Annotated in this window: 103 protein-coding genes, 2 tRNA genes and 1 pseudogene; 61 read left to right on the top strand and 45 right to left on the bottom strand. The window is 52.4% G+C overall.

What is annotated here, in order from left to right:
- Positions 1-325: 325 nt before the first annotated feature.
- Positions 326-1,198 (bottom strand): LysR family transcriptional regulator, encoded by an 873-nt coding sequence (locus J4E70_RS15890; RefSeq protein ID WP_213890629.1) that lies wholly within the window; start codon positions 1,196-1,198, stop codon positions 326-328.
- A 90-nt stretch (positions 1,199-1,288) separates the two neighbouring features.
- Between J4E70_RS15890 and J4E70_RS15885 the strand changes: the two genes are divergently transcribed.
- A complete protein-coding gene (locus J4E70_RS15885) occupies positions 1,289-1,891 on the top strand; it encodes a LysE family translocator (RefSeq protein WP_213890628.1) in 603 nt (200 codons plus the stop codon).
- Positions 1,892-2,216: 325 nt separating this feature from the next.
- Complete coding sequence (locus J4E70_RS15880) at positions 2,217-2,924, top strand: glutathione S-transferase N-terminal domain-containing protein (protein WP_213890627.1); 708 nt, start codon at positions 2,217-2,219, stop codon at positions 2,922-2,924.
- Between the two features lie 12 nt (positions 2,925-2,936).
- Here the strand turns inward: J4E70_RS15880 and J4E70_RS15875 are convergent, their stop codons facing one another.
- The 4 genes from J4E70_RS15875 to J4E70_RS15860 all read right to left on the bottom strand — a co-directional run bounded on the left by J4E70_RS15875 (position 2,937) and on the right by J4E70_RS15860 (position 7,590).
- Positions 2,937-3,554 (bottom strand): inner membrane-spanning protein YciB, encoded by a 618-nt coding sequence (locus J4E70_RS15875; RefSeq protein ID WP_213890626.1) that lies wholly within the window; start codon positions 3,552-3,554, stop codon positions 2,937-2,939.
- Positions 3,555-3,565: 11 nt separating this feature from the next.
- Entirely contained in the window at positions 3,566-4,468 is a 903-nt protein-coding gene (locus J4E70_RS15870) for an EamA family transporter (protein WP_213890625.1), read from the bottom strand.
- A 76-nt stretch (positions 4,469-4,544) separates the two neighbouring features.
- Positions 4,545-5,807 (bottom strand): signal recognition particle-docking protein FtsY, encoded by a 1,263-nt coding sequence (ftsY, locus tag J4E70_RS15865; protein WP_213890624.1) that lies wholly within the window; start codon positions 5,805-5,807, stop codon positions 4,545-4,547.
- Positions 5,808-5,904: 97 nt separating this feature from the next.
- Positions 5,905-7,590, bottom strand: a complete 1,686-nt coding sequence (locus J4E70_RS15860) for an NAD(P)H-dependent oxidoreductase subunit E (RefSeq protein ID WP_213890623.1) — start codon at positions 7,588-7,590, stop codon at positions 5,905-5,907.
- Between the two features lie 180 nt (positions 7,591-7,770).
- Here J4E70_RS15860 and J4E70_RS15855 point away from each other — a divergent pair, with 180 nt between their 5' ends.
- Together J4E70_RS15855 and J4E70_RS15850 are read left to right on the top strand one after the other, a co-directional pair.
- Positions 7,771-8,856 carry an alkane 1-monooxygenase gene (locus tag J4E70_RS15855; protein WP_213890622.1) on the top strand — a complete coding sequence of 362 codons (1,086 nt, stop codon included), beginning with the start codon at positions 7,771-7,773 and terminating at the stop codon, positions 8,854-8,856.
- 105 nt (positions 8,857-8,961) lie between these two features.
- Positions 8,962-9,294: a hypothetical protein gene (locus J4E70_RS15850; RefSeq protein ID WP_246531795.1), complete on the top strand. Its 333-nt coding sequence runs from the start codon at positions 8,962-8,964 to the stop codon at positions 9,292-9,294.
- 61 nt (positions 9,295-9,355) lie between these two features.
- On the opposite strand, the gene xseA is transcribed toward J4E70_RS15850, so the two are convergent.
- A complete protein-coding gene (xseA, locus tag J4E70_RS15845; protein WP_213890620.1) occupies positions 9,356-10,915 on the bottom strand; it encodes an exodeoxyribonuclease VII large subunit in 1,560 nt (519 codons plus the stop codon).
- Between the two features lie 70 nt (positions 10,916-10,985).
- Between xseA and purD the strand changes: the two genes are divergently transcribed.
- Positions 10,986-12,248 carry a phosphoribosylamine--glycine ligase gene (gene purD, locus J4E70_RS15840; protein WP_213890619.1) on the top strand — a complete coding sequence of 421 codons (1,263 nt, stop codon included), beginning with the start codon at positions 10,986-10,988 and terminating at the stop codon, positions 12,246-12,248.
- Positions 12,249-12,340: 92 nt separating this feature from the next.
- Here the strand turns inward: purD and J4E70_RS15835 are convergent, their stop codons facing one another.
- Positions 12,341-13,042, bottom strand: coding sequence for an FG-GAP repeat domain-containing protein (locus J4E70_RS15835; RefSeq protein ID WP_213890618.1), 702 nt, complete (start codon positions 13,040-13,042; stop codon positions 12,341-12,343).
- Between the two features lies 1 nt (position 13,043).
- Positions 13,044-13,367: a 2Fe-2S iron-sulfur cluster-binding protein gene (locus tag J4E70_RS15830; RefSeq protein ID WP_213890617.1), complete on the bottom strand. Its 324-nt coding sequence runs from the start codon at positions 13,365-13,367 to the stop codon at positions 13,044-13,046.
- Positions 13,368-13,626: 259 nt separating this feature from the next.
- Here J4E70_RS15830 and J4E70_RS15825 point away from each other — a divergent pair, with 259 nt between their 5' ends.
- Positions 13,627-14,094 carry a peptidoglycan-binding domain-containing protein gene (locus tag J4E70_RS15825; RefSeq protein ID WP_213890616.1) on the top strand — a complete coding sequence of 156 codons (468 nt, stop codon included), beginning with the start codon at positions 13,627-13,629 and terminating at the stop codon, positions 14,092-14,094.
- A gap of 6 nt (positions 14,095-14,100) precedes the next feature.
- Here the strand turns inward: J4E70_RS15825 and J4E70_RS15820 are convergent, their stop codons facing one another.
- The 7 genes from J4E70_RS15820 to rpiA all read right to left on the bottom strand — a co-directional run bounded on the left by J4E70_RS15820 (position 14,101) and on the right by rpiA (position 20,801).
- On the bottom strand, positions 14,101-14,634 hold the full coding sequence (locus J4E70_RS15820) for a GNAT family N-acetyltransferase (RefSeq protein WP_213890615.1): 534 nt from the start codon (positions 14,632-14,634) through the stop codon (positions 14,101-14,103).
- 105 nt (positions 14,635-14,739) lie between these two features.
- Positions 14,740-16,152 (bottom strand): Do family serine endopeptidase, encoded by a 1,413-nt coding sequence (locus J4E70_RS15815; RefSeq protein WP_213890639.1) that lies wholly within the window; start codon positions 16,150-16,152, stop codon positions 14,740-14,742.
- A 218-nt stretch (positions 16,153-16,370) separates the two neighbouring features.
- Positions 16,371-16,568, bottom strand: coding sequence for a DUF2065 domain-containing protein (locus J4E70_RS15810; protein ID WP_377608348.1), 198 nt, complete (start codon positions 16,566-16,568; stop codon positions 16,371-16,373).
- A gap of 10 nt (positions 16,569-16,578) precedes the next feature.
- The gene (hflC, locus tag J4E70_RS15805) at positions 16,579-17,448 is read right to left on the bottom strand and encodes a protease modulator HflC (protein WP_213890614.1); all 870 of its coding nucleotides are present in this window, start codon (positions 17,446-17,448) and stop codon (positions 16,579-16,581) included.
- Positions 17,448-18,575, bottom strand: coding sequence for an FtsH protease activity modulator HflK (gene hflK, locus J4E70_RS15800; RefSeq protein WP_213890613.1), 1,128 nt, complete (start codon positions 18,573-18,575; stop codon positions 17,448-17,450). Before hflK ends, hflC begins: the two co-directional genes overlap by 1 nt.
- A 66-nt stretch (positions 18,576-18,641) precedes the next feature.
- Positions 18,642-20,003: a glutathione-disulfide reductase gene (gene gor, locus J4E70_RS15795; protein WP_213890612.1), complete on the bottom strand. Its 1,362-nt coding sequence runs from the start codon at positions 20,001-20,003 to the stop codon at positions 18,642-18,644.
- A gap of 15 nt (positions 20,004-20,018) precedes the next feature.
- A complete protein-coding gene (gene rpiA / locus J4E70_RS15790; protein WP_213890611.1) occupies positions 20,019-20,801 on the bottom strand; it encodes a ribose-5-phosphate isomerase RpiA in 783 nt (260 codons plus the stop codon).
- Positions 20,802-21,023: 222 nt separating this feature from the next.
- On the opposite strand from rpiA, the gene J4E70_RS15785 reads away from it, so the two are divergent.
- Genes J4E70_RS15785 through J4E70_RS15770 form a run of 4 tightly spaced genes read left to right on the top strand, consistent with a single transcriptional unit; the run spans position 21,024 to position 24,983 of the window.
- Entirely contained in the window at positions 21,024-21,719 is a 696-nt protein-coding gene (locus tag J4E70_RS15785) for a glutathione S-transferase family protein (RefSeq protein ID WP_213890610.1), read from the top strand.
- Positions 21,720-21,732: 13 nt separating this feature from the next.
- Entirely contained in the window at positions 21,733-23,109 is a 1,377-nt protein-coding gene (locus J4E70_RS15780; RefSeq protein WP_213890609.1) for an L-serine ammonia-lyase, read from the top strand.
- Positions 23,109-24,032, top strand: a complete 924-nt coding sequence (locus J4E70_RS15775) for a DMT family transporter (protein WP_246531794.1) — start codon at positions 23,109-23,111, stop codon at positions 24,030-24,032. The genes J4E70_RS15780 and J4E70_RS15775 overlap by 1 nt, the downstream gene beginning before the upstream one ends.
- A gap of 42 nt (positions 24,033-24,074) precedes the next feature.
- Positions 24,075-24,983 (top strand): DMT family transporter, encoded by a 909-nt coding sequence (locus J4E70_RS15770; RefSeq protein WP_213890608.1) that lies wholly within the window; start codon positions 24,075-24,077, stop codon positions 24,981-24,983.
- On the opposite strand, the gene J4E70_RS15765 is transcribed toward J4E70_RS15770, so the two are convergent.
- Positions 24,940-25,623: a thiamine diphosphokinase gene (locus tag J4E70_RS15765; RefSeq protein WP_213890607.1), complete on the bottom strand. Its 684-nt coding sequence runs from the start codon at positions 25,621-25,623 to the stop codon at positions 24,940-24,942. The genes J4E70_RS15770 and J4E70_RS15765 overlap by 44 nt on opposite strands.
- A 139-nt stretch (positions 25,624-25,762) precedes the next feature.
- On the opposite strand from J4E70_RS15765, the gene J4E70_RS15760 reads away from it, so the two are divergent.
- Positions 25,763-27,943 (top strand): hypothetical protein, encoded by a 2,181-nt coding sequence (locus tag J4E70_RS15760; protein WP_213890606.1) that lies wholly within the window; start codon positions 25,763-25,765, stop codon positions 27,941-27,943.
- Between the two features lie 57 nt (positions 27,944-28,000).
- On the opposite strand, the gene J4E70_RS15755 is transcribed toward J4E70_RS15760, so the two are convergent.
- Both J4E70_RS15755 and J4E70_RS15750 read right to left on the bottom strand, forming a co-directional pair.
- Positions 28,001-28,240, bottom strand: coding sequence for a DUF2842 domain-containing protein (locus tag J4E70_RS15755; RefSeq protein WP_213890605.1), 240 nt, complete (start codon positions 28,238-28,240; stop codon positions 28,001-28,003).
- Positions 28,240-29,532 carry an adenylosuccinate synthase gene (locus tag J4E70_RS15750; protein ID WP_213890604.1) on the bottom strand — a complete coding sequence of 431 codons (1,293 nt, stop codon included), beginning with the start codon at positions 29,530-29,532 and terminating at the stop codon, positions 28,240-28,242. The genes J4E70_RS15755 and J4E70_RS15750 overlap by 1 nt, the downstream gene beginning before the upstream one ends.
- A 135-nt stretch (positions 29,533-29,667) precedes the next feature.
- Here J4E70_RS15750 and J4E70_RS15745 point away from each other — a divergent pair, with 135 nt between their 5' ends.
- The 12 genes from J4E70_RS15745 to J4E70_RS15690 all read left to right on the top strand — a co-directional run bounded on the left by J4E70_RS15745 (position 29,668) and on the right by J4E70_RS15690 (position 40,000).
- Positions 29,668-30,063: a DUF6524 family protein gene (locus J4E70_RS15745; RefSeq protein ID WP_213890603.1), complete on the top strand. Its 396-nt coding sequence runs from the start codon at positions 29,668-29,670 to the stop codon at positions 30,061-30,063.
- A gap of 182 nt (positions 30,064-30,245) precedes the next feature.
- The gene (gene secG / locus J4E70_RS15740; RefSeq protein WP_213890602.1) at positions 30,246-30,617 is read left to right on the top strand and encodes a preprotein translocase subunit SecG; all 372 of its coding nucleotides are present in this window, start codon (positions 30,246-30,248) and stop codon (positions 30,615-30,617) included.
- 169 nt (positions 30,618-30,786) lie between these two features.
- On the top strand, positions 30,787-32,430 hold the full coding sequence (pyrG, locus tag J4E70_RS15735; protein ID WP_213890601.1) for a CTP synthase: 1,644 nt from the start codon (positions 30,787-30,789) through the stop codon (positions 32,428-32,430).
- A 39-nt stretch (positions 32,431-32,469) separates the two neighbouring features.
- Positions 32,470-33,165, top strand: coding sequence for a hypothetical protein (locus tag J4E70_RS15730; protein WP_213890600.1), 696 nt, complete (start codon positions 32,470-32,472; stop codon positions 33,163-33,165).
- 63 nt (positions 33,166-33,228) lie between these two features.
- Complete coding sequence (locus J4E70_RS15725) at positions 33,229-33,672, top strand: tellurite resistance TerB family protein (RefSeq protein WP_213890599.1); 444 nt, start codon at positions 33,229-33,231, stop codon at positions 33,670-33,672.
- Positions 33,669-34,403, top strand: a complete 735-nt coding sequence (locus tag J4E70_RS15720; protein ID WP_213890598.1) for a phosphate/phosphite/phosphonate ABC transporter substrate-binding protein — start codon at positions 33,669-33,671, stop codon at positions 34,401-34,403. The genes J4E70_RS15725 and J4E70_RS15720 overlap by 4 nt, the downstream gene beginning before the upstream one ends.
- 124 nt (positions 34,404-34,527) lie before the next feature.
- Entirely contained in the window at positions 34,528-35,307 is a 780-nt protein-coding gene (locus J4E70_RS15715; protein ID WP_213890597.1) for an ABC transporter ATP-binding protein, read from the top strand.
- A 30-nt stretch (positions 35,308-35,337) separates the two neighbouring features.
- On the top strand, positions 35,338-36,069 hold the full coding sequence (locus J4E70_RS15710; protein ID WP_213890596.1) for a transporter substrate-binding domain-containing protein: 732 nt from the start codon (positions 35,338-35,340) through the stop codon (positions 36,067-36,069).
- A 49-nt stretch (positions 36,070-36,118) separates the two neighbouring features.
- On the top strand, positions 36,119-37,000 hold the full coding sequence (locus J4E70_RS15705; RefSeq protein ID WP_213890595.1) for an ABC transporter permease: 882 nt from the start codon (positions 36,119-36,121) through the stop codon (positions 36,998-37,000).
- Positions 36,997-37,836: an ABC transporter permease gene (locus J4E70_RS15700; protein ID WP_213890594.1), complete on the top strand. Its 840-nt coding sequence runs from the start codon at positions 36,997-36,999 to the stop codon at positions 37,834-37,836. Before J4E70_RS15705 ends, J4E70_RS15700 begins: the two co-directional genes overlap by 4 nt.
- Positions 37,837-37,898: 62 nt before the next feature.
- Positions 37,899-38,591 carry a type 1 glutamine amidotransferase gene (locus J4E70_RS15695; protein ID WP_213890593.1) on the top strand — a complete coding sequence of 231 codons (693 nt, stop codon included), beginning with the start codon at positions 37,899-37,901 and terminating at the stop codon, positions 38,589-38,591.
- 203 nt (positions 38,592-38,794) lie between these two features.
- Positions 38,795-40,000 carry a DegT/DnrJ/EryC1/StrS family aminotransferase gene (locus J4E70_RS15690; protein ID WP_213890592.1) on the top strand — a complete coding sequence of 402 codons (1,206 nt, stop codon included), beginning with the start codon at positions 38,795-38,797 and terminating at the stop codon, positions 39,998-40,000.
- 10 nt (positions 40,001-40,010) lie between these two features.
- On the opposite strand, the gene J4E70_RS15685 is transcribed toward J4E70_RS15690, so the two are convergent.
- The 4 genes from J4E70_RS15685 to phaC form a co-directional block, all read right to left on the bottom strand.
- Positions 40,011-40,976 carry a LysR family transcriptional regulator gene (locus J4E70_RS15685; RefSeq protein ID WP_213890591.1) on the bottom strand — a complete coding sequence of 322 codons (966 nt, stop codon included), beginning with the start codon at positions 40,974-40,976 and terminating at the stop codon, positions 40,011-40,013.
- A 60-nt stretch (positions 40,977-41,036) separates the two neighbouring features.
- Positions 41,037-41,585 (bottom strand): polyhydroxyalkanoate synthesis repressor PhaR, encoded by a 549-nt coding sequence (gene phaR / locus J4E70_RS15680; RefSeq protein WP_213890590.1) that lies wholly within the window; start codon positions 41,583-41,585, stop codon positions 41,037-41,039.
- A gap of 140 nt (positions 41,586-41,725) precedes the next feature.
- Positions 41,726-42,166, bottom strand: a complete 441-nt coding sequence (locus J4E70_RS15675) for a phasin, PhaP (protein ID WP_213890589.1) — start codon at positions 42,164-42,166, stop codon at positions 41,726-41,728.
- Between the two features lie 124 nt (positions 42,167-42,290).
- The gene (phaC, locus tag J4E70_RS15670; protein WP_213890588.1) at positions 42,291-44,090 is read right to left on the bottom strand and encodes a class I poly(R)-hydroxyalkanoic acid synthase; all 1,800 of its coding nucleotides are present in this window, start codon (positions 44,088-44,090) and stop codon (positions 42,291-42,293) included.
- Between the two features lie 104 nt (positions 44,091-44,194).
- Here phaC and phaZ point away from each other — a divergent pair, with 104 nt between their 5' ends.
- A complete protein-coding gene (gene phaZ / locus J4E70_RS15665; protein WP_213890587.1) occupies positions 44,195-45,457 on the top strand; it encodes a polyhydroxyalkanoate depolymerase in 1,263 nt (420 codons plus the stop codon).
- Between the two features lie 42 nt (positions 45,458-45,499).
- Here the strand turns inward: phaZ and J4E70_RS15660 are convergent, their stop codons facing one another.
- From J4E70_RS15660 to J4E70_RS15645, 4 genes are all read right to left on the bottom strand, one after another.
- The gene (locus J4E70_RS15660; RefSeq protein WP_213890586.1) at positions 45,500-46,210 is read right to left on the bottom strand and encodes an alpha/beta fold hydrolase; all 711 of its coding nucleotides are present in this window, start codon (positions 46,208-46,210) and stop codon (positions 45,500-45,502) included.
- Between the two features lie 73 nt (positions 46,211-46,283).
- A complete protein-coding gene (locus J4E70_RS15655; protein ID WP_246531793.1) occupies positions 46,284-46,946 on the bottom strand; it encodes a hypothetical protein in 663 nt (220 codons plus the stop codon).
- A 4-nt stretch (positions 46,947-46,950) separates the two neighbouring features.
- Positions 46,951-47,379, bottom strand: coding sequence for a VOC family protein (locus tag J4E70_RS15650; RefSeq protein WP_213890585.1), 429 nt, complete (start codon positions 47,377-47,379; stop codon positions 46,951-46,953).
- Between the two features lie 34 nt (positions 47,380-47,413).
- Positions 47,414-48,160, bottom strand: a complete 747-nt coding sequence (locus tag J4E70_RS15645) for an alpha/beta hydrolase (RefSeq protein ID WP_213890584.1) — start codon at positions 48,158-48,160, stop codon at positions 47,414-47,416.
- A 180-nt stretch (positions 48,161-48,340) separates the two neighbouring features.
- Here J4E70_RS15645 and thrS point away from each other — a divergent pair, with 180 nt between their 5' ends.
- The 5 genes from thrS to J4E70_RS15620 all read left to right on the top strand — a co-directional run bounded on the left by thrS (position 48,341) and on the right by J4E70_RS15620 (position 53,023).
- Positions 48,341-50,287 (top strand): threonine--tRNA ligase, encoded by a 1,947-nt coding sequence (gene thrS, locus J4E70_RS15640; RefSeq protein WP_213890583.1) that lies wholly within the window; start codon positions 48,341-48,343, stop codon positions 50,285-50,287.
- Positions 50,288-50,500: 213 nt separating this feature from the next.
- Complete coding sequence (locus tag J4E70_RS15635; protein WP_213890582.1) at positions 50,501-50,791, top strand: BufA1 family periplasmic bufferin-type metallophore; 291 nt, start codon at positions 50,501-50,503, stop codon at positions 50,789-50,791.
- A gap of 65 nt (positions 50,792-50,856) precedes the next feature.
- On the top strand, positions 50,857-51,717 hold the full coding sequence (gene bufB / locus J4E70_RS15630) for an MNIO family bufferin maturase (RefSeq protein WP_213890581.1): 861 nt from the start codon (positions 50,857-50,859) through the stop codon (positions 51,715-51,717).
- Positions 51,714-52,475 carry an HvfC/BufC N-terminal domain-containing protein gene (locus J4E70_RS15625; protein WP_213890580.1) on the top strand — a complete coding sequence of 254 codons (762 nt, stop codon included), beginning with the start codon at positions 51,714-51,716 and terminating at the stop codon, positions 52,473-52,475. Before bufB ends, J4E70_RS15625 begins: the two co-directional genes overlap by 4 nt.
- On the top strand, positions 52,472-53,023 hold the full coding sequence (locus J4E70_RS15620; RefSeq protein WP_213890579.1) for a DoxX family protein: 552 nt from the start codon (positions 52,472-52,474) through the stop codon (positions 53,021-53,023). The genes J4E70_RS15625 and J4E70_RS15620 overlap by 4 nt, the downstream gene beginning before the upstream one ends.
- Here the strand turns inward: J4E70_RS15620 and J4E70_RS15615 are convergent.
- Entirely contained in the window at positions 53,017-53,376 is a 360-nt protein-coding gene (locus J4E70_RS15615; protein ID WP_213890578.1) for a DUF4064 domain-containing protein, read from the bottom strand. The two genes, J4E70_RS15620 and J4E70_RS15615, sit on opposite strands and share 7 nt — an antisense overlap.
- A gap of 45 nt (positions 53,377-53,421) precedes the next feature.
- Positions 53,422-53,748 (bottom strand): arsenate reductase family protein, encoded by a 327-nt coding sequence (locus J4E70_RS15610; protein ID WP_213890577.1) that lies wholly within the window; start codon positions 53,746-53,748, stop codon positions 53,422-53,424.
- Positions 53,749-53,963: 215 nt separating this feature from the next.
- On the opposite strand from J4E70_RS15610, the gene J4E70_RS15605 reads away from it, so the two are divergent.
- From J4E70_RS15605 to ggt, 3 genes are all read left to right on the top strand, one after another.
- Positions 53,964-54,170, top strand: coding sequence for a cold-shock protein (locus tag J4E70_RS15605; protein WP_213890635.1), 207 nt, complete (start codon positions 53,964-53,966; stop codon positions 54,168-54,170).
- 197 nt (positions 54,171-54,367) lie between these two features.
- On the top strand, positions 54,368-54,574 hold the full coding sequence (locus J4E70_RS15600; protein WP_213890576.1) for a cold-shock protein: 207 nt from the start codon (positions 54,368-54,370) through the stop codon (positions 54,572-54,574).
- 248 nt (positions 54,575-54,822) lie between these two features.
- Complete coding sequence (gene ggt, locus J4E70_RS15595) at positions 54,823-56,613, top strand: gamma-glutamyltransferase (protein ID WP_213890575.1); 1,791 nt, start codon at positions 54,823-54,825, stop codon at positions 56,611-56,613.
- Positions 56,614-56,638: 25 nt separating this feature from the next.
- Here the strand turns inward: ggt and J4E70_RS15590 are convergent, their stop codons facing one another.
- Positions 56,639-57,544, bottom strand: a complete 906-nt coding sequence (locus J4E70_RS15590; protein WP_213890574.1) for a LysR family transcriptional regulator — start codon at positions 57,542-57,544, stop codon at positions 56,639-56,641.
- 195 nt (positions 57,545-57,739) lie between these two features.
- Here J4E70_RS15590 and J4E70_RS15585 point away from each other — a divergent pair, with 195 nt between their 5' ends.
- The 8 genes from J4E70_RS15585 (at position 57,740) to cueR (ending at position 66,602) form a co-directional block, all read left to right on the top strand.
- A complete protein-coding gene (locus J4E70_RS15585; RefSeq protein ID WP_246531792.1) occupies positions 57,740-58,741 on the top strand; it encodes an alpha/beta fold hydrolase in 1,002 nt (333 codons plus the stop codon).
- Between the two features lie 108 nt (positions 58,742-58,849).
- Positions 58,850-59,467 carry a pyridoxamine 5'-phosphate oxidase family protein gene (locus J4E70_RS15580; protein ID WP_213890573.1) on the top strand — a complete coding sequence of 206 codons (618 nt, stop codon included), beginning with the start codon at positions 58,850-58,852 and terminating at the stop codon, positions 59,465-59,467.
- Positions 59,468-60,017: 550 nt separating this feature from the next.
- Positions 60,018-61,187, top strand: a complete 1,170-nt coding sequence (locus J4E70_RS15575; protein WP_213890572.1) for a porin — start codon at positions 60,018-60,020, stop codon at positions 61,185-61,187.
- A 93-nt stretch (positions 61,188-61,280) separates the two neighbouring features.
- Positions 61,281-62,108, top strand: a complete 828-nt coding sequence (locus J4E70_RS15570) for a sulfotransferase domain-containing protein (protein WP_213890571.1) — start codon at positions 61,281-61,283, stop codon at positions 62,106-62,108.
- A 5-nt stretch (positions 62,109-62,113) separates the two neighbouring features.
- Positions 62,114-62,983: a sulfotransferase domain-containing protein gene (locus tag J4E70_RS15565; protein ID WP_246531791.1), complete on the top strand. Its 870-nt coding sequence runs from the start codon at positions 62,114-62,116 to the stop codon at positions 62,981-62,983.
- A 125-nt stretch (positions 62,984-63,108) separates the two neighbouring features.
- Entirely contained in the window at positions 63,109-63,567 is a 459-nt protein-coding gene (locus J4E70_RS15560; protein ID WP_213890569.1) for an Lrp/AsnC family transcriptional regulator, read from the top strand.
- Between the two features lie 89 nt (positions 63,568-63,656).
- Complete coding sequence (locus tag J4E70_RS15555; RefSeq protein ID WP_343229470.1) at positions 63,657-66,161, top strand: heavy metal translocating P-type ATPase; 2,505 nt, start codon at positions 63,657-63,659, stop codon at positions 66,159-66,161.
- Positions 66,162-66,188: 27 nt separating this feature from the next.
- A complete protein-coding gene (cueR, locus tag J4E70_RS15550) occupies positions 66,189-66,602 on the top strand; it encodes a Cu(I)-responsive transcriptional regulator (protein WP_213890567.1) in 414 nt (137 codons plus the stop codon).
- A 360-nt stretch (positions 66,603-66,962) separates the two neighbouring features.
- Here the strand turns inward: cueR and J4E70_RS15545 are convergent, their stop codons facing one another.
- The 4 genes from J4E70_RS15545 to J4E70_RS15530 form a co-directional block, all read right to left on the bottom strand.
- Positions 66,963-69,476, bottom strand: coding sequence for a tetratricopeptide repeat protein (locus J4E70_RS15545; protein ID WP_213890566.1), 2,514 nt, complete (start codon positions 69,474-69,476; stop codon positions 66,963-66,965).
- Positions 69,477-69,735: 259 nt separating this feature from the next.
- Positions 69,736-69,821: transfer RNA gene (locus J4E70_RS15540), tRNA-Leu, on the bottom strand.
- Positions 69,822-70,025: 204 nt separating this feature from the next.
- On the bottom strand, positions 70,026-70,565 hold the full coding sequence (locus tag J4E70_RS15535; RefSeq protein WP_213890565.1) for a tetratricopeptide repeat protein: 540 nt from the start codon (positions 70,563-70,565) through the stop codon (positions 70,026-70,028).
- 30 nt (positions 70,566-70,595) lie between these two features.
- Positions 70,596-71,066, bottom strand: coding sequence for an Lrp/AsnC family transcriptional regulator (locus J4E70_RS15530; RefSeq protein WP_213890564.1), 471 nt, complete (start codon positions 71,064-71,066; stop codon positions 70,596-70,598).
- A gap of 116 nt (positions 71,067-71,182) precedes the next feature.
- On the opposite strand from J4E70_RS15530, the gene putA reads away from it, so the two are divergent.
- From putA to J4E70_RS15515, 3 genes are read left to right on the top strand one after another with little or no spacing between them, the layout of a single operon-like run.
- Entirely contained in the window at positions 71,183-74,644 is a 3,462-nt protein-coding gene (putA, locus tag J4E70_RS15525; protein ID WP_213890563.1) for a bifunctional proline dehydrogenase/L-glutamate gamma-semialdehyde dehydrogenase PutA, read from the top strand.
- 31 nt (positions 74,645-74,675) lie between these two features.
- Complete coding sequence (locus tag J4E70_RS15520; RefSeq protein WP_213890633.1) at positions 74,676-75,422, top strand: rhomboid family intramembrane serine protease; 747 nt, start codon at positions 74,676-74,678, stop codon at positions 75,420-75,422.
- Positions 75,419-75,790 (top strand): GFA family protein, encoded by a 372-nt coding sequence (locus tag J4E70_RS15515; RefSeq protein ID WP_213890562.1) that lies wholly within the window; start codon positions 75,419-75,421, stop codon positions 75,788-75,790. Before J4E70_RS15520 ends, J4E70_RS15515 begins: the two co-directional genes overlap by 4 nt.
- A 2-nt stretch (positions 75,791-75,792) precedes the next feature.
- Here J4E70_RS15515 and J4E70_RS15510 read toward each other — a convergent pair whose 3' ends face one another.
- Positions 75,793-76,581 carry an inositol monophosphatase family protein gene (locus tag J4E70_RS15510; protein ID WP_213890561.1) on the bottom strand — a complete coding sequence of 263 codons (789 nt, stop codon included), beginning with the start codon at positions 76,579-76,581 and terminating at the stop codon, positions 75,793-75,795.
- Between the two features lie 274 nt (positions 76,582-76,855).
- Positions 76,856-77,761, bottom strand: a complete 906-nt coding sequence (locus J4E70_RS15505; protein WP_213890560.1) for a LysR family transcriptional regulator — start codon at positions 77,759-77,761, stop codon at positions 76,856-76,858.
- 99 nt (positions 77,762-77,860) lie between these two features.
- Between J4E70_RS15505 and metF the strand changes: the two genes are divergently transcribed.
- The gene (metF, locus tag J4E70_RS15500; protein WP_213890559.1) at positions 77,861-78,727 is read left to right on the top strand and encodes a methylenetetrahydrofolate reductase [NAD(P)H]; all 867 of its coding nucleotides are present in this window, start codon (positions 77,861-77,863) and stop codon (positions 78,725-78,727) included.
- Between the two features lie 81 nt (positions 78,728-78,808).
- Here the strand turns inward: metF and J4E70_RS15495 are convergent, their stop codons facing one another.
- A complete protein-coding gene (locus J4E70_RS15495; protein ID WP_213890558.1) occupies positions 78,809-79,915 on the bottom strand; it encodes a DUF2235 domain-containing protein in 1,107 nt (368 codons plus the stop codon).
- Positions 79,902-82,199, bottom strand: coding sequence for a xanthine dehydrogenase family protein molybdopterin-binding subunit (locus J4E70_RS15490; protein WP_213890557.1), 2,298 nt, complete (start codon positions 82,197-82,199; stop codon positions 79,902-79,904). Before J4E70_RS15490 ends, J4E70_RS15495 begins: the two co-directional genes overlap by 14 nt.
- Before the next feature lie 161 nt (positions 82,200-82,360).
- Here J4E70_RS15490 and J4E70_RS15485 point away from each other — a divergent pair.
- From J4E70_RS15485 to J4E70_RS15475, 3 genes and pseudogenes are all read left to right on the top strand, one after another.
- Positions 82,361-83,245, top strand: a pseudogene (locus J4E70_RS15485) (phytanoyl-CoA dioxygenase family protein).
- A 2-nt stretch (positions 83,246-83,247) separates the two neighbouring features.
- On the top strand, positions 83,248-83,865 hold the full coding sequence (locus tag J4E70_RS15480) for an HD domain-containing protein (RefSeq protein ID WP_213890556.1): 618 nt from the start codon (positions 83,248-83,250) through the stop codon (positions 83,863-83,865).
- Between the two features lie 123 nt (positions 83,866-83,988).
- Positions 83,989-86,967 carry a valine--tRNA ligase gene (locus J4E70_RS15475; protein ID WP_213890555.1) on the top strand — a complete coding sequence of 993 codons (2,979 nt, stop codon included), beginning with the start codon at positions 83,989-83,991 and terminating at the stop codon, positions 86,965-86,967.
- A gap of 62 nt (positions 86,968-87,029) precedes the next feature.
- Here J4E70_RS15475 and J4E70_RS15470 read toward each other — a convergent pair whose 3' ends face one another.
- On the bottom strand, positions 87,030-87,191 hold the full coding sequence (locus tag J4E70_RS15470) for a Tat pathway signal protein (RefSeq protein ID WP_213890554.1): 162 nt from the start codon (positions 87,189-87,191) through the stop codon (positions 87,030-87,032).
- A gap of 97 nt (positions 87,192-87,288) precedes the next feature.
- On the opposite strand from J4E70_RS15470, the gene J4E70_RS15465 reads away from it, so the two are divergent.
- Both J4E70_RS15465 and J4E70_RS15460 read left to right on the top strand, forming a co-directional pair.
- The gene (locus J4E70_RS15465; protein ID WP_213890553.1) at positions 87,289-88,395 is read left to right on the top strand and encodes a pyridoxal phosphate-dependent aminotransferase; all 1,107 of its coding nucleotides are present in this window, start codon (positions 87,289-87,291) and stop codon (positions 88,393-88,395) included.
- Positions 88,396-88,462: 67 nt separating this feature from the next.
- Positions 88,463-88,630: a hypothetical protein gene (locus J4E70_RS15460; protein WP_213890552.1), complete on the top strand. Its 168-nt coding sequence runs from the start codon at positions 88,463-88,465 to the stop codon at positions 88,628-88,630.
- Positions 88,631-88,633: 3 nt separating this feature from the next.
- On the opposite strand, the gene J4E70_RS15455 is transcribed toward J4E70_RS15460, so the two are convergent.
- Positions 88,634-89,833, bottom strand: a complete 1,200-nt coding sequence (locus tag J4E70_RS15455) for a pyridoxal-phosphate-dependent aminotransferase family protein (protein WP_213890551.1) — start codon at positions 89,831-89,833, stop codon at positions 88,634-88,636.
- A gap of 132 nt (positions 89,834-89,965) precedes the next feature.
- Here J4E70_RS15455 and J4E70_RS15450 point away from each other — a divergent pair, with 132 nt between their 5' ends.
- Complete coding sequence (locus J4E70_RS15450) at positions 89,966-91,747, top strand: ABC transporter ATP-binding protein (RefSeq protein ID WP_343229469.1); 1,782 nt, start codon at positions 89,966-89,968, stop codon at positions 91,745-91,747.
- 16 nt (positions 91,748-91,763) lie between these two features.
- Here J4E70_RS15450 and J4E70_RS15445 read toward each other — a convergent pair whose 3' ends face one another.
- Positions 91,764-92,447, bottom strand: coding sequence for a TIGR04283 family arsenosugar biosynthesis glycosyltransferase (locus J4E70_RS15445; protein WP_213890550.1), 684 nt, complete (start codon positions 92,445-92,447; stop codon positions 91,764-91,766).
- 57 nt (positions 92,448-92,504) lie between these two features.
- Here J4E70_RS15445 and ygfZ point away from each other — a divergent pair, with 57 nt between their 5' ends.
- The 4 genes from ygfZ to nadC all read left to right on the top strand — a co-directional run bounded on the left by ygfZ (position 92,505) and on the right by nadC (position 96,928).
- Positions 92,505-93,254: a CAF17-like 4Fe-4S cluster assembly/insertion protein YgfZ gene (gene ygfZ / locus J4E70_RS15440; RefSeq protein ID WP_213890549.1), complete on the top strand. Its 750-nt coding sequence runs from the start codon at positions 92,505-92,507 to the stop codon at positions 93,252-93,254.
- 182 nt (positions 93,255-93,436) lie between these two features.
- The gene (gene nadA / locus J4E70_RS15435; RefSeq protein ID WP_213890548.1) at positions 93,437-94,486 is read left to right on the top strand and encodes a quinolinate synthase NadA; all 1,050 of its coding nucleotides are present in this window, start codon (positions 93,437-93,439) and stop codon (positions 94,484-94,486) included.
- Between the two features lie 10 nt (positions 94,487-94,496).
- Positions 94,497-96,077, top strand: coding sequence for an L-aspartate oxidase (locus tag J4E70_RS15430; protein ID WP_377608355.1), 1,581 nt, complete (start codon positions 94,497-94,499; stop codon positions 96,075-96,077).
- Positions 96,074-96,928, top strand: a complete 855-nt coding sequence (nadC, locus tag J4E70_RS15425; protein ID WP_213890547.1) for a carboxylating nicotinate-nucleotide diphosphorylase — start codon at positions 96,074-96,076, stop codon at positions 96,926-96,928. Before J4E70_RS15430 ends, nadC begins: the two co-directional genes overlap by 4 nt.
- Positions 96,929-97,022: 94 nt before the next feature.
- Here the strand turns inward: nadC and efp are convergent, their stop codons facing one another.
- Positions 97,023-97,586 carry an elongation factor P gene (gene efp / locus J4E70_RS15420; protein ID WP_213890546.1) on the bottom strand — a complete coding sequence of 188 codons (564 nt, stop codon included), beginning with the start codon at positions 97,584-97,586 and terminating at the stop codon, positions 97,023-97,025.
- Between the two features lie 218 nt (positions 97,587-97,804).
- On the opposite strand from efp, the gene J4E70_RS15415 reads away from it, so the two are divergent.
- A complete protein-coding gene (locus J4E70_RS15415; RefSeq protein ID WP_213890545.1) occupies positions 97,805-98,119 on the top strand; it encodes a DUF6280 family protein in 315 nt (104 codons plus the stop codon).
- 237 nt (positions 98,120-98,356) lie between these two features.
- Entirely contained in the window at positions 98,357-99,808 is a 1,452-nt protein-coding gene (locus J4E70_RS15410) for a cobyric acid synthase (RefSeq protein WP_213890544.1), read from the top strand.
- Here J4E70_RS15410 and J4E70_RS15405 read toward each other — a convergent pair.
- From J4E70_RS15405 to J4E70_RS15395, 3 genes are all read right to left on the bottom strand, one after another.
- Positions 99,805-101,016 (bottom strand): putative sodium/potassium/calcium exchanger, encoded by a 1,212-nt coding sequence (locus J4E70_RS15405; RefSeq protein ID WP_213890543.1) that lies wholly within the window; start codon positions 101,014-101,016, stop codon positions 99,805-99,807. The genes J4E70_RS15410 and J4E70_RS15405 overlap by 4 nt on opposite strands.
- 85 nt (positions 101,017-101,101) lie before the next feature.
- On the bottom strand, positions 101,102-102,478 hold the full coding sequence (locus tag J4E70_RS15400) for a TolC family outer membrane protein (protein ID WP_213890542.1): 1,377 nt from the start codon (positions 102,476-102,478) through the stop codon (positions 101,102-101,104).
- A gap of 41 nt (positions 102,479-102,519) precedes the next feature.
- Complete coding sequence (locus tag J4E70_RS15395; RefSeq protein ID WP_213890541.1) at positions 102,520-103,173, bottom strand: protein-L-isoaspartate O-methyltransferase family protein; 654 nt, start codon at positions 103,171-103,173, stop codon at positions 102,520-102,522.
- Between the two features lie 128 nt (positions 103,174-103,301).
- On the opposite strand from J4E70_RS15395, the gene J4E70_RS15390 reads away from it, so the two are divergent.
- The 3 genes from J4E70_RS15390 to J4E70_RS15380 all read left to right on the top strand — a co-directional run bounded on the left by J4E70_RS15390 (position 103,302) and on the right by J4E70_RS15380 (position 106,428).
- Positions 103,302-103,375 (top strand) — tRNA-Cys (locus J4E70_RS15390).
- Positions 103,376-103,839: 464 nt separating this feature from the next.
- Positions 103,840-104,874, top strand: a complete 1,035-nt coding sequence (locus tag J4E70_RS15385) for an IS110 family RNA-guided transposase (protein ID WP_213890630.1) — start codon at positions 103,840-103,842, stop codon at positions 104,872-104,874.
- Between the two features lie 651 nt (positions 104,875-105,525).
- Entirely contained in the window at positions 105,526-106,428 is a 903-nt protein-coding gene (locus J4E70_RS15380) for an N-acyl homoserine lactonase family protein (RefSeq protein WP_213890540.1), read from the top strand.
- Between the two features lie 408 nt (positions 106,429-106,836).
- Here the strand turns inward: J4E70_RS15380 and gtdA are convergent, their stop codons facing one another.
- Positions 106,837-107,886, bottom strand: coding sequence for a gentisate 1,2-dioxygenase (gtdA, locus tag J4E70_RS15375; RefSeq protein WP_213890539.1), 1,050 nt, complete (start codon positions 107,884-107,886; stop codon positions 106,837-106,839).
- Positions 107,887-108,600: 714 nt separating this feature from the next.
- On the opposite strand from gtdA, the gene J4E70_RS15370 reads away from it, so the two are divergent.
- Positions 108,601-108,849 (top strand): hypothetical protein, encoded by a 249-nt coding sequence (locus tag J4E70_RS15370; RefSeq protein WP_213890538.1) that lies wholly within the window; start codon positions 108,601-108,603, stop codon positions 108,847-108,849.
- A complete protein-coding gene (locus tag J4E70_RS15365) occupies positions 108,849-109,973 on the top strand; it encodes an NAD(P)/FAD-dependent oxidoreductase (protein WP_213890537.1) in 1,125 nt (374 codons plus the stop codon). The genes J4E70_RS15370 and J4E70_RS15365 overlap by 1 nt, the downstream gene beginning before the upstream one ends.
- Positions 109,974-110,322 lie beyond the last annotated feature (349 nt).

The raw sequence follows: 110,322 nt of genomic DNA, 5'->3' as shown, positions 1-110,322 counted from the left end.
CCGATCCCACATCTCAGATTTCTGTTTGTCCGTGTAAAACGTCCGCGTCCGATATTTCATCTCTAACACTCCATCTTTCCAAAAAGACTAAAGTGTTGCGACCACCCGTTGAAACCGCCGGACAAAGTGACCTTTCACTGCGCGTGTGCCAATGGCTGCTCTCGACATTCTCAACCTGACAAACAAAAGCGGCGCGGGGATGGTCCCGCCCTGCTTGGGCAGTTTCTCATACTCCGGAACATCCCCGTCTCCAGGAATAGGTGCTATGTGGTTTGAAAGGTCCAATATTACGCGGCGCGTTGTCGACTGAAAACCTTCAACTCGGTTATTGAGTAACATGATCAAGAAAAAGTCGAGTTATTGGGTTTGGGATCTTTGTTGGAGGCCAGATCGCATACACAGGCAAGGGGTGTACCAACATATCTGGGAGCAGCTTGACAAGTTTCCCATCACGCAGATGATCTTCCACAAAATGCGTCGGGGGAGAAGAAATTCCAGCCCCCAAGATTGTCAAATCCACCATGGCTTCGATGCTGTTTACAGTTATGTTTCCGAACTGATGAACAGTGAGATTGTTACCATTTTTATCTGTGAGGCTACGATTTTCCTCCATGCCCTCAAACTTGATCCAGCATAGTTTCTCTAACGCTTTGATGTTTGATACGTGATCTAAACCTTCAAGGAGCTTGGGACTGGCGACCAAGACACGCGGCATTTCCCACAATAGTTTACACTTGAGACCAGAGTCTTTTAGCTTTCCGATCCGAAGCGCCAGATCGAACTGCTCATCAATCAGATCGTTTTCTCGATTGTCATAATGAAGGTGAAGATCGACGTTTGAGTAGCCCTTGGCAAAATCGCCGATCCGTTCGGATAAGTAAGATTGGGATATGGCAGACGTCAACGCAACCTTCAGCTTCCCGCTGAGATGGGTCTCAAACCTGTTTGCTAAGTCGAGCCCGGATTGCGCAGCATTAAGCATATCCAATGCCGACCTATACAAAGCTTCGCCAGCATCAGTGGTGTTTAGGCTTCTAGTTGAACGGTACAACAGTGGAACACCGACTGTCTCTTCCAGAATGCGGACATGATAGCTCACGGCAGATGGTGTTAGCTTCAACTGTCGAGCAGCCCCTCTGAAGCTTCCCTCCCGAACGGTTTTGGCAAATACTGCAAGCGATTTCAAACGATCAATCATTGTGCAATTAAATTATACAGTGTGGTCAATATTGGCAATCTATTTACACAGTAAAAGGTAACCTATGATGCGACCAAAAGGGATGCATCTATGACTCAAGCCTATGCTATGGCGCTCTTCGCACTAACCATGTCAATATCTCCAGGACCAGTTAATCTGATTACATTATCAACTGGGGTGAACCATGGCGTCAGAAAGGCGTTCGGTTTTGTCAGCGGTGCGACCATTGGTTTCACACTGCTTCTCCTGCTCCTCGGCTTGGGGCTACAGGTCATCGCCGAGAAAATGGGTGTTTTGCTTGATATTCTTACGATACTGGGCGCTGCCTTGATCATCTATTTTGGTTACAAACTGGTTACGTCAGATGGGCAGATCGATGCCGTAGATCATGCTGCTCCCAGCTTTTGGCAGGGCGCGGCGTTGCAATGGATGAACCCAAAAGCATGGGGGGCTTGCATTGCGGCAGTGTCTGTCTTCAACTTAGAGTCTTCGAGACCAGACCTGTTCTTCTTCGTTGTTTTGTATTGCATCATTTGCTTCTTCGGCATTGGTAGCTGGGCCGTATTTGGTAGCCAAATCGAAAGATTCTTGGACACATTACGTAGGCGCATCATTTTCAACGCTGTACTCGGCATCATTCTCATTGTTTTGGCTTGTTTGCTCGTAGTGCAAAAATTCCTCATCAGGTCGTAACCGCTAGTGCCGTCGCGCCATGCCTTTGGCTGTTTGTCCTCGCAAAGACGTTAATTGAGAGCGGAAGATTTAGAGGTTCATCCGCACCAAAGCGGGCGTTCGTTGCACCTTAGAAATCCTACCCGTTTTGGGCTCATAGCCGTCATCTGACGCCTTCGATAAGTTCATATGTCCGCACCCCAGGTTTCCAAAAGGAAAGTCACTTTTGCACCTAGCCGCTTGAAAGCCAGCCAGTCACCGTTATTTGCATTGTACACAAGCAAAGCGCCCTTGCTCTTCGCTAGAAAAACAGGATCATCACCCTGACGTATAAGGAATGATATGAATGACCGCCCCGATTGATCTCTACTACTGGCCAACCCCGAATGGTTGGAAAATCTCCATTGCGCTGGCCGAAATGGACCTGCCATACAAATTGCACCTCGTGAACATAGGGGCAGGCGAACAGTTCGACCCTGAATTTCTGAAAATTGCGCCGAACAACCGGATGCCCGCGATTGTGGATCACGATGGTCCGGACGGCAAACCGATCTCTGTTTTTGAATCAGGCGCAATTTTGCAGTACCTCGCGCGGAAAACCGGCAAGTTCGGTGGCCAGACAGAACGCGAGCACGTGGCAGTTGACCAATGGCTGATGTGGCAAATGGGCGGAGTTGGCCCAATGGCCGGACAGGCGCATCACTTCCTGAAATATGCCCCCGCGATGGAGCCCCCCAACGACCTCCCCTATGCCAAAGACCGGTATCGGAATGAAGTGGCGCGACTTTATGGTGTGCTGGACCGACAGCTGGAAGGCAATGAATTTGTAGCGGGTGATTTTTTCTCAATCGCGGATATGGCGATCTGGCCCTGGGCGTCGCTTTGGGAAGGACAGCAACAAACGCTGGATGACAAGCCAAACCTGGCACGCTGGCTTGACACCGTTAGCGCACGCCCCGGTGTGATTGAGGGGCGCGCCGTTGCAGCCGAGCTGCGCTCAAACCTTCAAACGGACAAGAAAGCGCAGGACATCCTGTTTAAACGCCCGGCTTAAATGCTGGTATTGCTAGGCTGAGGGGGAAGCTTCGTCTTCTTCCTCAACCGCGTAGGTCTGAAACACGCGGCTCTGCGTCATAAAAAACAGGAAAACGGCGGCCGTCAGACCGAAGGTCTTGAAGTTGACCCAGGCATCTGTCGACATTGTACGCCAGATTACCTCGTTCAATACAGCAAGGCCGAAAAAGAAAGTGGCCATTCGCTTGGTCAGAATCATCCAGCCTTCGTTTCGAAGCGGCATAAGCTCTTCCATCAGAAGTTTCAGATAGCTTTTCCCCCGCAACAGGCCAAAACCAAGCATCCCTGCAAACAGCAGATAGATCATTGTCGGCTTCATCTTAAAGAACCGTTCGTCATTGAACCAAATCGTGAGTCCGCCAAAAACAACAACCAGAACCAGCGTCATAAGCTGCATTCTGGAGACTTTCCCCGTCAGCCAGTACAAAAGCCATGTCGTAAATATGAAGAGCGGAACAAAGGTAGCGGTCGCCACGATGAACCCACTGTATTCGACGCCACCGATGGTAAAAACCTGCTCTTTCAACCGACCATAACCGACAAAGAATGCAATGATGGGTCCAAGCTCCAGCACGAGCTTCAGGATGGGGTTAACTTTTTTCTCGGCCATTCAGATATTCCTTAACTACCCATCTCAACTATGACTGCGCCCAGCGCAATCAAGGCCATCAGGGCCAATCTACGGGGTCCGACGGTATCTTTCAGGAAAAACCAGCCAATTAATGCCGCAAAAACCACAGAAGTTTCGCGCAAGACGGCCGCCTCGCCCACGTTATCAAGGCGCGTTGCTACCAAAATCGACCCGAAACTACCATAGGCAACGAAGGCACCGATAACACCGCGGCCAAGCAAGGGTAATACGGCGGGAGCGTTCTCCATCCGCCGCCAACGCCGAAGCGCAATTACCGGCATGACCAACCCGTCAATCATGAAAAACCACGCCAGAAAGGTGAACGGGTCCGCAGTCGCGCGGATTCCGTAGGCGTCATAGGTCGTGTAGAGGGCAACAGTAACGCCAGTGATCACAGCCATAAAAAGCGCTTTGATCAGCGTTTCACGTGCAAGAATTGTATGGGCAAGGTTATACGCCGCAAGCCCGAATATTCCGCTTACGAGAACACCAACACCAAACCACTGTGTAAAAGTAAACGTTTCACCAAAAACAAAATACGCGCCGATCACGGTGAACAGCGGCCCCATGCCACGCACGACAGGATAGACCACCGTGTAAGCCCCCAGTGAATAAGCCTGCGCTTGCGTCACCTTGTAAGCGACGTGGATAACAAAGGCCCCAAAGAAGATTGGCCACATATAGGGCTCGGGCCAGGGCACGACAAAGAACGCAATGGGGGCCGACATGATGAGATAGCTGACATCAATCGCGCCACGCGTTAACCAGGGGTCATGCCGCCCTTTTTGCAGCGCACCAAAGATGGCATGTAGCAGCGCCGCAAATATCGCGAGAAACATTGCGACTTGATGCCCGGCTTCGGTTCCTTCAAGTGAGATCAGCCAATCACTCATCCCTAAATCAGTTGCTTAACCGTCGAAACGCAAAATAGAACATCACGGCGCAACGCACTAAGGCCGCGCGAAATGATCACGCATCCAGCCCCGTCAGAGCATGTGCAAATTCTTCGGGATCAAAGGGGGCAAGATCATCGATTTGTTCGCCAACACCAATTGCATGAATAGGTAGGCCGAACTTATCCGCCAACGCAACAAGCACCCCGCCTTTCGCGGTGCCATCGAGTTTGGTCATGACAAGCCCTGAGACATCGGAAAGTTTTCTGAAAATCTCAACCTGGTTGATCGCATTCTGGCCTGTCGTTGCATCCAGTACCAGCAGCGTGTTGTGCGGCGCGCTTGGGTCTTTCTTGCGAATGACGCGAACGATTTTCGCCAGTTCTTCCATAAGGTCGGCACGGTTTTGCAAACGGCCAGCTGTGTCAATCAAAAGCAGGTCCGCACCGTCGGCTTCGGCCTTTGTCATTGCCTCGAATGCCAGTGAGGCAGGATCAGACCCTTCCGGCGCTGTCAGAACCGGCACACCGGCGCGGTCGCCCCAAATCTGTAACTGTTCAACAGCGGCAGCGCGGAACGTGTCACCCGCAGCAATGACCACATTTTTACCGGCTGCGCGAAACTGGCTGGCAAGCTTGCCAATCGTTGTGGTTTTGCCAGAACCGTTTACACCGACAACCAGAACGACCTGCGGTCTCTTCTCGTAAATCGGCATCGGTTTCGCCACGGGTTCCATGATCCGGGTCACTTCAGCCGCAAGCAGGAGTTTGATTTCTTCGGTCGACAGTTTTTTACCGAACCGCCCTTCAGCCATGTTGGCGGTGACGCGCATCGCGGTATCAACCCCCATATCAGCGGTAATCAGCAATTCTTCGAGGCTTTCCAGCATGGCATCATCAAGCTCGCGCCGGATGACGGTTTTAGCTTCTCCACGGCCAAGCAGGCGCCCGATAAAGCCGGGTTTCTTTTCTGCAACCTTTGGCGCAGGTGCCGGAGTGGGCTGCGGCACGGGCATCGGTTCCGGTTCCGGTTCCGGTTCCGGTTCCGGTAGAATCTTTTCTGCGGGCGCCTCTTCGACAATCACTTCTGGCTCTGGCTCTGGCTCTGGCTCTGGCTCTGGCTCTGGCTCTGGCTCTGGCTCTGGCTCTGGCTCTGGCTCTGGCTCTGGCTCTGGCTCTGGCTCTGGCTCTGGCTCTGGCTCTGGAAGTCCTTCCTCAACCATCAACTGTTCGTCAAGCACCTCTTCTTCACCGCCGTCTTCAACAATTGCATCCAACCCCTCTTCGATCTTGGAAGAGGACTTGAACAAGCGGGACTTGAGTTTTTTGAAAAATGACATCTTCAGCGCCTTTTAAACCTGTTCTTTCACCTATTGTACGACAGGCCCGGATGGAAGCCCCGCGAGGTGCAGATTTTACGCGTCAGCAGCGCATCCGTCAGATTTCCTCCGGAAAATGTTTGATTGTCAGCCGGATCGGGTTAGGTGCCGCCTGCCCCAGACCACAAATCGAAGCGTCCCCCATCGCGACACAAAGCTCTTCCAGCAGGTCCTGATTCCAATGCTCAGCTTGCATCAGTTTCACGGCCTTTTCACAACCAACACGGCATGGTGTGCACTGACCACAGCTTTCATCCTCAAAGAACCGTAGCATGTTGAGAGCCGCATCACGCGCGCTGTCCTGATCGGACAGAACGACAACAGCGGCTGAGCCGATGAAGGTGCCGTGCGGCTGCAGAGTATCGAAATCAAGCGGGATGTCGTTCATCGACGCAGGCAACAGACCGGAGGATGGACCACCGGGCTGATAGGCCTTGAAGGTATGACCACCAAGCATGCCACCTGACGCTTCGATAACATCCGTAATAGTCGAGCCTGCGGCGAGCAGATGCACGCCGGGGTTTTTTACGCGACCAGAGACGGAATAGCTGCGCAGCCCTTTGCGGCCATTTTTTTCAACGCCAGACAGCACTTCAGCACCCTCACGCAAGACCCGCGTCACCCAAAGCAGCGTTTCAACATTATGAACCAGGGTAGGGCGGTTAAACACGCCGACTTGCGCCACAAAAGGTGGGCGGTGGCGTGGCATACCACGCTTGCCTTCGATGCTTTCGATCATCGCGCTTTCTTCACCGCAGATATAGGCACCAGCTCCACGGCGCAGATCAATATATCCAGAGGCAACAATGCCCGCGTGTTCCAGCGCCGTGATCTCGCGGCGCAGAATTTCAAGCACTGCCGGGTATTCATCGCGCATATAGATGAAACAGGTTTCCGCCTCGACCGCCCAGGCGGCGATCAGCATACCTTCCAGAAAAAGATGCGGGGTGCGTTCCAGATAATACCGGTCTTTGAAGGTACCGGGTTCGCCTTCGTCCCCGTTCACCGCCAGATAACGGGGCCCGTTTTCCGCCCGAACAAATGACCATTTACGCCCCGAAGGAAAGCCAGCACCACCAAGACCGCGCAAGCCAGACGCAAGCAAGCTGTCCTGCACAGCCTCTGCATCACCTGATTTGCGAAGCTCCGCCAGTTTTTCATAACCACCTTCTGCGCTGTAGGTTGCAAAGTCCTGATAGTCGGGAAGATGCGCGTGAATGTCTTTCGCGGCAATCGCTGCCTCTACTTTTTCGACGGTCGCATGATCGATATGATTGTGGCCAAGTTCCAGTACCGGAGCAGTGTCGCACCGCCCCATGCACGGCGCGCGCACAACCCGCACTTTGGATGCATCAAGCCCATCTTCCAAGGCCTTTTGCAGTTGCTCAGCGCCCGCAAGTTCGCACGAAAGAGAGTCGCAAACCCGGATCGTGAGCGCGGGTGGAGGCGTTTCCCCCTCTTTCACAACATCAAAATGGGCGTAGAAGGTTGCAACCTCGTAAACCTCGGCCTGCCCGACACGCAACTCTTCAGCCAATGCGCGAAGATGTGCCGCGGAAAGGTGGCCATATTCATCTTGAAGAAGATGCAGATATTCGATCAGCAAATCGCGGCGTCGGGGACTGTCACCAAGTAGGGCACGAACCTCTTCCCAAGCATGATCGTCAAGCTGCCGACCCTTGGGGGTTTTGCGGCCTTTGCCTTTGCCAGATTTCCATACGCCTTTACGTTCGTCCAATGCCATATCAGCCGCCTGTTCATAATCTTTCCCGACTTTAGCCCGGCACACCACCAGACCGCCATGTCAAAAACGACACTGACGCCGCCATATGCGTTCAACCTGAATTTTGGAAAGGTCGGAAAAAAGCCGGATTTTTCATTTAGACTTTACATCATGCTAGTTTGGGGAAAAAGGAAGAGCAGTATGGCCCGTCCGGTTTTAGCATTTTCAATTGCGACGTTGCTGCCTGTTCCCTTTTTAGTGACGGGGGCATTTCATGGCGGCATTTGGGTGCTTTTTGCGATCATCACGCTGACGTTCGCAACCTATTTTCTGGATCATCTGTTTGATTTTGCACTGCGCCCAAACACCACGACGTCAACCGTTCATTTTGCATTGATTCTATCTAACGCCCTGGCGATATTGCATTTCTTTTTGTTAGCAACAGCCGTGTGGACCCTTTCGTCAAATGGCGGTCTTACGGGAGCGGAAAAAGCAGGGGTCTTCCTGAGCTTTGGGTTGTACTTCGGACAAATCAGCAATTCGAACGCGCATGAGCTAATTCACCGCCCCGACCACCTGGGATTTAACCTTGGGAAATGGGTGTTTATCTCGCTTCTGTTCGGGCATCACACAACCGCGCACAGGCTGATTCACCATCGGTTTGTGGGGTCCGTCCACGACCCGAATTCCGCGCAACTAGGCGAATCATTTTATCGCTTTCTGCCGCGCGCCTGGTTTGGATCTTTTCAGGCGGGGTTCGAAATTGATCGCGAAATGCTGCGACGTTCGGGAAAATCACAATTTGCGCACCCCTACATTAGCTACATCCTTGGTGCCTTCGGTTTTCTGTTTGTTGCCGCCATGATCGGTGGTTTTGGTGGCTGTATCGCCCTACTGGCGCTTGCGTTTTACGCGCAGGTCCAGTTGATGTTGTCAGACTACGTGCAGCACTATGGATTATCGCGCGCAATGCATGAAAACGGAAAGCTTGAACCGCTTGCTGCGCATCACAGTTGGAACGCACCGCATTGGTATTCAAGCCTTATGATGCTTCATGCTCCACGACACAGCGACCACCATGAAAACCCGGCAAAACCCTTTCCGTCACTTTCATTGCCTCAGCCTCAAACCGCCCCAACGCTGCCACGCAGCATGCCGATCATGGCACTCCTTGCGCTGTTTCCGCAGTATTGGAGAAGAAAGATGGATCCATTGGTAACGCATTGGCAGGACGTCGCAAAAACAGTGAACCCCTCTACCTCAATTGGCAAGTTACCTGCGAGCTGAGATATCTTGTCTGGTCAGATTGAACGATTTTTGGCACAGTAGAGCATGGAAAAAATCGCCCTGCTCTGTCTGTTTTTAGCTACGCCGCTATCTGCGGAGACATTGATGACCCCTGAACAGTTTGACGAGTACACTGTTGGGAGAACCTTTTCATATGGTTTGAAATCAACACCTTACGGCGCAGAAGAATACCTGCCAGGGCGCCGGGTGCGCTGGTCTTTTTTGGATGGGCATTGCATTGATGGCGAGTGGTTTGTTGAGTTGGATCTGATCTGTTTTGTCTATGAAGCGGACCTTTCGCCACAATGCTGGTCTTTTTATCTGGATGACGGGCGTATGGTGGCACGGTTTGAAAACGATCCAGCCGCAACGACGCTTTACGAGCTGAATCAAAGTCAGCAATCGCTGTATTGCCTTGGGCCTGACGTTGGCGCTTAGCCGGGAAGGCAGAAGCCTCCGGCGGGGATATTTTCTGGAAAAAGAAAGAGTGCGGGGTCGATCAGAATAAGCTGCCTTGATCAGGTTTTGGTGGGGATGGCTTTGCTTTGCGCGATGGTTTGGGACTGGCCGATGGCCCGGTGGCGAGGCGACCATCCTGAAACTCGATCTCAAGCTCGGTGGCTTTTTCCGCCTCAACTTTTGACGTGACGATATGATCCTGGCTACGCACAACCGCATAGCCGCGTTTCAGAGTTTCTTTGTATCCGAGTGTCTGGTGCAAACGTTCCAACGCATCTATGCGATTCCGCCAGGTATTTGTTTGATTGAGTGCAGAGATCGACAAACGTTGGGACAGCGCTGAAAAGGCGGTCTTTTTGCGGTCAACTTCCTGTTTCAATGCCAACGGTCGCAAACGTTGAGCAGTTTTGTCATACACACGGCGCTGAGTTTTCGTGTTGCTTGATAACCCAGATGCAAGGCGCCTCGCCATTGACTTTAATCTGGTATCTTCATGGCGAATACGTTGGGCAAGTGTCGCCCCTTGAAGCGGAGCCGCGCGTTTTTCAAGCGCGAGCCGTTTGACCTGAACCGCTTTTTGCAAGGCGGGCGCAAGACGGCCCCCCGTAAAGTCGAACTTTTGCGATGCCTGATCGACCAGTGCCTGCGGGTTTGGCAAAGCACGTGCAAGATCGCGCAGGCGTTGCTGGCGTTGGTTTATGCTTTGGCTGAGCGCACGGGCTAGACGCGCCTCCTGCTCTCCGACCCAGCCCAGAAGCTCGAGCCGCACCGGGACTGCAAGCTCTGCTGCTGCTGTGGGTGTGGGTGCGCGCATGTCGGATGCGAAATCAATCAGAGTGGTGTCTGTCTCATGCCCGACGGCGGATATCAGGGGAATATCAGAGGCCGCCGCTGCGCGAGCAACGATTTCTTCGTTGAAGCCCCAGAGATCCTCGATCGAGCCACCGCCACGGGCAACAATCAGCAAATCGGGCCGTGGGATCGCGCCACCAGACATCATCGCGTTGAAACCTTCGATAGCGCGCGTGACTTCGGGCGCGCATTTCGCACCTTGCACCGCCACGGGCCAGAGCAGAACCTTCCGCGGGAAACGATCCCGCAGACGATGCAGGATATCGCGGATCACAGCACCTGAAGGCGAGGTGATTACGCCGATTACCTCGGGCAGGTAAGGCAGTTCTTTCTTTCGCCCGGGATCAAAAAGACCTTCTGCCTCAAGCGTTTTTTTGCGCTTTTCAAGCATCGCCATCAGCGCGCCCATTCCGGCGGGAGCGATATCTTCAATCACCATCTGGTATTTTGACTGCCCGCCGAAAGTCGTGAGTTTTCCTGTCGCGACAACCTCCATCCCCTCTTCCGGCTGCGTCTGCAGACGTCCGGCGACGCCTTTCCAGATAACGGCAGAAAGAACCGAGCGGTCATCCTTAAGGTCCAGATAGACATGGCCCGAGCGCGGCATCGAGACCCGACCAATTTCGCCCCTGACCCTGACGCGGGAAAACGAACTTTCTATGGTACGTTTCACGGCGCCCGAAATTTCGGTCACGGTGAATTCCGGGGCGTTCAGGCCTTCGGCCGGGTCATCAATCAGGTCAGACATCTCTGCTCGCTTGTCATGTGCTCGCCTGCACCTTAGAACGCCGCCAAGCGAAGGCCAAGGAGTGTGGGCAATGAACATCCTGATTTTAGGTGGCGGCGGGCGGGAACATGCGCTTGCCTGGGCAATCAAGCAGAACCCAAAGTGTGACCGGCTGATCGTCGCCCCCGGCAATGCGGGGATCGCGGAAATCGCGGAATGTGCCAGCCTCGACATTATGGATGGGGCTGCTGTTGCCGTCTTTGCAGAAGAAAACACAGTGGATTTTGTGGTCGTTGGCCCGGAAGCGCCGCTTGCCGAGGGTGTGGCAGATGCTGTTCGCGCAGCCGGGATTTTGTGCTTTGGGCCGTCTGTTGAGGCCGCAAAGCTGGAAGCGTCAAAATCCTTCACCAAAGAGATCTGCGATGCGGCTAAAGCACCAACTGCCGCTTACGCACGGTTCACCGACGCCGAAGCAGCAAAGGCTTACATTCACAAAGAAGGCGCGCCGATTGTTGTAAAGGCCGACGGATTGGCAGCAGGTAAAGGCGTGATCGTCGCGATGGAAGAAGCTAACGCACTTGACGCGATTGACGACATGTTTGGCGGTGAGTTTGGCGAAGCAGGTGCCGAGGTTGTGATCGAAGAATTTATGGATGGAGAAGAAGCATCTTTCTTCGTTCTGTGTGACGGTAAAACTGCCCTTCCGATTGGCACAGCGCAAGATCACAAGCGCGCTTATGATGGCGACGAAGGGCCAAACACTGGCGGTATGGGGGCCTATTCCCCTGCCCCCGTGATGAATGATGCGGTTGTGGCCAAGGCCATGGACGAAATCATCCTTCCCTCAATTGCCGAAATGACGCGACGCGGCACACCCTTTCAGGGAATTCTGTTTGCGGGCCTGATGATCAAAGACGGCCAACCCCGACTGGTGGAATACAACGTGCGTTTCGGTGACCCTGAATGTCAGGTGCTGATGATGCGTTTGGGGGCACAGATGCTTGATCTGCTTCTTGCCTGCGCCGAGGGGCGATTGAACGAAGCGCGCGTTAACTGGGCAGACGATCATGCGTTGAGCGTCGTGATGGCCGCCAAGGGATACCCCGGCGCTTACGAAAAGGGCAGCGTCATAAGTGGATTGGGCTGTTTGCCTGAAACAAGTTCCGAGATGGTATTTCATGCCGGAACATCCGAGAGAGATGGCAAAACCGTTGCAACCGGTGGTCGGGTGTTAAACGTGACGGCGCGCGGTGCAAGCCTTTCGGAAGCGCGCGACCGCGCCTATGCGATGGTTGAGCAGATTGATTGGCCCGAAGGGTTTTGCCGGTCAGATATTGGCTGGCGTGGGCTTTAAAATCGCGGACAAAAACGCTAGATCATAACTTCAAATAAGACGCACCAACGTGCAACCATATATGGCTTAAGCTGAGGTAGGTTTGGGGTATTCTATTTGGAACAGACCGCGGCGTTTTCGAAAGATGTTGGGCCCGAAAAATCTGCAACAGGCACGGATACATAGGCACCATTCCTGAAGGACGTTGCCATAACCTTTGTCCAATTTGCATTGGCGGTCACCAGAACTGGCTCATCCGGACAGGAGGCCACACCACCAGAAATTTCGCGCTGGCCGATTTGATGGTTTGTTAAGCCTGATATTTCGGCAACCTGTTCCAGTTTGCCGTCCCTGAAACGCCAGATCTTTAGAAGTTTCGCAAGATGTGGACGATCAACATAAGCGATCTCCACATAGCCATCCCCATCCAGATCAGCGACACCGACCGGGGCCAGCCACCGATTAGGGCGGCCTATGTGCCGAGTTTCCGCAACCTTGCCGGTTTCGTCGTAAATCGCGAGCGAAGCACCGCGCGCCACATCGGTTTCAACGACGATCACCTCTGGTGTGCCATCATTGTCGACGTCGGCAAGACGGGGGGCTGTATCTTCAAACACATGAGTATCTGGAAGCCGAATAATGACCCGCTGGCCATCCGCCAGTCGCAATCTTAGCGCGCCATGTTCAATCGCGTCCCCAAGGATGCCATGACCATAGCGTGTCGTAGGTTCGGCATAGCGCGCAGAAATAATCTCTGCCGCGCTGACTTGTGCGGCGCATAATACGGACAGACCTAAAAGCCCCGCCCGCAGCATATCAGATTTGCTTTTCAGGCATTTGAACGATCAGCCCGTCAAGCGCATCAGTAACCTTGATCTGACAGGTCAGACGCGACCGGTCGGCATCAGGCTCATAGGCGAAATCAAGCATGTCTTCTTCCATCGCATCTTTTACTGGCAGCTTTTCTGCCCAGTCCGGGTGGATGTAAACATGGCAGGTTGAGCAGGCGCAGGCTCCGCCACAATCGGCTTCGATGCCGGGAATGTTATTGTCGCGCGCGCCTTCCATCACAGTCAGCCCGTTTGCGACTTCGACAACATGTTCAACGCCGCCAAATTCGATATAGGTGATTTTTGCCATTCGCTTCATTTCCCTAGAGCAGATTTTTCTCCAGACCCCCTTTAGCGGCGCAACGCTTTCTATGCCAGACTCTTTTGCATTCTGTGTTCAAATTAACGTCGGTTCCGGGCGGGGTGGTTGCCAATTTTCTTTTGTCCGATGACAAAACGGGCTATTGTCCGGCAACTTGCGTCATCAGAGAGCGCTTAGAGCAGTGATCAGAAAAAATACACCATTGGTCCTTGTGACCCTGATGTTGTCCGCTTGTCAGGCGGCTACGATGACAGGTTCGCTTGCACAAAGGGGCAGTAACGTCGCCTACACACCCGCAGCGGCACCCGAGGGCGCACCAAGCGGTAGTTGTTGGGGGATCGACGAAAGCCCAGCAGTCCTGGAAACGGTCACGGAACAAATCCTGGTTCAGTCGGAAATTCGGGCAGAGGACGGCAGCGTGACCAGCCCGGCAATCTATTCAACACAAACCCACCAGAAAATCGTGCAACCACGTCAGGAATTAAGGTTTCAAACGCCCTGCGCAAACCAGCTAGACCATGAATTCCTGTCTTCGCTGCAACGCGCTTTGATCGTGCGGGGGTTTTATCGTGGCCCGATCAGCGGTGTGCTTGACGCGCGTACGCGCACCGCGATCCGTGCCTATCAAGCACCACAGGGCCGTGACAGCAGTATTATCGCACTTGATACCGCACGCCAACTGGGCCTGATTGCGTATGATCTGAGGGCTGAATAGAAATTGTCAAAGTTTCTTGGTGAAGTGAAAGCGTCGGATACCGCCGCCCAATGTCTTGTTGCTGGCAGTATCCGCTATTTCTTCGCGCACCAATTGATAGCCGCATTTTTGGTAAAACCTGAGCGCATCGCCCTGTAACTCCGATGTACTCAGGTCCATGTTTGGCCGGTCACGCCGTCGGCATTCATCTTCCGCGAAACTCAGCATTTTTTGCGCTATCCCCAGGCGCCGGGCTTGCGGATCAACGTACATGCGGCGCAATTCCATTGCCTCTGATGACGACGGTTCAAGACCAAACATACCGACGATAGTTTCACCATTCACCGCCACCCAGAAACCACCCTCTATTCGGGCATAGTAGTCACTTATCCGATCAATTTCTTCGGCCAGGGAGCGGGTAATGTAACCTTCAAACGCTTCTTTTTGTTGAGGTGGTGCGAGCAGGCGGTTGACCTTGATGAACAGATCTCGGACCTGCCCGGCATCATTGTCTTCAAAAGGGCGAATTTTGATCTGCCTGTTCTTCGGGTGTGAACTCATATTCTCGAATTCCTTAGATGCTTACTCAGAATTCCTTGAGTAGAAGCCCTCTATGAAAAAGGGCCCTCGAAGGAGCCCCTTATATATTTGCTGTCGAGGTTAACGTCAGCTAAGCGGTAGAGCCACAAACCTTGGCTCTCCCTCGCGACGTACCAGAAGCAGAATCGATTTGCGTCCGGCGTCGCGCGCATCGTTGATCCGCTCTTCCAGATCTGCAATTAAGCGCACTTGCCGCTGACCGGCCTCGGTGATCACGTCACCACTGCGCAGACCTTTCCCAAAGGCAGCAGAATCTTCGGCGACATTGGTTATCACAAGGCCTTGGGTAGCCTTCTCAAGGCCAAGCTGTTCACGCAATTCGTCCGTCATCTCAGACAGGCTCAGACCAAGAAGGTCGCGGTTCGCTGGTACTTTCTCAGGAGTGGCTGACGCCGGCTCTGCACCTTCTGCGGTTTCACGGCGGCCCAAAGTCACAAGCAGGGTTTGCGTTCCACCCTCGCGGAATACGACGACCCGAACAGCTTTGCCAACTGCGGTATTGCCAACCTGACGCACCAGATCACGGGTATCTGAGACTTCATGACCATCAAAAGACATGATCACATCGCCCGATTCCATACCCGCTTCTTCGGCAGGGCCCGTTGGAACATCGGTAACCAGCGCTCCTGCGGCTGTCTCAAGTCCCAGTGCTTCTGCCACATCTTCCGTCACATCCTGAATACGAACGCCAAGCCATCCACGGCGCGTTTCACCAAATTCCTGCAACTGGTTCACGACCCGGCTTACAACAGCTGATGACATCGCAAAACCGATCCCGATGGACCCACCATTCGGTGACAAGATCGCGGTGTTCACGCCGACAACTTCGCCTTCCATGTTGAACAATGGACCACCTGAGTTACCCCGGTTAATCGCGGCGTCTGTCTGAAGATAATCGTCATAGGTACCCGAAAGCGCCCGGTTGCGGGCAGAAACGATTCCAGCAGAGACGGAGAATCCCTGACCAAGCGGGTTACCCATCGCCATAACCCAATCGCCAACACGCATGATGTCGCTATCACCGAAGGATACGAAATCCAGCGGTTCGTCGCTTTCAACTTTCAAAAGTGCGATGTCGGTATTTGCATCGGTCCCAATGACAGTCGCGGGCAGTTCTCCACCCGAAAAAAACTCGATCAGAATTTCGTCTGCACCTTCGATGACATGGTTATTGGTGACGATGAAACCATCCTCGGAAATAACGAAACCAGACCCCAATGCCTGACTGCGGCGTGGGGGTCGCTCACCTTGCTGATTGTTGCGCCGGTTGAAGTCACGAAAGAACTCTTCAAACGGAGAGCCTTCCGGAACAATTGGCCCCAAATTTGGTCCGGTCCGGGACGCGACGACTGTCGTCGTCGTAATATTCACTACAGCGGGGCTGATTTGCTCGGCCAGATCGGCAAAGCTCTCGGGTGCGCCGCGGGCAGCTGCAGAAAGCGTTTGCGCTATGACTAACGCAAATCCCATCACAAGCATCCAAAAGGCCCGTACCGGCGCGATGTTGCGTACGGAAAGGGGAATAGCCTGAGGTTTCACAGTGAACTCCTTTTGTATTGGCTCAACGATAACCGGATTTTCCGGCTCCAGTTTTATTATATCTTGGTCTTATTGGTGCAACTTCAACTCTGTCAGAGCATTAACTGCATCTTAAAACATAAAATGCGCGTGAGCATGGCAGTATATCGCCCATATTCTCAAGCAAAAGCCGACTTCGCAAGCCAGATTGCCAATGTTCCTGCTGCAACGGCGATCAGGCCAATTAGACGGCGTGTCTCGACCGGCATATCACGTAACGCTGCAAGCATATCCTCAACACGCGAAGGGGCCAGCGCAAGCACCAGCCCCTCAGCAGCTAAAACAAGTCCAATTGCCAGAAAAATCGTTTTGATCACTCTGGCCTCTTTACTCTGGCGTTGCGGATTTCAGGTAGCCAAAGAACTCGCTCTCAGGCGACAGAACAAGCATCGTGTTGCTTCCCTGTAGCGCAGCACGATATGCCCCAAGTGAGCGATAGAATTCGAAGAATTCAGGGTTCGCGCCGAAAGCCTCGGCGAAAATTGCGTTTCGGCGTGCGTCCGCCTCACCACGGATAATTTCGGACTGGCGCTTTGCATCCGAGACCAGTTCAACCACGGTACGATCAGAAAGCGCACGAATTCGCTGCGCCGCCTCGTTACCGCGTGCCCGTTCATCCGTTGCCTCACGTTCCCGTTCGGCCCGCATCCTTGCAAATGTTGCCTCAAGGTTTTCGCGCGGAAGGTCGGTGCGTTTCAAACGTACGTCGATCACATCCAGGCCCAGTGCGCGCGCATCTGTAATTGCAGCATTGCGAATGCGTAACATCAACGCAGCCCGGTCTGACGACAAGATGTCATTGGATGTTACAGAACCAAGAATTTCCCGTGTTTTTGATCGTAAAATTGAATCGAGACGCGTTTCTGCAGCCGGGATGCCGCCAACGCCAACAGCCTGCCGGAACTGATTGACATCAACGATCCGGTAGCGGGCAAACGCATCAACAACAAGCCGCCGGTCATCTTTTGGCGTCACTTCCAGCGGGTCGATATCCCGGCTCAGGATACGATCGTCATAGGTGACAACTTCCTGAATCAGAGGAATCTTAAAGGAAAGCCCTGGATCCTCTTTGACAGCAACCACGCGACCAAACTGAAGTACGAGAGCCGTTTCACGTTCGTCTACGATAAAGACCGATGATAGCAAACCCGCAACGACGACGACGATAGCAGGTAGGATTAAGGTAGATTTCCGCATCAGTTATTTCCCCCACTACGGCGTAATTCATTCAGCGGCAGGTAAGGCACAACACCCTGACCGCCCTCACCAAATGAATCTCCGTCAATTATCATTTTGTCGACATTGCCCAGCACCTCTTCCATCGTTTCGATGTAAAGACGACGGCGCGTCACTTCGGGCGCTTTTAGATACTCGCCCAAAACAGCACTAAAGCGGCTGGCTTCACCTTCGGCCTCGTTCACCACGCGGGCGCGGTAACCTTCGGCTTGCTCAAGAACCTGCGCTGCTTCACCACGGGCACCCGCAAGCACCTGGTTGGCATAGGCGTCAGCTTGCTTTTGCAGACGGTCACGTTCCTGTTCCGCAGCCTGAACATCGCGGAAAGATGCAATCACCGTTTCAGGTGGGTCAGCACGGTCAAAGTTGACCCGTACGATTGTCACACCACTGCTGTAGCTATCAAGCGTCAGCTGAATAAGTTCAAGCAGCCGGGTCGCGATCGATTCACGATCCCGGTTCAAAATCGGCGCGAGCTCTGATTGCGCAACGATTTCGCGCATGGCCGATTCAGACACAGCGCGAATTGTTAGTACTGGTTCAGCCAAATTAAACAGGAACTTAGCAGGATCATTGATGTTCCAGACCACCTGAAAATCAATATCAACGATGTTTTCGTCGCCGGTCAGCATAAGTCCGGCATCAGAACCACGGGCACCGACACCAATGTCTTCCGTCTGCTCGCGCGTTACTGGAATGACTTCTGCTGACACAACCGGCCAGGGTGCGAAGTTGAGGCCCGGATTGCCAATTTCCAAGAATTCGCCAAGAAACAGTTCAACTGACTTTTCTTCCGGCTTCACCGAGTAAAAGGATGCAAAGGCCCAGAGCCCAATCAGGGCAAGAAAACCCAGCCCAAAAGTTCCGCGGGTGAACTTGGGTCCACCGCTGTCACCTTTGTTACCCCGGCCACCGCCGCCACGCCCGCCCATGAGGACGCGTAGCTGCTCCTGGCCTTTCTTTACAAGTTCATCGATTTCCGGAATCTGAGGGCCTTCGCCACCGGGTTTGCGACCGCCGCCGCGGTTGTCGTCATCACCGCCGCCTGATCCTCCGCCGCCCCACGGGCCGCCATTATTTCCTGACATTCGGGTATGTTCCCCTTTTTTTTGGTCAATTACTTATTGTTCTACGTGGTTATCTCTACGCTATTTTCAAGTTTCGCGCACGGGTGTCTTTAAGGTTACTAATTCTTCGGACATCGTCGGGTGAACGGCTACCGTACGGTCAAAATCTTCTTTGGTTGCACCCATCTTTACGGCTATGCCTGCCAACTGGATCAATTCGCCAGCGTGATCTGCGACGATATGACAGCCCAACACCCGCCGGTCCGTTTTAGATACGATAAGTTTCATCATCACCCGGTTTTCACGCCCGGCAAAGCTGGAGTGCATCGGCTTGAACGCTGTTGAGTACACTTCTATCGGGCCCTGTTCAACTGCTTCTTCTTCTGTCAGGCCAATCGTTCCAAATTCAGGCTGGGTAAAAACGGCGGATGGGACAAGATCATGGTCCGGTGCCGTCGGGTTACCTTTGAATACTGTCTCAACGAAAGCAACACCTTCACGAATGGCGACAGGTGTCAGGTTGATCCGGTTTGTCACGTCGCCGACTGCGTAAATCGATGGTACCGCAGTTTGCGAATATTCATCGACAATAATTTCGCCTTTGCGGCCCAGCGCAACGCCGGCGTTTTCGAGGCCAAGGTTTGACGTATTCGGCACCCTGCCCGTTGCATACATCACATGATCATAGACCGCTTCGTCGCCATTTGTACCAACGACTTTCAGGCCATCTTCGACCTTTTCAACCGAAATAACATCTGTTCCAACATGGAGGTTTATTCCATTCGCGCGCATTTCATCTGAAATATGACCGCGTGCTTCGCCATCAAAGCCGCGTAAAATCTGCTCGCCGCGGTAATACTGGGTAACGTCAACACCCAAACCATTCAAAATGCAGGCGAACTCACAGGCGATAAAACCGCCGCCCACGATCAGAACAGATTTAGGAAGCTCATTGAGCAGGAATATCTCATTCGACGTAATCGTATGTTCTGCCCCCGGAATATTTGGCACAAACGGGTGGCCACCTGTCGCAACAAGGATGTGTTTTGTTGAAAATCGTTCGCCGGTAGACAGTTCAATCGTATGCGCATCCACGACAGTTGCGCGCGCGTCATAGGCTGTGACTCCGTTTGTCTTCAGAACATTGCGGTAAACACCTTCCAGCCGATCAAGTTCTGCCCGAAGTTTTGGACGGAACACTTGCCAGTCAAAGCTTCCTGCCTCGGCGTCAGCCCAGCCATAGGAACGGGCGTCTTCAATTGTTTCACCATAGGTGGACGCAAAAACCATCAGCTTTTTCGGAACACACCCACGGATCACACAAGTTCCGCCCATACGGTATTCTTCGGCCAAGCCCACTTTAGCACCAGTGTCGCCTGCTGCCAGACGTGCTGCCCGCACTCCACCAGAACCACCGCCAATTACAAATAAATCATAGTCAAAAGTCATGAAGCACCCTTCGGATTAAAGATCAGAGAAGAGGTTCGCGCTTTCAACAAAGTCTATCTTGTCCTCTTCGACAGTCCCCGCATTTATGTCATGTACTTCGACTTTTCCACTCCCATAACCGATCACAACTGCGTCACAAATATCAATGAACAACCCATTTTCTACCACACCTGGTATCTGGTTGATCACCAGTGACATCTGGCGCGGGTTTGCGATCCGGTGAAGATGAAGGTCAAGAATATAGTTCCCTTCATCCGTCACAAAGGCAGCATCACCATTCATCCGCAATGTCGTAGTGCGGCCAAGAACATCAAGACCGATCAGCGTTTCCTCAACCAATGCCTTGGTTGTCTGCCAGCCAAAAGGAATGATTTCTATTGGCAGCGGAAAGGCACCAAGTGTTTCAACTTTTTTGGAAATATCAGCTATGACAACCATCTGATCGCTGGCGGTTGCCACTATTTTTTCCTGCAACAATGCGCCGCCACCGCCTTTGATAAGGTTGAGGTTGCCATCGTATTCATCAGCCCCGTCAATTGTCACGTCGAGCCAGCGGGCCTCGTCAAGCGAAGTGACATTGATCCCTACCTGGCGTGCCAGATCGGCAGTGCGGCTTGAGGTCGGTACGCCGACAATATTCAACCCGTCATCCCGTACCAATTCACCCAGACAACGCACCATCCACGCAGCCGTTGACCCTGTTCCCAAACCAACGCGCATCCCGTCTTCGACGTAGTCGCAGGCACGCTTGGCGGCAACAAATTTTGCCTTGTCGATTGGTGACAATTCTCCGGTCATGGCAGCGACTCCTTAAAATGCTTATCGCCTTATACGAAATGTCACGCCGGGCTGCGAGGGGGGAAATGACGCTCTTGTGACTGATCTCTGACGGTGCACACACCAAATATACAAAATTCGCAATTCTATGGCGCAAATATCGTCGGTCTGGTCGTTCGGTGTCGCTTTCTGGCGCGCCGAAAACCCCAAAATCGTATCACTTGCCCAAAACGGAGTCGCCCCATGTACAAGCTGCACTATGCACCTGACAACGCATCGCTCATCGTGCGCCTCGTGCTTGAGGAGCTTGCCGTGCCTTACGACTGCGTTCTGGTTGATCGCTCCAAAAATGAGCAACGCAGTCCCGCGTATCTGGCGTTAAATCCTCAAGGCCTGATCCCTGTGCTGGAAACGCCCCAGGGGCCAATGTTTGAGACAGGAGCAATTTTGCTTTGGCTATCGGAAACGCATGGATACATGGCACCTCCCCCAAGGCACCCTGAACGCGCAATGTTTTTAAAATGGCTTTTCTTTTTATCAAACGCCGTTCACACCGACCTGCGGCAAATGTTTTATACGGAAAAATATGTCGGATCCGAACCGATTGCGATTTCCGGCTACCGTGAACTGGTTAAGGAACGGCTTAGAAAAAACCTCTCTGCTTTTGACGGCCTTGTCGGCACCGCACCGGCGTGGCTTGGGGCTTCTGAACCATCTGTTCTCGATTACTATCTTGCTGCATGTCTGCGTTGGTTGGTGCTATACCCAATAGATGACCCAAGTTGGTTTAACCTTTCAGAAACACCAAACTTGTTGACACTGGCACGAAACCTTGAAATCCGGCCTGCGGTTATTTCTGCTGCCGAGGCCGAAGGATTAGGCCTTACACCCTTTTCCAACCCCACCTACGCCTGCCCCTCTGAAGGCGGCGCCACCTGAAAGACCGATCACCATGTTTCTCTCTGTTTTCGACATGTTCAAAGTGGGTGTTGGCCCATCGTCCTCGCACACGATGGGTCCGATGGTTGCCGGTGCCCGGTTTCTGAATTTGCTGCGCGCCAGCCCGTTTAATCCTGCTGGAGTGCGTGGCTCGCTGCATGGTTCACTGGCGTTTACCGGCGTTGGGCATGCGACAGACCGTGCAACCATACTGGGGCTCGCCGGATTTTTGCCGGAGAACTATGACGCCGCCAAGGCGGAGACTACCCTTGCCGAAATTCGTTCCACAAAGACAGTGCATCCAGAAGGCCTGCCAGAGTTGGGGTTTGATCCCGACAGTGATCTGGTCTTTGACTATGGCCCCGCCCTACCCGGTCACGCGAATGGCATGATCCTGATGGCAACAGACAGTCAGGGCGACGTAATCCTTCAGGAGACTTACTATTCCATCGGCGGTGGTTTTGTTCTGACCGAAAAGGAACTGGCCGAAGGCGCCGCAAAGAAACCTTCGGGAGTGGCCTATCCCTTCCCGTTCAACACAGCAAATCAGATGCTGGCCATGGCAGAAGAAAGCGGCAAAACAATCGCTGAGATGAAACGAGCGAACGAACTTGTGCACCGCAGCCATGCAGAGCTTGACTACGACATGGAACGCATCTGGCAAGTCATGAACGACTGCATTGAACGTGGCCTGATCACTGATGGTATTTTACCCGGTGGTCTGTCTGTTCGCAGACGTGCCAAGGGAATTCACGATGCACTTGTCGCCGAACAGGGCATGAACCTGAGCGCACCACATATCATAAACGACTGGATGAGCGTCTATGCGATGGCGGTGAACGAGGAAAACGCCGCTGGAGGTCAGGTTGTCACCGCGCCGACGAATGGTGCTGCTGGCGTCGTTCCTGCGGTTATTCGTTACTGGCTGGACCATGTCCCCGGGGCGACCTCTACACGTGTCGCTGACTTCATGCTCACAGCCGCCGCTATCGGCGGTTTGGTGAAACACAACGCTTCGATCTCTGGTGCAGAATGCGGTTGCCAGGCTGAAGTTGGCTCAGCAGCCGCGATGGCCGCTGCTGGCCTTTGTGCTGTTCTGGGTGGTTCGGTGAAGCAGGTTGAAAATGCTGCCGAGATCGCACTCGAGCATCATCTTGGGATGACTTGTGACCCGGTGAAAGGTCTTGTTCAGGTGCCCTGTATCGAACGAAACGGCCTAGGGGCGATCAAGGCTGTTTCCGCAGCCTCCTTATCGTTGCGCGGTGATGGCACCCATCTGGTGCCGCTGGACAGCGCGATCGAAACGATGCGCCAGACCGGCGAGGACATGAGCGAGAAATACAAGGAAACCTCTCTCGGCGGGTTAGCCGTCAACGTCCCCAACTGCTGATGGGATCAGTCGCAGCCAAAAGTGATCGTGTCGTGCTTGGTGTGCTCTGCATGATGACCTTCTCGATTTTTGGCCCGCTGATTGATGCCTTCGCCAAACTCGTGCCCAGCGAAATTCCGGTCGGTCAGATCATCGCAGCGCGTTTTGCCGTGCAGGGAATTATGCTTTTGCCGATGGCGGCGATGTTTGGGTGGTTGCACCGACCTAATAACCATGAGCTTGGTTTGCATATTGTTCGCGCCGCGCTGATCCTGCTGGCAACCGGGTGCTTTGTTGCCGCGATCCGCGTTATGCCCTTGGCTGATGCGATTGCGATCTTCTTTGTCGAACCCTTTATTCTCACGCTTCTTGGAGGTTTTTTGCTGGGTGAGGCCATCGGACCTCGCCGGATTATGGCCTGTCTTGTGGGCTTTTGTGGCGCGCTCTTGGTGATTAAACCCAGTTTCGCCGCCTTTGGACCCGTGGCTATGTTCCCGCTAGGAACCGCATTTTGTTTTGCGTTTTATATGGTGCTGACACGGCGCATGGCGGTCGCAATGCATCCGGTTACCTTGCAAGCCTATACCGCCATTGCGGCAATCGGATTGGCCTTTCCCGTTCTGTGGTTCTTTGACGGAAGTGGTTCGGTCGCGCTCGACCCGACGTTTCCGGAGCGATATGGGTTCCTGATGCTTCTGGGTGTTGGCATGTCTGCGACCATAGCACATATTTTTGTCAGCTTTGCCTTGTCACTGGCGCCTGCGGCGACGATCGCCCCCTTTCAGTATCTTGAAATCGTTGCGGCAACCGCACTTGGGTATTGGATTTTCTCTGACCTGCCTGATGCGCTGACGTTTCTGGGAATCGCGATCATCGTCGGCTCTGGCATCTATGTGTTCACACGGGAACGAAGGTTGAGCCGCTTGCCAACACCACCCCCTTAACCACCATTGCCATTTTGCATTCCGCCGCCTAGCGTCGCGCGGATGACACCTGACCGCCCTTTCCTTGGCCTTCTTTTAATGATTGGCTTTTGCGTTCTCGCACCCCTTGGTGACGGGATGGCAAAGATGCTGGGCGACACCATCCCATTAGGCCAGCTTCTGATTGTCCGGTTTGCAGCGCAGGCAATCATCCTGGCGCCAATCGTCATCGCAACGCGACGGCACTGGAAAATGTCGCGGCGCGTCACAACGCTCGCCTTTATACGCAGCCTGCTGCATATCGTCGGTATCGGAGCGATGTTCACCTCGCTTCGGTTTTTGCCACTGGCAGACGCGGTTGCAATTGCCTTTGTGATGCCCTTCATCATGCTGCTGCTTGGTCGTTTCGTGCTGGACGAAGAGGTGGGCTATCGCAGAATTATCGCCTGTTGCGTTGGGTTTGCGGGAACGCTTCTGGTGATACAGCCTAGTTTTTCGGCTGTTGGATTACCGGCACTGCTGCCCCTTCTGGTCGCGGTCGTCTTTGCGCTCTTCATGCTTGTTACGAGACAAATTGCCAAAGAAGTCGACCCTATCAGCCTTCAGGCGGTGAACGGGATCATGGCGTGTGTGGCGCTAACCCCCATTCTTTTGTTCGGGGCGGCAAATGAAATTGCGGCGTTTGGTTTTGTATGGCCATCAACGTTGAACTGGCTGCTTCTTGTCGGTATCGGCGTTCTGGGCACTTCGGCCCATCTGCTGATGACATGGTCGCTGCGTTTCGCTCCCTCGGCAACACTGGCCCCGGTTCAATATCTCGAAATCCCCTTTGCCACGGTGATTGGCTGGATGTTCTTCAGGGATCTTCCAAACGGGCTCGCCGCGATTGGCATTCTGATAACGGTCGGCGCGGGTATTTACATATTGCTCAGAGAGCAGGCAATGGCGCGGCTCGCGACAGAAACACCTTGACGCATTCTGCAAGGGCATCTCGCGGCAGGATCAACAGCATCTTTGCCGCAGAAAAACTCAGGCGCACAGGTCCGGTAACGATGTTTGACGTGCCTACCAAACCATCGGGCGCAAATGGAATATCATCTATCGCCCAGCGCAAACCTTCGGACGACCCTCTGACAGGTCCCATTGGAAACAGGGAGACACGGCTGCCAGGCTTGAGATTCAGTTCGGTTTCAGTCGGCGCGAGAAAGGTGATGTCGTGGCCCCCAATCAGAATACACGGCTGATCAGGATAGCGCGCCATGACTGAAAGCGCGGAAAGTTCATGATCTAACCGCGCGCCGTTGAACCCAACACCAAGAATAAGAGGCACTGAGATACGTGAAATGCATTTCTCGAAGTCAGTGGTATCCTGCTCGGCAAACTGATGTAAGCGTTCTGCTGGTATGGCTGCTTTTGTCTCAGAACTTATTGAATCAAAATCACCAATCACTGCCAATGGCATATGGCCTGCTGCAAGCGCGACCTGCGCGCCGCCATCTGCCGCCACGAGATTCGGCGCAATTGCCAGAGCCGCCGCAAGTGCACCGTCAGCAGCAGCCCCCCCCCCGATCAATGTTATTGGGCCCGAATCGTGTATAATGTGTCTTTTCATTGTCGTTTGATGCGATTTTTCGCCTTTGGACACAATGTTGCCCTGAAATGATACCGGAAAAATCCCACATCTGGTCCTTTCTAGGATGCATTCGATGGTAAACAGTTTCTTGCAGGTTTAAGAGAAAGCGAGCAGAACGATGGTCGGAGCGAGCAAAATACTTACGGTCTCCTATGGCACATTTTCGTGCACATTGGAGGGGTTCGACGATTCCTTTTCAACGATGAAGGCAATCGCAGAGTATTTCCGTGATCTGGCGGCAGATGACCGCTACTTTGGTGCAGAGCCGGCGACACCGGATGCCGATATGCTAGCCCGGATCGCTGAGCACGAAATTAAGAAACGCGTTGAAGCTAAGGTTGGCGATAACAGCATTTTGTTGCGTGCGTCCGAAGAGCCCACTTCTTTGCCGCAATCCGAAGCTGAACACGTCGAACAAGAACCTGTATCCGAGCAACCTGCACCTGCCGAAGCCGCTGTTCCAGAAGCGCCCGCTACGCCATCTGTAGAACAAGAGGCAGAACAGCCACGCGAAACATTTGCTGCGCCCGAACCAGAAATTGAAATTTCCGAACCCGTTGCGGAGGCCCCAGCCTCGCCTTTTACGCCCGCCCCTGAGGGCGACAGTGAAAGCGTTGCTGCCAAACTTCAGCGTATTCGCGCCGTTGTAGCGCGCAATCAAAGCGTAGTATCAGCGACTCCTTTCTTTGAAGAAGAGGAGGACGCCGACGTATTTGAAGCAGCACCGCAAGAAGCTGCTGTTGAAGAATTAGCTGAGGTTGAACAACCAGTTTCAGAAGCTGCGCCAGCCGTAGAAGAAGAGCCTGTTGCAGAGGACGTATTTGAAGCGGAAGAAGAGTCTTACGTCGAGGACGCACCCGCGATGGAAGACGAACCAGCGGTTGAAGAAACACTTTTTGTTCCCGAAGAACCCGTTTCGGAACAGCTTGTTTCGGAAGAAACACGGCAAAGCGACGAAGAGGCCGAAAGCACTTTCAACAAAGACGCCGCGTTTGATGATGAGACATTTGATGACGAAGCCTCGGTTGAAGCAAGCGATTTAACTGCGCTTCTTGGTCGGGTTGCCGGAGGTGATGCTGCTGAAACAGCACAAGCCCAGCCCGAAGAAACAGCATCTGCTGACGAAGATCAGGATCTCAGCGCTTTTGTTGCCGCTGACCTGGAAGACCATGAAGATGATGACGCGCCTACTGCCGAAGACGAAGCGCCATTAGAAATAATGGCAGAAGAAGACACAGAAGAAGACGCTGAGCGGCTTGAAGCGGCATCGGCTGCTGCGCAACGCGCGCGTGCTCGTGTCATCAAAATGAAAAGCGAAGACTTTGAGGAAGCCGTTTCATCTGGCGCCCTGGAAGACGCAGTTGAAGCAGAGGGTGCGGATGTCAGTGAAGCCGCACCGGACGTCGCTGAAACAGAAGAAACACCTGAAGATGACACCACCGTATCTGATCTGACACCAGAGCAGGAAGCCGAGCTTATGCAAGAGCTGGCCGAGGTGGAAAAGGAAATGGAAGTAGTGCCCGCTGAACGTAGTGGCCGCGCGATTCTCGACAGTGCAAGCACCGAAGACGAAGCTTCTGTTTCGCGTTTGATGGAAGAAACAAATTCACAGTTGGATAGTCCCGAAACAAGCCGCCGCCGCTCGGCAATTTCGCACCTGCGTGCCGCAGTTGCAGCGACAGTTGCGGAACGTTTGATGGGGAGCCCCAAAGCTGACAAACCAGTGGAAGACGAAGCCGACGCTTTCCGCGCTGATCTTGCCTCTGTTGTGCGCCCAAGCAGCCGCCAGGAAGCACGAAAAGAACGCGGCAAAAACCGCCCAGCGCCACTCGTTCTGGTATCGGCTCAGCGCATTGATACCGATAAAGATAGCTCTGCGACTTCAGATGCCGGTGTTCGGCCGCGTCGCGTTCAAAAAAGCAACGCCACGTTGCGTGAAGTGGACGAAAGCTTTGGCAATGACTCAGAGGATGGTTCTTCTGAGGCGAATACAAATATATTTGCTGAAAACACCAGCTTTAGTGAATTCGCAGAAGGCACCGATGCTACGGAGTTACCTGACCTCCTGGAAGCAGCGGCTGCTTACACAGCATTTGTACAAGGATTGCCGCATTTCACGCGTCCACATGTGATGCGTCTGGTTGCGCAGTTCCAGGGCGACAATCAGTTCAGCCGCGAAGAAGGCCTGCGCGCCTTTGGTCAGCTTTTACGTCAGGGCAAAATCCTGAAAACAAAACGTGGGCAATTTGAAATTGCCGACACAACGAAATTTAAGCCAGAAGCCCGTTATGCGGGTTAGTGAGAGGCCTTAACGGTCGATCATTTTTTTTATTAAGTGAGTCGGAGTACCGAAAGGTTACTCCGCCTTATTCTCATCTGAAACTTCGTCTGGGTCTGGTTTGCCGACACCGCGAAAAACGAACTTAAATGGCAAGGCCCAAAGCACCCCAAGCCCAACATAAATCGCCAGCTCAAGTACAAACGGCGGCCGTTCGAACAGATTAACCACAGAGATTGCCGCAACGATGTATGCCGGCAATCCAACAATCAAAATCAGCAGCGCAAGACGCCGCCTGGCTTTGTAACTCAGCGCCATCAGTCAGCGAACGGATCAGTGACAAGTATTGTGTCATCTCGCTCGGGCGAGGTTGACAACAGCGCGACCGGGCAATCGATCAGCTCTTCGACGCGGCGTACGTATTTAATAGCATTTGCGGGCAGTTCAGCCCAGCTTCGCGCGCCTTCAGTGCTTTCTGACCAACCCTGCATTTCCTCGTAAATCGGTATGCAACGCGCCTGTTGATCAGCGGCGGTTGGCAGATAATCAAGCCGCGTGCCGTCAAGTTCGTACCCCACACAGATTTTCAGCGTTTCGAAGCCGTCCAGAACATCCAGTTTGGTCAACGAAATGCCATTCACTCCGCTCGTAGCACAGGTCTGGCGCACCAGACACGCATCAAACCAGCCACAACGCCGCTTGCGTCCGGTCGTCGTGCCGAATTCATGGCCCCGCTCGCCCAGCATTTGGCCGTCTTCGTCAAACAATTCTGTTGGGAACGGGCCTTCGCCGACACGCGTTGTGTAAGCTTTCACGATACCCAGCACAAAATCAATGGCACCCGGCCCGACCCCGGTACCGGTTGCGGCCTGTCCTGCGATCACATTGGAGGACGTAACAAACGGGTAAGTCCCGAAATCAATATCAAGCAGCGCACCTTGCGCGCCTTCAAAAAGAATGCGTTTACCCGCTTTGCGCTTTTCATTCAGGACTTTCCAGACGGGGGCTGCGTATTCCAGTATCTTTGGCGCAATCTCCTGAAGCTGCGCCAAAAGGTCATCTCGGTCGATGGGCTCCAGGCCTAAGCCGCTCCGTAACGCATTGTGATGGATCAGGGCGCGGTCTACGCGCAACTCCAGCGTCGCTTTGTCTGCAAGATCTGCCACGCGGATCACCCGGCGCCCCACTTTATCCTCGTAGCACGGGCCAATTCCACGCCCTGTTGTACCGATTTTAGCAACCGAATTCTGCCCCTCACGTGCGCGATCAAGTTCGCCGTGAAATGGCAGAATGAGCGGCGTGTTCTCGGCAACCATCAGCGTTTCAGGTGTAATTGTCACACCCTGTTCTCTAAGGCCTTCGATTTCCTTGACGAGATGCCAGGGATCAAGAACAACACCATTTCCTATCACGCTCAGCTTGCCTTCGCGTACAACGCCCGAAGGCAGAGCGTGCAATTTGTACACTTCGCCCTCGATGACCAGTGTATGGCCCGCATTATGCCCGCCCTGGAACCGCGCGATCACATCCGCGCGTTCACTGAGCCAGTCAACAATCTTGCCTTTGCCTTCGTCGCCCCATTGCGCGCCGACTACTACTACGTTGGCCATGTCTCTCTCCGCAAATGCGTTAAAACCCGGCCTCCTATAGCCCTGTTATGCGTGTCGTGAAACCGCAAATTCGCCGCAGGACTGGACAGAGGCCGTTTTATTCGGCAAATCCTGTACAGGGAAAGAGGTTGTATCATGGCGTTTTTCTTACGTTGGGCCTTTGCTTTTGGCTTGTTGGCAATGACATTCAACCCAACCGAGTGGAACTACACTCGGTGGGCGATGGGCAATTACACCGACGAATTGCCAATAACGGTGCTGCTTGGTCTTTTATTGGTCATTGGCTACATCATCTACCTTCGTGCGACCTTAAGATCGATCGGTGGCTTTGGTATGTTCCTGGTCTTTGCCGTTATCGCCGCATTGATCTGGGTTTTAGCTGACTGGGGTGTTTTGACTCTTGAGAATACAAGCATGAATATCTGGCTTGGTATATTCTCTCTCTCTGTCGTGTTGGGTGTTGGGCTGAACTGGAGCCATGTGCGCCGCGTTTTATCAGGACAGGCTGACATGGATGACACGGGCGACTAGAATTGTTCAGCGTAGTTCACACCTGTGGCCAGACCTGGTGCCTCCGGCGGGGATATTTTTGGAAACTGGTAACTTTAAGCGATAACCTCTGCTCGTTCGTAGGGAAATGACGGTCGCAAAGGGGTTGCGGGGCGCGGCCGGAGCGCCTAGATAACCGCAACGAATGCAGTCAAGGTTGCCTTATGGAAAATGTACTTCTCATCGTCCACCTGATCCTCGCTCTGTGCCTCATCGGCGTGGTGCTTTTACAGCGCTCTGAAGGCGGCGGCCTTGGAATTGGCAGCGGTGGTGGTGGCGGCGGCGGCGTGATGTCGGGCCGCGCGGCAGCAACAGCACTTGGGAAATTGACCTGGCTTTTTGCAATCGCTTTCATTGCGACTTCTATCGCTTTGACAGTGATTGCCGCTCAGAAATCGTCTGGGGCATCGGTGATTGACCAGCTCGGTGCGACACCGGTTGAAGAGGAAACGATTCCCGCAATACCGGCGGGCAGCGACCTTCTGCCACCTTCGACAGGTGACGTTTCGCTGACGCCACCGGCTGCAACAGAATAGACATAAACCACAATAATTTGAGCCGGAAAGATTTTGTGCCGCATCATCTTGCGGTCTGGTTGCCTTCGGCGTGCGAATCCTTTATATCTTAAATCCCGTGATGATGCGGTTCTTTTGGGCCGGATAACGCACAAAAAGACGCAAATATTTCACGGGAGATGCCAACCGAATGGCACGATTTGTTTTCATCACAGGTGGTGTGGTTTCATCGCTGGGCAAAGGTCTGGCGTCCGCAGCTTTAGGTTCTTTGCTACAGGCACGTGGCTTTTCAGTAAGGTTGAGAAAGCTCGACCCCTATCTGAACGTCGATCCGGGAACGATGTCGCCGTTTGAGCATGGCGAAGTTTTTGTAACAGACGATGGTGCGGAAACCGACCTCGATCTTGGACATTACGAACGCTTTACCGGCGTGGCCGCGCGAAACACCGATTCTGTTTCATCGGGGCGTGTTTACTCAACGGTCCTCGAGAAAGAGCGCCGCGGAGACTACCTCGGGAAAACGATACAGGTCATTCCTCATGTGACTAATGAGATTAAAGACTTTATTTCAATCGGCGAAGATGAAGTCGATTTCATGCTTTGCGAAATTGGTGGCACAGTCGGCGATATTGAGGCTCTGCCGTTTTTTGAAGCCATCCGACAGTACAGCCAAGACAAGCCACGCGGTGAATGTATATTCATGCATCTGACGCTGTTGCCCTATCTGGCAGCCAGTGGCGAGCTTAAGACAAAACCAACCCAGCACAGCGTTAAGGAACTACGGTCGATCGGGATCGCACCTGATGTTCTGGTTTGCCGGTCGGAGCATCCTATCCCGGAAAAGGAACGTGAAAAGATAGGGCTCTTCTGCAACGTACGCAAAGAGAGCGTTATTGCGGCCTACGATCTCAATTCAATCTACGAGGCACCTTTGGCCTATCATCGCGAGGGGCTGGATCAGGCGGTCCTGGATGCCTTTGGTATTTCCCCTGCCCCAAAACCGGATCTAACCGTTTGGGAAGATGTGGCTGACCGCATCCACAACACAGATGGCGAAGTTAATATCGCAATTGTAGGAAAATACGTTCAGCTTGAAGACGCCTATAAATCGATCAAAGAAGCACTGACACACGGCGGCATGGCCAACCGCGTCAAGGTGAACGTCGAATGGGTTGATGCCGAGATTTTCGATACTGAAGACGCTGCGCCCTACCTTGAAGGGTTTCACGCCATTCTGGTTCCAGGCGGCTTTGGAGAGCGCGGCACCGAAGGAAAAATCAAGGCAGCCGAATTTGCGCGCACGCGAAAGGTGCCTTATCTGGGCATCTGTCTGGGCATGCAGATGGCCGTTATTGAAGCGGCACGCAATGTTGCCAAGCTCGCAGATGCAGGGTCTGAGGAATTTGATCACGAGCTAGGAAAGAAACGTTTTACACCCGTGGTTTATCACCTGAAAGAATGGGTGCAGGGCAACCACAAGGTGGAACGGAAAGTTGGCGACGACAAAGGTGGAACCATGCGATTGGGCGCCTATGACGCGACGCTTCTGGAAGGGTCAAAAGTCGCTGGTATCTATGATTCCACCCACATCGAAGAGCGCCACCGGCACCGTTATGAGGTCGACGTAAAGTACCGTGAAAAACTTGAAGCGTGCGGTTTGAGTTTTTCAGGCATGTCGCCGGACGGGCGTCTGCCAGAGATCGTTGAATGGAAAGATCACCCTTGGTTCATTGGCGTTCAATTCCATCCGGAACTGAAATCAAAGCCTTTCGCCCCGCATCCGTTGTTTGCTGATTTTGTCCGCGCTGCGATAGAGTCTTCCCGCCTCGTCTAAACATTTTCGCTTCGGGAAAGTCTGCACTATACTGCTTGCATGACCCTATGGCGTTTTTTGGTTGCATGCCTGGCCCTGACCATTGCTGCGGAACGTGCCGCCGCCTGCAGCGAGCCTGTCTGTATTGTTGACTATCAAAGTCTTCGTCTTTCAAAGATCATAACGTTCGAAGATTTGCCCAGTTCTATGGGACCGGGGCAAAAAATTGATGACGTTCTTGTGCAAAATGGCGCAAAGTTTGGTGAGCGATTTGCAGGTCAGGTCCGGCAGGCAGACGGCGACTACGACCGCATAGTGGGTCAAGCCAAGAGCCCCCTGACAACACGCGCTGGCAGCACTGATGAATCTCTCGGAATCCAACGGTTGTACGACAGCAATGTACTACTGGGTTACGGACCCAACCGGTATCCGCACCGCGATGCAATAGGTGAAGGTGCAATTGCAGTTCTCTTTGATATTGACCAATCCGCGTTTGGTTTTCGTCTGCGCGGAGGCGAAGACGGGTACGCGAGCATTATTTTCCATCGTCGTGACGGCACGGAAATTTCTTCAATGAGGCTTGGCCCTTTGGGCGAAGATTCCTTTGGGTTTGTCCGGCAAGACAAGGTGCCCGACATCGCCGGGTTCACGCTACACAACAACGATCCGGCGGGAATAGCGATTGATGATCTGATCTTTGACGATTCATTCCAAATCGGTAAGATAGCAACCGTTCAAACCCAACAGCCGGGTTAAGAGCTCTTTCCAAGTTCAACCTACCCCATTGGCAGTAGGTAAATCCTCGACTATATCGGAAACATGTTTGGACAACTTCTTAAACGCCTCATCGAGCCGCAAACCGAACCGCTTCCAGATACTGACGCACGCCTTGCGCTTGGCGCATTGCTGGTACGGATTGCAAAATCAGATCACAGCTATGCGGTGGAAGAGATTTCGCGGATCGACCGGATTTTGGCGAGCCGCTATAACCTGAACGCTGTTGAAGCGGCGAAGCTGCGTGCACATTGCGAAAAAGTTGAACATGACGCTCCGGACACCGTTCGGTTTACGCGCGCCATAAAAGATGCCGTTCCTTATGAAGACCGCGAAGCGGTTGTCGAAGCACTGTGGGATGTTGCCCTTGCGGACGGAATGCGAAGCGACGAGGAAAACTCGATCCTCAGAATGGCGTCCAGTTTTCTTGGTGTGAATGACCGTGACAGTGCGCTGGCACGACAACGCGTTGAAGCGGGAAGAAAATGATTGCGCACTTCGGTATGTACGACCGCGCAGAAACTGCGGAGGCGAATAATCGACTTTGGTCAGCAATACGCACGCAGCTGGGGTACGGGCCGGACACTTTAACGTGTGACGGTGATTTCTTTGAAATCTGGCAAAACCCCGACTTGCTGCTTTCTCAGACATGTGGCTATCCATATCGCGCACGCCTGCACGGGCATGTCACATTGGTTGGAACACCGGACTATGGCCTGGCAGACTGCCCTGCCGGCTATTACAACAGTGTTTTTGTCGCGCGGGCAGATGACCCCAGGTCGGAGCTTAAAGATTTCAATGGCGCGTGTCTGGCGTACAACGACGCGCTATCACAATCCGGTTGGGCTGCTCCGCGTGTTTATTGCGATGCGAACGGAATTTCACTTGGGTCACTTTTCCAAAGCGGTGCTCATGCAGCTTCAGCACGTGCAGTTCATGAAGGGCAGGCGGATTTTGCGGCGCTTGATGCGATAACATGGTCTATGATTGAAAGATGGGACCCCTTCGCCAAAGACTTGCGTGTGCTGGCGCACACGCCCTGCACACCTGGCTTGCCGCTGATTTCAGCAAAAGGCGCGGACAAGGCCAAACTTTTCAATGCGATTGCGAGCGCGATAGAAGATATCACCCAGCAAGATCGTGACACACTGTCGATTTACGGCTTTGTTGACATTCCGGCAGAACTGTATCTGGCAATCGAAAACCCACCATCCCCATGACAGAATGGCCGTTTTTTCCGCCTAAATGACTAAATGTGTTGGAACGATACGTAATTTGAACGTTGCATTAGCTGTTTTTTTCGGAATTACTGCGAGCCTGAAACAATAAAGACAACGGTTTAACGTGAACGACACCAAAACACCCGTCATCGAAATTCGTGGACTTCATAAGGCGTATGGCCAACTTGAAGTTCTTAAAGGTGTAAGCCTCTCAGCTCATAAGGGCGATGTCGTATCGTTGATTGGCTCTTCCGGCTCTGGAAAATCCACACTGCTCAGGTGCTGTAATCTTCTTGAGGACAGCCAACAGGGCGAAATTCTTTTTGACGGTGAACCGATAAAATGGCGCGGCCAGGGCCATTCCCGACACCCTGCTGACAAAGAGCAACTGATCAAAGTTCGCACAAATCTGTCGATGGTTTTTCAGCAGTTCAATCTGTGGGCCCATATGACCATCCTGCAAAACGTGATGGAAGCACCGCTTACAGTTTTGAAGCGTGATCGCGACCAAGTCGAGGCGAGCGCACGCACCTATCTGGAAAAAGTGGGAATTGGCGATAAATGTGACGTTTATCCTGCGCAGCTGTCCGGCGGGCAACAGCAAAGGGCGGCGATCGCACGGGCATTGGCGATGGAACCACAAGCCTTGCTGTTTGATGAACCGACCTCCGCACTTGACCCGGAATTGGAACAAGAAGTTGTAAAGGTCATCAAGGATCTTGCCAAAGAAGGCCGCACAATGCTGCTCGTCACGCACGATATGCGGCTTGCTGCCGATGTATCAGATCATGTGATCTTTCTTCATCTGGGGCTTATTGAAGAAGAAGGCCCCCCTGCCGAACTATTCCGCAACCCTAAAACCGAACGTCTGAAACAGTTTCTAAGTGCAACAGTTTCAGAGTAAATTACGCGAACCACCATGGGAGAATCTATCATGAAAAAACTTATCTTAACCACTGCTGTCTTGGCGCTGAGCGCTGGTTTTGCAATGGCCGACACCGTTCGTCTTGGTACGGAAGGTGCGTATCCTCCATATAACTTCATTAACGATGCAGGTGAAGTTGACGGCTTTGAGCGTGAGCTGGGCGATGAGCTTTGCAAACGTGCGAGCCTGGAATGCGAATGGGTCACAAACGAGTGGGATTCTATCATTCCCAACCTCGTATCTGGAAACTACGATGCCATTATCGCTGGCATGTCGATCACTGAAGAACGTGATGAAGTTATTGATTTCACACAAAATTACACACAACCTGACCCGTCAGCCTATGTTGCACTGTCAGCAGATGCAGACATTGAAGGCGGTGTTATCGCTGCTCAGTCCGGTACGATCCAGGCGAGCCACATCGCTTCATCAGGTGCCACGCTGGTTGAATTTGCGACACCAGATGAGACAATCGCAGCAGTTAAAAATGGCGAAGCTGACGCAGTGCTTGCGGACAAAGCGTATCTTGCGCCAATCGCCGATCAGGATTCAGACCTGACATTGATTGACCAGGACGTGTTGTTGGGCGGCGGTGTTGGCTTGGGCTTGCGCGAAAGTGACTCGGAACTGCGTGACAAGTTCGATGCCGCAATCCAGTCCATGAAAGATGACGGCTCGCTGGACGAACTGATCACCAAGTGGTTCGAGGGTAACGCAGCCCTCTTCGGATCAAGCTCATAACAAACAAAGGCGGGGCCGACATCGGCCCCGCTTTTCACATGGGGTGAACATGTTTTCCTTCTGCGCCGATCCCGAAACACTATCAGGCCTGACGTGGGTCAGTTGCTACCTGACAACGGGTAAGCACATGGGGTTTTATGCCTCGTTTGGTACTGTGATGTTGTTGCTTCTTGTAACCGCACCTACGGCACTTCTGTTTGGCTTTGGCGGCGCGATGGCTGCGCGATCAGTGGTGGCCCCAATCCGCTGGTTCGGAAAATCCTACACCTCAATTGTTCGCGGTGTTCCTGACATTGCTTTCTTTCTTTTCTTTGTTATTGCGCTGGACCAGGGCATCGAATGGATGCGGCACAAAGTAAAATGCCCCGATTGGCCCGAGGCCGTTCGCCAGGGCAACGACTTTGTCGTCTGCTCTGAAGCCAAGATGCCACTTTCTTCTTCTGCACAATGGGTGCACGAGATTTACGGGTTTTCACTGGCGGTTCTGACTTTTGCCATCGTGTTTGGTGCCTTTGCTGCGAATGTTCTTTTTGGCGCTATGCGTGCTGTTCCGCGCGCGCAAATCGAAACCGCAGAAGCCTACGGTATGTCACGCAGGCAGGCGTTCTGGCGTATTCTGGTGCCGCAAATGTGGGTCTATGCCCTGCCCGGTCTTAGCAATCTCTGGATGATTCTGATCAAGGCGACACCGCTTCTGTTTCTTCTGGGCGTCGAAGACATTGTCTATTGGGCGCGCGAGCTTGGCGGGTTGAAGACCAACGCCTTTGCTTATCCGCACCCGGATTGGCGGCTTTGGTACTTCCTTGGATTGCTCGTTTTTTATCTGGTTCTGACACGGGTTAGCGAAATAGCTCTGGCTCGTATGATGACAAAACTGACACATGGTCAGGCCACAACCGGTGGCGAAGCCCAGAGAAAGGCCGCTGCATGAGCTGTCTTGAAACCATACAGGCCTATGGGTTGCGTTCAATTGGGATAGGTGAACGGCTATTGCCGCGCTCTGATTTCACGCTATGCGATCAGTTTACCCTGATCGGCTCTGGCATGATCTGGAACATTTACTTCGGTGCGCTCGCGCTTTTCATCGGGTTTTTCATGGCAACCGGCCTCGCGCTTGCCAAATTTAGCTCCAATATCTGGCTGCGCAAACCCGCCGAATGGTTCATTTTCATTTTGCGTGGCTCACCACTTTTCATTCAGTTTTTCCTCGCCTACGAAACCTTTGTTCTGCTGCCAAAAGTCGGTGTTGATATCAATCTAGGGTTTGCTGAAATCACCGCTGAAACCCGCTGGCTGACCAAGGCCTGGCTTGGTGCGCTTATCGTATTGTTTTTAAACACTGCTGCGTACTCCGGAGAGATTTTCTATGGTGCGCTTCGCTCTATTCCCAAAGGTGATGTAGAGGCCGCAGATGCTTATGGTCTTACTGGGTGGACCCGTTTCAAGCGCATTATCTGGCCAACCATGCTGCGTCTGGCATGGCCTGCCTACACAAATGAAGCGATCTTCTTGTTTCACGCTACAACACTGGTCTTCTTCTCTGGTTTTCCGGCGTGGCAGCAGAGTGGGGACGCGCTTTATTATGCGAACTATTTCGCAGATAAAACGTTCAACCCCTTTGTGCCTTATCCAATTTTAGCTGGTTATTTCATTTTACTAACCCTTTCTGTCATCACCGTTTTTGGTTTGATAAACCGGAAGCTCAACCGACATCTCCCGCAAGAACAGCGGCGAAAAATGCGGATCCGCCCACAGTTTATGCGCTAGAAACTTTTACTGATTGCCAAATGCTTTCCTAGGCATTGGCCCTTCTAACGAGGTCAGTATTCATGAAAATCGGCATACTGGAATGCGGCCACACCGAGGGTGAAATCGCTGAAAAGCACGGCACCTTACCAACGTTGTTTGCAAATCTGCTAGATGGGCATGGTTTTACCTTCGAGAACTGGGATGTCGAAAACCGGGTTTTTCCACCGGATGAATTCGCCGCGGACGGCTGGCTTGTGACAGGCTCAATTCACGGGGTTTACGAAGATCACGCGTTTATCCCAGCATTGGAAATCTTTGTCAGGCAGGCCTACAGCGCTAGCGTGCCAACAGTTGGCATCTGTTTTGGCCACCAGTTGATTGCACAGGCCCTCGGGGGGCGCGTTGAAAAGTTTCAAGGTGGATGGATGATCGGACATCAGGTTTACGATTTTGAGGAACACGGCGAACTAGGACTGAACGCCTGGCATCAGGATCAGGTTATTGAGCGTCCGACTGATGCACGTGTTATCGCATCGAACGATTTTTGTACCAATGCAGCGTTGCTTTATGGCAATCGCGCGCTGACAATTCAGGCGCATCCAGAACTTGGTGGCCCCATTATCGCAGCCTATCTAAAAATGTGTCGCGGCACACGTGATTACGATGATGCAATTATGGACAGGGCGGAAGAGAACCTGACAAGGCCTGACGCCTCTGCTTTCATTGGCGACCAGATCGCGTCCTTTTTCAAAGCTGCGTATCTTGCTCGATAGTCTGCAAAGCAGTCTCAAGAAACGGTTTTCCGTAATGTAAGAAACAAATGACCTGACCTGCTCCGCTCTGCGGGAGCAGCGCTATTGCAGTTTATACGGAGGCAACTTTTCGCGCGCGAAAACGCGAATTGAAAAAACTGTGGATTTGGTGGAAGAACTGTTCTACTGATTTTCCGAAAAGGTTGTTCAGGAAAGTTAAAATCATGACCTCCAATATATCCTCCACTGCCCCGAATGTTTATGACGCTGAGCCGATCCCGGAAGCTGCGCGCGCTGAAATCGACCGGCTGCTCGCAACGGGTGATCTGTTCCGCTACACCGCCCCTGACGCAGCACCCGTTGCCCTGCTTGAAAAAGAGTTTGCAGACCTGCTGGGAAGCCGGTTCGCTTTGGCTGTGTCTTCCTGTTCCGCTGCATTGTTTTTGTCGCTGAAAGCGCTTGGTTTACCTCGTGATGCGCGGGTTCTGATTCCGGCCTTTACATTCGCAGCCGTGCCGTCGGCCGTTGTGCATGCAGATTGCAAGCCTGTGCTTGTCGAAGTCGGCGAAAACTACCGAATTGATATGGCGGATTTTGAGGCGAAGCTTGATGACAGCATTCAGGCCGTCCTGATCAGCCACATGCGCGGCCATACCTCTGACATGGATGCGATCATGGCACTTTGTGACGCGCGTGGTCTGCCGGTTATCGAGGATGCCGCGCATTCACTCGGCACACTCTGGAATGGCCGCAATATTGGAACAATTGGCAAAGTCGGGTGTTTTTCGTTCCAGTCCTACAAACTGATCAATGCCGGCGAAGGTGGCATACTGGTCACCGATGACGCTGATTTGGTTGCGCAGGCTGTGATTATGTCCGGCGCCTATGAAAACAACTGGAAAAAACACCCGGTTTTGCACGCTGCCTTTGCCAAGTGGCAAAACAAGCTGCCGCTCTACAATCTTAGAATGCAAAACCTTTCTGCCGCCGTGATCCGGCCACAACTGGGCGAACTAGCCCGCCGCGTGCGCGATGGTGGTGCCAACCACGATTGGGTTGCAAAGCAATTGGATGCTTCACCCTGGCTTCATGTACCACCACCTCTGGCCCAGGAAACACGCGCGCCTGATTCAATCCAGTTCAACCTTGTTGGATGTTCAGAGGATGAAACCCATGCCTTTATCAACGCCAGCAAAGCCCGAGGTGTTGGCGTGCAGGTGTTCGGTCTGACAGAGAACAACGCACGTGCATTCTGGAACTGGGAATTTATCGGCCCACAACCCGATTTGCCGCAGACCCGCGCCATGTTGATGCGCGCCTGTGATGTTCGCCTTCCGGCACGCTTAAGCCGCGAAGACCTCTCCTATATCGCCAATGCGCTAACCAAAGCGATAGAAGAGGTTAAATCCACTGCCCGTGCGGTTGCATAGGGGCCAAAACTTATAACAAACGCAATGTGTTGCCGAGCCAGGGGATATTCGCCCGTGCTGGTTTAACGATCATATCGTCAAGTAATTTTCGCAGTCTTACCGCGGCCTGCGCGGGCATATCGCCCAACACATCGCGTCGAGCATTCAAAGAAATCGTGCGCGACAGGGGTGCAAATGGTAGCGGAACAAGGTCTGCTTTATCGCAAAATCGTTGTGCACGCAGATAGCCGAGGGGTGTCAATATGGTCCAGCCTGCACCACTGGCAACCATAGCCATAATCGCGTGATAGCTGTCGAGTTCAAACCGATGCGAAAGCCGCAGATTTTGGCGCGCCAGATGCGCCGCAATTTGACGGCCCATAACATGACGTGCTGTGTACTGAATTAACGGTAGCTTGTTGAGTTGCGCAAGAACATCGCCACCCTGATCAACTAATCCCTTTGGGACGGCAGCTAAAAATGGCTCTTCCAGCAGCGGATGGACTTCCATCCATGGAGCACTTGCACCCAGATCGGCGGCAACAATCACATCCAAGGCTCGCGCATCTAAAAGGTCAAACAACCGGTGACTTGCACCTGTTTCAAGCAAGAACTGGCAACCTTTCAGATCACTCGCCATCTCTGTCAAGAAATGCGGCGTCACATCGGCATCAAAATCCTCAATCATTCCGAGCCTAAACCGGGTCAGGGATGAAAGATCTGCTGTCGCAAGTTCGGCGCGTGCCTGCTCTGCCTCATTCAGTATAGATTGCGCGCGACGGCGGAAAATCTCGCCCGCAGGCGTCAAAGACACCGGTCGCGCACTTCGGTTGAACAATGTCGCGCCAAGGGCGCCTTCGAGATTGGTGATTTGTTGACTGACCGCAGAGGCGCTTGCCCCTAACCTGCGGGCCGCAGCGGAAATCGACCCCTCTTCAGCGGTCGCAGCAAAAACCTCTATTCCCCAAAGGGTGATCCGTCCCGGAGTATCCACCATGTGCAATTTCCACCCGGCTGAGAACCACACGCTGTTTGCTGGTTTGTGCGCCGTTCAATCTTAAAGGTTTGAAAGCTTTTTCTGCAGTTCGGCCAGTTGTTTTTTTATATCGTTAAGGTCGCCCGAATCTTTAGCTTCTGGCTCGGCCTTTTCCGTCTCTTCTTCCTGGCCGGCCCAACCACCTGTCATGGCTTTCATGAAGGCTTCTTGCTGCGCTTTCATGATCTCAAAGCCTGGCATTGATGTTATTGGGTTAATTGAGCCGATCTTTTCCATCACCTGGCTCTGACCGTCACGCAGCATTTCAAAAGACATTGCCAAAAACTCTGGCACAACACTTTGAGCCTGAGTTGTGTAACTGCGCACGAGATCGTTCAAAACGCCAAGTGGCAGCACATTTTCACCGCGGCTTTCATGGTCCGCAATAATTTGCAGCAGATATTGTCGCGTAAGGTCGTCCCCGGACTTCAAATCAATAATCTGCACTTCGCGTCCATCCCGGATGAATCCAGAAATGTCATCAAGTGTCACATAGTCGCTGGTTTCGGTATTGTACAACCGCCGGCTTGCATAGCGCTTTATCAACAGAGGCTTTGTGTCATCGGTCAAGGTCAGTCCCCTTCTGCAGTGCAGAGAAGACTAAGCTTGTGCAGCATAATTGCAAGAAAAAGAAAAAGGCAGGCCCCGCGAGGGACCTGCCAATGCGATAAATATCTTCAGGGAGGGGGAAGATATTCTATCGGGAAAGCTTATTTGCCAGCAGATTTTGCAGCTTTAGCAACGTCAGCAGTTGCTTTCTTAACAGCAACAGTTGCTTCTTCGCCCATGTCTTTGCCAGCTGCGAGCATCAGTTCAACAGTTTCCATTTGAACTTTTTTAGCAACTTCAGCGAAAGCAGCCATGTTTTCAGCAGCCATTTCAGCCGATGCAGATGCGAAATCTGTCAAAGATTTCGAATATTCTGTTGGCTCGTCTTTAACTGCAGAAACATCAGCCAGTTTAGCGATGGTTGCTTTTGTCCAGCTGGAAGAAATCTCAGCGGATTTGTCTGCTGCTTGAAGAGCAACTTTTGACATTTGCTCGCCAAGGCGGGCTTGAGATTTGAAAGCATCCTGAACAGCCGTTGTGTCCACTGGGAATGCGCCCATCATGTCTTGCATGATTTTGGTGAAGTCTTGTGTATTAGCCATTGTCTTGCTCCTGAAACTGCAGGTGGGAGGAACCTGCGTAAATTCTTTCTGTGCAAACAATATGCATGCTGCAGCGCGGCATTTCAAGTAAAAAATGCTGCGCTGCAGAAAGAAATTAATTTACTTATTTTTCAATGTTTTGCGGTGCAACAACATATGTTCCGGGCGCCGCGCACAATACTTTGTTCGTCGAATCACCCGGAATCCGCGCCAGAACCTGTTTGCCAGAACGTGCCGCAAGCCATTCGCTCCAGTGTGGCCACCACGAACCCTCGTTAAAACTTGCGCCCGCCTTCCAATCATCCGGATCACCAGAGACTCCGTCGTTCAGATAATGACCGTATTTCTTCTTCGAAGGTGGGTTTACGATGCCCGCGATATGGCCGGATTCCGACAGGATGAATTTTTTTGACTTGCTGCCAAATTGTTTGATCCCGTTGAAGCTCGACTTCCAGGCGGCAATGTGATCGGTCTCGCACGCAATCGCGCAAATTGGAACGGTGATGTCCTTGAGCGTCAGGTTTTCGCCAAGCAGCTCGTATCCTTCGTTCACAAGTTGGTTTTGCTGACAAAGATCGCGCAAATATTCCATAGTCATGCGCCCGGGCAAATTTGTCCCGTCACCGTTCCAGAACAAAAGATCAAAGGCCGGAGGCGTTTCACCAAGCATGTAACTTTTGATGGCCGGGCCGTACACGAGATCATTCGAGCGCAGGAACGAGAAGGTGCGCGACATGAAGTAGGACTTCAAGACACCATCAGCCTCTATCTGTGCCTCAATGCCATCGACAAAGTCGTCTTCCAGAAATACGCCAAATTCGCCCTGATCTTTGAAATCAGTCATCGTAGTAAAGAAGGTCGCCGATTTGATCGACTTGTCGCCCTTTTTCTTAAAGTAGGCCAGAGTAAGCGAAAGAACCGTACCCGCAACACAATAACCAACCGCATTCACTTGCGGCTCATTCGTAATTTTTTTAACTTCCTCAATCGCCCGAATATAGCCGTCAGTGACGTAGGTATCGAGCCCAACATCTGAATAGCTTGAATCCGGATTTACCCAGCTTACAACGAACAGGGTATAGCCCTGCTCCACAATCCATTTGATCATAGAATTTTGCGGCTTCAGATCGAGAATGTAGAATTTGTTGATCCAGGGCGGAAAGATTATAAGTGGCGTTTTATGCACGGTTTCAGTCTTTGGTGAAAACTGGATCAGCTCGAACATTCTGTTCCGAAAAACAACGGAGCCTTCCGAGGTCGCGATATTCTCGCCGACTTTAAACGCTTTTTTATCGGCGAGCGAAACCAGCAAGTCGCCTTCATTAGCCTCCAGATCGCGCACCAAGTTTTCCAATCCGTCGACAAGCGATTGCCCCTCCGTTTCGATCGCACGAATTAATGCTTCTGGATTTGTCGCCAGGAAGTTGGTGGGCGCAAGCATGTCAACGATCTGACGTGTGAAATATTCCAACCTCTGGCGATCTTTGTCTTCCAGACCATCCATATCGGAGACAGCGGTTTCTATCGCCTCGGTATTGAAAAGATATTGTTGTTTAACAAAGTTGAAATACGGGTTGGTATCCCACATCGGGTTTGAAAAACGGCGGTCTTTTGGACCGATATCTTTTGGTGGCTCAATCATCCCCTGAGTGAGCGCTTGTTGCGCTTCAACATAATGGGTTAGCGCTTTGCCCCAGTAAGAGACCTGATGTTCAAATAACTTCGCAGGATTCTGTACCATTTCGTTCAAATATGCTGCACCTGCTTTCACAAACAAGTCATGGCCAGGCCGTTCAAGGCTGGGATTCGCAGCTTTCTTTTTGGACAATACCGCTGCCAATCGTTGCGCAAGTGCTTCAACTTTAGCCAAATTTTCTGTCATTTGGTCCAATTCGCCACCTGCGTCCTGATGATCAGTTGTCATATAGAAAAATCCACCTTAAGTTCGCTGCAGTTGCAGCATAGCGTTAAAGGCTCTTAGGTCAAAGCGACGAAATGCAGCGGCAAGAAGCGTAAAAAGGAATGCAGATGCGGTATATGGCGACCTACGACCTTATGGAAGCGACGCGCAACACCAACCAGTGGCTCGGCGCAACCGCCCTTGCGATGGCATCGTCTCCTTTCACAGGCCTTATTCCAAATCCGATGTTTCAGGTCATGGCAGCCTGGGGTGAAGTGACTGAACGCACCTTTGCCCGAATGATCACCAAACCCGACTGGGGCATCCGCACATTCACATCCGGCGGTAAGGATCATCTCGTCACTGTTGAAACTGTTGTCGAGCGTCCCTTTGGCGACCTTATTCATTTTAAAGTACAGGGCAGCAAACCCAAGGCCCGAAAAGTCATGCTTGTTGCACCAATGTCTGGTCACTACGCCACCCTTCTTCGCTCTACCGTCAAAAGTTTACTCGTTGATTGTGAAGTCTATATTACAGATTGGCACAATGCGCGCGATATTCCTGTTTCCGAAGGCAAGTTCGATGTTGAGGATTATACGCTCTACCTTGCCGATTTTATGCGCCACCTTGGCCCCGACATTCATATTATTGCTGTCTGCCAGCCAGTCCCTCTTGCACTTGCAGCAACAGCTTATCTGGCTGGGGAAGACCCGGATGCACAACCGCGCAGCCTGACGCTGATTGGTGGCCCGGTTGACCCTGATGCTGCCGCAACAGATGTTACAGACTTTGGGCGCCGCGTAACCATGGGCCAACTCGAAGAAACCGCCATTCAGCGCGTTGGGTTCAAATATGCTGGTGCAGGCCGAATGGTTTATCCGGGGCTCCTGCAGCTTGCCTCGTTTGTATCAATGAACCGGGACCGTCATTTACAAGCCTTCTCAGACCAGATTGTCCGTGCTTCAAAAGGCGAAGCGTCAGACCACGATGCGCACAACCGCTTTTATGATGAGTACCTCGCGGTCATGGATATGACAGCAGAGTTCTACCTTTCAACGGTAGAGCGAATTTTCAAGAATCGTGAAATTGCAAAGAACTGCTTTGTCGTGAATGGCGTTACTGTCGATATAGGCGCGATCACCGATGTCGCCGTCAAAACCGTTGAAGGTGCTAAAGATGATATAAGCGCCCCCGGCCAGTGTGTCGCAGCACTTGACCTGCTGACCGGACTGCCAGAAAGCAAAAAGGCCAGTCACGTAGAGCCGGGTGCAGGCCACTACGGTATTTTTGCTGGTAAAAGCTGGCGGAACAATATTCGCCCGTTGGTCCTTGATTTCATCGATACGAACTCTGGCAAGCGCGAGAAAAAAGCAAAACTTAAAGCCGTCTGATTTCACTGGTCGAGACGGAGCAGAGTATCAAAAATGCGCCCTCTATCTCAGCACGACCGGTGCTGACAGCCATTCGCGCATGATCTCGGTCGTCGTCTCGGGTGCTTCAACGGTAGGCAGGTGGCCGGCGTCTTCAATCACGCGAAACTCGGCATAAGGGATAAGGGTTGCCATAAATTCCTGACGCTGCAACGGGGTCAGCCCGTCGTATGATCCGCAAATGACATAGGTTGGTATTCGTATTGTCCGAAGTGTTTTTTGCTGATCCGGGCGGCGTTGCAAGGCACGGGATTGCCGCACAAATATGTCTGCCCCAATTTCCAGCGCCATGCCTTGGATAAGGTTTAAAACGGTAACGCGTTGTGGACCATGTGCAAGATATTCCGGTTTCAAAACCTCTTGCATCACTTCGCCAAGCCGCCCCGCTTTTGCCCCAACGATCTGCGGTTCACGCTCTGCCGCTTGAGAAGGGGTTTCAGACAAAGCGCTCGTGGAAATAAGCGCAAGTCGACAGACCCGGTCAGGCGCGCGACGAAGTATCTCCAGTGCGACGATGCCACCCAGAGAAAGCCCCGCAAGCGCAAACCTTTCAGGCGCGTTTTGCAGGATGTGTTCGGCCATCACCTCAACGGTTTCGCCCTTGATCGCGGGCGAAATCACCACAATGCGCCCGGCTGAAAGCGCGGAAATCTGCGCCTCAAAAACCCGCGCATCGCACATCATGCCGGGCACCAGCACCAGCGGTTCAGCCATTTCATTCCCCCATCACGGTCTCGTTACCGTAACGCTACGGGAATACGCCGGATTTGCCTACGAAATTTCGGGGTTAATTTGGAAGTTTCGCCAAATTTGGAGATGGAATGCGCAAGCCGCGAAAAACAGGAAAATCGGCATAGCGCGCGCGCCGCTGTTCTTTTGTTTCTGACTCTTGCTCTGCGTGCCGCAGCAAAACGCCATTCCCACCAATCCATGTGCGAATTTCGCGCGTCGGCACCTCGTGCCAAGTCAGGTTAAAAGCACAAAGTTTCGGGAAAAACTGCATTTCCGAATACGGCAGGTGATCATGCACCCACCACGCCAGGTCCCGCCAGTCACGACCCAAGGCGTATTGATCTGCGAACCACGGAATAACGATTGTCGCACAGGCACCGACATGCCCCGCGGCATCGCGCCTGTCCCAGATGTGACCTGCATAGTCAGATACGCTTTTGGCGCAATTCAGAGCGTGTTCATTTCCAAAATCATTGACCGCTTCAGACCGCAAACCCGACCGAACAGATACCACACCAAAAGTTTCGACCATTGGATCAAGCAGATTTCCACACAGCCCCTCACCTGCCTTTATCGCAAGATCAGGATTATCGGGAATATTTTGAAGCTGGTGAAAATTCGCAATTTCCGAATAGAGGAACTCACGCATGAAGAAGTATTTTGACAACCGTACGCGGCCTAAAGTTTCAAGACTCCACATGCTGCCAGGCCGGCGCATTACCTCAGGCTCCATTCCATTGAAATTCCCCCTTCGGGCCAAGCGGTGAAAACGGGTTATGCGCCACTTCCCAGACGTGACCATCCGGGTCGGCAAAATAGCCGTGATAGCCACCCCAGAAGACGTCCTGAGCGGGCTTCAGAATACGTGCTCCCGCGGCTTCGGCCAACTCGAGCAACGGTTTTACATCCGCCTTGTCACGCAGGTTGTGGGCCAGCGTAACACCAGAGAACCCACCAATCGATGCTTCGTCAATGCCAAGCTCCTCGGCCAGTGCGGCGCGTGGATAAAGACCAAGGGTTTGCCCGATCAGGTCAAAGGCAACAACCCCGTCTGGACTATCGACTTTTTCCCAGCCAAGTGCAGCGTAGAAAGCTTCGGACACCTCAGTGTCAGAAACCGCTAAAGTTATCAGACTGATACGTTGATCCATATTTTGGCCCCTTTCCGTTGGAAAATCGCTCGATTTAACTTTTTATAACATCCTCAATGCTTGCAACGATCATCGCCAGGCAATCTTCATCTGAAAACCGGTGGTCAGCACCTTTGACAAGTGTCAGGCGAATGTCGGACCCTGCGGCGTGGTCAAGCAACCGAAGTGCAACAGACATATCAACGTCTTCATCAAGAGTTCCCTGCAAAAACCGTGTTGGAAACGGCAGGCTAAGCGGGCTGCGCAGGACAAGCTGGTTACGGCCGTCCTTGATTAGTTTCTCGGTGATGATGTAGGGGTCGTCCGCATAGTCAGACGGAAGTTCTATCAACCCGTTCTTTGCAAGCTCTTCTTTTTGATTATCCGAAAAACCTGCCCACATACTGTCTTCAGTAAAATCTGGCGCAGCAGCAACCCCAACCAAACCAGCAACCCGTTCAGACATAGCTTTACATACCAACAACGCGATCCAGCCGCCCATCGACGACCCAACTAAAATCTGCGGCCCTGTCGTCAGTTCCAAAATAGCGGCAATAGCGTCTTCAGCCCATTCCCCTATCGATCCTTCAGTAAAAGCCTCTGACGAATGGCCATGCCCGGAATAGTCAAACCGTAAAAACGCGCGTCCTTCAGAGCGCGCCCAGGCCTCAAGATGAAGGGCTTTCGTCCCCTCCATGTCCGACTTGAACCCGCCAAGGAAAACGACACCTGGCGCTTGCCCTTCGGATTTATGGTACGCGATACGGCGGCCCTGAGGCGTGGTGATGTAAGATGGTTGCACGAGAGGTCCTCTTTTTTCGTCGACGCCTTAGCGAAGCGATTATGCCACGCTTTTTCAATTCGATTATGCGTCCCTATGGCCCTGTACTGCAATGCTTGACATCCTGCCCAGCAGATCGCATTTACCCGGAATACCGCAACCGGGCGTTTCGTAGGCGCCAAACTGACGAGGAGGCCAAAGATGGCTCAGATCTCTCTGACTTTTCCCGATGGCAATGCACGTGACTTTCCCGCAGGCGTAACGCCTGCCGAAGTTGCTGCGGGCATTTCGAATTCGCTGGCTAAAAAAGCAATCTCTGCAACCGTAGACGGCAAGCACTGGGATATGCAGTGGCCAATTGAAAACAATGCCTCAATCGCCATTCACACGATGAGGGATGATGTGCAGGCTCTTGAGTTGATCCGGCACGATTTTGCGCACGTTATGGCGCGCGCTGTTCAATCGCTTTGGCCGGATGTCAAAGTTACGATCGGCCCCGTTATCGAAAACGGCTGGTACTACGACTTTGATCGCAAAGAGCCCTTCAGCACCGAAGATCTCGCCACCATCGAAAAGAAGATGAAGGAAATCATCAATCTGCGTGACATTGTTCGCACGGAAGTTTGGGATCGTGCGCGTGCGGTCGCGTTCTACGAAGCAAATAACGAGCCATATAAGGTCGAACTGATCGAGGCAATCCCGGGTGATGAGCCGCTTCGCATGTACTGGCACGGCGATTGGCAGGATCTTTGCCGTGGTCCACACCTGCAACATACGGGACAGTTGCCAGCAGACGCTTTCAAACTGATGTCAGTCGCCGGCGCCTATTGGCGGGGCGACAGTGACCGCGCAATGTTGCAGCGGATTTATGGCGTGGGCTTTCAAAACAAAGAGGGCCTGAAAGCGCATCTTCATATGCTCGAAGAGGCCGCAAAACGCGACCACCGCAAACTTGGACGTGAAATGGATTTGTTTCACATGCAGGAAGAGGCACCCGGCCAGATTTTCTGGCACCCAAACGGCTGGACGATCTATACAGAACTGCAAGACTACATGCGCCGCAAACAGCGTGCAGGTGGTTATGTCGAGGTGAATACGCCGCAAGTTGTTGATCGGAAGCTTTGGGAAGCCTCAGGCCACTGGGAAAAATATCAGGAGCATATGTTTATCGTCGAGGTGGACGAGGAACACGCACGCGAAAAATCTATTAATGCGCTGAAGCCGATGAACTGCCCCTGCCACGTACAGATATTTAACCAGGGTCTGAAAAGTTATCGCGATCTGCCGCTCCGGATGGCGGAATTTGGAAGTTGTAATCGGTACGAACCCTCAGGCGCGCTGCATGGGATCATGCGTGTGCGCGGTTTTACGCAGGATGACGGACATATTTTCTGCCGCGAAGATCAGATTGAAAGCGAAACGCGCATCTATATCGATTTCCTGTCGGAAGTTTACCGCGATCTTGGCTTTGAAAGCTTCCGGGTAAAATTTGCGGACCGACCGGAAAAACGCACGGGTTCAGACGAAATTTGGGACAAGGCTGAAGAGGCGCTGCTAAATGCAACACGTGCCGCCGGAATCGAGCCTGAAATGAACCCCGGGGAAGGTGCGTTTTACGGGCCGAAGCTAGAGTTTGTTTTGACGGACGCAATCGGCCGAGACTGGCAATGCGGCACCCATCAGGTGGATTTTGTTCTGCCAGAGCGTTTGGACGCGAATTATATTGCTGAAGATGGCGCAAAGCATCGTCCGGTCATGCTACACCGTGCGACGCTTGGATCGTTCGAACGCTTCATCGGCATTCTGATCGAAAGCCACGCTGGAAAACTTCCGTTCTGGATTGCACCGCGTCAGGTTGTCGTGGCGGCCATTGTGTCTGACGCAGATGACTATGTTCAAGACGTCACCGCCGCCCTGACAGCAGGAGGCGTTCGGGCAGAAGCGGATGTGCGCAATGAAAAGATCAACTACAAGGTTCGCGAACATTCGCTTGGAAAAGTACCCGTTATTTTGGCGGTCGGTAAAAAAGAAGTAGAAGATCGCAGCGTGTCGATGAGACGGCTTGGCGAAAAACATTCAACTGTAATACTGCTTGATGAGATCGTGAACAGCCTGTCAGTCGAGGCCAAGGCCCCCGACTTGTTGTAAGAAACTGAAAAATTTGGGGCACGCGCGTTGAAACAATTCCACGTGCGTGCCCATATTTTTCAGATACTTAACAAAGAAAAATCTCACAGAAACTGAACTCAGGTAACGCAACCGTGAATGACATCGTTGTGTATAGAAAAAGAGATAAACCTTTTGTTAACCTTTTCGTGTCGCAAGGACGCGATCTGTAAAACCGTTACAAAGGAATCTTTTATGTCTAACCCTGTAAAATCTCTTGTTGTTGCTGGCGCTGTTGCCGCTGCTTTGACTGCCCACACAACAACTCCTGCTGCTGCAGCTGACAACGAAAAATGCTACGGTGTTTCGCTTGCTGGCGAAAATGACTGCGCCGCTGGCGTTGGAACAAGCTGCGCCGGTACGTCAACCGTAGATTACCAAGGTAACGCATGGAAAGCGGTTGCTGCTGGTACATGTGAAACGATGGAATTGCCCGACGGCCGGATGGGCTCTTTGACTGCGCTTGAGCGTGATCTCCCAGCATAAAATTTTTATGCGCCCTCGCTGTTTGGCGGGGGCGCTTTTTTACGTGTACTTTGTTAGGATGTCTGATGCTTGACGCTGCCCGCCATATGTTTGACTCCCTACCGAACCGCCCTGGCGTAGGGTACAAACCTCAGCATTTTTCAGACATACTCGCTGACCCAACACCTGTTGAGTGGCTTGAAATTCATGCCGAAAACTACATGGGCGATGGTGGTCGCCCTCTGGCACAGTTGCGCGCACTTGCCGAACGTTTCGCATTTTCAGTGCATGGTGTCGGGCTTTCTATTGGTGGTGAATCACCACTAAATCCCGAGCATCTTGCGCGCCTCAAACACCTTGTGAACTGGCTGAACCCGGCAAGGTTTTCCGAGCATCTGGCATGGTCCACGCATGAAACGCATTTCCTGAATGACCTGCTTCCAATGCCGTACACCCAGGCAACGCTTGACCGAGTTGTAGAACATATCGACCAAGTTCAAGAAATCGTTGGGCGGCGAATGCTGCTAGAGAACCCGTCTTCTTATCTGGCCTTTGCAGAGAGCACCTTTGAAGAAGTGGATTTTCTTGCTGAGATCGCCAAAAGAACAGGCTGCGGTTTACTGCTGGATGTGAACAATGTTTTTGTTTCAGCAACGAACCAGAAAACCGATCCGCGTGCTTATATTGACGCTTTCGCGCTCAAACATGTTGGCGAAATCCATCTTGGTGGCCACGACGAGGATGAAGACGATACCGGCGCACCGCTTCTGATCGACAGCCATGGAAAAGAGGTTATTGATCCGGTTTGGGCGCTTTATGAATACACGATTGAAAAAACCGGTCCGCTACCGACCCTGATAGAATGGGACAATGATGTTCCTGATTGGCCCGAACTTGCCGCTGAAGCCGCGCGTGCGGCAAAAATACTGGACAAGGTGACGGTATGAGCGTCGACCAGACACAATTCACAGACGCACTGCTGAACCCGAAGCTAAGCGTTCCAAAAGGCCTGGTTGATCCCGAGGGCCGCCCGGCGGGCAAACGATTCTCCGTTTATCGCAACAACGTGGCGGTCAGCTTGACCGAAGTCCTGATTGGCGCCTTTCCCGTAATTTACAGACTGGTCGGCGATGATTTCTTTCGCGCGATGGCTGGTGTTTATCTTCGCAAGCATCCCCCGACATCTGCATTGATGATGTTCTATGGCGACGAGATGCCAGGCTTCCTGGAAGAATTCGAACCGGCTGAAAACCTTGGCTACTTACCTGATGTTGCGCGGCTCGAAATAGCATTGCGTCAGTCTTACCATGGTGAAGACGTGCCGCCCATTCAGCCCGACATCTTACAAACCTTACCAGTAGACCGGTTAATGAGGGCAAAACTACTGTTTGCCCCGACAGTGCGTCTGGTCCGGTCAAGGTGGCCGATCCACGGAATATGGCTTGCAAACACACAACCAGATGCCCCAAAACCGGAAATGAAAGCTGAAAATGTGTTGGTAACACGGCCTGAATTCGACCCGCTCGTTACTTTGCTTGTACCGGGAGCCGGGCTTTTCATCGACAGCCTGACAAAGGGTAAAACCTTTGGTGAAGCCTATGATCTGGCGGCAGAAAAAGTAGAGAGCTTTGATTTGTCTGCCTTGCTGGGTGTGCTTCTTTCTAGCGCTGCTATTACAAAAATTACTGAAGGAGACAGCCAGTGAACACGCTGATTTCGCTACACAATTCTATCTTTGAAAAGCTTGAAGGTTTACTGGAGGGCTGGTTTATTCCAACACTCGCCCGCTTTACCTTTGCTGCCACATTGCTTGTCTATTTCTGGAATTCGGCAAGCACGAAAGTCGGAGAGGGGATTTTCGGTCTGTTTTCTCCGGCGTCCGGAGCTTACTTCCAGATTTTCCCAAAGGCGATCGAGGCAGCTGGCTATAACCCGGAAAACCTGACCCTTTTCCACACACTCGCCATCATCGCTGGAACAACTGCCGAGTTTTTGTTGCCCTTGCTTATCGTCATCGGGTTGTTCACCCGGCTTGCTGCACTTGGCATGATTGGATTTGTCACCGTACAAAGCCTGACAGACCTTTTCGGGCACGGCGGAATTGAGCATGAAGGCACATTAGGCGCCTGGTTTGACAACCTTTCGGACGGGCTAATTCTTGACCAGAGACTTTTTTGGGTTGCTATCTTGCTGACGCTCGTCGTGAAGGGTGCCGGGCCGCTTTCTGTTGACAAGATCTTGAGCCGTCAGTGACTGTCAGGCTGAAGAGCCGCCAGCGCGAGCACCCCACCCAAGCCACACATTGCAATTGGGAACATGGTGAACACACCGAATCCGAATGCATAGAGCATACCGGCAGCCGACAACAACATAAGGGCTCCACCAATTTGGGCACGGGCGCGTGACATCGCCCCACCCGCAATCGCCAACAGTGGGGAAAACAGACTCACAAAACGGACCAGACCAACGTTTTCAACCTGTTCAAGCACATCAGGCGCTTCGTTTCCCATCCAATCCACGAACTCGGTGTAACCGTAGCTGAAAAAACCGACGATCATTCCAATGATGCCGCCAACAATACCCAAAACCAATGCCGCATTACGCATGTTACGCCTTCCCTTTGCCCAGATCACATAAGAACGCGGGCCTACCTATCCAAGCCAACTTTCCGCAACGTCGCGTGACCAGCCTAACGTTAGCCTGTCCCCGTCTTCTATTACCGGGCGTTTCATAAGTGTTGGATGAGATGCCAGCAAGTCCAATGGCGCAGCATTCTTTTGATTTTCACTAAGCTCGCGCCAGGTTTTGGAATTTTTGTTAAGAAGCGAAGAACCGAAGGTTTTAAAAAAGCGGTCCATATCGGGTTTTTCAACACCATCCGCGCGCACATCTATTACAACCGGCGCGTATTCGGCCGCTTTCAACGCTTTGAGCGCCTTTTTGCAGCTATCGCATGTTTTCAAACCAAAAAAACGCATTGTCCCTCCTGTTTTTCGGCTGTACTATAAGCAAGTCTTTGCGCGGTTCGAGTGGTTTTTCTTGCAATTTCCCTGATTCTTGCGCATATGACTAACGTGACAACAGTTTTCTTTGACGACCGCCTTCTTCAAAAAGGGCAGCTGAAGTGAATGAAGACCTGGCTGCACCACCCCGTCACAATACCGTGGGCGGGTTCTATGAAGGAGATTACGGAATGGCTACTGGCACCGTAAAATGGTTTAATACTACTAAAGGCTTCGGCTTTATCGCACCAGATGGCGGCGGAAACGATGTTTTCGTTCACATTTCTGCGGTTGAGCGTTCCGGTCTGACCGGCTTGGCTGATAACCAGAAAATTGAATACGAACTGCAAGAAGGCCGTGATGGTCGTCAATCCGCAGTCGATTTGAAAGCGTTGTAAGCTTTTATATTTTGAACGAATCGTTAGCTTTATACTTTTTGTTCAAGACCTTTTCTGAATACCAAACGCCCTATTCCAAACGGAATGGGGTGTCTTTATTTAGAAATAACTAGGCGTATTGATCCAGTCTGGACATTACCCAACACCCCTAAGTCGTAATCTGCAAGTAGATGCGACGTTTTTTGAAAGATACTAAAATGGCTACTGGCACTGTAAAATGGTTCAACTCAACCAAAGGTTTTGGCTTTATCGCACCTGATGGCGGAGCAAATGACATCTTTGTTCACATTTCCGCTGTTGAGCGTGCAGGCATGACCGGCCTTGCAGACAACCAAAAAGTAGAATTTGACGTTGAAGAAGGCCGTGATGGCCGTCAGTCCGCGACAAACCTTGTTGCCGTCTAAAACTACCATATGGGAGATCGGAACTAAGCTTGCTCTTTCGGATCGTCTGAGCATCTAAAGCTAAGATTTCCCGCAAAACAAAATGAGACACCCCTTCCGAAAGGAATGGGGTGTTTTTTTATGCGCAATCTCATGGTTTCAGTTACTTTTCTTTGATCTGACATGCAATGCAAAGCCCCTGTAGTGTGCTTATTGCAAATATCCGCCAGAAGAGTGCATGCTCTTTAAGATTAATAAAGGCCTTACTCATGCTTAAATTCACTGTTGCTCTAACCACAAGTTTTTTGCTGTCCTCTGTCCTTTATGCTCAGGAAACAGCGGACGCAGTAGCACCGGAAGCAGCTACTGAAACCGCTGTCGTGGCGTTGTCACAAGCGGCACAAGCGGCACTTGAGGCAAAAGCGGCAGAGCGCCCTGTTCGAGCAAAGAACTGGATGGTTGCCGCTGCAAACCCCTACGCGGTTGAGGCAGGGGCCGAAGTTCTGAAAAACGGTGGGAGTGCGGCCGACGCAATGGTGGCTGTTCAAGCTGTTCTGGGTTTGGTTGAACCGCAATCCTCAGGCCTTGGTGGCGGTGCATTTCTCGTCTGGTATGACGCAGAAAGCGGCGGGATCACCACCTTGGATGGGCGTGAAACGGCACCTTTGGCTGCGACCCCACAGTTGTTTCAGGACGAAAACGGAGAGCCGCTGAAGTTCTTTGATGCTGTTGTCGGCGGCCTTTCCGTCGGCACACCAGGTACGCCCGCACTGATGGAAGAAGCGCACCGTCGCTGGGGAAAGGCGAATTGGGGAAGCCTGTTTCAAAACGCGATCAAGTTGGCTGATGCGGGTTTCTTAGTGTCGCCTCGGCTTGCCCAGCTTGTTCAAAATGATGCAGAGCGGCTTTCGCGATTTCCCGCAACTGCGGCATATTTCTTGCCTGACAGCGTGCCAATCAAGGATGGCGACACACGTCGAAACCGTCCCTATGCCGAAACGTTAAGGGCCTTGGCGGAAAATGGGTCCGAAGCCTTTTACAAAGGCGTCATTGCCGAAGATATTGTCGCCACCGTGCGCAATGCCTCTGGCCGCACAGGGGCGCTTTCAACCGTCGACCTTGCGCTATACAAAGTTATTGAGCGCCCTGCCGTCTGCGCCGACTACCGCGAGTACGATATCTGTGGGATGGGTCCACCATCGTCTGGCGCGCTGACGGTTGGTCAAATCCTTGGTATACTTCAGTCGCATGACCTTGGCGCACTCGGCCCGGAAAGCACCGAGAGTTGGCGTTTGATTGGCGATGCGTCACGTCTCGCATTCGCTGACCGGGGCAGATACATGGCCGATAGTGACTTTGTACCGGTGCCGGCCAAAGGACTGATAGATAATGCTTATCTTGCGGAGCGAGCTCGACTGCTGGATCGTGAACGTGCATTGGAAAACGTTTCCCCCGGAACACCAAGCTGGGATCACGCGCAGCTTTGGGGTGACGATGTGTCAATCGAACTTCCCTCGACCAGCCACATTTCGATTGTCGACGGCGATGGCAACGCTCTTTCGATGACGACAACAATTGAAAATGGTTTTGGCAGCCGTTTAATGACCCGAGGTGGCTTTCTTTTAAACAACGAACTGACAGATTTTTCGTTCCGCACGCATTCAAACGGATACCCGATTGCCAACCGGCTTGAGCCCGGCAAACGCCCGCGTTCGTCCATGGCACCTACAATTGTGTTGTCTGAGGGCACACCGGTTTTGGTGATTGGATCCCCAGGCGGAAGCCGGATCATCGGATATGTCGCGCAAGCCATTATCGCGCATCTTGATTGGGGAATGGATGTACAGCAGGCCGTCGCAATGCCGCATCTGGTGAACCGGTTTGGCACTTACGATCTGGAGGCAGGTACATCTGCGGCCGCGCTGGAAACGCCATTAGGGGCACTGGGCTTTGAGATCAAAACCCGCGACCTGAATTCAGGGCTTCATGCAATTTCGATTAATCAATTTCTCGAAGGCGGGGCAGATCCGCGTCGCGAAGGTATCGCTCTTGGAGAGTAGACATAAAACAAAGCGTCAAATGCTTTCAGATGGACAGCCGCGTTAGCTCTGCTTGCAATCGTGGTGCGGCAAAATCCAGAAACGCCCGAAGCTTAGGGGCAATCAAACGGTTTCGCGGGTAAACAAGATGGACCGGAACAGGGTCTGGAAGAAAATCCTCCAAAACCGTTACTAGTTTCTTCTGACGAACATGATCCGCAACCATGTAGGAGAGCGCCATGGTTATCCCATCGCCTGCAAGCGCAGCGTCTAGTGCTGAAACAGCGTCGTTCACCTCTAGCCTCGGATTGATCGCCACATGCCCTTTTGCATCTTTCGTTTTATAGTGCCACTCGCGATTTGGCATCACGCCCGTAAACCCGATCATCGCGTGTGATTTAAGATCAACTGGGTGAGATGGATGACCACGCCATGCAAGATACCCAGGGCTCGCAAAAAAAATCCTCCGCACTTCCCCAACACGACGCGTAACAAGGCTCGAATCTGGCAGCTCACCGATACGGACGGCGACATCAACCGCCTCGTCCACGAGGTTAACCACACGATCAAGGCTGATCACAGAAGCGGTAATGCGTGGATGTGCGTTTTGGAACGCGCGCACGAGCGGGGTCAAAACAAGCCGGCCAAACATCTCAGACGCCGTAATGGTCAAATGGCCCTGCGGTACACCCGTTTCACCGATCGCTTCCCGTTCTGCGAATTCGATTTCGCTTAACAATCGACGTGTGCTTTCAAGAAACCGACTTCCTGCGTCCGTGAGGCTTAAACGTCGGGTTGTGCGTGTCAGCAAGACAACACCAAGCCGCTGCTCAAGCGAGGCGATAGCACGCGTCACTGCGGGCGGAGACATACGCAAACGTTCGGCGGCTCTTGCAAAACTACCTGTATTGTTGACCGCGTCAAAAACCTCCATCTCAAGCAATCGGTCCATGATTATTCCTATTTTCGTAATAGTATAGTCAACAATAAGCTCATTATTATCTTTTTTAAAGCACCTAAATCTAAACCACGCCGACGATCAGAGCATCAGGGGCGAAACCAAGACGAAAGACCGAACGAACACACTTTCGATGAAACGCCCAAATTTGGCCGCTCAGCGCGACCACATAACCAAGAGGATCAACCTTTGACTTTTTTCAAAACGAATGGCGCTATTGGTGCTGCCTTGTTAACCCTGAACATGATGGCGGGCTTGACGCTTTCACCAAATCAAGCGCTGGCTAATTCAGAAGCCATTGACGCCTCCGCACAGTCGGAAGCAGCGGTCCACTACAAGAACGTTGAAATTGACGGGCTTGATATTTTCTACCGCGAAGCCGGCCCAAAAGACGCCCCTACCCTTTTGCTGCTGCATGGCTTTCCAACTTCATCGCAACAATATCGCAATCTGATCCCTGAGCTTTCAGATGAGTTCCATGTCATTGCTCCCGATTATCCTGGGTTTGGTCGTAGTTCGATGCCGCCTCGCGATGAATTTGACTACTCCTTCGCGTCTTATGCCAGCCTGATGGAAAGCTTCACTAAAGAACTCGGATTAGAAGATTATGCAATGTACGTCATGGATTACGGCGCTCCTGTTGGGTACCGCCTGGCGCTTTCTGAGCCTGAGAAAGTGACTGCGTTGATCATTCAAAACGGTAATGCTTACGAAGAAGGGCTATTGGAGTTCTGGGATGTGTTCAAAACCTATTGGGCTGACAACACGCAGGAAAATCGCGAACCGCTGCGTGGTTTCCTGGAAATTGGCGCGACAGAGTGGCAGTACACTCACGGAATTCCAGAGGCGAACATCAGCCTTGTAAGCCCTGACGCCTGGACGCTGGACCAAGCCTACCTGGATCGTCCCGGCAATCAGGAAATCCAGCTTGATCTGTTCTATGACTACCGCACCAACGTTGACCTGTACCCGGATTTTCAAGAGTTCTTCCGCACCTTCCAACCACCAACACTGATTGTCTGGGGCAAGAACGACGTGATTTTCCCGGCTGAAGGTGCGACACCCTATTTGCGCGATCTGCCAAATGCAGAGCTCCACCTGCTGAATGCCGGACATTTCGCTCTTGAAACAAACGGCCCTGAAATCGCTGAGAAGATTCGCGAATTTCTGGAGCGCTCGCTCATCAACTAAAATTGAGCAGGGTGCGGTGGTTTTGCTACACCCTGCTTATACCTTCTAACAACGCGTATTTCATACGCCGCTAAAACGAAACGCACGTAAAACACCTGAGGACATCTTATGGGACATAAATTTGCAGAACTTGCTTTCACCGAAACAGTCAAATCGGTTCAAGCCGCACAGGGAAGCCGTGGCAGCTATAGCCGCATGGAAGAGCGTCCTGAAGATTACAACAATGTTCTTGGTCCAAACGAAACGAACTTCATCTCAGCGCGCGACAGTTTTTACATGGCAACTGTCAGTGAAACAGGATGGCCCTATGTTCAGCACCGCGGTGGCCCAACTGGATTTGTAAAAGTTCTGGACGAGAAAACCATCACCCTGCCCGATTTTCGTGGCAACCGCCAATATGTTAGTGTTGGCAATCTTATGAAAGACGACCGTGTTTCGTTGTTCTTCATGGACTACGCGAACAAAACGCGACTGAAACTACTGGGCCGCGTCCGCATCGCCGATCTTGACGAGGTTGACCTTATCGCGCGGATCGATGTGCAAAACTACCGCGCCCGTATTGAACGGGCCTTTGTGATCACCGTTGAAGCGTTCGACTGGAACTGCCCGCAACATATTACCGAGCGTTACACATTGCCCGACATCGAAAAAAGCGTTTCAACACTCCAAAACAGAATCCAGGAACTGGAAGCGCAGGTTTCATCACTTCAAAACCCGCAAAACTAAAAGATGCCGCGGTTTCGTAATTTCGGCGTTTCATGATCACGAATCGGATTTGCAAACTTCGGTAAAAACCACTCGCCACCTAAGGAACAAACCGCTGTCGTGCCTGCAAAGCTCCTATCCTAACGCTTACTTGTCAGGGGTGCTAAGCTGATACAAGCCACGACTCGGTATGTTCTTCAGTTTTATTATGTCGTGTTTCGAGCCATCTGATTCCCCTTTCGGGCTTGCCTCAATCGAAGAATTCTTCGTGGGAAAAGATCGCATTTTGGCCTTACGTTCCGACACCCGGAGATATAGAAAAGGCTCAACGGTACACGTTGCGGCAAAGCCAAAAAATAAATTCATTAACTACAAGCATTTAATAAAGGCAAAGACACATAGGCAGGTTTGCATTTAAATGGAGCTGTCTGAGCCGAAATCGCGCCTGTGATTAATTTGCATCACGCTCAGAGCCTACGAGATAAAGAGTCTGTTTCCCCGGAACCAAAAACCTTAAGTTGCGCTGCATGTGGCACTTGAGGGCACACGAATCTCTAGAGGGATAGACACCATGAGAAACACTTTTTTATGTACAACAGCCTTAGTACTCGCGAGCGGCGTTTCTGCCTCTGCGATGGACATGGGTGGAAAAGACGTTGAAGCAGGCTCGCTGAGCCTTGGCATAGGCGGTTACTTCGAAGTACTTGCTGGTTTTGCGAACGTTGGCGGTCCAACTGTAGTAGGTCAAGACCTTGACGGTCTGGATTTCAAACAAGATGTTGAAATTCACTTCTCACCATCCATGACACTGGACAATGGTCTGACCATCGGTGCCCATGTTGAGCTTGAAGGTTCTTCCGGTACAGCTGACACCATCGACGAAGCCTACATGACCATTTCTGGTAACTTCGGTAAATTCATCCTGGGTTCAGAAAACTCCGTTGGTTACAAAATGACCGTTGCGGCACCTGATGTAACCCATATCAACGTCAACTCCGGTTCGACAACTGCGTTCGTTCCATACTCAGGAACTGCAGGTACAGCTGGCGTTTCTGTGGGTAGCGACATTTTCCGCGGCACTCTAGGTACAACATACCTTGAAAACCGTCGTAACAACGACGCTCAGCGTATTTCTTACTTCTCACCAGACTTCTCTGGCTTCAGCTTCGGTGTTTCTTACGCACGTGACGGAAATCAGGACTCAAACGGACAGTTGGATTGTAACGCAATCACTTGTGATTACATCGATCTAGCCGTTGCATACAGCGGTTCGCTCGGTGGTGGTGCAGACGTCGCTCTGTCCGCTCGTTGGGGTACTGCAAGCGCACCAGTTGGCGCCACGGACCCAGAAGTTTGGGGTGTAGGCGCTAACGTCAGCTTTAACGGCATCACCATTGGTGGTTCTTATGCAGAGCAAAAAGACACTGGTCTTAACGCACAGGACGGTGAATCTTGGGACTTCGGTGTCGCTTATGCGAACGGCCCGTGGAGCTACTCGCTGACCTACATCCACGGTGAAAACGACGACAACGAAAACTATATCGCTGTTGGCGCCGCAAACCCAATCGAAGAGCTGGACCAAGTCCTTCTTGGTGCAACCTACCGGTTTAACAGCAACTTCGCTATGGGTGGTTATATCGCTGACGTCGATTTCGACGAGCAAGTGTCTGACGGTGGTGCCGGTACTGGTGACGACGTAGACGGTACAATCGTTGGTATCAGCATGCGTCTTGATTTCTAATCAGACCCACGCAATCGTTATAAGAAAGGGGGGCTTTCGCCCCCCTTTTTTTTGTATATATAGACTGTCACAGTAACAAAACTTTCGAGCATCATGAAATCTATTGTCTGGCTTGCCTCTTACCCAAAATCAGGAAATACGTGGCTACGTGCCTTTCTGGGTAATTATATTTTTGATCGCGACGAACCGATCCCGATCAACAAGCTGCACCGAATTGGTATGGGGGACGCGAGCGCGAATGCCTATCAAATGGTCTCAAAAACACCGTTTGATGGCGACGACCCACAGCAATCAGCACATCTGCGCCACGCTGTTTTGCAAGGTATCGTAAACAACAAAGCTGATGTAAATCTGGTTAAGACACACAATGAAAACGGCATGGCGTTTGGCGTTCAGTTAATGCCACCGAAATTCACCCGCGCTGCTGTCTACATCATGCGCAATCCGCTGGATATGATCGTGTCCTATGCCAGCCACTATGGTTTGCCGATGGATAAAGCAATCTTTACGACTTCAAGCAACCAGAATGCACTTAAAGGCGGAAAAGAGAACGCCTATCAGTTTCTGGGAAGCTGGTCGAACCATGTTGTGGGCTGGACGAGGGAGAAAAAATTTCCCGTTCTTACAATCCGTTACGAGGACATGAAAAAGGACCCGCACGGGACATTTGACCGCGTGATCAAACACGTTGGCTTACCAGACGGCAAAGAACGTTTGGAAAAAGCGATCAGGTTCTCGGACTTTAAAACCCTGAGCAAGCAAGAAACTGAATCCGGATTCATCGAAAACTCGCGAAATCAAGAACGCTTTTTTCGAAAAGGTAAAACCGACCAATGGAAAACTGAACTTACCCAAGAGCAGGTTGACCAGATGATACGGTATCATGGCAGAGTCATGAAAAAATTTGGGTATCTGGAATGAATTCAATGAGAAGAATTGTCTGGCTCGCGTCTTTTCCTAAATCCGGAAATACGTGGACTCGTGCCTTTTTAGGTAGTTATCTTTCTCCTCCCGGGCAGGCAGTTTCAATAAACGAATTATCATCAATAACAACATTTGATGCGCGCCAGGATTGGCATGACCTCGCGATTGGGAAGCCTTTTGTCGGTAAGACGCTTGATGACTCTCTGGTTTTGCGGCCTAAGATTCAAAGAATGATTGCTGCATCCAGACCCGGAAGCCGTTTTGTTAAAACCCATTCTAAAATGGGGCGCGTCGGGGAAGTTGATCTGATCTTGCCTGAAGTAACGGCTGCTGCGATTTACATTATGCGGAATCCATTCGATGTCTCTGTCTCTTACGCAAGGCACAACAATCTTTCAGTCGATGACGCAATCCAACGCATGTGTGATCCGATGAACCTTAACTCAACAGAAACGCTAATCTTTGACTGCCTTGGCCGATGGGATGAGCATATACAGGGCTGGACAACAGCTCCCGGTCTAGCGCGGCACGTCATGCGTTATGAAGATATGGTGGAGAACCCCAAAAAAGCGTTTCAGGGACTTCTTGCTTTCCTAAAAGTGCCTATCGACCCAAAAAAACTTCGCCATTCTCTAAAAGCAACTTCGTTCAAAGAACTGCAAAGACAAGAACGCCAAAAAGGTTTCAAAGAAAAACCAAAGCACGCAAAGTCTTTTTTTGTCTCTGGAAAAGCCGGTGGCTGGAAAGACGAACTGACTGTCGAGCAAGTTGAAACCTTACGCACTGAATTCGCAGATACTTTGGAAAAATACTTTCCTGAGGTCGTTAAAGAGGCGGACGCGTTTATCGCGCAGGAAAATCCTGTCCAGTAGGGATTTTTCCTGAACGCTTTCGCAGTTTTCAGAAGGTTCCACAGAGTGCGGCGCGGGCTTTGGAACTTTCTCATCGCGACACCTCCCCTGTTTTTACTTATACCATGTCTTAGAGAGGTGCCTGAATGGATGAGCTTGATCTCAAAATACTTGCGCTTGTGCAGGACGACGCAAGACAGACCGCTGAGAGGATAAGCGATCTTATTGGGTTGTCTCCGACAGCTATCCAAAAACGACTAAAGAAGCTACGCGACTCCAAAATCATTCAGAAAGAAATTGCTGTTCTGGATCCTGGCAAGCTTGGCCAGACAATGACAGCTGTCGTCGAAGTCTCGCTCGAACGGGAGAACCTAAGCGTTCTGGACGCTTTTAAAAAACGAATGCGCAACGCCCCGCAAGTCCAGCAATGCTATTACACCACGGGCGAAGCCGATTTCATTCTTGTTGTGGTCGTAAAAGATATCAAAGCATATGAAACTTTTACGCATGAATATTTCTTCGGAACCCCAGAGATCAGCAAATTCAAAACCTCAATCGTGATGGACCGGGTTAAAGTCTCACTCAACGTCGACATACAGAAATAAAAAATCTGACAAGCTGAGTGTTAGCCCTTGACCTTCCAGTTGCTGGAATGCCTATCTCTAGGCTACCAATCAATGTTCTGGAGAGCATCGTGTCCGGCATCAAGAAAACAGATTTTCAACTAGAAGGCATGTCCTGCGCATCCTGTGTCGGGCGTGTTGAAAAGGCGTTACGCTCGATCCCCGGCGTGTCAGAAGCGAACGTTAACCTTGCACGCGAAAGCGCCAGCGTAAGCTACAGCGCACCGGCCTCGCTTTCACAAGTCAGCCAAGCGCTGTCAGCCGCAGGTTATCCACTTGTCGCGGATTCAATAACATTTGAAATCAATGGGATGACGTGCTTCTCTTGTGTTGGGCGCGTCGAAAAGGCGCTTCTCGCAAAAACTGGGGTTGTTGACGCAAGCGTAAATCTGGCCAGCGAAACGGCTTTGATCCGTTACATTCCCGGCGAAATCACAATCAGTGAGCTTTCAGAACTGTTGGTAGAAACGGGATACCCCGGAACACCTGCAGAAGAGAATCTTCAGCCTACAGTTGATCGAAAATTGGCTGAAATTGAGCAGTTGCAACGCGTCACGCTAATTGCAGCAGCGCTTGCCCTGCCTGTGTTTGTTATCGAAATGGGGGGTCATCTGATCCCGCAGATCCACGCTTGGATCAGCCAGACGCTTGGCCATCAAACCAGTTGGATCATTCAGTTTCTGCTAACCAGCGCCGTTTTACTTGGCCCTGGACGCAGTTTTTATACCAAAGGGTTTCCCGCCCTTTTCAAGGGGACGCCTGACATGAATTCGCTCGTCGCTCTGGGAACCAGTGCGGCTTATGGGTTTTCCATCGTCTCAACCTTTTTCCCAAGCCTGCTGCCCAGTGGTTCGCAAAATGTTTACTACGAGGCAGCAGCCGTCATCGTCGTGCTAATTTTGCTTGGCCGCCTGCTTGAAGCGCGCGCAAAGGGCCGCACTGGTGCCGCTATTCGGCGCCTCCTGCAGCTTCAACCGAAAACCGCCCGGGTTATGGTAGATGGCAAACTGGAAGAGCGGTCTGTCGACGCATTGGTTGTGGGTGATATTGTTGAAACGCGCCCTGGGGAACGCATCGCAATTGACGGGGAAATCACCGAAGGCAGCTCTTTTGTCGATGAAAGCATGATTTCGGGGGAGCCGGTTCCTGTCCAAAAACAAACTGGCGACGCTGTTATTGGCGGCACAGTCAACACTACGGGCGCTTTTCTTTTCAAGGCAACGAAAATCGGCAAAGACACGATGCTTGCGCAGATCGTGCAGATGGTTTCCGATGCGCAGGGTGCTAAACTACCAATTCAAAGCCTGGTAGACCGCATCACCGCTTGGTTTGTACCAGCTGTGTTGGCTGCTGCGGCTGTAACAATACTGGTCTGGCTTCTGATAGGGCCATCACCGGCACTGCAATTTGCGTTGGTTACTGGGGTGGCGGTGCTGATCATCGCCTGTCCTTGCGCCATGGGCCTTGCAACACCCACTTCAATTATGGTGGGCACGGGGCGTGCTGCTGAACTGGGCGTCCTTTTTAAGAAGGGTGACGCCCTGCAAATTCTGCAAGACGTTGATGTTGTCGCCTTTGATAAAACCGGCACGTTGACTGAAGGGCAACCCAGGCTGACAAATATCATGGTCGCCGAGGGCTTTGAGGAAAGCGATTTCCTGAGACTTGTCGGAGCCGCCGAAACAAAGTCAGAGCATCCCATAGCCACAGCCATAGTTAATGCAGCCCGTAGAGAAAACGATGAACTGCCAAAACCCGAAAACTTTCTGTCTGTAACCGGTTATGGGGTTGGGGCCCGTGTCGAAGGAAAAGAGCTTCTGGTTGGTGCCGATCGTCTGCTCCGCCAACAGGGTATTGATCTTGCAGGGTTTGAGGACATCGCAAAGGCGTGGGCAGAACGGGGAAAAACACCCCTCTTCGCAGCAATAGATGGCCAGATCGCCGGTGCCCTTGCTATTGCAGACCCTATCAAGCCATCAACTCCCAGCGTGATCGGGGCGCTTCACAAGCTCGGATTGAAAGTTGCTATGATTACGGGCGACAACCAGGCAACCGCGAATGCAATCGCAGATGAGCTTGGCATTGATTACTTCTCAGCGGAGATTCTGCCAGATGGGAAGGTCGCAGCGCTGAAATCCTTTGCCGAACAGGGCCTAAAAGTTGCCTTCGTCGGTGACGGAATTAACGATGCGCCTGCGTTGGCTGCGGCGGATGTAGGTATCGCGGTTGGGACCGGAACAGATATTGCGATTGAAGCGGCGCATGTGGTGCTTATGTCGGGTGACTTAGCTGGTGTCGCAAACGCATTCGACGTTAGCCAAAGGACCATGCGTAACATTCGTCAGAACCTGTTCTGGGCATTTGGGTACAATGTTCTTTTAATCCCGGTTGCTGCCGGCGTTCTTTACCCGGTGAACGGAATGTTGTTGTCCCCGGTTCTGGCCGCAGGCGCCATGGCATTTTCAAGCGTTTTTGTACTGAGCAATGCGCTAAGGCTCCGGTGGATGAACCCAATGAGTTTAAAAGTGTCTCCGACACCTTATGGGGGCACGAAAATTCCGTCCCCTGCCGAGTGAACAGGAAAAACAAACAGGAACTGGCTGATGAATATAGGACAAGTCGCTGAACGAACGAACCTGCCCGCTAAAACCATCCGGTACTACGAAGATATCGGGCTTGTGAAACCGATGCGAACAGAAAACGGCTACCGCGCTTTTCGGGACACGGATCTTCACAAGTTGACCTTTCTGGGGCGTGCCCGTGCCCTTGGTTTTTCAATCGAGGATTGCCGCGCCCTACTTGCGCTCTACGAAGATCAAAGCCGCGCGAGCGCGGACGTTAAACGCTTGGCGACAGAGCATCTTGTTGAAATTGAAAGTAAAATTACAACGCTGCAAATTATGCATGACACGCTTTCAACTTTGGTGAAATCCTGCGCCGGGGATGATCGGCCAGATTGCCCAATTCTGAAAGGTCTGTCATCTAAAGAAGAGATTCACCGCAAAAACAATGACTGAATCAATACTTCTGACACCGAACAGCGCATCAAGAGTGAATTTTGAAATTGTTCGGAAGATGTCTATTCAGCATCGCTGAATGTTCAATTTAGTCCGAAATTTTCAGACCACAAATGACACCCGCAGCAACATATCCAATCCAACTATTTAGCGAGGGAGATGAAATTCAAGACTCATGCTCATTGCGCAAAACAGTCAATTCACTTCGACTGCTATTGTCGGCAGTGTCGAGTACGGGCGGCGGGTTCGTTAAGGCTTTACGCTTCAGTCCATAGTGTGAATACTGAGGAGTAAGGACTGCGACTGTAGTATTTCGGCAGGAATAGGTGCCGGTCAATAATATTGATATCGGAAGTCTGACTATAGATCATAGCCAAACTTTGTTATCCATTTTTCGACCTTATCAAAGTATTTCTCCAGATGCTCTTGGTAGTTTTTCCAGCGATAACTTGCTGTTTTGTATAAAGGTTGAACAACCTGTGCGTAGCTCGGGGTGTTAATTTGAGCTCGTTTAAGAGCCGTAGTTTGATAATTCGTTAAGCCCTCTTCCCAATCCAAATCTAAAAAATTCAGAAGGTTCGAGACTTCGAGTTGTAAATCATTCACTAAATCTTCGTATCGAATCCTGTGAACCTTCAAAGAGTAACGTTCTTCGCTTATCTCTAGAACACTCATCGCCAAACAATAAAAATCAACGATTCGACCTAACTCGACCATATTTGCCATTGGCGGATTTAGTCTGAAATTTTGCATCCAACAACTTAAGATACTGTCCAAAGGATGTCGAAGAGCTAGTATGTACTTAGCATTCGGAAAAACCTGATGGATAAGTGGGATTTCTATAATGTTGAGTGGTAATTTATCAATGACACAAGGCCGATTTTTCGAAGACAAGTGTTTCTCGAGTTCCTCAAAATAAACTCGGCTTGCCGTCTCCACATTATCATATTTAATATTTTCACTATCGACGATATTTGATGCAGTATTTAGGTGGTTTTTAACTTTGTTCACCATCGGCTGTTCTTCAACCACATCAATTTTTGAATGAGTTCTCAAAATGGTATCAAGAAGCGTTGTTCCTGATCTTGGAAAGCCTACTAAAAATGTGGGCTGAGGCCACGTTGCTTGAAACGTATTTTTTACGTAAGGTTTCGTCGTAGACTGTTTAAGTTGGCTAACTTTATCGGCAAGCTTATCGAAGTAAACTCCTGGATTTTGACTTTTGCAATCTAAAGACTCGCTGATCAACTTATTCATTTGAGCAAAAGCAGAAAAAGCTGCCTTAAAATCTTGACGTTCATGAAAACACTGAGCCTTTAACTTTAGAAACGCTGGTTTTCTTTTGTCGAAAATTTGATCGATTTCGATTGAGTCAATTATTTGGAAGCATTTCTCGTAATCCTTTGACCTGAACTCAATAAGCGCCTCAAAAAACAATAGATCGCCTGGCATTTGGCTAAATATGCTTTTTGCTTCAGCAATGACTTGGCTAGCTTCGTCCAGCCGATTGCTCTTCTCAAAAAGTTCGCATTGATTATTATGGGCTTCAGTCAGGTCTGGTTTAACCTTTAGAGCCTGCTTGTAGCTGTCTATGGCTGCCTCTGGGTCACCCAAATCCTTAAGGGCGTTCCCCATATTGCTATGGGCCTCCGCGTAGTCAGGTCTAATCTTGAGAGCCTGTTTGTAACTGTCGATGGCCGCCTCTAGATCACCCATTTCCTTTAGGACTTTTCCCATATTGTAATAGGCTTCAGCAAATCTAGGTTTAAGCTTGAGAGCTTGTTTGTAGCTGTCTATTGCCACACCTAGATCACCCTTATCTTGCTGGGCATTCCCCATATTGCTGTAGGCCTCAGCATAGTCAGGATTAAGCTTGAGAGACTGTTTGTAACTTTCTATGGCCGCCTCTAGGTCACCCTTGTTCTTGAGGGCGTTTCCCAAATTGCTATAGGCCTCAGCATAATCCGGCTTAATCTTGAGAGCTTGTTTGTAGCTGTCTATGGCTGAATCGATGTCACCCTTGTTCCTGAGGGCGTTCCCCATATTGCTATAGGCCTCAGCATAATCCGGCTTAATCTTAAGAGCTTGTTTGTAGCTGTCTATGGCTGCGTCGAATTGCCTTAAACCCGCATTTGCCGCCCCCAACACATTGTACAGCGTCGCTGAGTTACGGTATTGTTCCAGCATCTGCATCGCGACCAGCAGTACCTGTTGAAGCTGCCCCTGACTGTAGAGATTAATCAGGAATTGTATCTGATCCTGTGGAGGCTCTTGGTTGTTAAATCCTTTGCGAACAACTCCTCCGGTTAGAGTCTTGATCCCATCTAAAGCTTTCTTATTGTCTGGAAACTTGTCGAGGATATCTTGATATATGCTCTTTGCCTCTGCCGCAGATCCTTCTTTGGCCTTCTGTTTGGCCAGCGAGATGGCTTGATCAAGCTCTATAGTGTCTAAGAAATTGGTTTCTGATTGGCGTGAATTATCAGCGTCTGATGTAGTGCCTGCGTCGTTTTCAATTTTCTGGTTAAGTCTTTGCTCAAGTTTTGCAAACGCCTCACCCTTAGCCCCCCTTTTTTTAGCCTGGTCAAGAACGCCCTTCGCTTCAACTGTTCTACCCAATTTAACGAGAGCAGCAGCATAACTCAGCCAGTACTGGGCTATAGAAGGATTTGCTTCCAAAGCGGTTTTAAGAAACGGCAACGCTTCTTGCACCTTACCAACACCAACCGCCAATATCCCCATGTTGTGATTAGCACCAGGATGTTTTGGCTGTGATTGTAGGACTGCTGTATAAAACTTGTTTGCTTCCTGAACTTGTCCCGACCTGTGGGCCGCGATGCCTTTCTTCAGAGCTTCATCTATCGTTAGTTCCATAAAGCATTCCGTTTACTATAGTTCGCCGCACCGTAGCATGCGTGAGACGCTTATTAAATATCGTGTAAATCAAGAATAGTGGGCTAGGCAGTTGACGGTGACGTGGCGAACGAGGGGTGTCCCGGCCAATTCGCGTGTTGATGCTAGTTGAACCTCAAATGTCAGGGTAATTCAGACCTAAAAGGGGAGAATACAAGTGCAGGAATGGAGAAGAAATTCTTTGTGAAATTGGTCAATATTTATATATATTTGCTTTTTGTGGTGCGGGCGGCGGGACTTGAACCCGCACGGCCATACGGCCTCCAGATTTTAAGTCTGGTATGTCTACCATTCCATCACGCCCGCATCTGGCGTTGTTTTAGGTTTTTAAACCCACCAACAACTTAGTCCATAATGGGAAATTCATCGGGTCACAATAGCTGTAAGGCCCACTGATTAAACCTTAAATCAAGACAGCATTTGTTCTGTTGTTTCTGTGCACATTTAGTCATCGATGGAACACGCAATTTATAGAAAACTTTCAGAAGAGACCGGTAAAAGCAAAGCGCCTTACAGTTCTTCACCCCTTGGCTCTATCAATAGGCTGCGCTCCGGCAACCAGGGATTAAGCTCTAACGCGTCTCGTAAAATGGATTGCGCGACTTCTGTCCGCCCTAGCCCCATAAGTGTTAGCGCAAGACCGGCTTTTGCGGCAATATGATCAGGAGACAATTCCAACGCATGCTCCAGATCTTCGAGCGCACCAGCAAAATCCTGTCGCAGAAACTGTACAAAAGCACGCTGGTTGTAGCCCTCGGCGTAGTCAGGACAATAGGTTACCAATTCATTAAACGCTTCATTTGCTGCTTCAAAGTTATACTCTGCGCGTTTCCGCATCCCGCGATCAAGCAGCGCCTGCGCGCGGGCGTCTGGCGCATTTGCCCAAATCTCCCACAAATCCCGACTGATCTCGCGTGCTGTCATTTCATTTGGCGCGATGCGTATGGCTGCCATTAGTTCCGCCAAACGTGTTTCATCGTGCTCAACCGGCGGACATGTCTGTGCCTCAACCGGGGCAGACATTAAAAGGGTCAACAATATCCAACGCATACCAACAGACTGCCAAATTTGAATTAATCGTCAAGTCACGGTTTTGAGACCATCTTCTTTCACAGCCTGCATCGCAACATAGGTCGACGTGCTGGACACATAAGGCAAAACCGAAATTTTTTCTGCTAAAACAGAGCGATAGCTGCGCATATCACGCGCGCGAACTTTTAAAAGATAGTCAAAATTCGCCGCCAGCATGTGACATTGCTCTATTTCCGGCACTGCGATTACCGCTTTGTTAAACGCTTCAAGCGCTGCTTCCCTTGTATCTGTCAGGCGCACCTCGACAAAGGCAACGTGATCAAGACCAAGCCGGATCGGATCCAAAAGCGCACGATACCCTCGGATGAAACCATCTTCTTCCAGCCGCTTAAGGCGTGCTTGCGTCGGCGATTTTGACAATCCAATACGTCGCGAAAGCTCGGTAACGCTCATCCGGCCATTCGACGACATTTCAGAAAGAATCGCGTGGTCAAATTTATCCAAACCAATTTCAATCATTTTCCCGCCATTTCAACAAAATTTAGTTATTCTTCCTTCAATATATCATATTACAGCGAAAACGACTTTGTAAGCAGTGATATCCTAGTCAAAATTCAGAGTTAGTGGGAATCATCATGTCTGCTACAAGCCTTGGCGCCCTCCGCAAAACAATCGATGCAAATACATACGCAGATGAGCAGAAAAAACTGCTCGAACTTTTGAAAATTGCAAATCTGTCCGAAACGGATCGGACAAATATTGTAGAGCTTGCCACCACGCTGGTGCGCGACATCCGCTGTTCTGCGAAACCGGGCCTCATGGAAGTGTTTCTGGCGGAGTACGGTCTTTCGACTGACGAAGGTGTCGCGCTTATGTGTTTGGCTGAGGCTCTGTTGCGGGTTCCGGATGCGGATACAATTGATGCGTTGATCGAAGATAAGATTGCGCCCTCTGACTGGGGCAAACACCTTGGTCATTCTTCATCTTCTTTGGTCAACGCGTCCACATGGGCGCTGATGCTGACTGGTAAGGTTCTTGATGATGATGAACCCGGCATTGCACGCCACCTGCGCGGCGCCATTAAGCGGCTCGGCGAGCCTGTGATCCGCACCGCAGTTGCGCGTGCAATGAAGGAAATGGGGCGTCAGTTTGTGCTGGGGGAAAGCATCACCTCCGCAATGAAACGCGCGGAAGGGATGGAAGAAAAAGGCTATACCTATTCCTACGATATGCTGGGCGAAGCTGCCCGCACAGAAGCTGACGCACGCCGCTATCATCTGTCGTATTCACGCGCGATTTCCGCTATTGCAAACGCCTGTAATTCCGACGATATCCGCGAAAACCCCGGCATTTCTGTCAAGCTTTCAGCGTTGCATCCCCGCTATGAAGTCGCCCATCACGCGCGTGTTATGGAAGAGCTTGTGCCACGCGTTCGCGCGCTTGCAGGTCTCGCAAAATCCGCTGGTATGGGCTTTAACATCGACGCGGAAGAAGCTGATCGTCTTGCACTTTCTCTGGATGTGATCGAGGCAGTGCTGTCTGATCCCACACTCGCGGGCTGGGACGGGTTTGGTGTTGTTGTTCAATCCTTTGGTCAGCGTGCCAGCCACGTAATCGATTTCCTTTATGCCCTATCTGAAAAACTGGATCGTCGCATCATGGTACGCCTTGTGAAAGGTGCATACTGGGATACCGAGGTGAAGCTTGCTCAGGTCAACGGGATGGCTGGTTTTCCGGTCTTCACCCGCAAAGCGTCGACCGATGTGAGCTATATCGCCAATGCACGCAAATTGCTTGGCATGACAGACCGGATCTATCCGCAGTTCGCTACTCATAATGCCCATACAGTTGCCGCTGTACTTCATATGGCAACAGATACGCGCACATTTGAGTTTCAGCGTTTGCACGGTATGGGCGAACGTTTGCACGACATCGTGCTGGCAGAGAATGGTACCCGTTGCCGTATTTATGCCCCTGTCGGCGAGCACCGCGATTTGCTGGCCTATCTCGTGCGCCGACTGCTTGAAAACGGTGCGAACAGCAGTTTCGTCAACCAAATTGTTGACGAAGATGTCCCGCCGTCGGTTGTTGCGGCTGATCCGCTGACTGAGGTTGAAGACTATCTTGATGCGCCCGAAAACCCCGCGCTTCAGACCGGCCCAAATCTGTTTGGCGACAGCCGCAAGAACTCTCGTGGTTGGGACCTTGCACATAAACCTGAACTTGTCGCGATCGACAAGGCGCGCAATCCGCACCTATCCGCAACCTTCGTGTCTAAACCACTCATTTCTGGTGTCTTGGAAAAAAGCAAACTATTGCCAGTACTCAATCCATCTGACCCAACAGATACTGTGGGCACAGTTCAACAGGCGACTGCGGCTGACGTTGCCACAGCACTGTCCGCTGCAACACCGTGGAAGGCAGATGCGAGCGAACGCGCGGAAATCCTGTGTCGCGTTGCGGACCTCTATGAGGAAAACTTTGGAAAACTTTTTGCGCTTCTCAGCCGCGAAGCCGGGAAAATCCAGCTCGATGTTGTTGGTGAACTGCGTGAAGCTGTTGATTTTCTGCGGTTTTATGCTGCAGAATCTCTTAAACAAAACGCGTCCTCTGCAGGTCTTTTCACCTGCATTTCGCCCTGGAACTTTCCGCTCGCCATTTTCACCGGGCAAATCTCTGCAGCGCTTGCCGCAGGCAATGGCGTTCTTGCGAAACCCGCTGAACAGACACCGTTGATTGCGGTAGCTGCCGTCGCGCTGTTTCACGAGGCTGGCGTTCCACGCAAGGTACTGCAATTGCTGCCGGGTGACGGGCCAACTGTGGGTGCCGCGCTAACTTCTGATCCGCGCATTTCCGGTGTCGCCTTCACAGGGTCCACTGAAACGGCGCAGATCATACGCCGAGCGATGGCTGCCAATATGGAGCCATCTGCAACGCTTATCGCTGAAACCGGCGGGCTGAACGCGATGATCGTTGATTCAACCGCCCTGCCCGAGCAAGCCGTACAAAGCATCGTCGAAAGCGCTTTTCAATCTGCGGGACAGCGGTGTTCTGCACTGCGGTGCCTCTATGTGCAGGAAGATATCGCGCCACATTTCACAAAAATGTTGTTTGGTGCAATGGACGAATTGGCAATCGGCAACCCGTGGGAGCACGCAACCGACGTGGGACCCGTGATCGATGCCGAAGCAAAAGCCGACATCGACGCATATGTGTCCAAAGCGCGGGCAGAAGGCCGCGTGATGAAAGAACTGAAATCGCCAGTTGAAGGCTTCTTCGTTGCGCCCGTCGCAATACATGTGAATAGCATTGCAGAAATGGAGCGCGAGATTTTCGGTCCCGTCCTGCATATCACAACTTTTAAATCACACGAAATCGACGATGTGGTCGCTGCAATTAACGCAACTGGATATGGTTTGACATTCGGGCTGCACACCCGCATCGATGACCGTGTGCAGCACATCGTCGAGCGGCTTCATGCTGGCAATATCTATGTAAACCGAAACCAGATTGGGGCGGTTGTCGGCTCTCAACCCTTTGGTGGTGAAGGATTATCCGGAACCGGCCCCAAGGCCGGAGGTCCACATTACCTTCCAAGGTTCTGTAAATCTAAAACGAAAGAAGTTACAGAAGCACCAACGACAATAGCAATCGCATCAGTTGTTCGAGACCTGATCAATAGCGCTACCGTGGCAACGGAACGTGGCAGCAGCCAGAACCTTCCGGGCCCAACCGGGGAATCCAACCAGTTAACACTGTCTCCCCGCGCGCCGGTCTTATGTCTTGGGCCTGGAAAATCCGCTGTGCAGGAACAGGAAAACGCAGTTCGCACCCTTGGTGGCTCAGCAGTACCTGCAGACGGGCTCGACGCAGATTCCCTTGCGACCCTAACCGGATTTTCGGGTGCGGTTTACTGGGGCTCTGACAAAGAGGCCCGTGCCTATGCAATGGCTCTTGCAACCCGCAAGGGCGCTATCTTACCGCTTGTTCGCGGATCTATCGAGGTCGCGCACGTCCAGCAGGAACGGCACGTCTGCGTTGACACCACGGCTGCGGGCGGAAACGCAGCACTGCTCGCTGAAGTCGGTTCCTCTTGACCACCGCATGAACATGGGCGAGCCTTCGCCCATGTTCCCGATCCGTGACCACAACCCGTCTGAACGCACGCCCTATGTGACTTATGCCCTGATGGCGATCAATATCGCTGTTTTCATAAGTTACTGGGGCATTCTGAATAATCCCGTCGAAGTTTCACGCTTTTTCCTGAGCTGGGCGCTTACCCCTTACTTGGTTAGCGATGGCGAGATGATCCATACGCTCGTCACATCGATGTTTCTGCATGGTGGTGCCGTTCATCTTGCCGGCAACATGCTGTTTTTATGGATTTTTGGCGACAACATGGAAGATGAGCTCGGGCACATCGGCTATCTTGCCTTCTATATGACCTGCGGCATAGGCGCCGGTGTTGCACAGGTTCTTGCGGATGCGGCCTCTCCCGTACCAATGGTTGGGGCGTCCGGGGCCATTGCCGGGGTGATGGGGGGGTACCTTCTTTTGTTTCCGAAGGCGAAGGTCGACATACTGCTGGTTTTTATTATTTTCTTTAAGATTTTTCCGGTGCGCGCCTGGGTCATGCTCTGTCTTTGGTTTGCCCTGCAATTGCTAAGTGGAGCTGCAGTTAACACTGAGGCTGGTGGCGTCGCCTACTGGGCCCATGCAGGCGGCTTTATAATTGGGCTCATGCTGATCGTACCGTTCTGGATACGTCAGGGCGGAACAGACTTCTGGCGAAAAACAGAAGGGCGCCCACCTCATCCCGAGGCGCGGTACAGATTTTCGCCCTCGTCCATTCCAAAAGTCCGGAAACGAAGATGAAACCAAACAAGCTAACGTGTCATTGTGGAGCTGTAGAGCTGGAAGTCATCCTTTCAAACGGGTTTTCAACAGCTCAACGCTGCGACTGTTCATTCTGCCGTCGCCGAGGGGCAATTGCGGCTGCTGTACCGCTCGACAAGCTTCGCATTGTCAAAGGGGCAGATAACCTTACGCTTTATCAATGGGGCACAAATACAGCGAAGCATTATTTTTGCAGAACCTGCGGAATTTACACGCACCACCAACGCCGCCTTAACCCGAACGAATACGGCGTAAACGTTGGTGCTTTGGAAGGCGTAAACCCTAGCAAACTTGGCGATATTCCGTGGACCGACGGCGTCAATCACCCATCAGATCATAAAAGCTAAGGTCAGATACTACGGATCGCTTTTGCGAACAGATTAAAAAGCTGTTCATTCGCACAGATAACCTCGCCATCCGCTCTCATATCAGCCTCAACCTTCAATGGCTCAATCAAACCACCAGCTTCGCGAACAACGATAACACCGGCTGACAGTTCACAAATATCAAGGTTCCGCTCCCAATATCCATCGATTCGGCCAGCCGCGACATAGGCAAGGTCAAGCGACGGAGCCCCTAGATGCCGTACACCAGCAGACGCCGGTAAGATACGTGCAAGATCCTGAAGTTTTTCGGGCAAATCGCTGTCACCACTGGCGGGAAGCCCGGTTGCGAAAGTTGAGTCGATGAGCCGGTTACGGCCAGACACGCGCAGGCGACCTTCGTTCATCCAGGCACCCTGACCTTTTTCAGCAAAGAACACCTCGTCTTTTGACGGGTCATAAATCACGCCCGATACAATTTCACCTTTGTGTTCAAGAGCAATTGAGACCGCAAAATGAGGTAATCCATGCAAGTAGTTAATTGCGCCATCCAGCGGATCGACAATCCAGCGACGAGTCGGGTCTTTCCCTTCAATTTCCGCGTGACCCTTTAGCAACCACCCATAAGTAGGCCTTGCATTCATGAGGTCTTCCCGCAGAAAACCTTCGGCCGCAATGACCGCCCGGCGCGCGAAATCGACAGCGCCTTTGACCGAAGTCTGGAGGTGTTCGATTTCACGAAAATCTTTCGCGAGCGAACGACCGGCTTTGCGCGCGGCTTTGATCATGACGTTAAGATTGGCACTGCCTTGCATCGAAGGGCTCCTTTGTCAGGCCGCGCGTATACGCCTGTTGTACTTCTTTGCCAAGGTTTATCCGTTTCAAAAATGAGGCGCGTTCCGCGCCACTCTTTCTGGCACTTCGTGCGGTTATGTGCGCCGCACGGGGATATTATTCAGAATAAAGAATTCAGTACTGGTTTTCTTTGTCCCAAAAAGTATCCCCGCCGGAGGCAACCAGAGCTCCGTAAGGAGCGATCTAAAGAAATGGCTCAGTATGAGCCGTATTTTTACAGAGAGTTGCTGCAACCTATCTACGTTGAAGTTTTAAAGGTTCTGTCCGCGCGAGCCGTATCAGGTGTGACATAAAGGGTTTCGTGGTGTCCTCTTCACGCGTTGCGGCGTAAAGTCGCCGCGTCAGACCGTTTTCCGTGATCCGGCGCGTGACGTAATCTGAATTGTACCGAACTTCTCGTACGACCCAATCTGGCAAAACCGACACGCCTCGGTTTGAAGCTACAAGCAGAAGAATAACCGCTGTCAGTTCAACCTGCCGAATTGCGCGCGGCTCAACCTTTGCGGGTGTAAGCAGCTGTGTGAACACATCCAGTCGTGTTCTTTCTACCGGGTAGGTGATCAGCATCTCATCGCGAAAGTCGTCAGCGACGATATATTCTTTTGATGCCAGCGGGTGCTGTGCTGAGGCGACAAATACCGGCTCGTAATCGAACAAGGGTGAAAATTCCACTGAATCAATTATTTCCGGGTCAGAAGATATGACCAGATCAACCTCTTCCTTTTGCAATGCAGGTAGGGCCTCAAATGCCAGACCAGGCCTAATGTCGACGTCGACATCTGGCCAGGCCTTTCGAAATTCTTCGAGCACAGGAAACAGCCACTCAAAGCAGGCATGACATTCTATCGCGATATGCAGGCGTCCCGTTTTACCAGATTGAAGCCCTCGAAATTCTTCCTCTGATGCCTCAATCTCAGGAAGTATTTTTTCCGCCAATCGCAGCAGTCGCAGGCCTGCCGCCGATAGTTTTAGCGGTTTTGAGCGGCGTACGAACAACTCTGTGCCCACCTGATCTTCGAGCCCCTTTATCTGATGCGAAAGTGCCGACTGCGTTATATGCATCAAATCCGCAGCCTTGCCCAATCCACCCGCGTCGTGGATCGCCTTGATAGAGCGAAGATGGCGAAATTCCAGATGCATTATGATGTCATCCTCATATTAATGTTGAATATTATGAATTTGCGTCATGAATAACGAAGTGTCAAAAGACCTGCAACCCATAGACAGGATCACTTTGCGATGAACACGCCCAATATTTCGTTTGAATTCTTCCCGCCACAAACATTGGAGGCATCTTTTCGCCTTTGGGATACAGTACGGGTTCTGGCACCGCTTTCGCCAGATTTTGTCTCGGTTACTTATGGCGCAGGGGGTACCACGCGTGACCTAACCCACGAAGCTGTAAGTACCATTCACAACAATTATGGTCTGAACGTTGCCGCGCATCTGACTTGCGTTGATGCAACACGCGCTGAAACGCTGGCGATTGCGGGCCAGTATGCTGCTGCCGGGGTGACCGATGTCGTTGCCTTGCGGGGCGACCCGCCAAAAGGTGCCGAGCGTTTCACACCCACGCCCGATGGTTTTGCTGATAGCTGCGAACTGATAGAGGCGCTGGCCGATACGGGGCGTTTCAACATTCGCGTTGGCGCATATCCCGAGAGCCACCCTGAAGCCAGCAATCGCACGCAGGATATTGATTGGCTAAAACGCAAGTTTGAGGCCGGGGCCTGTGCGGCGATTACACAGTTTTTCTTTGAGGCTGAAACGTTTTTCCGTTTCCGAGATGCCTGTAACAAAGCGGGAATTACGGCACCGATTATCCCCGGCATTCTTCCGATCGAAAACTGGGCGGGCACAAAGAAATTTGCAAAACGCTGTGGTGCGGCGGTGCCTGCGTGGTTGGATGATGCATTTCAGAAAGCAAAACGCGATGGCCGCGAAGACCTTCTTTCAACTGCATTGTGCACAGAACTTTGCAGTGATTTGATTGATGAAGGTGTTAATGACTTGCATTTCTATACGCTGAACCGGCCGCAACTCACACGCGAAGTGTGTCACGCGCTTGGAATTCAACCTAAACTGAGCTTGCAAAAAGTTGCCTAGAAAAACCGTTAGGCAACAACCGCAAAGCGACAAGGACTTGTTTCTAAAAAACGGCAAAAGGGCAACCCCAAGAAACGCAACTTACCGGGCCACATCCTTTGCCGTGGCATGTTCCTCTCTATTAGAAATGCTTTTGTTTACAGGAAGTTGGTACTTCACAGCGAGCTTGTGATCTTTGGCCGTTTCATGAACAGATTCTGAAGGATCGGCACCGATTACGCGCGCCTTGCGCGCAATGAAGAGTTTACCCCACCCTTTGAAGGTTCCAACGGCTGGGGCGTCCGGATCCACCAAAAGGCGCGCACGCCAATTTTCTGGCAATGCCAATCCGCATCCTTCTGCTTTCTCGAGCATCCAGATCAACGAAATATTCGAAAGCAACCGTGACGCATGGTGCGTGCCAATCTGACCACCTACGTCACCATGCGCACCGCGAAACCAAACTTGCTCCATTTGGCCGGACCAGTCACTTGGGCATTTCCAGATCTCCGGTGCAAAGGCTTCGCGGGTTTCGTCAATAGCGAGAGCCTGATAGCCATTGCGGATCGTGTGGCCAAGGTGGTGGTTATGAAACGCATGGCGGGTTTCATAGAGTTTCCATACGAGAGGCAGGCGCAGGCCCAGCGCCTTGACCGTATCCCATACGCCGACCATCTCTATCTCGACGTCTTTGTGGCAATAAGCTTGCGCAAACGCCTCTGCGGCAGAGCCGACGGTATCCAACTCGTAATGGCGGTAGGCCTGACGAATGTTTCGTTCAGTTGCGCAATCGCTTCGCAGCAGACCAACCTTATCAATAACTCCGGCCAGAGACCTAACCGCATATGCGCCACGCGAATACCCAAATAGAAAAATCCGGTCTCCCGGGCGGTAGCGAGATGACAGAAATCCATAGGCGCGACGGATTTGCCGGTTAATGCCGACCCCCTGAATCACATCCATTGTGTGACGCCATTGCTGCCACTGAACGCCCGCTTCGTATCGTAAAGACAGACGGGCAGTGGACGAAACTTCGGAAAGCAACTTGTAGGTCAACCCGGCGTTCGTTTCGCAATCGTCGCGCAAGGTAGACAAGGTTCCGTCCAGGATAACAACGTGGTCTACCCTGCCCCGCGTGACAACCGGTAATGACTGGCTGGCCCCAGGTGAAAGACCAAGCCACCGGCCTATGGTTTTAAGTGTCTGCATGGTTGCTTTCGTTTAGCATTTTCCAGACCCGGTGCGGCGTGAAAGGCATATCTGCCTGATGCACCCCTTTCGCCCAAAGCGCGTCCTGAACTGCATTTGCCACGGCCGCCATGGCACCGACAGTACCAGCTTCACCGCATCCTTTCATCCCCATCGCATTCGCAGTTGAAGGGACCGCTTCTGTGGCAAAACCTATCATCGGTAAATCATCTGCACGTGGCATGGCGTAGTCCATGAAACTCGCGCTAAGCAACTGACCTTGCTGGTCGTAGACGACCTGTTCAGTCAATGCCTGACCGACCCCCTGTGCCACACCGCCATGCACCTGCCCTTCGGCAAGCATCGGGTTGATCAGATTACCAAAATCATCGACGACTGAGTATCGCTCCAAACGGACAACCCCCGTATCCGGATCAATTTCAATTTCAGCAACATGAGACCCATTCGGGTAGGAGCGCGCAGGAAGCGTCGCCCGGCTTTCATGAACCAGCAAATCATCCCGACCAGCGGCGCGCGCCCATTCCACGGCATCAAGCAAGTTTGGTGTCTGGTTGGACGCCTCGGTTCGGAACACGGTATCGTCGAACCCGAGGGTGTCTTCTTCCACAGCAAGCTTTTCAGCCACAAATGGCGTGAAAGCGGCAATCATCTTCTCGACAGTCGACAGGGTTGCATTGGTCTGAACAGTAACGGAGCGCGACCCACCAGTCCCCCCGCCATTTTCTATAAGATCGCTATCGCCCTGAATAACATGGATCATTTTGGCCGGTATACCTGTCTGATCGCTTAGGAACTGGGCATAGACTGTTTCGTGCCCCTGCCCGTTTGACTGGGTCCCGACAAAGATAGAGACGGTCCCATCATCATTAAAACTGACTTTCGCACCCTCGGACGGATCACCCAGAATAGATTCAATATAGTAGCAAAGCCCAATTCCCCGAAGCATCCCCCGAGATTCACTTTCAGCTTTTCGCTTAGCGAAGCCCACGACATCAGCCTCTTGGTCAGACCTGTCAAGCACATGATGAAAATCGCCTACATCGTAGGTTTCACCTGTCGCAGACACATACGGAAATTGTTCTGGTTTAATAAAGTTTTTCCGACGCAACGCCCACGGATCAACCCCCAGCACGCGTGCGGCGTGGTCCATGGTCCGTTCAAGCGCATAGATAGCTTCCGGTCTGCCAGCCCCGCGATAGGCATCTACCTGGGTGGTATTCGTATAAATCCCTTTCACCGACATAAAAGCGGTTTGTACGTCATAGGTGCCCATCAGGACTTTGGAAAAAAGTTCGGTTTGAATGGGTTGTGCAAACTGCGAGTTATAGGCACCAAGATTGCAAGTCGTCGTTACACGATACGCCGTTATCCTGTGTATTTCATCAAATGCCAACTCGCAAAGCGAAACCAGATCGCGCCCACTATTGTCGCTTTGAAAGGCTTCACTACGGTCCGACATCCATCGCACTGCTCGCCCAGTTGCGCGCGCGGCCTGTGCAACCACTGCATACTCCGGATAATTCATCGCCTTCATGCCAAAGGCACCGCCAACATCCGGGTTGGTAACACGCACAGCCTCGGATTTAAGCGCCAGCGCACGTGCCAAATTTTTCTTTTGCCCCCAGACCCCCTGACCGTTTACCGCCAGATGCAGGCGCTTTCCGTCCCACTCTGCAAAACAGCCTCGTGGCTCCATCGAGCTCACAATAATTCGGTTGTCGACCACGTTGAAACGAACGTGATGAGCCGCGCTGGCAAAAGCTGCGTCGCAGGCTTCTTCATCACCTTTTGCCCAGTCAAACGCGAGATTGTTGGGGGCTTCCGGATGAAGTTCTTCACCTCCAACCGACAGTTCAACATGGGCCGGTCGTTCTTTATAGTCGAATTCGATCAGTTCTGCCGCATCCCGCGCCTGATCCAAGGTGTCAGCAATAACCATCGCAATTGGCTCACCCACAAATCGCACACGGTCTTTTGCCATTATTGGACGCATGGGGGCCGCACCATCGCTTCCGTCGCGGTTCTTAACCGTCATCGCGGCCATCGAAATATCGACACCTGCGTCTTCCAAAGCTGCGGCATCCAAAACAAGGTGTACACCTTCGCTGCCACGTGCGGCTTCTAAACCAAGCGAAAGTATATCAGCATGCGCAACTGGCGAGCGAAAAACATAGGCAAACAGCGCGCCTTCGGGAGTTATGTCATCAACATAGCGTCCATGACCGGTCAGAAACCGCACATCTTCCACCCGCTTGACCGGCTGGCTCTTTCCAAATTTTTCCATACTGCCCTCAATGCACTTTATGGAATGAAACTAATACCCGCGCGCCCGGTGTCCAGTGCTGCGCACTACAAAAAGACCGAATGCGACCCGTTGTCGGAAACAGAAAAGACAGTACAGGGCGATTCGTCTGAGCGTGAAGTATCACTGCTGAGGAGGGTGCCATGCAAAAGCCTACCAAACTCGCAAACGGAAGTCTGACATCTGACGCGATCCAAAGTTACCATGAAAATGGTTTCCTGACTCCCATTCAGGCCATATCTTCTGAACGCGCAACGCATTGGCGCACAAAACTCGAACAGATGGAAAATACCTGGCTTGATAACGGCCTGCCCAAACCATTGAACAGCTACAAACGGGTTAACGCGCAATGTGTGATACCGCTGGCTCACGAGATAGGTGCAGATCCCGCTATTCTGGATGTTGTTGAAGGGGTGCTGGGCCCAGACATTCTTATGTATGCTGTCGAGTTTTTCATCAAAAAGCCGCACACCAGGCACGTCGTCAGCATGCATCAGGACCTTACCTATTGGGGATTAGGCGCAATCGACGGGCTTGTGACGGCGTGGATTGCGTTGTCCCCCGCAACGCGCGCGTCAGGCTGAATGGGTTTTGTGCGGGCAAGCCATAAAAACCCAATCCTTCCGCACGCAGACACCTTTGACCCTAACAACCTGCTAAGCCGTGGTCAGGAAATTCAGGTTGATGTTGCGGAAGAAGACAAAGTCTCGATCGAGCTCCAACCTGGTCAGATGAGCCTGCATCACGGGCTTATGATTCACGGCTCTGGCCCAAATTCGTCGGATGATCGCAGGATCGGAGCGGTGATCAGATATGTAACGCCCGACGTTGCGCTAGAATCTGGTGAAAAGGATTTTGCGATTCCGGTGCGCGGCACCGACACGCTGGGGAATTTCCTTCACTATGATCCACCGAATGGCTACTTTTCAGCAAAGGACCTCGCGACTTATGAAAACATCCGGGTTCAGCAAAACAAGGCGCAGGCCGCCAGGGCCGTCCGAGAGCTCGTCTATGACAAGGAAGCATAAAGATGGATAAGGTCAAGTTCACCCAGATGAAAGACGGCGACAAGGAAGACTATGACTTTCTGACCGAACATGAGGTTGAGTACACAAAAGGCACCGCTGACCGACTTTTGAAAGCACTTGTTGAACTGGACGAAGGGCTTTCAGGATACAAAATCACCCGATTAGGTCATTCGGTGCAATCCGCGACACGTGCGTGGCGCGATGGGGCCGATGTGGGTTGGGTGGTATCGGCGTTGCTGCATGACATTGGCGACATCTACGCGCCGTATAACCACGATGAATACGCCGCGACCATCCTGCGGCCATTCGTGCGGGAACAATGCGCCTGGGTGGTCGAAAAACACGGTGATTTCCAGATGCTTTATTATGGGCAGCACGTTGGCGGAAACCCTGACAAGCGCGACACCTATAAAGCGCACCCTTATTTCAATGATTGTGCTGATTTCTGCGAACGCTGGGATCAATCAAGCTTTGATCCGGAATATGACACGCTACCGATCGAATTCTTTGCCCCGATGGTACGGGAAGTTTTTGCGCGTAAACCCTATGATCCTGATGTCATTCGCCCGGACGTGCGTGAACCCATGCAAAACGCCAAGCGCGCTGCGGAACGCGCATAAGAGCATAAAATACTCGAATTCAATTTCTGCGCGCTCGGTTCAGGGCGCTGCTCTCTGTTGCCCTTTCTGGGTACATTCGATAAGGCAGAGCGAAATCTGAATTGAGAGCGGAACCAGACCCCCATGGCCATGGAAAAAACCTTTGACGCAGCCGAGGCCGAACCCCGGCTTTATGCAAAATGGGAAAACGAAGGCGCCTTTGAGGCAGGGGCGAATGCCTCCCGGCCCGAAACCTTCTGCATCATGATTCCGCCGCCCAATGTGACGGGTAGCCTGCACATGGGGCACGCGTTCAACAACACGCTGCAGGACATTCTGGTGCGCTGGCACCGTATGCGGGGGTTCGACACGCTTTGGCAACCGGGTCAGGACCACGCGGGTATCGCGACGCAAATGGTTGTGGAACGCAAACTGGCGGAAACCCAACAGCCATCACGTAGCGAAATGGGCCGCGATGCCTTTCTGGAAAAAGTCTGGGAATGGAAAGAAGAATCCGGCGACACGATCATCAACCAGCTAAAACGCCTTGGCGCGTCCTGCGACTGGTCCCGTAACCGGTTTACCATGGACGAAGGGTTCCATGATGCGGTGCTAAAGGTCTTTGTTGATATGTACAACAAGGGCCTGATCTATCGCGGCAAACGCCTTGTGAACTGGGACCCGCATTTTGAAACGGCGATTTCGGATCTTGAGGTCGAAAACATCGAAGTCGCGGGCCACATGTGGCACTTCAAATACCCGCTGGCAGGGGGCGAGACCTATACCTACGTCGAAAAGGACGAAGACGGGAATATCACGCTTCAAGAAAAGCGTGACTATATCTCTATCGCAACAACGCGCCCTGAAACAATGCTTGGGGATGGCGCGGTTGCAGTTCATCCATCAGATGAACGTTACACGTCAATTATTGGAAAAATCTGCGAAATTCCGGTTGGGCCAAAAGAACACCGCCGCCTGATCCCGATCATCACCGATGAATACCCGGACCCGGACTTTGGCTCAGGTGCGGTGAAGATCACCGGCGCGCATGACTTTAACGACTACGAGGTCGCCAAGCGCGGCAACATCCCGATGTATTCGCTGATGGACACCAAAGGCCACATGCGAGCGGATGGGCAACCTTATGCGGATGAAGCGGCCATTGCCCAACGGATCGCGCGCGGTGAAGAAGATTTCGACGAAGGCAAAATCGCCGCGATGAACCTGGTGCCCGACGAATATCGAAGCCTCGACCGGTTCGAGGCGCGCAAGCGCGTTGTCGCAGACATCACCGCTGAAGGGCTGGCCGTGATGGTCACGAATGACGAGGGCGAGGCTGTTCCGCACGTCGAGAACAAGCCAATCATGCAGCCGTTTGGCGACCGCTCAAAAGTCGTGATCGAACCAATGCTGACCGACCAGTGGTTCGTTGATACCGCCGAGATCGTTCAGCCCGCGATAGATGCTGTCCGGTCTGGCGAAACAACAATCCTGCCGGAAAGCGACCGCAAGGTATATTTCCACTGGCTGGAAAACATCGAACCCTGGTGCATAAGCCGCCAGCTTTGGTGGGGACATCAGATACCGGTTTGGTACGCCTACGATCCAGAGACGAACTCATTAGGTGAGGCATTTTGCGGAAGCTCTTGGGAAGAAGTTCAAACTTTGGCAACCGAACATTTCGGCGAGCAATCTCTTATCTGCGAAGGGACCGAACTCGAATATTTTCTGGACGATTTATCCGAGGCACTCCAATACTTTAAGTATAAAGGAGTCGATACTTCCAACAAATCTATTGTGCATCTCTACCGCGACCCAGACGTCCTCGACACATGGTTTTCCTCCGGCCTCTGGCCCATCGGTACACTTGGCTGGCCTGAGCAGACTCCGGAGCTTGAAAAATACTTTCCAACCAATGTGTTGATCACCGGCTTTGACATCATTTTCTTCTGGGTCGCCCGGATGATGATGATGCAATATGCCGTTGTTGGCCAAAAGCCTTTTGATACCGTCTATGTCCACGCGCTGGTGCGCGACGAAAAGGGCAAGAAGATGTCGAAATCTCTCGGCAACGTGCTCGACCCGTTGGAACTGATCGACGAATACGGTGCTGACGCGGTGCGCTTTACCCTGACGGCAATGGCCGCCATGGGGCGTGACCTGAAGCTTTCGACGCAGCGAATTGCAGGCTACCGCAACTTTGGCACCAAGCTCTGGAACGCAACCCGCTTTGCCGAGATGAACGGTGTTTTTGAGCGCGAAGTGACCGATGGTATCCCAACCGCTCAGCAAACCGTCAACCGCTGGATCATCGGTGAAACCGCCAAGGTGCGTGAAGAGGTGGACGCTGCACTGTCTGCATACAGGTTCAACGATGCCGCCAACGCGCTTTACAGCTTTGTCTGGGGCAAGGTCTGCGACTGGTATGTCGAGCTTTCAAAGCCGCTGTTCTTTAGCGAGGACGAGGAAATCCTTACAGAAACCCGCGCCGTCATGGGCTGGGTGCTGGACCAGTGTTACATCCTGCTGCACCCGATTATGCCGTATGTGACCGAAGAACTCTGGGGCAATTCCGGCAACCGCGCCAAGATGCTGGTTCACGCAGACTGGCCGACATACACCGCCGTAGAATTGGTCGACACCAACGCGGACCGCGAAATGAACTGGGTGATCGGGCTCATTGAGGATATCCGCTCTGCCCGCGCGCAGATGCATGTGCCGGCTGGCCTGAAAATTCCGATGATCCAGCAGGCGCTTGATGACCTCGGTCGTGGGGCATGGGCGCGCAACGAGGCGCTGATCGAGAAAATGGCGCGCATCGACAGCCTGACAGAACGCGCTGATCTGCCCAAAGGCTGCATCACCATCGCAGTTGATGGCGGGGTCTTTGCGCTGCCGCTTGCCGATATCATTGATGTGGGTGAGGAAAAGGCGCGGCTCGAAAAATCGCTCGAAAAACTGGCCAAGGAACTTGGCGGTCTTAAGGGGCGTCTGAACAACCCGAAATTCGTTGCGTCAGCGCCCGAAGAGGTGGTGAACGAAAGCCGCACGCGTCTGGCACAGGGCGAAGAAGAGGTTGAAAAGCTCAATGCCGCTTTGGAACGATTGGCAGAACTGGCTTAATTCGAGTTTAAATTGGGGGCTGTTTTCTGGACCAGCATGGCAGTTGGCTGAAAACAGTGCCTTTAGGGAACCAGACGCTCGACTGCGCGCATCATCCCAAGGGATTTGTCATAGACCAGCGTAAGAATGCGCCGACCACCCGTACGGGTCGCAAGCGTTGGAAGTGTGCGGATAGCACCCGCTGCTGCGGTACTGACCAAAAAGCTACGCCGTGAAAGCTTCATGTGATATCGTTCCTTATTTGCGAACTATTCTCAAATAACAGCTGTTCACCGCGTTTCAACCCCTTGCCCAAGCACAATATTTACGTTTACGTCACGTATGACAGAAAAACGCCTAACCCCGCTTGCCGCCAGCCTTCCAGCAACAGTGCCGTTTGTTGGCCCTGAAACACAGGAGCGCGCGCGTGGCAGCACCTTTGCCGCCCGGCTAGGCGCGAATGAAAATGTTTTTGGCCCCTCGCCCAGCGCAATCAAGGCTATGGAACGCGCGGCGTCCGAAATCTGGATGTATGCAGATCCGGAAAGTTATGACTTGCGTGCGGCCCTTGCCGCACACCACGGGATTCCTTCTGAATGCATCATGGTGGGTGAAGGCATTGACGGATTGCTCGGCTATCTTGTCCGGCTGTTTGTCGGACCCGGTGACATGGTTGTTACGTCTGAAGGTGCTTATCCAACGTTCAACTATCATGTGGCTGGCTTTGGCGGTGCGCTGGTGACCGTTCCCTACAGGGGTGATCATGAAGACCCGGAAGCGTTGGTTGCAAGAGCCGCAGTGGTTGGGGCCAAGTTGATCTATCTTGCCAATCCGGACAACCCGATGGGCAGTTGGCATAGCGCCAAAACCATCCAAAGCGCGATTGAAAGGGTCCCCGCAGGCAGTTTGCTGGTGCTGGACGAAGCCTATGTCGAGCTTGCGGAAGATGGTGTTGCACCTGCATGGGATGTGACGGACAGCAGAGTGATCCGTATGCGCACCTTTTCAAAGGCTTACGGAATGGCAGGTGCGCGCGTTGGGTATGCCGTTGGATCACCAGAGATCATTGCGGCCTTCAACAAGGTTCGCAATCATTTTGGCATGAACCGCGCAGCCCAGGCGGGTGCATTGGCGGCGCTGGCAGATCAGGCTTACCTTGAACAGACATGCCGCAACGTCGCAGACGGACGCGAACGCATAAGCCAGATTGCAGCCCAAAACGGTTTGGCTGCCCTGCCCTCTGCCACCAACTTTGTTGCAATCGATTGTGGTCAGGACGGCACCTTTGCAAAACGCGTATTAAGCGCGCTTGTTTCACAAGGTATTTTCGTGCGCATGCCCTTTGTGGCACCCCAAGACAGGTGCATCCGCGTATCCGCAGGCAGGCCGGATGATTTGGACGCTTTTGAGGCTTTATTGCCAAAGGCACTGACAGAGGCGCGTGGCTAACACGATCGTGACTTTGAAAAATATTCCCGGGTGCAGTAGACTTACATTAGCCAGCCCCGGACATGTCATGCACAACAGACCAGTCACACCTGTAGAAGACTTCACCAATCCATTTTTGGTGAGCTTGTTTGTTTTTCTGTTTTCAGCCCTGATCGCAATTTGGGCCGCCTACGGGATGATTCCCGCTCTGACACTTTCTGCGTTTCTGAATATCGGAATTAACCTCGGCAGCTAAGTCTCACTTACCACTGCATATCTTTGCGGCAGCTGCGAGCCCCCCGTCGCCGTGAGCGATACCAAGGTGTTTCATCCCAGCTTCAATCGCCCCTAGTGTTCCCAAAATCATATGCGCGTTCACATGCCCCATATGACCGACACGGAAATACCCGTGCCAGCTTGGGTCACCCGGGGGGGCCATACCCAACCCAATTCCAAGCGTCACGCCAAGATTTCCAGAAAGGTAGTCCCGCAGTGCGGTGCCGTCTGGCGCCCCGATGTGTACCGCTGTAACGGCATTACTTCGCTCTGCCGGATTGCTCACGTTCATTTTTGCCGGGCCTGATTGCGCCCAGACGTCAAAGGCTGCCCAGACCGCGCGGGCCAAAACGGCATGGCGATCCAAAACAGCCTCTAACCCCTCTTCATGCAGGATCATCGTTAACGCCTCGCGCAACCCAAAAAGATGATGCGTTGGCGCAGTGCCCTGAAAATATTGATAAAACATTTCCGGGTTGGCGCGCGGCACCCAATCCCAGTATGGCGAAACAGCGGGCAAGCTCGCGCGTTTCTCCGCCGCTTTTTCATTAAAGAAGACGAATCCCAACCCCGGTGGAGTCATCAACCCCTTTTGGCTGGCTGTAACGGCGACATCGACGCCCCATGCATCCATTTCAAACCGGTCGCATCCCATAGACGCGATGCAATCGACCATAAGCAAAGCAGGGTGCCCCGCCGCGTCGATCGCACGACGCAGTGCTGGGATATCGTTCTTGATCGATGTGGAGGTATCGACATGGGTACCCAGAACCGCCTTGATCTTATGTGCCTTGTCCGCCCGCAACACCTCGGCTATCTGATCAGTCTTCATTGCGTCTGATTTGCCAAAGTCGATCATTTCCACCTCGGCACCCAAGGCGCTCGCAACTTCGCCCCAGCCAAAGCCAAACCTGCCCGTGGCGGGCGCTAAAACCTTATCCCCCGGGGCGACTATGTTGGCCAGCGCCGCCTCCCAAGCTCCATGTCCATTGGCGATATAAATGGCTGCTTTGTGGTGGGTCCCTGCAAGAGTTTTCAGATCGGGAATCAAACCATCCACCATCTCTAAAAGTGGGCCGCTATATATGTTCGGCGCCGCACGATGCATCGCCTGTAAAACACGATCCGGCATAATAGACGGGCCGGGAGCTGCAATAATATGGCGTCCATTCGAGAGAGTCATTTTTGAAATTCCAGATTCAGTTTCCAAAGACCTATGTGCCAAGGTAGCAATCGTCAATTGGGCCTGTCCGCTTGCGTGCTTTGACGGATCGGGCTAGACCTTCTGGGCAAAGGTCGGAAGAACAGGCAGCCCGTGACCGTTACCCCCAAAACATCCACCGACACTCAGGCCTACACCTCACGCCGGTTATTTTCGCGGCTGTGGCGGGATTATCTGGTCAAGCACAAGTACTGGCTGGTGCTTGCGCTGTTTCTAATGATTGTCGAAGGTAGCACCCTTGCATTGCTCGCGAAGATGCTGGAGCCACTTTTCGATGTGGTCTTTATTGGCGGAGATGCAGATGCGGTCTGGTGGATCGGGGGGATCATTTTTGGCCTGTTTGCGGTGCGCGGCTCTACCGATCTGATCAAGAAAACTGTGCTTGCCCGCGTGTCGCAAAAATCTTCGACCGAAATGCAAACCGAATTGTTACGCCACCTGCTTAGTCTGGACAGCGGGTTCTTTCACAAAAACTCGCCCGGGGCGTTGATGGAGCGGGTGCAGGGCGACACATTGGCTGTTCAGGGTGTCTGGGCCGTTGTAATTTCAGGCATTGGCCGCGATTTCTTCTCACTTGCATGGCTGTTTGCTGTCGCACTCTCGATAGACTGGTTGTGGACCTTGGTTGCAGTTATCTCGGTACCTTTGCTGATCCTGCCTGTTGGTATTTTGCAACGATACATCCGCCGCAAAACACAGCATATGCGCGAACAGGCCAGCCTGAGATCCACCCGTCTGGATGAAGTTTTTCACGGTATAAATCCGATCAAACTGAACCAGATGGAAAGCTACCAGATGGAACGATTTGAAAGGATCGTTGACAGGATCGTTCTGGCCGCAGTCAAAACCGAAGCGAGCCGCGCAATGATCCCGTCCCTGGTTGATATTGTCACGGGGCTTGGTTTCTTTTGTGTTCTCGTTATTGGCGGCGCAGATATCATTTCCGGCGAAAAATCTGTTGGTCAGTTCATGAGCTTTTTCACAGCGATGTCGCTGACCTTTCAACCGTTGCGCAGGCTAGGCGGTATTGCCGGAACATGGCAGGTCGCGGCAACCAGCCTGGAACGACTCTATCGTTTGTTTGATGAAAAACCTTCGATCCTGCAACCAACGCATTCAACTGCAGAGATCAGGCCCGGCAATACCGAACTTCGCCTTGAAGATGTCCACCTTTCCTATGGTGATCTGCCAGCATTGAATGGCGCGAGCTTCATCGCTGAAGCGGGAAAAACAACAGCGCTGATTGGCGCATCAGGTGCCGGAAAAAGCACCATCTTCAATGTCCTGACCCGTCTGGTGGAGCCACAGTCTGGTCAGGTTACACTTGGTGGGCAGGCGATCAGCGGTTTTACCCTTGACGATTTGCGCGCACATTTTTCTGTTGTTTCGCAAGAAACGCTGCTGTTTGACGAAACAATCCGTGAAAACATTTTGCTTGGCCAACAAAACGTACCCGAAGATACGCTTAAAACCGCACTCGACGCTGCGCATGTTTCTGATTTTCTGTCTAACCTACCTGAAGGTTTGGAAACACACGCGGGACCACGCGGTTCGAACTTATCTGGCGGTCAACGCCAGCGCGTTGCCATTGCACGGGCGTTGCTGCGTGATGCGCCTGTCTTGTTGCTGGATGAGGCAACATCGGCACTGGATGCACAATCCGAAGCCGCTGTTCAGGAAGCACTTGACCGTTTAAGCAAGGGGCGCACCACATTGGTGATTGCGCATCGCCTTTCAACCATTCAATCCGCGGACAAGATCGTTGTAATGGATAGTGGTCGTGTTGTTGACGAAGGCACACATAATGAGCTTTTAGGTCGTGGCGGCATTTATGCTGACCTCTATGCATTGCAAGTGAAATCTGAAACCAACTAAAGACGTCCGGATGTTCCTAACGGCGGTTGTAAGATTGCGATAATTTTTCGGGGTCTACACCGAGAAAATATCGGGTCAAAACAATTAGGTTGCGCGCACCACGCCGCAACCACCCCTCGGCCTTGTAACGCGACGCTCCGGTTTTGGCCGTCGCTGGCAAGATTCTGACCCGCTGTGGCAAAGCACGGACAAGAGCCACGTCTTCCATGAGAGGGATATCAAGATAGCCGCCAACGGCGTCATAATCTTCGCGCCTGATCAGAAGCGCCTGATCGCCATACGGCAATCCAAAAAACCGTGTTCGGAAATTGGCCCATCCCGCAACAAACCACGCCATCACACCCGTTGTATCAAACTGCAACTGGAAAGAGGCTGGTCCGGTGTGCGCCTTTATATGTTCTTGGACAATCTCTGACCACCCGGCGGAAAGCTGGGTGTCCGCATGCAAAAACAGCAACCACTCACCTTTGGCCGCGTCGGCACCACGACGCAACTGCCCGCCGCGCCCCGCCGCTCCTTTAATGATCTCGGCACCCGCTTCACGGGCGATGAGCAAGGTTTCATCTGACGAGCCCCCATCGGTCACCACGAGCTCACGGATGAGTCCCGCTGAAATCCCTTCAATCAGTGACGCAAGTGTCACACCAAGCACTGGTTCGGCATTCAGCGTCGGAATTACAAGACTTATTGGTGCACGCATCTGCTTTCCTTATCCTGAGCTTCCTATATTACATCCTATGCGAATGGGGACTGGAAAATGACTGGCGAAGCTGCACAAAACCGTAAACTCTTTGAAATCTCTGGCCCGGATCGGGTTCATTTTCTGCAAGGGCTTGTAACCAATGACGTTGAGAAGCTTTCTTCCGGGCTTGTCTATGCAGCTTTGTTGACGCCGCAAGGCAAGTACCTTGCTGATTTCTTTTTGCTCGAGCGAGGTGATGCAATCATCCTCGATGTTGACGCCTCTCTGGCTGATGACCTGATCCGCCGGCTGACAATGTACCGCTTGCGCGCCCAAGTCACGATCACGCCTTCGGCTCTGCATGTTTCCCGGGGGCTGGGAACACCGCCTGACGGCGCTTTACCCGATCCGCGCCATGCCGCACTGGGATGGCGGCATTACGCTGACGCACCCGGCGACACACCAGAGATTGATTGGGTTGCGATCCGCGTTGCCCATTGCATTCCTGAAACGGGAATAGAGCTTACTCCTGATACATTCGTACTTGAGGCTGGCTTTGAGCGTCTGAACGGTGTCGATTTCCGTAAAGGGTGCTATGTCGGTCAGGAAATCGCAGCGCGGATGAAACATAAAACGGAACTACGTAAAGGGCTAACAACTATAACGCTAAAGGGAAGCGCACCGGTTGGCACATCTATTTTGGCTGACGGCAAACCCGCAGGAACCCTTTTCAGCCAGTCAGGAGACCGCGCAATTGCCTTTTTGCGATTTGACCGCGCCAAAGGAAACATGCTGGCGGGCGATGCTACGGTGACTTATCCCTGAGATTTCCCCCGTTCAGATGTGGAAAACTGGTGTAAAACACGGTTCCTGATCAATCGAAACGATGTAAAACAATCGACTTGCGCGAACTCAAGACGGCTAAAACAGGCCCTGTGTATAACTGCATAGCATTCCCGTTAACGAACGTATAAACACCGTTTCATTCTTAATTTGGAGAAACCTCAGTGTTGGATATAGAATCAGTACGGGAAACACTCTCAAAGCATTTCGACTTGGCGCCTTCCCTTGAAAAAGCTGAGGCAACAAAAGACATTTACGAGACGACTGATCGTGTCGTTTCATCCGCGGATTGGGCGATCTTTGCTCCTTACGTGATCGAAATTAACCGCCTAAAGAAAGAGCGTAACGCTGTCATTCTGGCGCATAACTACATGACGCCGGAAATTTACCACGGCGTTGCGGATTTCGTGGGTGACAGCCTGCAATTGGCGATCAAGGCAACCGAGGTCGAAAACGACGTGATCGTGCAATGCGGCGTGCATTTCATGGCAGAAACCTCAAAAATCCTGAACCCGTCCAAGAAAGTACTTATCCCTGATTTAAAGGCGGGCTGTTCGCTGGCAGAATCCATCACCGCCGAAGGTGTTGCAGAGATGCGCGCGAAATACCCCGGTGCACCGGTTGTTTCGTATGTAAATACCACGGCCGAGGTGAAAGCCGCCTCTGATATTTGCTGCACGTCTGCCAACGCATTGCAGATCGTCGAGGCAATGGAAGGCGACACTGTAATCATGACGCCAGATCAGTTTTTGGCACAGAACGTCGCCGCGCTAAGCACAAAAAACATTGTCTGGTGGGCTGGTAGCTGCATCGTTCATGAACTTTATACAGCCGAGGACATCCGCGCTTACCGCGAGTTTGAACCAGATACCATGGTCATTGCGCACCCTGAATGCACACCATCTGTTGTCGCAGAGGCGGATTTCACGGGTTCGACCAGCGGCATCGTTGACTGGATTCACAAAAACAAACCCGCAAAGGCAATGCTGGTTACCGAATGTTCTATGGCTGCCAATATTGCAGATGAGTTGCCAGAGGTTGAGTTCGCCAAGCCCTGCAATATGTGCCCTTTCATGAAAAAGATCACGCTCGAGAAAATCCTCTGGTCGCTCTACAATATGGAGCACGAGGTGGTCGTCGACCCCGAAGTCGCTGCAAAAGCGCGGCTCGCTGTGGAACGCATGATTGACCTTAGTAAATCGCTCGTAAAATAGGCGGACACAGATCGTGACTCCGCCAATCCACACCAACCGGATTATCATCGTCGGTGCGGGTCTCGGTGCGCTTTACGCAGCGCTGAAACTGACCCCACGCCCGGTCTTGATGATCTCGCCCGAAACTTTGGGTGAAGGCGCAAGCTCTGCCTGGGCACAGGGTGGTGTTGCTGCGGCGATGGGCAAAGGTGACACGGCAGCCCTGCACGCGGAGGACACCGTTAAAGCGGGTGCCGGGACAGTAGACGCCCGTGTCGCGCGTCAGGTGACGGAGGAGGCACGTGCGCATATCGCAGCACTTACCCAGCTTGGAACGCCGTTTGATCGCGATGACGACGGTGGATATGTTCTGTCACGCGAAGCCGCCCACAGCTTTGCCCGTGTTGTACGCGTCCACGGCGATCAGGCGGGCCGTGAGATCATGGAAGCTCTGATAGCAGAAGTGGAGCAGACGCCATCGGTTCAGGTGATGGAAGGCGTGCTAGCCACCCGCTTAGAGGTAAAAGACGGCAATGTCACAGGAATCTGGATACAGAGTTCGTCAAAAGACGCCTCCAGACCTGTTCTCATTTCCGGGTTGGCCTATCTGCTTGCCGGTGGTGGCTCTGGTGGGCTTTTCGCGCTCACGACCAATCCGCCACGCATCAGAGGGCAGGTTATTGGCTTTGCTGCACGCGCCGGTGCAATGATGGCCGACACAGAATTCGTTCAGTTTCATCCGACCGCTCTAGACGTGGGTAAAGACCCGGCACCGCTTGCGACCGAAGCGCTGCGTGGGGCTGGCGCCACGCTCATCAACAAAGACGGTAAGCGGTTTATGCTTGATGTTCACCCTGACGCTGAACTTGCCCCGCGCGACATCGTTGCGCGTGCGATCTTTGCGCATACCCAAGCCGGAATGCGGCCGATGCTGGATACGCGCGATGCGATAGGTGCGAAAATTATTGAGGAGTACCCGGCCGTCGCCAAATATTGCGAGGACGCAGGGATTGACCCTGTGACAGAGCCTATTCCTGTCGCAGCGGCCGCACACTACCATATGGGTGGTATCGATACGGCAGCAGACGGACGCGCGAGCCTTGGGAACCTATGGGTCTGTGGTGAGGCAAGCTCTACAGGTTTGCACGGTGCGAACAGGTTGGCATCAAACGGGTTGCTAGAAGCACTGGTTTACGCGCGCAGTTGCGCGGAAAGCATTGTTGGCAGCTTAAGCGTGGAACCTGCAAAAGCCGCTGACGCAATCTCGGTCAAATTTAAAACTGGCGGGACTGCCCCAAAACCGGAACTGGTCGCCAAACTACGTAAAACAATGACAGATAATGTTGGCGTCGTGCGTAATGCTGCGGGATTGAAGAAGGCCCTGCTGGATATTGCTGCTCTGGAAGCAACTGATAAAGACTGCGAGCCGTTTCTAAACATGACAGCGACCGCAACGCTAATCGCTGCGGCCGCACTCTTGAGAAAGGAATCGCGAGGCGGACATTTCCGGGACGATTTTCCCGATGCGAAGCCCGATATGGCGCATCGAAGCCACGTGACACTGGAACAGGCGATGAAAGTCCGAACGAAAATTTTTGAGGAAGCACAATGACCATAGCGTATAGCACCCTCCCGGACCTTATACTTGAGCCTCTGGTCCGAAATGCCCTTACCGAGGATTTGGGGCAATACGGCGACGTCACCACCAGGTCTGTCATACCTGAAGACACAGAGTATCAAGCCCGGATCAATGCCCGTGCCTCGGGTATCGTGTCTGGGATGCAGATCGCCTCAATCGCGTTTCGTCTCGTTGATCCGACCTTGCAGATAGAAACCAAGCTTTCGGATGGCAGCGCTTGCGACCCCGGTGATACGCTGATGACAATCAGCGGCAAGGCTGCATCAGTTTTAATGGCTGAACGCGTTGCACTTAATTTTGCAGGTCGCTTGTCAGGTATTGCAAGCTTAACCGCCCGATTTGTTGCAGAAACCAAGGGCACAAAAACGCGCGTAACCTGCACCCGTAAAACGACACCGGGCCTCAGAATTGTCGAAAAGCAAGCCGTGCTGCACGGTGGCGGTTTTAACCATCGCTTTGGGCTAAGTGACGCGATCCTGATAAAAGACAATCACATCGCAGCGGCTGGCGGCGTCAAAGCCGTGTTAGAGCGTGCCAGAACAGTCGCATCGCATATGATGCGCGTAGAGATCGAAGTGGACACTCTCAGCCAGCTTGAGGACGTGTTGTCAACAAAAGGTGCGGATGTGGTGTTGCTGGATAATATGGATACGCCAACCCTGGCGCAGGCCGTCAATATGGTTGGTGATCAACTGACTACTGAGGCGTCGGGCAACATGACGCTTGACCGGATTGCAGAAGTTGCCGCGACAGGCGTTGATTACATTTCTTCCGGTGCGCTAACCCACTCTGCCCAAACACTGGATCTGGGTTTGGATTTTTAAAGGCCGCTTGGCGATTTATTGTGATGAGGGGCAAAAAAAAGGCGCTCTTGGCGCCCTTTTTATTTCACATTTTACCGGAATCCAGAACCAAAAATCAGGCTCTTTCAGCATATTCCATTGTCTCGGTGTTCACGATGATATCTTCGTCCTGACCCACGAAGGGTGGCACCATGACTTTGACACCGTTGTCCAGAATTGCTGGCTTGAAACTATTGGCCGCTGTCTGGCCTTTTACGACGGGCTCCGTCTCGACAATTTTACAGGTTACCTTTTGCGGTAATGTTGCGCTTAGCGCTTCGTCTTCGTGGTATTCGATAACTGCAATCATACCGTCCTGCAGGAACGGGCGGCGATCCCCCAGAATATCGGCAGGCAATTCGATCTGCTCATAGGTTTCGGAATCCATAAACACCAGCATACCGTCATTTTCATAAAGGAACGTCTGATCTTTCTGCTCAAGCCGGACGCGCTCAACTTTGTCGGCAGAACGAAAACGTTCGTTAAGTTTGGACCCATTACGCAGGTTCTTCATTTCAACTTGAGCAAACGCGCCACCCTTACCGGGTTTCACATGGTCCACCTTTACAGCCGCCCAGAGACCATCGTTGTGTTCCAGTACATTGCCTGGACGAATTTCGTTACCGTTGATCTTTGGCATATCGTTTAAACCTTGAGAAAATCTTGATCCGAGTTGGGCTGCACCTATATATTGGTGGTAGTTAGCTTGCAAGACGACGAGATAAGGTATGTCATGAAGAAAGCTATGCAATGAGTGCATAGCTGACATTCCAAAATTGGGATACCGAATCGCAGTGTTTTCGTCGTATTCAACGCTACGCCACAAAATGCAAGAGCAAGAATAAAAAGGACGACGAGATGCTTGATTTCGTTGACGGCACAGCTTTCAACCACGAACAGGGCAACCGCGCAAAGAAACTTTTTGCGGCGGTGGTTCTGGCTGCACTGGATGATGCCATTGCAGATGACAAGAAATATGGTAACGGCCCCGAGCAAATTGCACGTTGGGCAAGGTCACGCGACGGACGCGAAGTTCTGTCATGTGCCGGGATTGACCCGAACGAACGCGTTGTTGACGGGTTGATGGATTTTGTTTCGAAAGGTGTTCGCACCTCTGTTGCGCTATCGCGCGAAGAAAGTGAACGTCGCAGTCAACAAGCCGAAGCTGCCTAATACATTTCTGACTGATTGAGAATGACGCGCCCATTTCAGGGCGCGTTTTTCGTTTGCATGGGCGCCACCTTTAAATCTGGCTGCTCGCACCTCTCTGAAGCATTTCCAGAGGGTGATTTAATACCTAAAACCTCGCCTGCTTGATTAAGAGCCCGTGGTGCCGGCGCAATGCAGACCACTCACCTCTTTCCCCTCACTAACGTCGCTTGTAAGAAACGATGAGGAGGAGTCGCGCAAATGGCCAAAGCAATCATGATTCAGGGGGCTGGATCAAACGTCGGGAAATCGATGATCGTTGCTGGCTTGGCGCGTGCCTATTCGTTGCGTGGGTTAAAAGTGCGCCCATTCAAACCGCAAAACATGTCGAACAATGCCGCCGTTACGTCTGATGGCGGGGAAATCGGCAGGGCTCAGGCACTTCAGGCGCTGGCAGCTGGCGTGCCGCCCCACACAGATATGAACCCGGTTTTACTAAAGCCGGAAAGCGAAACTGGCGCTCAGATTATTTTGCGCGGTCAGCGCCTGTCTACACTGCGTGCACGTGACTATGCAAAAGTGAAGCATGACCTTCTACCCGCAACACTTGAAAGCTTTGGCAGGTTAGCCGCCGAGGCTGATCTGGTCTTGATTGAAGGTGCGGGAAGCCCGGCAGAAATCAATCTTCGGAAGGGCGACATCGCCAATATGGGATTTGCTGAAGCCGCAGATGTGCCAGTGGTGCTGGTTGGGGACATAGACAGAGGCGGCGTCATTGCGCAGATCGTCGGGACCCACACAGTTTTACCAGCGGACGACCGAGATCGGATTGTGGCGTTCCTTATCAACAAGTTTCGTGGCGATGTCAGCTTGTTTGACGATGGGCTGGCCGAAATCATTCGCCGGACGCACTGGTCTTCGCTCGGCATTTTACCGTGGTTCGAGGGTGCCTCACGCCTGCCCGCCGAAGATGTGATGGATATCAGATCGACTGAAAAAGGTGCATTCAAGGTTGCGGTGCCGCGCTTGTCGCGCATTGCAAACTTCGATGATCTCGACCCGTTGTCGATGGAACAAAACCTCAGCATTGATATGATTGAAGCAGGTCGTGCACTGCCAGGAGATGCGGACCTGATCCTGATCCCCGGTTCAAAGTCGACGATCGCTGATCTTGATTTTTTTCGTGCACAAGGATGGGATATTGACCTCAAGGCACATGTGCGCCGCGGCGGCCATGTGCTTGGAATTTGTGGCGGCTACCAAATGCTCGGGCGTGAAATCATTGACGAAGATGGTCTCGAAGGACGTGCCGGGCGATATGCTGGCCTTGGGTTGCTAGACGTCGTGACCGTAATGAAACCTGAAAAGAGACTGGCATTGACCGAAGCGACTTATCTGACGACGGGCGACAAGATTGAAGGCTATGAAATCCATATTGGAAGCACAGAAGGCCCGGACTGCGAAAATGGATGGTTAGGCCTTTCCGGACGCACAGAAGGGGCAGCCAGCGCAAATGGCCGTGTGCGTGGGTGCTATCTGCATGGTTTGTTCAGCTCTGACAGTTTTCGATCAGCATTCCTGAGCGAACTTGGTGCCGAGGCGGGTAATACTTCTTACGACGCTGATGTAGAAACAACGCTGGACGCACTGGCCAACCATCTGGAAAGCCATCTAGACCTTGATATGCTGTACGCTCTTGCCAGAGATGTTTAATCGAAATCGCGCGCAGCCATCGCGCGGTGGATTTCGCGGCGTACCAGTTTGCGCACATTCCGTGTAATGCGTTCCCCGAGCGAGCCCTGTAGTTCCTGACGAACAATTTCGCTGACCAAATCCCGAAGCGCCTCTTCGTCGATGACAGAATCTTCTTCGTCAAAGAAACCTTCTTTTTCGGCGATCATTGCTTCCTCGTTCAGAGTATCATCTTCGTAAAATTCTGACTCATCGGCGGCCGTGTCTTGTTCAGAATCCTCAGTGTTTTCAGGTGCCTCTGCGTTTTCAGATACGTCAGCAAGTTCATCTTTAACGTCGCGCGAATCTTCTGGTGTCGCGTTTACAAGACGCGCTGCTATTCCTGGAACTTCATCCGGGGTTTCTTCGTCAGGTTCCGAACCATCTGGCTCCCATTCGTCAGCCTGTCCACCAACAGCCGCCTCTAGCTCGGCTATCGTCATTTCAAGCGCGCTCAGCGCATCCCGGTCGAATACGATTTCGGCTGCATCAGGTTCTGCATCGACCCATTCTTCAACCGTTTCTGGTTCCTCTTGCGCTTCTGCGTTGTCTTCGGCGACCAAGGCAGCAACAGCGGTGTCTTCAGAATCCTGCTCGGCTTCGGACTCAGCTTCTTCGGTATCGCTCTCGGCCTCGACTTCTTCGGAAACGTCCTCAGCTTCGGCTTCTACGGCAGCGTCCTCAGCCTCAACTTCTTCGGCAGCGTCTTCAGCGTGGACTTCTTCGGCAGCGTCTTCAGCGTGGACTTCTTGAGTGTGATCTTCGCTTTGCTCTGCTTCTGTTTCTTGCAGGGCTTCGTCTACAGTCTCTGTGTCTTCATCGGCTTCAACCTGATCGTCAGATTCGCTCTGCATTTCCTCAGATTGTTCATCCTCGCTGACATTTTCTGGATTCTGATTCTCTACCGTTTCGTCCTCTGTATTGTCTTCAGAACGATCTTCGGAGACTTCAGCGCCTGAATCTTCGGTCACTTCTTCTGGCGCTTTTTCAGCAGAATCGTCTTCTGACTTATCTTCTGAACTCACCCGAAAAGCCGGTGTCAGCACAAGCTTGCTGCGGACACGTTCTTTGCGTTTTTGGCTAAAAGCATCAGTTTCGGCCTGCGGCGCAGGCTTAACTTCTTCGCTTACAAGTCTGCGTATAGAGGAAAGTACATCCTCAATTTCAGCATTCGTTACTGGATCTGACATGGGTTTTCCCGCTTACGCCTCGCTTGGATTGTAGCCTCAGGTGAAGCTTCGCACAACTAATAGTGTGAATTCTAACGTCAAAACTCTAGTTACGGCCAGTTCTGCGTAACAGGCTATCGAGTCGTGTGCCCTGTTCGCTTAGAGGGCGTGAAGGCGCATTGCGTACCGCATTGTAGTATTCTGCCGGATCATAGGTCGTAACCCCAAGACCCAGATGTTTGACTGTCAAATATCCCATCGACGACAAAAGCTGATATGCCGCGACCTGCGCATCTGTCTCTGCAGAAATGCGATTAGCCTGAGCGTCGAGCAGTTCCTGTTCTGCATCCAGCACATCAAGCGTGGTACGTGCGCCTAACGTCGCTTCCTCTTTGGTACCAAGATAAGCAATACGCGCTGCTGTAATCTGCCGGTCAGTGGCCTCGATGCTCGCGCGCGCCACAAGCAAAATGGCCCAGGCGTTCCCAACATTCTGAACAACTCTGTCACCTGCAAGATGCAACTGCGCCCGACTGCCATCGCGGTTCGCAATCGCGGAGCGTTGCAAAGAGCGAAGTTGCCCCCCTTGATATATGATGCCACCTAAATTGAGGCCGATACTCGAAGTGTTGGTGCCATCATCATCAACCTGGGCATCAGCACCGAGGCTGAGCGTCGGGCTCATCTGCGTGCGTGCGCGTTGAACGTTAAGTTCCGCAACAGTGACCAAACGCTGCGATTCACGAATATCAGGGTGGTTCTGCAACGCGATAGCCCGTGCGCTATCGAGTGATGCGGCGGTTTGGGGTGCCGCGGGTGGCGGTGCCAACTGACCCGGATAACGACCAATTGCTGCGTTATATTCTTCACGCGCCTGTGCAAGACTGCCCTGCGCAGCAGCAAGGTTGGCTCGCGAAGCGGCAAGGCGGGCTTCTGCGATTGCCACATCTGTCCGGGTAACTTCACCAACTTCAAAACGGTCTTGGGCGGCCCTCAGTTCCTGCGTTATCAAACGTACATTGTTTTCGCCCAGCGCAACAAATTCGTCTTCACGCCGTACGTTCATGTAAGCTTCCACTGCTCGCTGAAGCACTTGCTGTTCAATCGCGATCAACGCTTCACGTGTTGCGAGAACAGTTTCTTTTTTCGCCTCCAAGGCAAGTTGTCTTCGGCCAAAATCATATAGCGTCAGATCTGCGGACAAAGAAAGAGAAGATGAAAGCCTGTCACCGACAACTGAATCTGAGGAGTTGTAGCTTGTTCCACCCGCATAGCTAATGACCGGGCGCAAGGTTGAGACCGCCTGCGCGACATCCTCGTCGGCGGCACGAAGAACAGCCCTGTTCTGATCCAGCAAGCCACTGTTTTGATAAGCCGAAACCAGTGCGTCAGTCAGCGTTTCAGCAGCCGTAACAGAAGGCAACGTCAAGGAAATGGCAACTGCAACCGACCACAACAGGCGACCTTTAACTTTTGGCAACATACCGACCTCCTGACCCGCGAAAATCCGCCAGCGCACCAATATCAAAGGGCGAACACCCGCTTCTTTTCAAAGCCCGGCAAAACAGGTGCAGAGGCATTAAAGGAAAACCGCCAGCTTATCTGGCCATCGATTTTATATCCTACCCGCACAACACCAAGCGCATCTTCCATGAAAAGTGCGCAGAGTCTGCCGCCTTCTTTCAATTGATCAAGAATCGCTGGTGGAACTTCGGCAACGCCGCCCTGAATTGTAATCACATCATAAGGGCCGTGCTTTGGTGCGCCAACTGTTAATGCTGCTTCGACAACCGCCGCATTATCGATACCGTTTGATGAAAGGAGGGACTGCGCTTCACCAGCCATGCCCTCGTTCTCTTCAACGGCGACAACCGCTTCGGCCATACGTGCAATAACCGCTGCCGAATAGCCCAAACCACAACCGATATCGAGAACAAGTTCATCAGACTGAATGTTCAAAGCGTCGAGCATTTTGGCAAGTGTGCGGGGCTCAAGCATAACGCGACCGCCACCAAGCTCTAAGTTTTCGCCAACATAAGCGGCTTCTTTCATGTCGTCGGGAACAAAAGCTTCCCGGGCAACAGACAGCATTGCATCTATGATTGGAAATTTCGTTACATCCGACGGCCGAACCTGCGTATCCACCATCATTGTGCGTCGTGAAGAATAATTGCTCATTTCTAAACTCATTCGTCTAGTTTCCTTGCTAACGTCTTGCCATAGAACCTATCCAACAGCAACCTGTCTAGATACCCGATAGCGCCTTGCACCTCGAAAAATCCATGCTATAGAAAGCCCTACCCTTCGGCGAGTTGGCGGAGTGGTGACGCAGCGGATTGCAAATCCGTGTACACCGGTTCGATTCCGGTACTCGCCTCCATAAACTTACATTAAACAACTGTTATTAAACAATATGTCATTATTCCTTTGAAAATAAAATGCCATCTACCCGCCCAAATGAATCAGGTTGCGACGAACGGGTGCAAGTTGGGAAATGCTACTCCCAAAAGCGCTGTTAGTCGTTTATTTGTAGGTGATTTGTCGGCAGAAAATTTCACTTGGCAGTTCAAATACTTCCAAGATAACACGAGCTTGGAAGGCTAAGGTCTTACCACTACACAACGCCCGCTCGTGCTCAGCAGTGCATAATCCACTGTATCAGCATGGTCAATAAGCACCTGTGAATTAATCGGCTTTTGAAAATAAAATCCTCTCGTGGCTGAGCTGCTAACCCAACTCCCATTGCTGCTTTATTGCCCAGAGCATGCGTAATTGGGCGACCTCTGTTCTGAGGTCGAGCTCCCGATAGGATCACAGGATTGCTGTGAACAAGGGAGATAGATGATGGAATATTTTGTTGGACTGGATGTATCGCTGCGGTCATGCGCTCTTTGCGTCGTCGATACGAGGGGCAAGGTTGTCCTTGAACGTGAGCTGGCCTGCGAGGTTGATGACATCGCAGAGTGTCTTTCTCATTTTCAATATCCGATAGAACGCGTTGGCTTTGAAGCCGGAACGATGAGCCAACATCTTTACTTTGGACTGAAGGCAGCAAACTTTGATGTCGTTTGTATGGAAGCCCGGCAGGTGAACGCTGCCCTGTCAGCGATGAGAAACAAAACCGACAAAAACGATGCACGGGGCATCGCTCAGGTTCTGCGTACCGGCTGGTTCAGTCCTGTTCATATGAAGAGCCGCGAAGCCCATGGCCTTCGTGCGTTGCTGAGTACGCGCAAGGCACTGCTCAAGAAGACGATGGATTTGGCCAATGAAGCTCGCGGATTGCTGAAGATATTTGGCATTCGTCTACCCAAAACCGTCAAGCATGGCAGCTTTGATGGTGTCGTCCGACCTATGATCGAGATGGATGATGTTCTCGCACATGCCCTGGTGCCCCTGCTCGACGCAAGGGTGGTGCTTAATCAGCATTTTTTGGAACTGGATCGACGAGTCAAACGTGCGGCAAGCCACGATGAGGTCTGCATGAGATTGATGACGGTTCCCGGGGTTGGCCCCATTGCGGCATTGACCTTTAAGGGCGCCATTGATGATCCCACACGGTTCAAACGGTCCCGCACTGTTGCAGCGCATTTTGGACTTACACCACGACGATACCAGTCAGGGGAGCACGATAATCCAGGTCGTATATCGAAAGCAGGTGACCGAGATGTCCGCGCGACGCTATATGCTGCTGCAAATGCATTGCTTATGCGAACAATGGCAGGATCGCGGATCAAGTCCTGGGGCATGCGGCTGATGCGCACCAAAGGTCGCCGCAGAGCTGTTGTCGCTGTTGCACGCAAGTTGGCTGTCTTACTGCATCGTATGTGGATCGACGGCACGGAATTCCGTCAGGAACAAGTGGGAGGCATGGCATGATCTAAAAGCCGACCACCCAACCTAACGGGGTCGTCCTCACCGGACGAGGTTCGTGGATGAAGCCGAAAATGTCTGCTGCGCAATTAGAAGCGCGTCTCAGAGCGGGGCTCTCCACTGCCAATCCGACATATGCGTGCAGCGGTGCAATCACAGCATCAACCAGACTGCGAAGAGAAGCGTGACCCGGATGAGCGACAAAAACCCAAAAGAAAGAAGGAAAACGAGCTTGACCCAAACACCCAATTAGAGAAGCAGACATTCACGCAGTTCGCAGCGAACTACCGCTTTGAGCCCATAGGAGACCTATCGAATCCTCGCTAGGCGCGCTCGCGGAGATGATGACCGTGCGGGTGCCGAAATCACAATGCCGCACCACTGAGCAATTACCGGTCATTCATGATGGGCGCAGCGTGGTTCGACCGGTCAATGCACAGGCCGCGGGACAAAGTGGGCCTTGGCCGACTCCGGGACTGGCCAGTCTAAAACGTGAATGAGGCACCAGGCTAAAGTTGGAGAGCACCCAATCGGCGGGCCTCAGCTTGATCCACGTCAACGTGCCTCGGCAATTCTCAAGCTAGCCTTTTGTAAGCAAACGCGCCTACGCGGCGGGCCGCCCGCTTTCGCAACACCTGGTCTTCTGGAGTAGTTTTTATGGCTGCCATTGAAACAGATACCTCGAGCGAATCGGTCAGCACCGAAAAGCCCATAAACTCCGTGAGCGTGTTGAGGTCAGGCGACGCAGAGCAACACAAGGAACACCGCTACGGAAGTAAATTACCAAAGCTTTTTTGGGTCTTTTTTGGCAGGAGTTGGGTTCCCCTTCCGCTCCAGTTCTTTCTGATCGAGCACCGTGACGGCCCGATACTTTTCGATACTGGAATAGATCCAGCCGTTGTCACTGATCCGGGATACATCAAGCAAGCCATCGGGCGCTTCTTGTTGTGGCGGATCTTCAAGTTCAACGTCACCGAGCAAGACAGGGCCGACCATGTTCTCGAAAGAGCCGGTGTGGCGGCGGGCGATATCCGGACGGCGGTGATTTCGCATCTGCACTTCGATCACGTTGGCGGAATTGCGCAGTTTCCGCAGGCCTACTTGCTGGTCAGTGCACGCGAATGGGCGATCCTGTCCGAACCCAACCCGGAACGTGAATGGATCCTCCGCGAACACATCGAAATACCGTCGGCGAAATGGACGCAGATTACCTTCGAGCCAACAGACGACCCGTTGTTTAGCGAGTTTGACGGAGTTTACGATGTGGCAGGCGACGGATCGATGATCCTACTGCCGACGCCCGGGCACACTCCAGGTTCGATATCCATGTTGATCCGCCAAGACGGATGGGATCCAATTCTGCTGGTCGCGGATTTGACTTACGAAACGACACTTCTAGAAGACAACGTCGTTCCTGGCGTCGGCGACCGAGAGTCACTCCTGGCATCCTTCGCCAAGGTCCGTCGGCTCAAGGAACGTCTGCCAGATCTCAAAATCGCCGCCTCACACGACTTCAGTGCCGCCGAGACCATTGCAAGCGCCATGGGCCGCTCCCCGTAATTAGGCCTTCGGGGGGAAGTCGAATGCCAATTGCCGCGGCACTTAAGCGAAGCTGCCTTTGGCTCTGGGTTCCGCCGCTAGGTGCGAGCCTCTCGCTCATCCGCTGCAATCGCATAGGTCCGGATAGTCCCGCTTCTCGGTCGCTTCATCATCAACACTCCATCTTTCCAAAAAGATTAAAGTGTTGCGACCATCCGTTGAATCCACAGGGGCAATCCGGACGTTCGGTGAGTGCGCTCTACGCGTATTCCTGACCCTACCCGGACATCTGGAGAAGGGCCTGAAGGGAAGCCAGTCAGATGAATTTTGTGCCCATCGGCGGCCAAAGAATATCATCTGACGCCAACGAGCTTGTCACAGATCAGGGTCCCAATGACGGGTCTGGCCCAGTATCCCACATCTTCCACTTCAATGGTTGCCGCGATCCTGCCGGAACAGACCCAGCTTCTCCTGCGCCACACGGTCGGAATAGCTGAACAGCACCGACTCGCCCTCCGCCTCATGGGTGACCCAGGCCCAGCTCGGCGCGACGAAGATATCCTTCGGCCCCCACTCGAACTTCTCGCCGCCGATGGTGGTCCGCCCCCCGCCCTCGACGCAGACATAGATCGTCGCGTCCGTGGACCGGTAGGCGGCCGATTTGAACCCCTTCGGCAGCAATTGCAGGAAGGCCGCGATGGTCGGCATCGCGTGTCCGCCGTCGACCGGGTTCACATAGCGCATCTTCAGCCCGTGGCAGGGGTCCCATTCGCCCTGCGCCTTCATACGCTCCAGTGCCTCGCGCGACCGCGCATAGGGATAGTTGAAGATCGGCGAGGCCAGCTTCTCCTGTTTGTAATCCACCGGCAGCATGTTGGCACCATAGCGCGCCAGGCTGTCCCCGGTTTCCCGGCTCACCGGCTGTTCGTCGTCGCCGTAGCCCTCGGCGAACGAGGCGTCGAAATGGCTGACGATGGGGATGTCGAGGCCGTCGAGCCAGATCATCGGCGCCTCGGTCTGGTTGCCGTGATCGTGCCAGGCGGTCGGCGGGGTGATGACGAAATCGCCATACTTCATCATCGTCCGCTCGCCGTTCACCGCGGTGTGGGCGCCCGATCCATCCAGCACGAAGCGCAACGCCGACTGGCTGTGCCGATGGGCCGGCGCGACCTCGCCCGGCATTACTAGTTGCAACCCTGCATAGAGCGAGGTGGTGATCTTCGACAACCCGCGCAGCCCCGGATTCTCCAGGATCAGCACCCGCCGCTCTGCCTCCTTGGCGGTGATCAGCCCGCTCGCCTCCATCAGGTGTTCCCTTGCGGCGTCGAACTTCCACAGATGCGCGCGGCAGCCGCTCTTCGGCTCCGGCGTGATGATGTCGGACATCACCGCCCAAAGCGGAGTGAAGGCCTGCTTGTCGATCTTGGCGTAGAACGCCAGCCGCTCCGGCGTCTCCTCGGGCTTGCTTGTCAGGGACATGGGGCTTCCTCCTCAGTTGCTCAGGCCGTTGCCACCATAGATCCACGAAGGTTGTACCAGTCCTCGGGCGACATGCCGGACATAACTTGGTTGCGGACCGCCGCCTTGGCGTAGTTCGGGTGATAGATCCGACATTCCCCATTTGACGTTCCTTCCACGAGGTTACAGCCGCCAAAGGTGACTTTCCAAGCAATTTCTGTCTCCAGCCCTCTTGCGAAGGTGCGTGCCGGCCGCGAAGAGTGGCCGAGTGTGCTGGCCCTGGCGGTGCTGCTGGACTCTGTGGAACGTCTGTCAAATTCCAACAAGAAGGCAAAATTTTAGCACTGGAGTTCGATGGAAAGATGTCCGCGCCTGATGCTGTGGACGGCTCCTACCCCGGCATTGCGATGTACCAAGTTGTGGTGGTTAATCAAGAACGGCAAATGTCGCTTCTTGGCACTTTCTTGACTTAGCCTCAAAGGCAACAATCGGGACCGAACCGGACATTTGAAATATTGCTCAACGAACGACCTCGTCCCGCAGTACAGCCGTTGGAAAATCGCGCAGCGAACTACCGCTTCGAGCCCATACTGTGAATTCGATTTCCGTGCTGCGCGCACTCGCTGCACGAAAGATGCGGCATCTGCAAAATTCGTGGTGCGGCCATGCAGCGGAGAACCCGGCCAATCAGGCGGCGTGCAGCGATTTTGAAACCAAAGCTTGTATGGTATCCTCATGGAATCTCGATTAGAAGTTTGCACAGCACATGAAGAGCACGCGGAAGGCATCCGCAAAGTAATTTACGGTGCTATTAGGAAGGTCAACGCAACGGATTATCCACCTACAGAGATTGGCAGCCTCACCGAGCATTCTTCGACATCCCGTATTCTTGAAACGGTCTTCGCCAAGCGATGGTGTGTTGAAACACCTTGTCCCGGCGATTGCCTTGGAGAAGTGCCAAAGGTGGTCAGAGGAGGGACGTAATGAAATCACGGGTTTTAATCTTGGGTGCCGGTTTCGGCGGCATGGAGCTTGCCACTCAACTGTCCAATGCGTTGGGCGAAGCGGCTGACGTGACTGTCATCGACAAGGGAGAAAGCTTCGTCTTTGGCTTCTCCAAGCTGGAGGTCGCATTCGGTAAGAAATCCTTGGACGATGTGCGCCATCCCTACCAGGATTTTGAAAAACTCGGAGTTCGGTTGTTGCGTGAGACGATTACGGCCATTGATCCCGAGGCACGTCAGGTGACGACTGAGAATGGCATTTATACTGCTGAATATTTGGTGGTCGCGCTCGGGGCAGAGGTCGATCCTTTCGCCACGCCTGGACTGGCTGAGATTGGTACGCATTTTTACAGTGTCGATGGGGCTGAACGTGTCTGCGCGGCCTTACCTGATTTCAAGCGGGGCCATGCCGTGGTCGGAATTTGTGGCTTTCCCTACAAATGCCCGCCTGCGCCAACAGAATGCGCGCTCATGCTGGATAACTACCTGCGTCAACGCGGGTTGCGTGGAGAGTGCGAGATTACCTTGGTCTCACCTCTTTCGATCCTGACGCCGGTTTCAGCCGATCTGTCAGATGCTCTGATGGAAGCTTGCGAAGAAGCCGGTGTGAATGTTCTTCTGAAAACATTGGTTCGATCTGTCGCGGCGGGCATCGCCACGCTCGATGACGGTCAAGAGCTGCCGTATGACCTGTTCTTGGGCGTGCCAAAACATGTTGCGCCAAAAGTCGTACTCGACAGCGCATTGGCCGAAGGGGATTGGGTGCCGATTGACCTCGCCTCAATGCAGACTGCCTTTGAAAAGGTTTATGCGATTGGCGACATCGCCAAGACCGGGCTGCCAAAGGCTGGTTCGTTTGCCGAAAGTCAGGCCAGTGCAGTGGCCAGTAGTATTCTATCAAAGATTAAAGGCGGCACGCCCAAGCCCAACACGGGCAGCGGAGAGTGTCAGGTCGAATTCGGCGATGGCCGGGTCAGTTGGGCGGATGCGGATTTCCTTAGCGGGCCGAAGCTGGAGGTCATTTATAACCCCCCATCGATTGAAGGCCGCAAGCACAAGGAAGCCTTTGCGAAGAAACGCGAAATGCGGTGGTTTGGGAAGTAGGAATTGCAATAACCCAAAAGTCCGCGGCCCGTTTTTCGGTCCTGACTGCAGCGAAAGCACGGTTTGGCTTTCGCCGGTTCTTATCCGTTCGAATGCCCACAAAGGGGTGACACCCTGCGCCTCCGAAAATTCAACGCTGCGGATACAAGCATTTTCTGCGTCGGCAATAGCTGCGTGAGCAAAAGGCAGGTTTGTCCCGCACAACAGACCTTGCTGCAAGGCGCAGCATGGTCAAATTGAGCTTATTTTGTTCTCTAATCTGTCAATGTGCACTTTTCATATTTGCAGGGTAATTGACGTCTGAGGTTGCCTTGGTTCTCTTCGAGCTGACGGGCTCATGATGGGGTTG

It is taken from the genome of Pseudohalocynthiibacter aestuariivivens, from assembly GCF_018457175.1.
GTDB classification, from domain to species: Bacteria; Pseudomonadota; Alphaproteobacteria; order Rhodobacterales; family Rhodobacteraceae; genus Pseudohalocynthiibacter; species Pseudohalocynthiibacter aestuariivivens.
Note: the sequence above shows the minus strand (reverse complement) of the source record. Positions and strands in the feature narration are given on the sequence as shown.

Bases quoted from the DNA above. Each gene is read 5' to 3' on its own strand.
- phaC (WP_213890588.1), bottom strand. From the start codon at position 44,090: ATGACAACTGATCATCAGGACGCAGGTGGCGAATTGGACCAAATGACA.
- J4E70_RS15535 (WP_213890565.1), bottom strand. From the start codon at position 70,565: ATGCGTTGGATATTGTTGACCCTTTTAATGTCTGCCCCGGTTGAGGCA.
- J4E70_RS15660 (WP_213890586.1), bottom strand. From the start codon at position 46,210: ATGGCTGAACCGCTGGTGCTGGTGCCCGGCATGATGTGCGATGCGCGG.
- J4E70_RS15785 (WP_213890610.1), top strand. From the start codon at position 21,024: ATGTACAAGCTGCACTATGCACCTGACAACGCATCGCTCATCGTGCGC.
- J4E70_RS15725 (WP_213890599.1), top strand. From the start codon at position 33,229: ATGTTTGGACAACTTCTTAAACGCCTCATCGAGCCGCAAACCGAACCG.
- J4E70_RS15610 (WP_213890577.1), bottom strand. From the start codon at position 53,748: ATGCGTTTTTTTGGTTTGAAAACATGCGATAGCTGCAAAAAGGCGCTC.
- hflK (WP_213890613.1), bottom strand. From the start codon at position 18,575: ATGTCAGGAAATAATGGCGGCCCGTGGGGCGGCGGAGGATCAGGCGGC.
- J4E70_RS15625 (WP_213890580.1), top strand. From the start codon at position 51,714: ATGAGCGTCGACCAGACACAATTCACAGACGCACTGCTGAACCCGAAG.
- pyrG (WP_213890601.1), top strand. From the start codon at position 30,787: ATGGCACGATTTGTTTTCATCACAGGTGGTGTGGTTTCATCGCTGGGC.
- J4E70_RS15705 (WP_213890595.1), top strand. From the start codon at position 36,119: ATGTTTTCCTTCTGCGCCGATCCCGAAACACTATCAGGCCTGACGTGG.
- J4E70_RS15580 (WP_213890573.1), top strand. From the start codon at position 58,850: ATGGGACATAAATTTGCAGAACTTGCTTTCACCGAAACAGTCAAATCG.
- J4E70_RS15395 (WP_213890541.1), bottom strand. From the start codon at position 103,173: ATGAGCAATTATTCTTCACGACGCACAATGATGGTGGATACGCAGGTT.
- gtdA (WP_213890539.1), bottom strand. From the start codon at position 107,886: ATGTCCCTGACAAGCAAGCCCGAGGAGACGCCGGAGCGGCTGGCGTTC.
- J4E70_RS15635 (WP_213890582.1), top strand. From the start codon at position 50,501: ATGTCTAACCCTGTAAAATCTCTTGTTGTTGCTGGCGCTGTTGCCGCT.
- J4E70_RS15675 (WP_213890589.1), bottom strand. From the start codon at position 42,166: ATGGCTAATACACAAGACTTCACCAAAATCATGCAAGACATGATGGGC.
- J4E70_RS15545 (WP_213890566.1), bottom strand. From the start codon at position 69,476: ATGGAACTAACGATAGATGAAGCTCTGAAGAAAGGCATCGCGGCCCAC.
- J4E70_RS15720 (WP_213890598.1), top strand. From the start codon at position 33,669: ATGATTGCGCACTTCGGTATGTACGACCGCGCAGAAACTGCGGAGGCG.
- J4E70_RS15700 (WP_213890594.1), top strand. From the start codon at position 36,997: ATGAGCTGTCTTGAAACCATACAGGCCTATGGGTTGCGTTCAATTGGG.
- J4E70_RS15520 (WP_213890633.1), top strand. From the start codon at position 74,676: ATGTTCCCGATCCGTGACCACAACCCGTCTGAACGCACGCCCTATGTG.
- J4E70_RS15455 (WP_213890551.1), bottom strand. From the start codon at position 89,833: ATGACTCTCTCGAATGGACGCCATATTATTGCAGCTCCCGGCCCGTCT.
- gor (WP_213890612.1), bottom strand. From the start codon at position 20,003: ATGACTTTTGACTATGATTTATTTGTAATTGGCGGTGGTTCTGGTGGA.
- J4E70_RS15855 (WP_213890622.1), top strand. From the start codon at position 7,771: ATGGCCCGTCCGGTTTTAGCATTTTCAATTGCGACGTTGCTGCCTGTT.
- J4E70_RS15745 (WP_213890603.1), top strand. From the start codon at position 29,668: ATGGCGTTTTTCTTACGTTGGGCCTTTGCTTTTGGCTTGTTGGCAATG.
- J4E70_RS15570 (WP_213890571.1), top strand. From the start codon at position 61,281: ATGAAATCTATTGTCTGGCTTGCCTCTTACCCAAAATCAGGAAATACG.
- J4E70_RS15515 (WP_213890562.1), top strand. From the start codon at position 75,419: ATGAAACCAAACAAGCTAACGTGTCATTGTGGAGCTGTAGAGCTGGAA.
- J4E70_RS15445 (WP_213890550.1), bottom strand. From the start codon at position 92,447: ATGCGTGCACCAATAAGTCTTGTAATTCCGACGCTGAATGCCGAACCA.
- J4E70_RS15490 (WP_213890557.1), bottom strand. From the start codon at position 82,199: ATGGAAAAATTTGGAAAGAGCCAGCCGGTCAAGCGGGTGGAAGATGTG.
- bufB (WP_213890581.1), top strand. From the start codon at position 50,857: ATGCTTGACGCTGCCCGCCATATGTTTGACTCCCTACCGAACCGCCCT.
- J4E70_RS15405 (WP_213890543.1), bottom strand. From the start codon at position 101,016: ATGTCAGATCCAGTAACGAATGCTGAAATTGAGGATGTACTTTCCTCT.
- J4E70_RS15685 (WP_213890591.1), bottom strand. From the start codon at position 40,976: ATGGTGGATACTCCGGGACGGATCACCCTTTGGGGAATAGAGGTTTTT.
- J4E70_RS15870 (WP_213890625.1), bottom strand. From the start codon at position 4,468: ATGAGTGATTGGCTGATCTCACTTGAAGGAACCGAAGCCGGGCATCAA.
- rpiA (WP_213890611.1), bottom strand. From the start codon at position 20,801: ATGACCGGAGAATTGTCACCAATCGACAAGGCAAAATTTGTTGCCGCC.
- J4E70_RS15495 (WP_213890558.1), bottom strand. From the start codon at position 79,915: ATGCAGACACTTAAAACCATAGGCCGGTGGCTTGGTCTTTCACCTGGG.
- J4E70_RS15655 (WP_246531793.1), bottom strand. From the start codon at position 46,946: ATGCGCCGGCCTGGCAGCATGTGGAGTCTTGAAACTTTAGGCCGCGTA.
- J4E70_RS15590 (WP_213890574.1), bottom strand. From the start codon at position 57,544: ATGGACCGATTGCTTGAGATGGAGGTTTTTGACGCGGTCAACAATACA.
- metF (WP_213890559.1), top strand. From the start codon at position 77,861: ATGAACACGCCCAATATTTCGTTTGAATTCTTCCCGCCACAAACATTG.
- phaZ (WP_213890587.1), top strand. From the start codon at position 44,195: ATGCGGTATATGGCGACCTACGACCTTATGGAAGCGACGCGCAACACC.
- J4E70_RS15885 (WP_213890628.1), top strand. From the start codon at position 1,289: ATGACTCAAGCCTATGCTATGGCGCTCTTCGCACTAACCATGTCAATA.
- putA (WP_213890563.1), top strand. From the start codon at position 71,183: ATGTCTGCTACAAGCCTTGGCGCCCTCCGCAAAACAATCGATGCAAAT.
- J4E70_RS15510 (WP_213890561.1), bottom strand. From the start codon at position 76,581: ATGCAAGGCAGTGCCAATCTTAACGTCATGATCAAAGCCGCGCGCAAA.
- J4E70_RS15560 (WP_213890569.1), top strand. From the start codon at position 63,109: ATGGATGAGCTTGATCTCAAAATACTTGCGCTTGTGCAGGACGACGCA.
- efp (WP_213890546.1), bottom strand. From the start codon at position 97,586: ATGCCAAAGATCAACGGTAACGAAATTCGTCCAGGCAATGTACTGGAA.
- J4E70_RS15880 (WP_213890627.1), top strand. From the start codon at position 2,217: ATGACCGCCCCGATTGATCTCTACTACTGGCCAACCCCGAATGGTTGG.
- J4E70_RS15480 (WP_213890556.1), top strand. From the start codon at position 83,248: ATGGATAAGGTCAAGTTCACCCAGATGAAAGACGGCGACAAGGAAGAC.
- J4E70_RS15565 (WP_246531791.1), top strand. From the start codon at position 62,114: ATGAGAAGAATTGTCTGGCTCGCGTCTTTTCCTAAATCCGGAAATACG.
- J4E70_RS15820 (WP_213890615.1), bottom strand. From the start codon at position 14,634: ATGAGTTCACACCCGAAGAACAGGCAGATCAAAATTCGCCCTTTTGAA.
- J4E70_RS15825 (WP_213890616.1), top strand. From the start codon at position 13,627: ATGACAGGTTCGCTTGCACAAAGGGGCAGTAACGTCGCCTACACACCC.
- J4E70_RS15415 (WP_213890545.1), top strand. From the start codon at position 97,805: ATGCTTGATTTCGTTGACGGCACAGCTTTCAACCACGAACAGGGCAAC.
- J4E70_RS15750 (WP_213890604.1), bottom strand. From the start codon at position 29,532: ATGGCCAACGTAGTAGTAGTCGGCGCGCAATGGGGCGACGAAGGCAAA.
- J4E70_RS15875 (WP_213890626.1), bottom strand. From the start codon at position 3,554: ATGGCCGAGAAAAAAGTTAACCCCATCCTGAAGCTCGTGCTGGAGCTT.
- cueR (WP_213890567.1), top strand. From the start codon at position 66,189: ATGAATATAGGACAAGTCGCTGAACGAACGAACCTGCCCGCTAAAACC.
- J4E70_RS15410 (WP_213890544.1), top strand. From the start codon at position 98,357: ATGGCCAAAGCAATCATGATTCAGGGGGCTGGATCAAACGTCGGGAAA.
- J4E70_RS15695 (WP_213890593.1), top strand. From the start codon at position 37,899: ATGAAAATCGGCATACTGGAATGCGGCCACACCGAGGGTGAAATCGCT.
- ftsY (WP_213890624.1), bottom strand. From the start codon at position 5,807: ATGTCATTTTTCAAAAAACTCAAGTCCCGCTTGTTCAAGTCCTCTTCC.
- J4E70_RS15650 (WP_213890585.1), bottom strand. From the start codon at position 47,379: ATGGATCAACGTATCAGTCTGATAACTTTAGCGGTTTCTGACACTGAG.
- purD (WP_213890619.1), top strand. From the start codon at position 10,986: ATGAACATCCTGATTTTAGGTGGCGGCGGGCGGGAACATGCGCTTGCC.
- J4E70_RS15400 (WP_213890542.1), bottom strand. From the start codon at position 102,478: ATGTTGCCAAAAGTTAAAGGTCGCCTGTTGTGGTCGGTTGCAGTTGCC.
- J4E70_RS15380 (WP_213890540.1), top strand. From the start codon at position 105,526: ATGGCTGCCATTGAAACAGATACCTCGAGCGAATCGGTCAGCACCGAA.
- secG (WP_213890602.1), top strand. From the start codon at position 30,246: ATGGAAAATGTACTTCTCATCGTCCACCTGATCCTCGCTCTGTGCCTC.
- ggt (WP_213890575.1), top strand. From the start codon at position 54,823: ATGCTTAAATTCACTGTTGCTCTAACCACAAGTTTTTTGCTGTCCTCT.
- J4E70_RS15690 (WP_213890592.1), top strand. From the start codon at position 38,795: ATGACCTCCAATATATCCTCCACTGCCCCGAATGTTTATGACGCTGAG.
- J4E70_RS15755 (WP_213890605.1), bottom strand. From the start codon at position 28,240: ATGGCGCTGAGTTACAAAGCCAGGCGGCGTCTTGCGCTGCTGATTTTG.
- J4E70_RS15760 (WP_213890606.1), top strand. From the start codon at position 25,763: ATGGTCGGAGCGAGCAAAATACTTACGGTCTCCTATGGCACATTTTCG.
- J4E70_RS15815 (WP_213890639.1), bottom strand. From the start codon at position 16,152: ATGCTTGTGATGGGATTTGCGTTAGTCATAGCGCAAACGCTTTCTGCA.
- J4E70_RS15730 (WP_213890600.1), top strand. From the start codon at position 32,470: ATGACCCTATGGCGTTTTTTGGTTGCATGCCTGGCCCTGACCATTGCT.
- J4E70_RS15765 (WP_213890607.1), bottom strand. From the start codon at position 25,623: ATGAAAAGACACATTATACACGATTCGGGCCCAATAACATTGATCGGG.
- J4E70_RS15530 (WP_213890564.1), bottom strand. From the start codon at position 71,066: ATGATTGAAATTGGTTTGGATAAATTTGACCACGCGATTCTTTCTGAA.
- J4E70_RS15465 (WP_213890553.1), top strand. From the start codon at position 87,289: ATGACAGAAAAACGCCTAACCCCGCTTGCCGCCAGCCTTCCAGCAACA.
- J4E70_RS15890 (WP_213890629.1), bottom strand. From the start codon at position 1,198: ATGATTGATCGTTTGAAATCGCTTGCAGTATTTGCCAAAACCGTTCGG.
- J4E70_RS15365 (WP_213890537.1), top strand. From the start codon at position 108,849: ATGAAATCACGGGTTTTAATCTTGGGTGCCGGTTTCGGCGGCATGGAG.
- J4E70_RS15780 (WP_213890609.1), top strand. From the start codon at position 21,733: ATGTTTCTCTCTGTTTTCGACATGTTCAAAGTGGGTGTTGGCCCATCG.
- J4E70_RS15475 (WP_213890555.1), top strand. From the start codon at position 83,989: ATGGCCATGGAAAAAACCTTTGACGCAGCCGAGGCCGAACCCCGGCTT.
- J4E70_RS15385 (WP_213890630.1), top strand. From the start codon at position 103,840: ATGGAATATTTTGTTGGACTGGATGTATCGCTGCGGTCATGCGCTCTT.
- J4E70_RS15370 (WP_213890538.1), top strand. From the start codon at position 108,601: ATGGAATCTCGATTAGAAGTTTGCACAGCACATGAAGAGCACGCGGAA.
- J4E70_RS15460 (WP_213890552.1), top strand. From the start codon at position 88,463: ATGCACAACAGACCAGTCACACCTGTAGAAGACTTCACCAATCCATTT.
- J4E70_RS15505 (WP_213890560.1), bottom strand. From the start codon at position 77,761: ATGCATCTGGAATTTCGCCATCTTCGCTCTATCAAGGCGATCCACGAC.
- J4E70_RS15605 (WP_213890635.1), top strand. From the start codon at position 53,964: ATGGCTACTGGCACCGTAAAATGGTTTAATACTACTAAAGGCTTCGGC.
- J4E70_RS15710 (WP_213890596.1), top strand. From the start codon at position 35,338: ATGAAAAAACTTATCTTAACCACTGCTGTCTTGGCGCTGAGCGCTGGT.
- J4E70_RS15470 (WP_213890554.1), bottom strand. From the start codon at position 87,191: ATGAAGCTTTCACGGCGTAGCTTTTTGGTCAGTACCGCAGCAGCGGGT.
- xseA (WP_213890620.1), bottom strand. From the start codon at position 10,915: ATGTCTGACCTGATTGATGACCCGGCCGAAGGCCTGAACGCCCCGGAA.
- J4E70_RS15860 (WP_213890623.1), bottom strand. From the start codon at position 7,590: ATGGCATTGGACGAACGTAAAGGCGTATGGAAATCTGGCAAAGGCAAA.
- J4E70_RS15850 (WP_246531795.1), top strand. From the start codon at position 8,962: ATGACCCCTGAACAGTTTGACGAGTACACTGTTGGGAGAACCTTTTCA.
- J4E70_RS15835 (WP_213890618.1), bottom strand. From the start codon at position 13,042: ATGCTGCGGGCGGGGCTTTTAGGTCTGTCCGTATTATGCGCCGCACAA.
- J4E70_RS15770 (WP_213890608.1), top strand. From the start codon at position 24,075: ATGACACCTGACCGCCCTTTCCTTGGCCTTCTTTTAATGATTGGCTTT.
- thrS (WP_213890583.1), top strand. From the start codon at position 48,341: ATGGCTCAGATCTCTCTGACTTTTCCCGATGGCAATGCACGTGACTTT.
- hflC (WP_213890614.1), bottom strand. From the start codon at position 17,448: ATGCGGAAATCTACCTTAATCCTACCTGCTATCGTCGTCGTCGTTGCG.
- nadC (WP_213890547.1), top strand. From the start codon at position 96,074: ATGACCATAGCGTATAGCACCCTCCCGGACCTTATACTTGAGCCTCTG.
- J4E70_RS15830 (WP_213890617.1), bottom strand. From the start codon at position 13,367: ATGGCAAAAATCACCTATATCGAATTTGGCGGCGTTGAACATGTTGTC.
- J4E70_RS15615 (WP_213890578.1), bottom strand. From the start codon at position 53,376: ATGCGTAATGCGGCATTGGTTTTGGGTATTGTTGGCGGCATCATTGGA.
- J4E70_RS15575 (WP_213890572.1), top strand. From the start codon at position 60,018: ATGAGAAACACTTTTTTATGTACAACAGCCTTAGTACTCGCGAGCGGC.
- J4E70_RS15775 (WP_246531794.1), top strand. From the start codon at position 23,109: ATGGGATCAGTCGCAGCCAAAAGTGATCGTGTCGTGCTTGGTGTGCTC.
- ygfZ (WP_213890549.1), top strand. From the start codon at position 92,505: ATGACTGGCGAAGCTGCACAAAACCGTAAACTCTTTGAAATCTCTGGC.
- J4E70_RS15600 (WP_213890576.1), top strand. From the start codon at position 54,368: ATGGCTACTGGCACTGTAAAATGGTTCAACTCAACCAAAGGTTTTGGC.